This window comes from Devosia sp. XGJD_8, assembly GCF_046614475.1.
In the GTDB taxonomy this organism is placed as follows: domain Bacteria; phylum Pseudomonadota; class Alphaproteobacteria; order Rhizobiales; family Devosiaceae; genus Devosia.
This window is the reverse complement of the sequence record NZ_JBKJHF010000002.1, coordinates 57,207-164,619: the sequence shown is the minus strand read 5'-3', so window position 1 is coordinate 164,619 and position 107,413 is coordinate 57,207. Positions and strand designations below refer to the sequence as shown.

Annotated in this window: 126 protein-coding genes and 2 tRNA genes (2 of these 128 only partly in view); 90 read left to right on the top strand and 38 right to left on the bottom strand. The window is 64.2% G+C overall.

Annotated features, from left to right (window positions below; genetic code table 11):
- The 3 genes from cobT to ACLI1C_RS16360 form a co-directional block, all read right to left on the bottom strand.
- Positions 1-1,185, bottom strand: partial view of a cobaltochelatase subunit CobT gene (gene cobT / locus ACLI1C_RS16370; RefSeq protein WP_411398613.1) — the 5' portion only. 705 nt of this gene lie to the left of the window's left edge; the window shows 1,185 of its 1,890 coding nt (coding positions 1-1,185); the start codon lies at positions 1,183-1,185; its stop codon lies off the left edge, out of view.
- A gap of 128 nt (positions 1,186-1,313) precedes the next feature.
- Positions 1,314-2,297 (bottom strand): cobaltochelatase subunit CobS, encoded by a 984-nt coding sequence (cobS, locus tag ACLI1C_RS16365; RefSeq protein ID WP_411398611.1) that lies wholly within the window; start codon positions 2,295-2,297, stop codon positions 1,314-1,316.
- A 100-nt stretch (positions 2,298-2,397) separates the two neighbouring features.
- Positions 2,398-3,027 (bottom strand): J domain-containing protein, encoded by a 630-nt coding sequence (locus ACLI1C_RS16360; protein WP_411398610.1) that lies wholly within the window; start codon positions 3,025-3,027, stop codon positions 2,398-2,400.
- A 42-nt stretch (positions 3,028-3,069) separates the two neighbouring features.
- On the opposite strand from ACLI1C_RS16360, the gene ACLI1C_RS16355 reads away from it, so the two are divergent.
- Positions 3,070-3,360 (top strand): BolA family protein, encoded by a 291-nt coding sequence (locus ACLI1C_RS16355; RefSeq protein ID WP_411398609.1) that lies wholly within the window; start codon positions 3,070-3,072, stop codon positions 3,358-3,360.
- Between the two features lie 7 nt (positions 3,361-3,367).
- On the opposite strand, the gene ACLI1C_RS16350 is transcribed toward ACLI1C_RS16355, so the two are convergent.
- Genes ACLI1C_RS16350 through ACLI1C_RS16340 form a run of 3 tightly spaced genes read right to left on the bottom strand, consistent with a single transcriptional unit; the run spans position 3,368 to position 6,354 of the window.
- Positions 3,368-4,648, bottom strand: a complete 1,281-nt coding sequence (locus tag ACLI1C_RS16350; RefSeq protein WP_411398608.1) for an HlyC/CorC family transporter — start codon at positions 4,646-4,648, stop codon at positions 3,368-3,370.
- 3 nt (positions 4,649-4,651) lie between these two features.
- Positions 4,652-5,767, bottom strand: a complete 1,116-nt coding sequence (gene aroB, locus ACLI1C_RS16345) for a 3-dehydroquinate synthase (RefSeq protein ID WP_411398607.1) — start codon at positions 5,765-5,767, stop codon at positions 4,652-4,654.
- Between the two features lie 2 nt (positions 5,768-5,769).
- Positions 5,770-6,354, bottom strand: a complete 585-nt coding sequence (locus ACLI1C_RS16340; protein WP_411398605.1) for a shikimate kinase — start codon at positions 6,352-6,354, stop codon at positions 5,770-5,772.
- Positions 6,355-6,500: 146 nt separating this feature from the next.
- Here ACLI1C_RS16340 and ACLI1C_RS16335 point away from each other — a divergent pair, with 146 nt between their 5' ends.
- The 5 genes from ACLI1C_RS16335 to ACLI1C_RS16315 all read left to right on the top strand — a co-directional run bounded on the left by ACLI1C_RS16335 (position 6,501) and on the right by ACLI1C_RS16315 (position 10,839).
- Positions 6,501-6,716 carry a histidine kinase gene (locus tag ACLI1C_RS16335; RefSeq protein WP_411398604.1) on the top strand — a complete coding sequence of 72 codons (216 nt, stop codon included), beginning with the start codon at positions 6,501-6,503 and terminating at the stop codon, positions 6,714-6,716.
- Entirely contained in the window at positions 6,713-7,618 is a 906-nt protein-coding gene (gene xerD / locus ACLI1C_RS16330) for a site-specific tyrosine recombinase XerD (RefSeq protein WP_411398602.1), read from the top strand. The genes ACLI1C_RS16335 and xerD overlap by 4 nt, the downstream gene beginning before the upstream one ends.
- Positions 7,619-7,789: 171 nt before the next feature.
- Positions 7,790-8,743, top strand: a complete 954-nt coding sequence (locus ACLI1C_RS16325) for an acetyl-CoA carboxylase carboxyltransferase subunit alpha (RefSeq protein ID WP_411398600.1) — start codon at positions 7,790-7,792, stop codon at positions 8,741-8,743.
- A gap of 260 nt (positions 8,744-9,003) precedes the next feature.
- On the top strand, positions 9,004-10,056 hold the full coding sequence (locus tag ACLI1C_RS16320) for a L,D-transpeptidase family protein (RefSeq protein ID WP_411398598.1): 1,053 nt from the start codon (positions 9,004-9,006) through the stop codon (positions 10,054-10,056).
- A 132-nt stretch (positions 10,057-10,188) separates the two neighbouring features.
- Positions 10,189-10,839, top strand: a complete 651-nt coding sequence (locus ACLI1C_RS16315; RefSeq protein ID WP_411398597.1) for a hypothetical protein — start codon at positions 10,189-10,191, stop codon at positions 10,837-10,839.
- A gap of 76 nt (positions 10,840-10,915) precedes the next feature.
- On the opposite strand, the gene secA is transcribed toward ACLI1C_RS16315, so the two are convergent.
- Positions 10,916-13,663, bottom strand: coding sequence for a preprotein translocase subunit SecA (gene secA / locus ACLI1C_RS16310; protein WP_411398596.1), 2,748 nt, complete (start codon positions 13,661-13,663; stop codon positions 10,916-10,918).
- A gap of 386 nt (positions 13,664-14,049) precedes the next feature.
- Between secA and ACLI1C_RS16305 the strand changes: the two genes are divergently transcribed.
- Complete coding sequence (locus ACLI1C_RS16305; protein ID WP_411398595.1) at positions 14,050-14,985, top strand: peptidylprolyl isomerase; 936 nt, start codon at positions 14,050-14,052, stop codon at positions 14,983-14,985.
- Positions 14,986-15,124: 139 nt separating this feature from the next.
- On the opposite strand, the gene ACLI1C_RS16300 is transcribed toward ACLI1C_RS16305, so the two are convergent.
- Positions 15,125-15,742: a TetR/AcrR family transcriptional regulator gene (locus ACLI1C_RS16300; RefSeq protein ID WP_411398593.1), complete on the bottom strand. Its 618-nt coding sequence runs from the start codon at positions 15,740-15,742 to the stop codon at positions 15,125-15,127.
- A 99-nt stretch (positions 15,743-15,841) separates the two neighbouring features.
- Between ACLI1C_RS16300 and ACLI1C_RS16295 the strand changes: the two genes are divergently transcribed.
- The 5 genes from ACLI1C_RS16295 (at position 15,842) to ACLI1C_RS16275 (ending at position 18,839) form a co-directional block, all read left to right on the top strand.
- On the top strand, positions 15,842-16,081 hold the full coding sequence (locus ACLI1C_RS16295) for a hypothetical protein (protein ID WP_411398591.1): 240 nt from the start codon (positions 15,842-15,844) through the stop codon (positions 16,079-16,081).
- A gap of 167 nt (positions 16,082-16,248) precedes the next feature.
- Positions 16,249-17,481: a bifunctional glutamate N-acetyltransferase/amino-acid acetyltransferase ArgJ gene (gene argJ / locus ACLI1C_RS16290; RefSeq protein WP_411398589.1), complete on the top strand. Its 1,233-nt coding sequence runs from the start codon at positions 16,249-16,251 to the stop codon at positions 17,479-17,481.
- Between the two features lies 1 nt (position 17,482).
- Positions 17,483-18,229, top strand: a complete 747-nt coding sequence (locus ACLI1C_RS16285) for a GNAT family N-acetyltransferase (protein ID WP_411398588.1) — start codon at positions 17,483-17,485, stop codon at positions 18,227-18,229.
- Positions 18,226-18,633 (top strand): (deoxy)nucleoside triphosphate pyrophosphohydrolase, encoded by a 408-nt coding sequence (locus tag ACLI1C_RS16280; RefSeq protein ID WP_411398586.1) that lies wholly within the window; start codon positions 18,226-18,228, stop codon positions 18,631-18,633. Before ACLI1C_RS16285 ends, ACLI1C_RS16280 begins: the two co-directional genes overlap by 4 nt.
- On the top strand, positions 18,549-18,839 hold the full coding sequence (locus tag ACLI1C_RS16275; protein ID WP_411399085.1) for a Flp family type IVb pilin: 291 nt from the start codon (positions 18,549-18,551) through the stop codon (positions 18,837-18,839). Before ACLI1C_RS16280 ends, ACLI1C_RS16275 begins: the two co-directional genes overlap by 85 nt.
- Here the strand turns inward: ACLI1C_RS16275 and ACLI1C_RS16270 are convergent, their stop codons facing one another.
- Both ACLI1C_RS16270 and ACLI1C_RS16265 read right to left on the bottom strand, forming a co-directional pair.
- Positions 18,840-20,306: a M48 family metalloprotease gene (locus ACLI1C_RS16270; RefSeq protein ID WP_411398585.1), complete on the bottom strand. Its 1,467-nt coding sequence runs from the start codon at positions 20,304-20,306 to the stop codon at positions 18,840-18,842.
- A gap of 5 nt (positions 20,307-20,311) precedes the next feature.
- Positions 20,312-21,148, bottom strand: a complete 837-nt coding sequence (locus ACLI1C_RS16265) for a thermonuclease family protein (protein WP_411398583.1) — start codon at positions 21,146-21,148, stop codon at positions 20,312-20,314.
- 711 nt (positions 21,149-21,859) lie between these two features.
- On the opposite strand from ACLI1C_RS16265, the gene ACLI1C_RS16260 reads away from it, so the two are divergent.
- Positions 21,860-21,936 (top strand) — tRNA-Arg (locus ACLI1C_RS16260).
- A gap of 191 nt (positions 21,937-22,127) precedes the next feature.
- Here the strand turns inward: ACLI1C_RS16260 and ACLI1C_RS16255 are convergent.
- Both ACLI1C_RS16255 and ACLI1C_RS16250 read right to left on the bottom strand, forming a co-directional pair.
- A complete protein-coding gene (locus tag ACLI1C_RS16255; protein ID WP_411398581.1) occupies positions 22,128-22,769 on the bottom strand; it encodes a ThuA domain-containing protein in 642 nt (213 codons plus the stop codon).
- A 52-nt stretch (positions 22,770-22,821) separates the two neighbouring features.
- The gene (locus ACLI1C_RS16250; protein WP_411398580.1) at positions 22,822-24,033 is read right to left on the bottom strand and encodes an ROK family protein; all 1,212 of its coding nucleotides are present in this window, start codon (positions 24,031-24,033) and stop codon (positions 22,822-22,824) included.
- Positions 24,034-24,240: 207 nt separating this feature from the next.
- Here ACLI1C_RS16250 and ACLI1C_RS16245 point away from each other — a divergent pair, with 207 nt between their 5' ends.
- The 4 genes from ACLI1C_RS16245 (at position 24,241) to ACLI1C_RS16230 (ending at position 27,454) form a co-directional block, all read left to right on the top strand.
- Positions 24,241-24,732, top strand: a complete 492-nt coding sequence (locus tag ACLI1C_RS16245; protein WP_411398579.1) for a CAP domain-containing protein — start codon at positions 24,241-24,243, stop codon at positions 24,730-24,732.
- Positions 24,722-24,949 (top strand): sulfurtransferase TusA family protein, encoded by a 228-nt coding sequence (locus ACLI1C_RS16240; RefSeq protein WP_411398577.1) that lies wholly within the window; start codon positions 24,722-24,724, stop codon positions 24,947-24,949. The genes ACLI1C_RS16245 and ACLI1C_RS16240 overlap by 11 nt, the downstream gene beginning before the upstream one ends.
- Before the next feature lie 160 nt (positions 24,950-25,109).
- Positions 25,110-26,483 (top strand): DUF6538 domain-containing protein, encoded by a 1,374-nt coding sequence (locus tag ACLI1C_RS16235; protein ID WP_411398576.1) that lies wholly within the window; start codon positions 25,110-25,112, stop codon positions 26,481-26,483.
- A 101-nt stretch (positions 26,484-26,584) separates the two neighbouring features.
- Positions 26,585-27,454, top strand: a complete 870-nt coding sequence (locus ACLI1C_RS16230) for a phosphoribosyltransferase (protein WP_411398574.1) — start codon at positions 26,585-26,587, stop codon at positions 27,452-27,454.
- Positions 27,455-27,517: 63 nt separating this feature from the next.
- Here ACLI1C_RS16230 and ACLI1C_RS16225 read toward each other — a convergent pair whose 3' ends face one another.
- The 5 genes from ACLI1C_RS16225 to ACLI1C_RS16205 form a co-directional block, all read right to left on the bottom strand.
- Positions 27,518-27,784 (bottom strand): hypothetical protein, encoded by a 267-nt coding sequence (locus tag ACLI1C_RS16225; protein ID WP_411398573.1) that lies wholly within the window; start codon positions 27,782-27,784, stop codon positions 27,518-27,520.
- Positions 27,785-27,786: 2 nt separating this feature from the next.
- Complete coding sequence (locus tag ACLI1C_RS16220; protein ID WP_411398572.1) at positions 27,787-28,350, bottom strand: hypothetical protein; 564 nt, start codon at positions 28,348-28,350, stop codon at positions 27,787-27,789.
- On the bottom strand, positions 28,350-28,532 hold the full coding sequence (locus ACLI1C_RS16215) for a hypothetical protein (protein WP_411398571.1): 183 nt from the start codon (positions 28,530-28,532) through the stop codon (positions 28,350-28,352). The genes ACLI1C_RS16220 and ACLI1C_RS16215 overlap by 1 nt, the downstream gene beginning before the upstream one ends.
- Complete coding sequence (locus ACLI1C_RS16210) at positions 28,532-28,942, bottom strand: hypothetical protein (RefSeq protein ID WP_411398570.1); 411 nt, start codon at positions 28,940-28,942, stop codon at positions 28,532-28,534. Before ACLI1C_RS16210 ends, ACLI1C_RS16215 begins: the two co-directional genes overlap by 1 nt.
- 82 nt (positions 28,943-29,024) lie before the next feature.
- Entirely contained in the window at positions 29,025-29,732 is a 708-nt protein-coding gene (locus tag ACLI1C_RS16205; protein WP_411398568.1) for an XRE family transcriptional regulator, read from the bottom strand.
- A 94-nt stretch (positions 29,733-29,826) separates the two neighbouring features.
- Here ACLI1C_RS16205 and ACLI1C_RS16200 point away from each other — a divergent pair, with 94 nt between their 5' ends.
- The 34 genes from ACLI1C_RS16200 (at position 29,827) to ACLI1C_RS16035 (ending at position 59,347) form a co-directional block, all read left to right on the top strand.
- Positions 29,827-30,042 (top strand): helix-turn-helix domain-containing protein, encoded by a 216-nt coding sequence (locus tag ACLI1C_RS16200; RefSeq protein WP_411398566.1) that lies wholly within the window; start codon positions 29,827-29,829, stop codon positions 30,040-30,042.
- 262 nt (positions 30,043-30,304) lie between these two features.
- The gene (locus ACLI1C_RS16195; RefSeq protein ID WP_411398565.1) at positions 30,305-30,775 is read left to right on the top strand and encodes a phage regulatory CII family protein; all 471 of its coding nucleotides are present in this window, start codon (positions 30,305-30,307) and stop codon (positions 30,773-30,775) included.
- Positions 30,772-32,118 (top strand): MT-A70 family methyltransferase, encoded by a 1,347-nt coding sequence (locus tag ACLI1C_RS16190; RefSeq protein ID WP_411398563.1) that lies wholly within the window; start codon positions 30,772-30,774, stop codon positions 32,116-32,118. Before ACLI1C_RS16195 ends, ACLI1C_RS16190 begins: the two co-directional genes overlap by 4 nt.
- Positions 32,115-32,354 carry a hypothetical protein gene (locus ACLI1C_RS16185; RefSeq protein WP_411398562.1) on the top strand — a complete coding sequence of 80 codons (240 nt, stop codon included), beginning with the start codon at positions 32,115-32,117 and terminating at the stop codon, positions 32,352-32,354. Before ACLI1C_RS16190 ends, ACLI1C_RS16185 begins: the two co-directional genes overlap by 4 nt.
- On the top strand, positions 32,351-32,896 hold the full coding sequence (locus ACLI1C_RS16180; RefSeq protein WP_411398561.1) for a hypothetical protein: 546 nt from the start codon (positions 32,351-32,353) through the stop codon (positions 32,894-32,896). The genes ACLI1C_RS16185 and ACLI1C_RS16180 overlap by 4 nt, the downstream gene beginning before the upstream one ends.
- Positions 32,893-33,315 (top strand): hypothetical protein, encoded by a 423-nt coding sequence (locus ACLI1C_RS16175; RefSeq protein ID WP_411398560.1) that lies wholly within the window; start codon positions 32,893-32,895, stop codon positions 33,313-33,315. The genes ACLI1C_RS16180 and ACLI1C_RS16175 overlap by 4 nt, the downstream gene beginning before the upstream one ends.
- 84 nt (positions 33,316-33,399) lie before the next feature.
- Positions 33,400-33,726: a hypothetical protein gene (locus ACLI1C_RS16170; protein ID WP_411398559.1), complete on the top strand. Its 327-nt coding sequence runs from the start codon at positions 33,400-33,402 to the stop codon at positions 33,724-33,726.
- Complete coding sequence (locus ACLI1C_RS16165) at positions 33,719-34,384, top strand: hypothetical protein (protein WP_411398557.1); 666 nt, start codon at positions 33,719-33,721, stop codon at positions 34,382-34,384. The genes ACLI1C_RS16170 and ACLI1C_RS16165 overlap by 8 nt, the downstream gene beginning before the upstream one ends.
- Positions 34,381-35,040 carry a hypothetical protein gene (locus ACLI1C_RS16160; protein ID WP_411398555.1) on the top strand — a complete coding sequence of 220 codons (660 nt, stop codon included), beginning with the start codon at positions 34,381-34,383 and terminating at the stop codon, positions 35,038-35,040. The genes ACLI1C_RS16165 and ACLI1C_RS16160 overlap by 4 nt, the downstream gene beginning before the upstream one ends.
- Positions 35,037-36,206, top strand: coding sequence for a primase-helicase zinc-binding domain-containing protein (locus ACLI1C_RS16155; RefSeq protein WP_411398553.1), 1,170 nt, complete (start codon positions 35,037-35,039; stop codon positions 36,204-36,206). The genes ACLI1C_RS16160 and ACLI1C_RS16155 overlap by 4 nt, the downstream gene beginning before the upstream one ends.
- Positions 36,203-38,020 carry a phage/plasmid primase, P4 family gene (locus ACLI1C_RS16150; protein ID WP_411398551.1) on the top strand — a complete coding sequence of 606 codons (1,818 nt, stop codon included), beginning with the start codon at positions 36,203-36,205 and terminating at the stop codon, positions 38,018-38,020. Before ACLI1C_RS16155 ends, ACLI1C_RS16150 begins: the two co-directional genes overlap by 4 nt.
- A gap of 832 nt (positions 38,021-38,852) precedes the next feature.
- Complete coding sequence (locus ACLI1C_RS16145; protein ID WP_411398550.1) at positions 38,853-39,443, top strand: hypothetical protein; 591 nt, start codon at positions 38,853-38,855, stop codon at positions 39,441-39,443.
- Between the two features lie 99 nt (positions 39,444-39,542).
- Positions 39,543-40,115: a hypothetical protein gene (locus ACLI1C_RS16140; protein WP_411398549.1), complete on the top strand. Its 573-nt coding sequence runs from the start codon at positions 39,543-39,545 to the stop codon at positions 40,113-40,115.
- A gap of 140 nt (positions 40,116-40,255) precedes the next feature.
- Positions 40,256-40,870, top strand: coding sequence for a hypothetical protein (locus ACLI1C_RS16135; protein ID WP_411399068.1), 615 nt, complete (start codon positions 40,256-40,258; stop codon positions 40,868-40,870).
- On the top strand, positions 40,867-42,969 hold the full coding sequence (locus ACLI1C_RS16130; protein WP_411398547.1) for a terminase gpA endonuclease subunit: 2,103 nt from the start codon (positions 40,867-40,869) through the stop codon (positions 42,967-42,969). Before ACLI1C_RS16135 ends, ACLI1C_RS16130 begins: the two co-directional genes overlap by 4 nt.
- A gap of 12 nt (positions 42,970-42,981) precedes the next feature.
- Complete coding sequence (locus ACLI1C_RS16125) at positions 42,982-43,170, top strand: phage head-tail joining protein (RefSeq protein WP_411398545.1); 189 nt, start codon at positions 42,982-42,984, stop codon at positions 43,168-43,170.
- A complete protein-coding gene (locus tag ACLI1C_RS16120; protein WP_411398543.1) occupies positions 43,170-44,690 on the top strand; it encodes a phage portal protein in 1,521 nt (506 codons plus the stop codon). The genes ACLI1C_RS16125 and ACLI1C_RS16120 overlap by 1 nt, the downstream gene beginning before the upstream one ends.
- The gene (locus tag ACLI1C_RS16115; protein WP_411398541.1) at positions 44,687-45,328 is read left to right on the top strand and encodes a hypothetical protein; all 642 of its coding nucleotides are present in this window, start codon (positions 44,687-44,689) and stop codon (positions 45,326-45,328) included. Before ACLI1C_RS16120 ends, ACLI1C_RS16115 begins: the two co-directional genes overlap by 4 nt.
- An 81-nt stretch (positions 45,329-45,409) precedes the next feature.
- A complete protein-coding gene (locus ACLI1C_RS16110) occupies positions 45,410-47,068 on the top strand; it encodes a hypothetical protein (protein ID WP_411398539.1) in 1,659 nt (552 codons plus the stop codon).
- A gap of 88 nt (positions 47,069-47,156) precedes the next feature.
- Complete coding sequence (locus ACLI1C_RS16105) at positions 47,157-47,489, top strand: DUF2190 family protein (protein WP_411398537.1); 333 nt, start codon at positions 47,157-47,159, stop codon at positions 47,487-47,489.
- 5 nt (positions 47,490-47,494) lie between these two features.
- The gene (locus ACLI1C_RS16100) at positions 47,495-47,881 is read left to right on the top strand and encodes a hypothetical protein (RefSeq protein WP_411398535.1); all 387 of its coding nucleotides are present in this window, start codon (positions 47,495-47,497) and stop codon (positions 47,879-47,881) included.
- Between the two features lie 20 nt (positions 47,882-47,901).
- The gene (locus ACLI1C_RS16095; RefSeq protein ID WP_411398534.1) at positions 47,902-48,705 is read left to right on the top strand and encodes a hypothetical protein; all 804 of its coding nucleotides are present in this window, start codon (positions 47,902-47,904) and stop codon (positions 48,703-48,705) included.
- Complete coding sequence (locus ACLI1C_RS16090; protein WP_411398533.1) at positions 48,702-49,250, top strand: baseplate assembly protein; 549 nt, start codon at positions 48,702-48,704, stop codon at positions 49,248-49,250. The genes ACLI1C_RS16095 and ACLI1C_RS16090 overlap by 4 nt, the downstream gene beginning before the upstream one ends.
- A gap of 12 nt (positions 49,251-49,262) precedes the next feature.
- A complete protein-coding gene (locus ACLI1C_RS16085; RefSeq protein ID WP_411398531.1) occupies positions 49,263-49,445 on the top strand; it encodes a hypothetical protein in 183 nt (60 codons plus the stop codon).
- Complete coding sequence (locus ACLI1C_RS16080) at positions 49,442-49,831, top strand: GPW/gp25 family protein (protein ID WP_411398529.1); 390 nt, start codon at positions 49,442-49,444, stop codon at positions 49,829-49,831. The genes ACLI1C_RS16085 and ACLI1C_RS16080 overlap by 4 nt, the downstream gene beginning before the upstream one ends.
- 8 nt (positions 49,832-49,839) lie before the next feature.
- Complete coding sequence (locus ACLI1C_RS16075) at positions 49,840-50,703, top strand: baseplate J/gp47 family protein (protein WP_411398527.1); 864 nt, start codon at positions 49,840-49,842, stop codon at positions 50,701-50,703.
- The gene (locus tag ACLI1C_RS16070; protein ID WP_411398525.1) at positions 50,703-51,815 is read left to right on the top strand and encodes a phage tail protein; all 1,113 of its coding nucleotides are present in this window, start codon (positions 50,703-50,705) and stop codon (positions 51,813-51,815) included. The genes ACLI1C_RS16075 and ACLI1C_RS16070 overlap by 1 nt, the downstream gene beginning before the upstream one ends.
- Complete coding sequence (locus ACLI1C_RS16065) at positions 51,815-55,033, top strand: DUF4815 domain-containing protein (protein WP_411398523.1); 3,219 nt, start codon at positions 51,815-51,817, stop codon at positions 55,031-55,033. The genes ACLI1C_RS16070 and ACLI1C_RS16065 overlap by 1 nt, the downstream gene beginning before the upstream one ends.
- A gap of 12 nt (positions 55,034-55,045) precedes the next feature.
- Positions 55,046-56,401, top strand: coding sequence for a hypothetical protein (locus ACLI1C_RS16060; protein ID WP_411398521.1), 1,356 nt, complete (start codon positions 55,046-55,048; stop codon positions 56,399-56,401).
- A 2-nt stretch (positions 56,402-56,403) separates the two neighbouring features.
- Positions 56,404-56,811, top strand: a complete 408-nt coding sequence (locus tag ACLI1C_RS16055; protein ID WP_411398520.1) for a hypothetical protein — start codon at positions 56,404-56,406, stop codon at positions 56,809-56,811.
- On the top strand, positions 56,808-57,167 hold the full coding sequence (locus tag ACLI1C_RS16050) for a DUF1353 domain-containing protein (RefSeq protein ID WP_411398518.1): 360 nt from the start codon (positions 56,808-56,810) through the stop codon (positions 57,165-57,167). Before ACLI1C_RS16055 ends, ACLI1C_RS16050 begins: the two co-directional genes overlap by 4 nt.
- Before the next feature lie 35 nt (positions 57,168-57,202).
- Complete coding sequence (locus tag ACLI1C_RS16045) at positions 57,203-58,435, top strand: phage tail protein (protein ID WP_411398516.1); 1,233 nt, start codon at positions 57,203-57,205, stop codon at positions 58,433-58,435.
- 84 nt (positions 58,436-58,519) lie between these two features.
- The gene (locus ACLI1C_RS16040; protein WP_411398514.1) at positions 58,520-59,038 is read left to right on the top strand and encodes a phage major tail tube protein; all 519 of its coding nucleotides are present in this window, start codon (positions 58,520-58,522) and stop codon (positions 59,036-59,038) included.
- A 3-nt stretch (positions 59,039-59,041) separates the two neighbouring features.
- Positions 59,042-59,347 carry a phage tail assembly protein gene (locus tag ACLI1C_RS16035; protein WP_411398512.1) on the top strand — a complete coding sequence of 102 codons (306 nt, stop codon included), beginning with the start codon at positions 59,042-59,044 and terminating at the stop codon, positions 59,345-59,347.
- Between the two features lie 190 nt (positions 59,348-59,537).
- On the opposite strand, the gene ACLI1C_RS16030 is transcribed toward ACLI1C_RS16035, so the two are convergent.
- The gene (locus ACLI1C_RS16030; RefSeq protein WP_411398511.1) at positions 59,538-59,828 is read right to left on the bottom strand and encodes a hypothetical protein; all 291 of its coding nucleotides are present in this window, start codon (positions 59,826-59,828) and stop codon (positions 59,538-59,540) included.
- Between the two features lie 9 nt (positions 59,829-59,837).
- Entirely contained in the window at positions 59,838-60,158 is a 321-nt protein-coding gene (locus tag ACLI1C_RS16025) for a signal recognition particle (RefSeq protein WP_411398509.1), read from the bottom strand.
- 57 nt (positions 60,159-60,215) lie between these two features.
- Between ACLI1C_RS16025 and ACLI1C_RS16020 the strand changes: the two genes are divergently transcribed.
- From ACLI1C_RS16020 to ACLI1C_RS15985, 8 genes are all read left to right on the top strand, one after another.
- Entirely contained in the window at positions 60,216-62,456 is a 2,241-nt protein-coding gene (locus ACLI1C_RS16020) for a phage tail tape measure protein (protein ID WP_411398507.1), read from the top strand.
- A gap of 3 nt (positions 62,457-62,459) precedes the next feature.
- Entirely contained in the window at positions 62,460-62,906 is a 447-nt protein-coding gene (locus ACLI1C_RS16015; RefSeq protein WP_411398506.1) for a phage tail protein, read from the top strand.
- On the top strand, positions 62,906-63,133 hold the full coding sequence (locus ACLI1C_RS16010) for a tail protein X (protein ID WP_411398504.1): 228 nt from the start codon (positions 62,906-62,908) through the stop codon (positions 63,131-63,133). Before ACLI1C_RS16015 ends, ACLI1C_RS16010 begins: the two co-directional genes overlap by 1 nt.
- On the top strand, positions 63,133-64,206 hold the full coding sequence (locus ACLI1C_RS16005) for a phage late control D family protein (RefSeq protein WP_411398503.1): 1,074 nt from the start codon (positions 63,133-63,135) through the stop codon (positions 64,204-64,206). The genes ACLI1C_RS16010 and ACLI1C_RS16005 overlap by 1 nt, the downstream gene beginning before the upstream one ends.
- 73 nt (positions 64,207-64,279) lie before the next feature.
- Entirely contained in the window at positions 64,280-65,026 is a 747-nt protein-coding gene (locus tag ACLI1C_RS16000; RefSeq protein ID WP_411398501.1) for an N-acetylmuramoyl-L-alanine amidase, read from the top strand.
- On the top strand, positions 65,023-65,430 hold the full coding sequence (locus ACLI1C_RS15995) for a hypothetical protein (RefSeq protein WP_411398499.1): 408 nt from the start codon (positions 65,023-65,025) through the stop codon (positions 65,428-65,430). The genes ACLI1C_RS16000 and ACLI1C_RS15995 overlap by 4 nt, the downstream gene beginning before the upstream one ends.
- The gene (locus ACLI1C_RS15990; protein ID WP_411398498.1) at positions 65,390-65,662 is read left to right on the top strand and encodes a hypothetical protein; all 273 of its coding nucleotides are present in this window, start codon (positions 65,390-65,392) and stop codon (positions 65,660-65,662) included. Before ACLI1C_RS15995 ends, ACLI1C_RS15990 begins: the two co-directional genes overlap by 41 nt.
- 4 nt (positions 65,663-65,666) lie before the next feature.
- Entirely contained in the window at positions 65,667-66,011 is a 345-nt protein-coding gene (locus tag ACLI1C_RS15985) for a hypothetical protein (protein ID WP_411398496.1), read from the top strand.
- A 297-nt stretch (positions 66,012-66,308) separates the two neighbouring features.
- On the opposite strand, the gene ACLI1C_RS15980 is transcribed toward ACLI1C_RS15985, so the two are convergent.
- The 5 genes from ACLI1C_RS15980 to ACLI1C_RS15960 form a co-directional block, all read right to left on the bottom strand.
- Positions 66,309-67,394: a hypothetical protein gene (locus ACLI1C_RS15980; protein WP_411398494.1), complete on the bottom strand. Its 1,086-nt coding sequence runs from the start codon at positions 67,392-67,394 to the stop codon at positions 66,309-66,311.
- Between the two features lie 26 nt (positions 67,395-67,420).
- Positions 67,421-67,939 carry a hypothetical protein gene (locus ACLI1C_RS15975; RefSeq protein WP_411398493.1) on the bottom strand — a complete coding sequence of 173 codons (519 nt, stop codon included), beginning with the start codon at positions 67,937-67,939 and terminating at the stop codon, positions 67,421-67,423.
- Between the two features lie 226 nt (positions 67,940-68,165).
- Positions 68,166-68,249: transfer RNA gene (locus ACLI1C_RS15970), tRNA-Leu, on the bottom strand.
- A gap of 47 nt (positions 68,250-68,296) precedes the next feature.
- Positions 68,297-68,605: an AzlD family protein gene (locus tag ACLI1C_RS15965; RefSeq protein WP_411398492.1), complete on the bottom strand. Its 309-nt coding sequence runs from the start codon at positions 68,603-68,605 to the stop codon at positions 68,297-68,299.
- Positions 68,595-69,314 (bottom strand): AzlC family ABC transporter permease, encoded by a 720-nt coding sequence (locus ACLI1C_RS15960; RefSeq protein ID WP_411398490.1) that lies wholly within the window; start codon positions 69,312-69,314, stop codon positions 68,595-68,597. Before ACLI1C_RS15960 ends, ACLI1C_RS15965 begins: the two co-directional genes overlap by 11 nt.
- 310 nt (positions 69,315-69,624) lie before the next feature.
- On the opposite strand from ACLI1C_RS15960, the gene ACLI1C_RS15955 reads away from it, so the two are divergent.
- Positions 69,625-70,980 carry an MATE family efflux transporter gene (locus tag ACLI1C_RS15955; protein WP_411398489.1) on the top strand — a complete coding sequence of 452 codons (1,356 nt, stop codon included), beginning with the start codon at positions 69,625-69,627 and terminating at the stop codon, positions 70,978-70,980.
- Positions 70,981-71,025: 45 nt separating this feature from the next.
- Here ACLI1C_RS15955 and ACLI1C_RS15950 read toward each other — a convergent pair whose 3' ends face one another.
- Entirely contained in the window at positions 71,026-71,442 is a 417-nt protein-coding gene (locus tag ACLI1C_RS15950; protein WP_411398487.1) for a winged helix-turn-helix transcriptional regulator, read from the bottom strand.
- Positions 71,443-71,627: 185 nt separating this feature from the next.
- On the opposite strand from ACLI1C_RS15950, the gene ACLI1C_RS15945 reads away from it, so the two are divergent.
- Positions 71,628-74,084, top strand: a complete 2,457-nt coding sequence (locus ACLI1C_RS15945) for a beta-glucosidase H (RefSeq protein ID WP_411398486.1) — start codon at positions 71,628-71,630, stop codon at positions 74,082-74,084.
- A gap of 227 nt (positions 74,085-74,311) precedes the next feature.
- Here the strand turns inward: ACLI1C_RS15945 and ACLI1C_RS15940 are convergent, their stop codons facing one another.
- Positions 74,312-74,881: a DJ-1/PfpI family protein gene (locus tag ACLI1C_RS15940; RefSeq protein ID WP_411398485.1), complete on the bottom strand. Its 570-nt coding sequence runs from the start codon at positions 74,879-74,881 to the stop codon at positions 74,312-74,314.
- Positions 74,882-75,042: 161 nt separating this feature from the next.
- Here ACLI1C_RS15940 and ACLI1C_RS15935 point away from each other — a divergent pair, with 161 nt between their 5' ends.
- From ACLI1C_RS15935 to ACLI1C_RS15880, 12 genes are all read left to right on the top strand, one after another.
- On the top strand, positions 75,043-76,206 hold the full coding sequence (locus ACLI1C_RS15935) for a D-alanyl-D-alanine carboxypeptidase family protein (protein WP_411398484.1): 1,164 nt from the start codon (positions 75,043-75,045) through the stop codon (positions 76,204-76,206).
- 239 nt (positions 76,207-76,445) lie between these two features.
- Positions 76,446-77,549: a BMP family ABC transporter substrate-binding protein gene (locus ACLI1C_RS15930; protein WP_411398482.1), complete on the top strand. Its 1,104-nt coding sequence runs from the start codon at positions 76,446-76,448 to the stop codon at positions 77,547-77,549.
- Positions 77,550-77,696: 147 nt separating this feature from the next.
- Positions 77,697-78,806 (top strand): ABC transporter permease, encoded by a 1,110-nt coding sequence (locus ACLI1C_RS15925; RefSeq protein WP_411398481.1) that lies wholly within the window; start codon positions 77,697-77,699, stop codon positions 78,804-78,806.
- Complete coding sequence (locus ACLI1C_RS15920; protein WP_411398479.1) at positions 78,803-79,723, top strand: ABC transporter permease; 921 nt, start codon at positions 78,803-78,805, stop codon at positions 79,721-79,723. The genes ACLI1C_RS15925 and ACLI1C_RS15920 overlap by 4 nt, the downstream gene beginning before the upstream one ends.
- Positions 79,724-79,747: 24 nt before the next feature.
- Positions 79,748-80,485: a cysteine hydrolase family protein gene (locus tag ACLI1C_RS15915; protein WP_411398477.1), complete on the top strand. Its 738-nt coding sequence runs from the start codon at positions 79,748-79,750 to the stop codon at positions 80,483-80,485.
- The gene (locus tag ACLI1C_RS15910; protein ID WP_411398476.1) at positions 80,482-82,020 is read left to right on the top strand and encodes an ABC transporter ATP-binding protein; all 1,539 of its coding nucleotides are present in this window, start codon (positions 80,482-80,484) and stop codon (positions 82,018-82,020) included. Before ACLI1C_RS15915 ends, ACLI1C_RS15910 begins: the two co-directional genes overlap by 4 nt.
- 178 nt (positions 82,021-82,198) lie before the next feature.
- A complete protein-coding gene (locus ACLI1C_RS15905) occupies positions 82,199-82,873 on the top strand; it encodes a cysteine hydrolase family protein (protein ID WP_411398474.1) in 675 nt (224 codons plus the stop codon).
- The gene (hpxZ, locus tag ACLI1C_RS15900) at positions 82,870-83,250 is read left to right on the top strand and encodes an oxalurate catabolism protein HpxZ (protein ID WP_411398472.1); all 381 of its coding nucleotides are present in this window, start codon (positions 82,870-82,872) and stop codon (positions 83,248-83,250) included. The genes ACLI1C_RS15905 and hpxZ overlap by 4 nt, the downstream gene beginning before the upstream one ends.
- A gap of 30 nt (positions 83,251-83,280) precedes the next feature.
- Entirely contained in the window at positions 83,281-83,928 is a 648-nt protein-coding gene (locus ACLI1C_RS15895; protein WP_411398471.1) for a GntR family transcriptional regulator, read from the top strand.
- Between the two features lie 182 nt (positions 83,929-84,110).
- Positions 84,111-84,794 carry an outer membrane protein gene (locus ACLI1C_RS15890; RefSeq protein WP_411398469.1) on the top strand — a complete coding sequence of 228 codons (684 nt, stop codon included), beginning with the start codon at positions 84,111-84,113 and terminating at the stop codon, positions 84,792-84,794.
- 54 nt (positions 84,795-84,848) lie between these two features.
- A complete protein-coding gene (locus ACLI1C_RS15885; protein WP_411398467.1) occupies positions 84,849-85,682 on the top strand; it encodes a DUF72 domain-containing protein in 834 nt (277 codons plus the stop codon).
- A gap of 142 nt (positions 85,683-85,824) precedes the next feature.
- Positions 85,825-86,334 (top strand): disulfide bond formation protein B, encoded by a 510-nt coding sequence (locus tag ACLI1C_RS15880; RefSeq protein WP_411398466.1) that lies wholly within the window; start codon positions 85,825-85,827, stop codon positions 86,332-86,334.
- Here ACLI1C_RS15880 and ACLI1C_RS15875 read toward each other — a convergent pair.
- From ACLI1C_RS15875 to ACLI1C_RS15855, 5 genes are all read right to left on the bottom strand, one after another.
- Positions 86,331-86,627: a type II toxin-antitoxin system RelE/ParE family toxin gene (locus ACLI1C_RS15875; RefSeq protein ID WP_411399067.1), complete on the bottom strand. Its 297-nt coding sequence runs from the start codon at positions 86,625-86,627 to the stop codon at positions 86,331-86,333. The two genes, ACLI1C_RS15880 and ACLI1C_RS15875, sit on opposite strands and share 4 nt — an antisense overlap.
- Positions 86,627-86,887, bottom strand: a complete 261-nt coding sequence (locus tag ACLI1C_RS15870) for a type II toxin-antitoxin system ParD family antitoxin (RefSeq protein WP_411398464.1) — start codon at positions 86,885-86,887, stop codon at positions 86,627-86,629. The genes ACLI1C_RS15875 and ACLI1C_RS15870 overlap by 1 nt, the downstream gene beginning before the upstream one ends.
- 59 nt (positions 86,888-86,946) lie before the next feature.
- Complete coding sequence (locus ACLI1C_RS15865; protein ID WP_411398462.1) at positions 86,947-87,504, bottom strand: HNH endonuclease; 558 nt, start codon at positions 87,502-87,504, stop codon at positions 86,947-86,949.
- A gap of 89 nt (positions 87,505-87,593) precedes the next feature.
- Positions 87,594-88,253 (bottom strand): alpha/beta hydrolase, encoded by a 660-nt coding sequence (locus ACLI1C_RS15860; RefSeq protein ID WP_411398460.1) that lies wholly within the window; start codon positions 88,251-88,253, stop codon positions 87,594-87,596.
- Positions 88,250-88,909 (bottom strand): DNA-3-methyladenine glycosylase family protein, encoded by a 660-nt coding sequence (locus tag ACLI1C_RS15855; protein WP_411398459.1) that lies wholly within the window; start codon positions 88,907-88,909, stop codon positions 88,250-88,252. Before ACLI1C_RS15855 ends, ACLI1C_RS15860 begins: the two co-directional genes overlap by 4 nt.
- Before the next feature lie 13 nt (positions 88,910-88,922).
- Between ACLI1C_RS15855 and gluQRS the strand changes: the two genes are divergently transcribed.
- Positions 88,923-89,780 carry a tRNA glutamyl-Q(34) synthetase GluQRS gene (gluQRS, locus tag ACLI1C_RS15850; protein WP_411398458.1) on the top strand — a complete coding sequence of 286 codons (858 nt, stop codon included), beginning with the start codon at positions 88,923-88,925 and terminating at the stop codon, positions 89,778-89,780.
- A gap of 36 nt (positions 89,781-89,816) precedes the next feature.
- Here gluQRS and ACLI1C_RS15845 read toward each other — a convergent pair whose 3' ends face one another.
- The gene (locus ACLI1C_RS15845; RefSeq protein WP_411398457.1) at positions 89,817-90,761 is read right to left on the bottom strand and encodes an NAD-dependent epimerase/dehydratase family protein; all 945 of its coding nucleotides are present in this window, start codon (positions 90,759-90,761) and stop codon (positions 89,817-89,819) included.
- An 87-nt stretch (positions 90,762-90,848) separates the two neighbouring features.
- On the opposite strand from ACLI1C_RS15845, the gene ACLI1C_RS15840 reads away from it, so the two are divergent.
- Genes ACLI1C_RS15840 through ACLI1C_RS15830 form a run of 3 tightly spaced genes read left to right on the top strand, consistent with a single transcriptional unit; the run spans position 90,849 to position 92,564 of the window.
- Positions 90,849-91,754: a LysR family transcriptional regulator gene (locus tag ACLI1C_RS15840; RefSeq protein ID WP_411398455.1), complete on the top strand. Its 906-nt coding sequence runs from the start codon at positions 90,849-90,851 to the stop codon at positions 91,752-91,754.
- 6 nt (positions 91,755-91,760) lie between these two features.
- Positions 91,761-91,961 carry a twin transmembrane helix small protein gene (locus ACLI1C_RS15835; RefSeq protein ID WP_411398453.1) on the top strand — a complete coding sequence of 67 codons (201 nt, stop codon included), beginning with the start codon at positions 91,761-91,763 and terminating at the stop codon, positions 91,959-91,961.
- Positions 91,962-91,967: 6 nt separating this feature from the next.
- Complete coding sequence (locus ACLI1C_RS15830) at positions 91,968-92,564, top strand: cob(I)yrinic acid a,c-diamide adenosyltransferase (RefSeq protein WP_411398451.1); 597 nt, start codon at positions 91,968-91,970, stop codon at positions 92,562-92,564.
- Positions 92,565-92,566: 2 nt separating this feature from the next.
- Here the strand turns inward: ACLI1C_RS15830 and ACLI1C_RS15825 are convergent, their stop codons facing one another.
- On the bottom strand, positions 92,567-93,709 hold the full coding sequence (locus ACLI1C_RS15825; RefSeq protein WP_411398450.1) for a GGDEF domain-containing protein: 1,143 nt from the start codon (positions 93,707-93,709) through the stop codon (positions 92,567-92,569).
- A gap of 219 nt (positions 93,710-93,928) precedes the next feature.
- Between ACLI1C_RS15825 and ACLI1C_RS15820 the strand changes: the two genes are divergently transcribed.
- A complete protein-coding gene (locus ACLI1C_RS15820; RefSeq protein ID WP_411398449.1) occupies positions 93,929-94,111 on the top strand; it encodes a putative motility protein in 183 nt (60 codons plus the stop codon).
- 11 nt (positions 94,112-94,122) lie between these two features.
- On the top strand, positions 94,123-94,344 hold the full coding sequence (locus tag ACLI1C_RS15815; protein WP_411398447.1) for a hypothetical protein: 222 nt from the start codon (positions 94,123-94,125) through the stop codon (positions 94,342-94,344).
- Here ACLI1C_RS15815 and ACLI1C_RS15810 read toward each other — a convergent pair.
- A complete protein-coding gene (locus ACLI1C_RS15810; RefSeq protein ID WP_411398446.1) occupies positions 94,341-95,003 on the bottom strand; it encodes a TlpA family protein disulfide reductase in 663 nt (220 codons plus the stop codon). The two genes, ACLI1C_RS15815 and ACLI1C_RS15810, sit on opposite strands and share 4 nt — an antisense overlap.
- 21 nt (positions 95,004-95,024) lie before the next feature.
- On the opposite strand from ACLI1C_RS15810, the gene argH reads away from it, so the two are divergent.
- From argH to lysA, 3 genes are all read left to right on the top strand, one after another.
- Positions 95,025-96,470: an argininosuccinate lyase gene (argH, locus tag ACLI1C_RS15805; RefSeq protein WP_411398445.1), complete on the top strand. Its 1,446-nt coding sequence runs from the start codon at positions 95,025-95,027 to the stop codon at positions 96,468-96,470.
- A gap of 133 nt (positions 96,471-96,603) precedes the next feature.
- Entirely contained in the window at positions 96,604-97,323 is a 720-nt protein-coding gene (locus tag ACLI1C_RS15800; protein WP_411398444.1) for a gamma-glutamylcyclotransferase, read from the top strand.
- 180 nt (positions 97,324-97,503) lie between these two features.
- Positions 97,504-98,763: a diaminopimelate decarboxylase gene (lysA, locus tag ACLI1C_RS15795; protein ID WP_411398443.1), complete on the top strand. Its 1,260-nt coding sequence runs from the start codon at positions 97,504-97,506 to the stop codon at positions 98,761-98,763.
- 88 nt (positions 98,764-98,851) lie between these two features.
- Here the strand turns inward: lysA and ACLI1C_RS15790 are convergent, their stop codons facing one another.
- Both ACLI1C_RS15790 and ACLI1C_RS15785 read right to left on the bottom strand, forming a co-directional pair.
- Complete coding sequence (locus tag ACLI1C_RS15790; RefSeq protein ID WP_411398442.1) at positions 98,852-99,262, bottom strand: response regulator; 411 nt, start codon at positions 99,260-99,262, stop codon at positions 98,852-98,854.
- Positions 99,262-100,134, bottom strand: coding sequence for a zinc-ribbon domain-containing protein (locus ACLI1C_RS15785; protein ID WP_411398440.1), 873 nt, complete (start codon positions 100,132-100,134; stop codon positions 99,262-99,264). The genes ACLI1C_RS15790 and ACLI1C_RS15785 overlap by 1 nt, the downstream gene beginning before the upstream one ends.
- Positions 100,135-100,354: 220 nt before the next feature.
- Between ACLI1C_RS15785 and ftsE the strand changes: the two genes are divergently transcribed.
- The 7 genes from ftsE (at position 100,355) to ACLI1C_RS15750 (ending at position 105,837) form a co-directional block, all read left to right on the top strand.
- The gene (ftsE, locus tag ACLI1C_RS15780) at positions 100,355-101,017 is read left to right on the top strand and encodes a cell division ATP-binding protein FtsE (RefSeq protein WP_332692351.1); all 663 of its coding nucleotides are present in this window, start codon (positions 100,355-100,357) and stop codon (positions 101,015-101,017) included.
- Entirely contained in the window at positions 101,010-101,939 is a 930-nt protein-coding gene (locus ACLI1C_RS15775; RefSeq protein WP_411398439.1) for a cell division protein FtsX, read from the top strand. The genes ftsE and ACLI1C_RS15775 overlap by 8 nt, the downstream gene beginning before the upstream one ends.
- Before the next feature lie 84 nt (positions 101,940-102,023).
- Positions 102,024-102,833 (top strand): lysophospholipid acyltransferase family protein, encoded by an 810-nt coding sequence (locus ACLI1C_RS15770; protein ID WP_411398438.1) that lies wholly within the window; start codon positions 102,024-102,026, stop codon positions 102,831-102,833.
- Positions 102,834-102,960: 127 nt separating this feature from the next.
- The gene (locus tag ACLI1C_RS15765) at positions 102,961-103,305 is read left to right on the top strand and encodes a hypothetical protein (protein WP_411398437.1); all 345 of its coding nucleotides are present in this window, start codon (positions 102,961-102,963) and stop codon (positions 103,303-103,305) included.
- Positions 103,306-103,488: 183 nt separating this feature from the next.
- Positions 103,489-103,668 (top strand): 50S ribosomal protein L32, encoded by a 180-nt coding sequence (rpmF, locus tag ACLI1C_RS15760; protein WP_240230970.1) that lies wholly within the window; start codon positions 103,489-103,491, stop codon positions 103,666-103,668.
- Between the two features lie 119 nt (positions 103,669-103,787).
- Positions 103,788-105,188, top strand: coding sequence for a class II fumarate hydratase (gene fumC, locus ACLI1C_RS15755; protein ID WP_411398436.1), 1,401 nt, complete (start codon positions 103,788-103,790; stop codon positions 105,186-105,188).
- A 199-nt stretch (positions 105,189-105,387) separates the two neighbouring features.
- Positions 105,388-105,837, top strand: a complete 450-nt coding sequence (locus ACLI1C_RS15750; protein ID WP_411398434.1) for a hypothetical protein — start codon at positions 105,388-105,390, stop codon at positions 105,835-105,837.
- Here ACLI1C_RS15750 and ACLI1C_RS15745 read toward each other — a convergent pair.
- Both ACLI1C_RS15745 and gloB read right to left on the bottom strand, forming a co-directional pair.
- Positions 105,834-106,085, bottom strand: a complete 252-nt coding sequence (locus ACLI1C_RS15745; protein ID WP_411398432.1) for a hypothetical protein — start codon at positions 106,083-106,085, stop codon at positions 105,834-105,836. The two genes, ACLI1C_RS15750 and ACLI1C_RS15745, sit on opposite strands and share 4 nt — an antisense overlap.
- A gap of 176 nt (positions 106,086-106,261) precedes the next feature.
- Positions 106,262-107,029: a hydroxyacylglutathione hydrolase gene (gene gloB / locus ACLI1C_RS15740; RefSeq protein WP_411398430.1), complete on the bottom strand. Its 768-nt coding sequence runs from the start codon at positions 107,027-107,029 to the stop codon at positions 106,262-106,264.
- A 106-nt stretch (positions 107,030-107,135) separates the two neighbouring features.
- Here gloB and ACLI1C_RS15735 point away from each other — a divergent pair, with 106 nt between their 5' ends.
- Positions 107,136-107,413, top strand: partial view of a class I SAM-dependent methyltransferase gene (locus tag ACLI1C_RS15735; RefSeq protein WP_411398428.1) — the 5' end (the start) only. It continues 454 nt past the right edge of the window; 278 of the gene's 732 nt are visible here — the first part of the coding sequence; the start codon lies at positions 107,136-107,138; its stop codon lies beyond the right edge, outside the window.

Below are 107,413 nucleotides of genomic sequence, written 5' to 3'. Positions count from 1 at the left end.
CATCGGATCGGTCACCACGCGGGTGAGCCGTGCCGTATCGAGCAGCCCCTCCTCGAGGTCGAACTGCCAGCTGCGATTCTGCTTGGCCATCAGGCGACGCTGCAGCTTGTTGGCCAGTCGCGCCACCGCGCCGGCCAGGTTTTCCAACTGCTTGTCCAGCAGGCTGCGGAGCTGGTCGAGCTCGTCGGGCGGGCAGAGGTCGGCCGCCTTGACGATCTCGTCGAACTTGGTGGTGAAGACCTTGTAGTTGAACTGGTTGGAGAGCTGCGTGCCCCCGTCCTTGGCGGGTGGTGGCATGGGCGCATCTTCGCCGGCCTCGGCGGCGGCATCGTCGTCGCTGTCGGCCATGTCCGATTCGATGCCGTCGACATCGCCGGTCTCTTCGCTGTCGCCGGCCTGCTCGTCCTGCTCGCTGTCCTGGCTGTCGTTTTCGCCTTCGCCCTGTTCGGGGGACTTGTCCGAGCTGTCGCCGCCCTCGGGCTCCTGGTCGTCGCCCTCTTCCTCCTCGGAGGAATCGGCATCGTCCATGTCGCTTTCGGGCACGAGATTGAGGTCGCGCAGCAGCGCCTTGGCCGCCTTGGAAAACTCATCCTGGTTTTCGTAGCGCGTCAGAAGCTCGTCGAGCGACTTGCCACCCTTGTCCTCGATCTCCTTGCGCCACAGATCGACCAAAGCATGGCCGGACGGGGGCACCGGCACGCCGGCCAGCTTCTCGCGCAGCAAAAGGCCCAGGGCCTCGGCAATCGGCGCATCGCCCTTGCTGTCGACCTCGGCGAAGTTGGCACGGAACAGCCGGTCTTCCAGCATTTCGCCGATATTGCCGACCATGCCCGGCATGCGCACGCAGCCCAGGGCCTCGACACGGGCCTGTTCCAGCGCATCGAAAGCCGCGCGGGCCGTAGGGTCCATCGGCGAGCGCTTGCGGTGGGTATCGGGGTCGTGGCTGGCCAGCCGCATGGCCATGGCGTCGCCCTGCCCGCGTGCAATGGCAATGTCGCGCCGTGTAGGCAGCCGCGGCAGGTTGGCAAGCCGCGCCTTGTCCGACGTCAGCAGCGGCCGGTCCGAAGTGAACGTGACGTCAAGGTCCGCCTTGCCGCCAATGGCGCGCACCGTGGCACCCATGGCGGATTTGAACACCTGGGTCTGGTCGGGCTTGTTGGCTTTGCTGCGCGGCGGTGTGGCCATGGGTCTATCGCTTCAATGCCCGCGACCCCATGGTTCGACAAGCTCACCATGAGGTCTACGGAACATCGCAGAATTCACAGTAGGCCCCGTGGTGAGCTTGTCGAACCACGAGACCGTGCGTGCGGCGCCTAGGCCGAAATGGCCAGGTTGGCCGAGCTTTCCGGCAGGTCTTCGCCGAACACGCGCTGGTAGAACTCGGCCACGACGGGGCGCTCGAGTTCGTCGCACTTGTTGAGGAAGGTCAGCCGGAAGGCAAAGCCCACATCGCCGCCGAAGATCTGGGCGTTCTCGGCCCAGGTGATCACCGAGCGGGGCGACATCACGGTCGAAAGATCGCCATTGATGAAGGCCTGGCGCGTCAGATCGGCCAGCCGCACCATGTTGGAAACGAGCTTCTTGCCCTTTTCCGTCTCGGCATAGGCTTTGTTCTTGGCCAGGACGATGCCCACTTCCTTGTCATGCGGCAGATAGTTGAGCGTCACGACCAGGCTCCAGCGGTCCATCTGGCCCTGGTTGATCTGCTGGGTGCCGTGATAGAGGCCCGACGTATCGCCCAGACCGATCGTATTGGTGGTCGAGAACAGCCGGAATGCCGGGTGGGGCGTGATGACGCGGTTCTGGTCGAGCAGCGTCAGCCGGCCGGCGACTTCGAGCACGCGCTGGATCACGAACATCACGTCGGGACGGCCGGCATCATATTCGTCGAACACCAGCGCCACATTGTTCTGCACCGCCCAGGGCAGGATGCCGTCGCGGAATTCGGTGACCTGCTTGCCGTCCTTGAGCACGATCGCGTCCTTGCCGACGAGATCGATACGGCTGACATGGCTGTCGAGATTGACGCGCACCAGCGGCCAGTTGAGTCGGGCGGCGACCTGTTCGATATGGGTCGACTTGCCCGTGCCGTGATAGCCCTGCACCATGACGCGGCGATTGAACTGGAAGCCCGCCAGGATCGCCAGGGTGGTGTTGCGATCGAACAGATAGTCCGGGTCGATCGGCGGCACGTGGCTGCTGGTTTCCTTGTAACCCATCACCTTCATGTCCGTGTCGATGCCGAACAGCTCCCGGGCCGAATATTCGGTGTCGGGCAGATTGGTATACTCAGTCATGGCAAAGCTCTTGGCGGAAGGATCAAGGCGGGAAGGGCAGAAAAGACGCGGGCTCTATAGCAGCATTGTGACGGAGGCGGTAGCCACCCCAACCTCAGGGCTACTTTGCGACAAACCCGGTTTTCTTGAGATGGGCATAGGCGGCGATGATGGTGCGCAGGCGCTCTTCCGAGGCCTTGTCACCACCATTGGCATCGGGGTGGTGGATTTTGACCAGCGTCTTGTAGGCGCGCTTGATGTCGTCCGACTTGGCCTGCCCGATAATGCCCAGCGTTTCGAGCGCCCGTCGGTCCTGCTCATGCAGCGGCTTGACGCGCTCGGTGGCCGGCTTCTGCGACTGGCGATGACGATATTTGGCAAACACGCCGAACGGGTCGCCAAACCGGTCCCCCGGACGCAGGCCCGCCGTCTGGGCCGAACGCGAGGTCCGCGTGCCCGGATTGCCGGTGGCAAAGCTCGAGCGGCTTTCGGCCTTGGGCGGCGCATGCAGCGCCTCCTCCAGCTCGTCCTTTTCCATGCCGGCGAAGAAATTGAACGCCGTATTGTAGTGGCGGACATGCTCGAGGCAGAAGTGGTGATACTGCCCTTCGCTGCGGGCACCCTTGGGCGCGCGGTACTCACCCGCCAGCTCGCACCCCTCCCAGTCGCAGACATGCTCGATCGGCGCCGGTTTTTCTTCCCGGCGCGGCTTGATGCGAATGGTGTCGAAGAGCTTGGATTGCAGTTTCATTGCGCCTAGTTAAATGCCTGAACCATATAGAGGCCCGACGTCATGAGTGCCAGTGACACTATTACCGCCAAGCTCACCGCGAAATTTGCCCCCGCCTTCCTCGATGTGATCGACGAATCGATGCAGCATCATGGCCACGCCGGGTGGCGCGAGGGTGGTGAAACCCATTTTCGTGTCAGAATCGCGACCCGTCATTTTGACGGGATGAGCCGCGTTGCGCAACATCGTGCCGTCATGGACGCTCTGGACGCCGAACTCAAGGGCCGCGTCCATGCCCTCGCCATCGAAGTGCTGCCGTCCCAGGGGCCATTCGAGCTGCCCAACCGGGTCTAGGTGGCCTTCAGCCCTGCGGGTCCTGCGGCTGGATGCGCCGCACCAGCACGCGAGCCACGCGCTGACGATCGCGCTCGAGCACCTTGAAGTGAAAGCCGTGCGCGTCGATTTCCTGCCCTTCTCGCGGGATCACCTTGGCGGCATCGATGACCACACCGGCCACGGTATGAGCGCGGCTGTCGGGGAAGTTCCAGCCCATGGCACGGTTGACGTCGCGCACCGGCAGGCTGGCATCGACACTATAGCCGCCATCCGGCAGCCGGCGGATGCCGTTGAGCAGCTGGTCTTCGGGCTCGTCATGCTCATCGGAAATCTCGCCGACGATTTCCTCGATGATGTCCTCCAGTGTCACCAGCCCTTCGACGACGCCATACTCGTCCAGCACAATCGCCATATGCTCGTGGCGCTTGCGGAACTGGGCGAGCTGGGAATGCACCGAGGTGGATTGCGGCACGAACCAGGGCTTGTAGACGATGGTCTTGACGTCCACCGCCCGCGCTTCGCCATTCACCCTGGCCAGCGCCCGCAGCACGTCCTTGGCATGCAGCAGGCCGACGATGTTGTCGGGGCTGCCCTCATAGATGGGGATGCGCGTATAGGCGCTGTCCAGCACCTGCTCCACCAGCTCGTCCGCCGGCAGGTCGATATCGAGCGTCAGCATCTGGGTGCGATGCACCATGACGTCGGACACCCTGAGGTCGCGCAGGTCGAGAATGCCACCCAGCATGTCGGCATCATGCTTGATCACCCCGCCTTCGGCATGGAGGTAGTCCACAGTCCCGCGCAGCTCGTCATGACCCGATCGCGCATCTTCCTCGCTGGCCCGGACGCCGAACAGGCGCAGCATGGCGGTCACCAGCCACTGCACCGCCAGCGTCACCGGCGCGAACACCACGACGATGATATTGATGGCCGGCGCCACTGCCAGCGCAAACGAATCGGGGCGCATCAGCGCCAGCGTCTTGGGCATCACTTCGGAAAACACCACGACGGCGGCCGTCATGGCCAGCGTGGCATAGACAATGCCAGCCTCGCCGAAGATCTGGATCAGCAGGCTTGCCGCCAGCGTCGAGGCCAGGATGTTGACGACATTGTTGCCCAGGAGGATCGCCCCGATCAGCCGCTCCTTGTCCGCAATCAGCTTCTCGACGGTCAGCGCCCGGGAATCGTCATTGCGGGCCAATTGGTGGATGCGGGCCCGCGAGGCGGCAGTCAGGGCTGTTTCCGAACCGGAGAAGAAAAAGCTCATCGCCAGGAGAGCAACGATCGCCAGGGCGGTGATCAGCATGGGCTATGGCGTCCTTTGTTGATTGAGAAACGCTGCCACCGAGCCGGGCTCGACATTGCGTTCGATGAAGGCCTTGCCGATGCCGCGTGTCAGAATGAAGGTCAGCGCGCCCCGCGAAACCTTCTTGTCCTGGGCGATAGCCGCCATCAGCAATTCGGTAGAACCCAGCGCACCGGGAATATCAGACAAGGTGGTGGGCAGGCCCGCTTTCTGCAAGTGCGCGGCGATGCGGCCAGTGTCCTGGCTCGGCGCCAGGCCCAGCTGCGCCGAAAAGCCATGCGCCAGTATCATGCCCACGGCAACGCCTTCACCATGCAGCAGGCGGTCGGAATAGCCGGTATCCTTTTCCAGCGCATGGCCGAAGGTGTGGCCCAGATTGAGCAGCGCCCGCACGCCCAGCTCTTTCTCGTCCGCGATCACCACCCGCGCCTTGTGCGCGCAGCAGCGGGCAATGGCCTCGCCCCGCGCCGGCCCGCCGGCGAAGATCTCGGCCTGGTTAGCTTCGAGCCAGAAGAAGAAGTCCTCATCGTCGATCAGCCCGTACTTGACCACTTCGGCATAGCCGGCCGCAAACTGGCGGGGCGACAGCGTATCGAGGGTCGACAGGTCGGCCAGCACCAGACGCGGCTGGTGGAAGGCGCCGATCAAATTCTTGCCATGCGGCGAATTGATGCCGGTCTTGCCGCCGACCGAGGAATCCACCTGCGCCAGCAGCGAGGTCGGCATCTGCACGAAATCCATGCCCCGCCGCGCAATCGAGGCGGCAAAACCGCCCAGGTCCCCGATCACGCCGCCGCCCAGTGCGATGACAAGATCGCCCCGCTCCAGCCGCGCCGCCAGAATGCCCTCGACCGCCTGGCCAAGCAGGGTCCAGGATTTGGTGCTTTCGCCTGCCGGCAGCACGATCTCGGTATGGCCGAGCCCTGCAGCATCGAGCGAGGCGAGCAGCCGTGGCAACTGCGCCTTGGCGACATTGTCGTCGGTGATGATGCCATAGCGGCGCCCTGGAAAGCGCTCGGCCAGGATGGGCCCTGCATCGTCCAGCAGCCTGTCGCCAATCAGGATGTCATAGGCCCGCTCACCCAGAGCGACGTGAACCTTGTGAGCAATATCGGCCATGGTCAGTCCCGGCGTTGGAGATGGGCGAGCACTGCATCGATCACGTCACCCGCCACCACATCCTGCGGCACATCGCGGGAGATGACCGTTACGTCGGCCTCGGCATAGATCGGGTAGCGGTCCTCGATCAGCTTTTCGAGCGTCTCGCGCGGATTGGCCGTCTTGAGCAGGGGCCGGTTGGAGCGGCGCGAGACGCGCTCGAACAGGATGTCCACCTCGGCCTTGAGCCAGATCGAAATCGCTTCGGCCTTGACCAGCGCGCGCGTCTCGCCATTGACGAAGGCGCCGCCGCCGGTCGCCAGCACGACATTGCTTTCCTTGAGCACGCGGGCGATGACCCTGGTTTCTCCGGCGCGGAATTCGGGCTCGCCCCGCTGCTCGAAGATTTCGGGAATGCTCATCTGCGCGGCCTTCTCGATCTCCTCGTCGCTATCGAGAAAGTGGCGCCCCAGGCGATTGGCCAGCCGGCGGCCGACCGTGGTCTTGCCCGCCCCCATCATGCCGACCAGCACCAGCGGCTTGCCGGCGAGACGCTCGGCAAGCTGTTCGGCGCGGGCCTGCCGCAATGCCGCGTCCGGTCGGTTCAAATGGCGCTCCCCTAACGTTGCCGCTATCAAGCCGTCCCGCCCTCTCCTGTCAAGAACTTGCAGGCCGGCGCCTCACAACGCACTATGCCTACGGAAACGAAACCTTTTTCTGTCAGATTGCGCATAGTTTTGACCGCCGGACCGCCATGCCCACCCTGATCCGCCTCATCATCACGCTGCTTTTCCTGGCTGGACTCGTCTATGCCGGCATGGTCGCACTGATTGCCTTTGTCGAGCCGACCCCCAAGGAAGTGACCATTCGCATTCCGACGCGCGACCTGCTCTCGGGCGGACAACCGGCCCTGCCCGGCACGGAACAGCCGCCTGCAGAAGCACCCGCAGCAGAACCAGCCAATCCATGAGCAGCCACCTGATCGGCGCGTTTCTCGAGATGATGAGCGCCGAACGCGGCGCTGCCAAAAACACCATCGACGCCTATCGTCGCGATCTCTCCGACTATGCCGGTTATGTCGCCGGCCGGCAGCAGACCCTGCTGGCCGTCGGGCGCGAAACGGTCAATGCCTATCTCGATCGCCTCCGCCTTGATGGTCTCTCCGCATCCTCGTCTGCGCGACGCCTCTCGGCCATCCGCCAGTTTCATCGCTTCCTCTGCGCCGATGGCATGCGCAGCGATGATCCCACCCGCATCGTCGCCAGCCCCAAAAGCCGCCGCGCCTTGCCCAAGGTGCTCTCCATCGCCGAGGTGGACAAGCTGCTCACCACCGCCGAGGCCGAAGCCAATGCCGAGGCCTCGCCGCAAAAGCAGGCGGCGGCGCTGCGCCTCTATGTGCTGCTCGAACTGCTCTATGCCACCGGCCTGCGCGTCAGCGAGCTGGTGAGCCTCCGCCGCTCGGCCGTCATGCGCGACACCAGCTATTTGACCGTCACCGGCAAGGGCAACAAGGAGCGCGTCGTGCCGCTCAACGACCGGGCCCGCGACGCCATCAAGACCTATGTTGCGACGCTCGAAGCCGGCCCATTCCTCTTTCCCGCCACGGGCGCGGAAGGCTACCTCTCGCGCCAGGTCTTTGCCCGCGACCTGAAGAGCCTCGCCGGTCGCGCCGGCATTTCCGCATCGCGGGTCGCCCCGCATGTGCTCCGCCACGCCTTTGCCAGCCATCTCCTGGCCGGTGGCGCCGATCTGCGCGTGGTGCAGATGCTGCTCGGCCACGCCGATATCTCGACCACGCAGATTTATACCCACGTGCTCGACGAGAAACTGCGCACCCTGGTGGAGACGCATCACCCCTTGGCAGGGGGCTGACTATCTGACCTCTCCCTTCGGGGGAGCGGTCAGAGCACCCTTTCCTGTGTCCCAATCCCGGTCGAGCCTTGACTCACTGTTGCGCCGTCGCCACTTTCCGGCCACTTTGGGGCGCAACAGCAGCGGCCTTATGATAGGGTCCGTAAAACAGACCCCTAACGGGCAGGTGGGATGCAGTCTTATCTCGATTTTGAAAAGCCGGTTGCCGATCTTGAAGGCAAGATCGCCGAGCTCAAGGCTATGGCCGCGACCGATCAGGCCGTGAGCATCGACGAAGAGGTCAATCGGCTCTCCAGCCGCGCCGACGAGGCGCTGATCGAGATCTACAAGCGCCTGACCCCATGGCAGAAGACCCAGGTGGCCCGCCACCCGCAGCGCCCGCATTTTTCCGACTATGTCGGCAAGCTTATCACCGAATGGACGCCCCTGGCCGGCGATCGCAAATATCGCGAAGACGCCGCCCTGCAGGCCGGTTTCGGCCGCTTCAACGGCCAGTCCGTCGCCATTCTGGGCCAGGAAAAGGGCAGCTCGACTGAAACCCGGCTCAAGCATAATTTCGGCATGGCCAGCCCTGAGGGCTACCGCAAGGCCGTCCGCATCATGGACATGGCCGACCGCTTCAACATTCCATTGATTTCCTTCGTCGATACGGCGGGTGCCTATCCTGGCATCGGCGCCGAGGAGCGCGGCCAGGCCGAGGCCATTGCCCGCTCGACCGAGAAATGCCTCGAGCTCGGCGTGGCCAATATTGCCATCGTCATCGGCGAGGGTGGCTCCGGTGGCGCCATTGCCATTGCCGTCGCCAACCGCGTGCTGATGCTGGAAAATTCCATCTACTCGGTGATTTCTCCCGAAGCAGGTGCCTCCATCCTGTTCCGCGACGCCGCCAAGGCGCAGGACATGGCCACCGCCCAGAAGATCACCGCCCAGGACCTGCTCGGCTTTGGCGTGATCGACGGCATAATCCCTGAACCCGCCGGCGGTGCCCATCGCCACCACGAGGCGGTGATGGACGCCACACGCAATGCCATTTCCAGCTTCCTCGCCGAATTTGGCAGCCGAGGGCGCCTCGAGACCCGCGAGCACCGCCGCGAGAAGTTCCTGGCGATCGGTTCCGCACTCTAGATCTGAGTGCCCCCTCCTAACGTCTTCAATCGTGCACAACGCGCCGAACATCCCCTCCCCCTTCCCGGGGGAGGCTGGATGAGGGTCTCCGCGCCCATGCCTCGGGGAGAGGTAATAAGCCAACACACTCGCGTGATATGACCCGGCTTCCAGCCGATTTTGCTGCGTGGTAATGGTTCGTTCACCAGCAATTCTCATGCTGCGGTAACCAACTGGCCCTATGGGTCACCGCTCCATTGTTCTGCACCGGGCCGACGATCTTGACCGCCACGTTCCTCCGCAAGCTCTCATCGATCCTGATCCTGCTCTGGGTGGCATTTGGCCTGGTGGCCTGCGGCGGCTTCATGCCCAAGAGCAATGACAATCGCCACAACCAGCCGCTATCGAGCGTCACCCAGGCCGGCTTGCGCAACATGGGCTCCTCGCCCGGCGAAGCCATGGTCATCCGCATCTTCAAGCAGGAAGAGACCCTCGAAGTCTGGAAGCGGACCAGTGCCGGCCAGTTCCGCTTGTTCAAGACCTACGAAATCTGCGCCTATTCGGGCGATCTTGGTCCCAAGATCAAGGAAGGCGACCGGCAGAGCCCGGAAGGCTTCTATACGATCACGCCGGGCCTGATGAATCCTCGCTCGAGCTATTATCTCGCCTTCAACACCGGCTTTCCCAACAAGTTCGACCGCGCCCATGGCCGCACCGGCAGCGACCTGATGGTGCATGGCGACTGCTCCTCGCGCGGCTGCTACGCCATGACCGACCAGGGCATTGCGGAAATCTATGCGCTGGCCCGCGAGACCTTCAAGGGCGGCAATCCCAGCTTCCAGCTGCAGATCTTTCCCTTCCGCATGACCGCGGCAAACCTGGCCAAGCAGGCCTCGAGCCAGCACCTGGCGTTCTGGAAGGACATCAAGGAAGGCCACGACCTGTTCGAGCTGACCAAGGCGCCGCCCGCCTGGGACGTCTGCGAGCGTCAGTATATCTTCAATGCCAGCAGTGGCGGCGCGCTCAACCCGATGGGGCCCTGCCCCGCCGTAGTACAGATCGCCGGGCTGGCCGAAAAGCAGCAGGCCGACGAGATGGCCTTTGCCAGCGCCGTCGAGAGCGAGGCCCAGAAGGCGGCCCGCCTCGCCGCCGAAGCCGAGCGCGAGGCCGCCGCCGTCGCGGCCGCCAAGGAGCGCGGCGAAGCCATCAACGGCGCTGTGTCCGGCCTGTTCGGCGGCCTGGGCAGCATGTTTGGCGGCAAGGATGACGATGTCGTGCCGGTAATGAGCGGCAAGCCCGCGCCCAAGCCGCTGCCCCGGCTCGAACGCCCTTAGGCACTACCCCGCATCATCCGCCTTGCCATCGCCCGGCAACGGGGATGCAATGGCCTCGGTCGCGCACCATATCTGGGCCGCATTCCCGGGCAATGTGAGCCCGCCGGCCGGTGCCGCAACGGAGAGTTTGCCTTGGAAGAAACCCCTGCCGTCCAGAGCGAACCCAAGGCCACTGTGGAACCACCCAGGGCCGGCACACCGCGTGAACCCGCTCGCCGCCGCCTGCCTCTCGCCAATGTTCTCAGCTTCGTCGTGGGCCTCGTCGGCATCGCCGCGATTGGCGCGGCGACCTGGGTCTATGTCGAAACCCGGCGCGACATCGACCGGATTTCCACCGACATCGCGCAGATCCGCCTGAGCCTCGAACTCTTCGGCCAGATGAACCAGGCTCGCGATGTCACGGCCGGCGGCGACGCCGGCCTCGTGGATCTGGCCAACCGGATCGCCATTCTTGAGCAGAGCTGGCGCGGCACGGAGGGCGCAGCCGCCGATCCGCCGCTCGCGGCCACCGCGGCCCCCACACCACCTGCCGCTTCGGCGGGCGATTGCCTGCCCACCGGAACCCGTTTCCTCGTCACCTCCGGCGACAGCTATCCGGTCTGCGGCATTGCCGCCAATGTCGAGATCGGTGCGGTCGACAACGGCTTCCTCTCGCTGGCGGACGGCACCATCATCGCCTCGGGTGGCAATATCGGCCTGCCGGGCACCAGTTGCATGATCGGCGTCGTTTCGGCCGGTGAAGACGGCATGACCGGCTTCGCCGAAATCCGGGTGACCTGCTGAATTTCCGCGTTTCGGATACTGCAAAACAGAAGGCCCGGATCGCTCCGGGCCTTTGTTCATTCCATCGCGCCAAAATCTAGAAGGCGCCGTGGCAGTGCTTGAACTTCTTGCCTGAGCCGCAGGGGCATGGCGCATTGCGCGACACCCCGACCAGCAGCTGCGGATCGATCGGCTTGAGCGATGGGTCGCTGCCCACGGCGCCCAGCGCCCCGGCAATGGTCTCGCCGCCCACATCGGCATCATTCTCGCCAGTCAGCGGGTCGATATGGGTTTCCTGCAAGCGGCTGAGATCGGGCACGGGTGGCGTGATCGGCCGCGGCTGCAGCTCGACATGGCTGAGCTGGGTGGTCACCAGCTCGCGCAGGTTGTTGAGCAGGCCCTGGAACAGCTCATAGGCCTCCTGCTTGTATTCGGTCAGCGGATCGCGCTGGGCGATGCCGCGCCAGCCGACCACCTTGGAGAGGTGGTCCAGCGTCACCAGGTGGTCGCGCCACAAGCCGTCGATCGACTGCAGCAGGATGGACTTTTCCACCTGCCGCATGATCGCCGGGTTCGGCGCGCCATTCGCCGCCATGGCGGCAATGGTCCGCTCTTCCTTGGCCCTGGCATGCTCGTCGGCCGCCGCGATCAGCCGCTCGGTGACCGTTTCGGCATCAATGCCTTCCTCGGCCGCCCAGTCCTGCACCGGCACGTCGATATTGAGATAGGTCTGCGCTGCCGCGCGAAGCTGTTCCACATTCCACTGCTCGGGATAGGAGCGCGGCGGGATCGCCTTGGCGACGATGTTCTCGACCACGTCATGGCGCATGTCCACGACCGTGTCGCTGACATCCTCGGCATCCATCATCTCGATACGCTGCTCAAAGATCACCTTGCGCTGATCATTCATCACGTCGTCGTATTTGAGGATGTTCTTGCGGATGTCGAAGTTGCGCGCCTCGACCTTGCCCTGGGCGCGTTCGATCGCCTTGGTGACCCAGGGATGGGTGATGCTCTCGCCCTGCTCCAGCCCCAGCTTGCCTAGCATGGAATCCATGCTGTCGACCGGGAAGATCCGCATCAGGTCGTCCTGCAGGCTCAGGAAGAAGGCCGAATGGCCCGGATCGCCCTGGCGACCGGACCGGCCGCGCAGCTGGTTGTCGATGCGGCGGCTCTCATGCCGCTCGGTGCCGATGACCATGAGGCCACCTGCCGCCAGCGCCTTGGCCTTGTCGGCCGCAATGGTGGATTTGATCTCGGCGATCTTCTGCTCGCGGGCCTCCCCTTCGAGGCCCTCGCATTCGCGCTGGATGCGCATTTCGAGATTGCCGCCGAGCTGGATATCGGTACCGCGGCCGGCCATATTGGTGGCGATGGTGATCGCGCCCGGCAGGCCCGCATCAGCGACGATGAAGGCTTCCTGCTCGTGATGGCGGGCGTTGAGCACGTTCATCTGCCCGACATTCTTGCCGCGCAGGATTTCGGCCAGCATTTCCGACTTCTCGATCGAGGTCGTGCCCACCAGCACCGGCTGGCCACGATCCTGGCACTGCTTGATCAGGTCTGCAATGGCGTCGAACTTCTCGGCCGCGGTGCGGAAGATGGCGTCTTCGTCATCGATACGTTGCACCGGCACATTGGTCGGCACGGTGACCACGTCGAGCTTGTAGATATCGGCGAATTCTTCCGCTTCCGTCGCCGCCGTACCGGTCATGCCGGCCAGTTTCTTGTAGAGGCGGAAATAGTTCTGGAAGGTGATCGAGGCCAGGGTCTGGTTTTCCGGCTGGATCTTGACGCGTTCCTTGGCTTCCAGCGCCTGGTGCAGGCCTTCCGAATAGCGGCGGCCCGGCATCATGCGGCCGGAGAACTCGTCGATGATCACCACTTCGTCATTGCGGACAATGTAGTCCTTGTCCTTGCGGAACAGCTTGTGCGCCCGCAGGGCCGAATTGGCGTGATGCACCAGCGCGACATTTTCCACGTCGTAGAGCGAACCGGTCTTGAGCATGCCGGTCTCGGCCAGCTTGGCTTCGAGCTTTTCGATGCCCTGGTCGGTGAACGTGGCGGCGCGGTGCTTTTCGTCGAGCTCGAAATCGCCCTCTTCGATGATCGGCATCAGCTCGTCGAGCTTGAGGTAGAGTTCGCTCCGGTCATCCGACGGACCCGAAATGATCAGCGGCGTGCGCGCCTCATCGATCAGGATCGAGTCCACTTCGTCGACGATGGCATAGGAATGGCCGCGCTGCACCATCTGGGCGCGCGTATATTTCATGTTGTCGCGCAGATAGTCGAAGCCGAATTCGTTATTGGTGCCGTAGGTGATATCGGCGCCATAGGCCGCTTTGCGCTCGGCATCGGTCAGCCCATGTACGATAATGCCATAGCTGAGGCCGAGGAAATTGTAGATCTGGCCCATCCAGGCAGCGTCGCGGCGCGCCAGATAGTCATTGACCGTCACCACATGCACGCCCTCGCCCTTGAGGGCGTTGAGATAGACGGCGAGCGTGGCAACCAGCGTCTTGCCTTCACCGGTGCGCATTTCGGCAATGGCGCGATCGTTGAGCACCATGCCGCCGATGAGCTGCACATCGAAGTGGCGCATGCCCAGCACGCGCTTGCTGGCTTCACGCACGGTGGCAAAGGCAGGCACGATCAGGTCATCGAGATCGGCGCCCTTCTCGAGCTGCTCCTTGAACGCGGCGGTGCGGGCGCGCAACTCGTCGTCGCTGAGTTTTTCCAGCTCCGGCTCGAGGGCATTGATCGCCGCCACCTTGCCCTGGAAGCGCTTCACGTGCCGATCTGACGGAGAACCGAAGATCCGCCGGGCGAGCGAGGCAAGTGCCATATGTCAGGTCCTTTTATGACTCATCGGGGTGCGGCGGGGAGCTGCGCAATTGGCCCGTTCGGCCGCGTCGACGCGATGAGAAAGCCTTTCCGGCTTTGAATTTCTGGTATCCCGCCAGGCGGCGGAAAAAGCGGCTGAGATGTAAGAGCGGGTCCTTGTCTTGTCAACGTCGCCGAAATGGGCCACACCTCCGTGGCCCTGCCGGAAACCCCGGCAGAAACGGGTTTTCCGGCCATTGGTTGCTCATCTGCGCGTCGCGGCACATTTTGGCCCCGTTGCTGTGTGAGGGCAGGCCGGAACCCGCGCCAGGCATCGCCAGCGCGCGCCTTGCCGATCATCAACGAGCCAGGACGCACAGCAAAAGCGCCGGCCAAGGAGACCGATCCATGATTTCTTCCTCGTTGCGCCTCGCCCGGACGAGCGTTCTTGCGCTGATCCTTGCTGCGGGTGCACTGGCCCCCGCCGTCGCGCAGGACGCCGCGCCTGCCGCCGAAGCGCCCGCCGCCGAGGCCGTCGCGCCCGTTTCGCCCGACACGGTGGTTGCGACCGTCGGCGGCGAGCCGATCACCGAGGCCGATCTGGGCTTTGCCGCCGAGGACCTGACCCAGGAACTCAGCCAGATGCCGCCCGAACAGCGCAAGCCGTTCCTGCTGCGCGTGCTAATTGACATGAAGGTGATGGCCAAGGCTGGTCAGGAAGCCGGCATGGCCGATACCCCCCTGTTCCAGCAGCGCCTCGACTATCTCGAGGATCGCGCCCTGCGCCGCGCCTATTTTGCCGAGACCATTGCCAATGCAGTGACCGAGGAAGCCGTGCGGGCCGATTATGAGGCCTTCATCGCCGACTTCGTGCCGGCCGACGAAATTCGCGCCAGCCACGTCCTGGTTCCCACGGAAGAAGAAGCCAAGGCCGTGAAGGCCGAGCTCGATGGCGGCGCCGATTTCGCCACCGTCGCCAAGGAAAAGTCGATCGATCCGGGTGCTGCCAATGGCGGCGACCTCGGCTTCTTCGGCAAGGGCATGATGGTGGCGCCTTTCGAGGCTGCGGCCTTTGCCCTCACCGATATCGGCCAGGTCTCGGATCCAGTGGAATCCCAGTTCGGCTGGCACGTCATCCGCCTTGAAGAAAAGCGCCAGTCCGCCCCGCCGGCATTCGAGCAGGTCGCCGCCCAGTTGCAGCAGCAGCGGCTGATGACCACGTTCGATGAAACCGTCGCCAGGCTGATGGAAGGCGTGACCATCGACATCCCCGATGCCGAGCTCAAGGCCGCCGTCGACGCCCAGACCGAAACCGAAGCTGCCGGCGAAACCCCGGCACAGTAACCCTTCTCACCTCTCCCCCTTGGGGAGAGGTCGACCATCTTGGGTCGGCTGAGGGGCCTTTACCTGACTCGGTGTGAGGCCCCTCACCCGGCGCCCGCGAGGCGTCCCCCAAGGAGAGGTCAAACGCCCCACACCTGGGTCAGCTTCGCGATGCCCCCGGCCGCAGCCCCTGCACCACCTGGCGCGCAATCTTGCGGGCCTCGTCCAGAGTGATCGCGGTGCGCCCGGTCAGCAGCCTTTGCCAGGCCAGGGCGGAAATCAGCTCCGCAGCCAGCTCCGGATCGATATCGTCCCGCAATTCGCCCCGTGCCTGCCCCCGCGCGAACAGCGCACCGGTCTGCTTGCGCCGCGCCGCCGCATAGTCGCTCAGCGTTTCCGCAGTACGCGGATTGCTCTGTGCGTCGGCCACCAGATAGCGGAACACTTCGCCGGCGCCCGAGCCACCCCAGTGGCCCATCAGATGCACGAAGAACTGCGCCACATCTTCCTCGGTCGAGCCACTGTCCGCATGGACCACCGCTGGTTTTTGCCGGTGGTAGACAGCCAGCAGCAATGCCGTCTTGTCGGGCCACCAGCGATAAATGGTGGGCTTGCCCGCCCGCGCCCGCCGCGCCACCGCTTCGATGGAAAAGCCGGCCAGGCCCGATTCATCGAGAATGGCCTCGGCCGCCGCGAGAATCGCTTCTTCCGTATCGGGATTGCGGCGCGACCCAATGGATCGGCGCGGCGCATCGATGTCAGGACTGTCTTGGCTCATGCCCTCTTATGGCCGAAAAATTTCTTATCGCAAAGGACTTGAACGATACGTGTCGTTCCGTTACATAACGCAACGTACCGTTTCGTTTGGAGTTTGCAAATGCAACCCTCCCTCGCCTCCCGTCTCCGCATGGCCCTCGTGATGACCATTTTCGTCTACCCCGTTGTGACGCTCTATCTCTATATCCTGATGCCGCTGACCCCGGGCTGGGAGATGTGGCAGCGAAGCCTGGTGCTGGTGCCCATCATGGCCACCACCATCGTCATGCTGATCGTCCCCTTCATCGGCAAGCGTTTCGGGGCATTCATCGCCGGCACCAAAAAGCCGCTCGCCGCCTGATGCCTCTGTAGCGGCAGAGGCCCGGCCACCCCCTCCCCTGCGGGAGAGGGTGGGACGTGTGGATACACAGGACAAGCCGCCAGCCGTGACCTAGCACGTCTTGCGAATGCCTTGTCTTTGGGGCACACCGGGGGCCGCAATTCGGTTCCACCACAAGGCACAGGCAGATGGCCCACCCGGTTTCCCCGCTCGCTCCCAAATCCTATCCGGACCTGCCGGTGATCGCGGGCGTGCGCTTCGCCACCGCCGAAGCGGGCATCAAATACAAGAACCGGACCGACGTCCTGCTCATGGCCTTCGACGAAGGCACCACCGCGGCCGGCGTGCTGACGAAGTCCAAGTGCTCTTCGGCTGCGGTCGACTGGTGCAGGGCCAACCTGCCCGGCGGCACCGCGCGGGGTCTGGTGGTCAATTCCGGCAATGCCAACGCCTTTACCGGCAGCAAGGGCCAGCAGAGCGTCCAGCTCACCGCTGATTATGCAGCCAAGGCGCTGGCCTGTGCCCCATCGGAAATCTTCCTCGCCTCGACCGGCGTCATCGGCGAACCGCTTGATGCCTCCAAATTTGCCGGCGTGCTCGACACCATGGCAACGAGGATGGGCGACGGACCCTGGATGGACCCCGCCAAGGCCATCATGACCACCGACACTTTCCCAAAGCTCTATGGCGCCACCCTCGACGTCGACGGCGTCGAGGTCAGGATCAACGGCATTGCCAAGGGATCAGGCATGATCGCGCCCGACATGGCCACCATGCTGAGCTTTGTCGTCACCGACATGCCCATTGCCGCCCCGGTGCTGCAGGCGCTGCTCAGCAGGCATGTGGCAACGAGCTTCAACGCCATCACCGTCGACAGTGACACCTCGACCTCCGATACGCTGCTGGCCTTTGCCACCGGCAAGGCTGCCGTCGAGCCGATCGAGAGCATGGACGACCCCCGCGCCGAAATCTTCGGCGAGGCCCTCAAGGACGTGTTGTTCGACCTCGCCATCCAGGTGGTGCGCGATGGCGAAGGCGCTACCAAGCAGGTCTCGATCCATGTCGAGGGCGCCACCTCCGATGCCAGCGCCTTCCGCATCGCCAAGTCCATCGCCGACAGCCCGCTGGTCAAGACCGCCATTGCCGGCGAGGATGCCAATTGGGGCCGCGTGGTCATGGCCGTCGGCAAGGCTGGCGAGCCCGCCGATCGCGACAGGCTGGCCATCCGCTTCGGCGACTTGCTGGTCGCCAAGGATGGCGAGCGCGCCGCCGTCTATGACGAGGCCGCCACCAGCGCCTATATGAAGGGCGAGGACCTGGAACTCACCGTCAGCCTGGGGCTCGGGGACGGGAGGGCCACCGTCTATACCTGCGACCTGACGCATGGCTACATCACCATCAACGGCGACTACCGGAGCTGACATGACCTTGCCCACGGTCGAGGCCTTCGAGCGGGCAGGCCTTGAGGCCTGGCCCGGCATCGAAGTCAAATGGGACGGCAGCTGGGTGCGTCGCGCCGCGGGCGGCTATACCAAGCGCGCCAATTCGGTCCAGTGCTTTGACCCCGACGATGGGGAGGACGCCGATCTGCGCGTCATCTCGGCCAGCACGTGGATGGTCATCCGCGGCATCAAGCCGGTATTCCGGATCACCCCGCTGGCGGCCCCCGAGCTCATCGAGACCCTCGATGAGGCCGGCTGGCAGAGCATCGACCGAAGCCACCTGTTTGCCATGGCACTCGGCGAGCAGCAGCCTGATCCCGATGCAAGGCTGCTGCCCGTGCTCGACCCCGCTTTCCTCGCGGCGCAGCAGCACCTGCAGGGCTATAGCGACGCCACCATTGACCAGATGCGCAGTCTGCTGGCCGCCTTTGTCGTGCCATCGACCGGCATCGTGCTCTATCGCGACGGTGAACCCGTCGCCACCGGACTGATGGCCGTCGCCGGCGGCATCGTCATCACCGGCAATGTCGTCACCGACGCCCTCAGGCGCCGCCAGGGACTGGGCGCCGCCATGATGCGCACTGGTCTCCATTGGGCCCGCGCGCAGGGTGCCACGGTCGCCGCTCTCAATGTTCAGGCCGACAACCCGGCCGGGCAGGCGCTCTACGCCTCGCTCGGCTATGAGTACCAATACGACTATACCTACCGCATTCCGGGGGTCGCATGAGCGGGCCAAAACTCCTGCTGGTCGTGGCCTGCGCCCTGGTCGATGTCGACCGCCGCGTGCTGATCGCCCAGCGCCCCGAGGGCAAGTCGCTGGCCGGGCTCTGGGAATTTCCCGGCGGCAAGGTGGAGCCCGGGGAAAGCCCGGAGGCCGCGCTGATCCGCGAGCTGGAGGAGGAGCTCGGCATCTCGACCAAGCAGGCGTGCCTGGCGCCGGTCACCTTTGCCAGCCACTCTTACGAGAATTTTCACCTGTTGATGCCACTTTACGCCTGCCGGAAATGGCAGGGTATGCCCGAGCCGCGGGAGCATACGGCCCTCAAATGGGTCCGCCCACAGCAGCTGCGCGACTACCCCATGCCCCCGGCCGACGAACCGCTGATCGCCGCGCTCTGCGATCTGCTCTGATCGGGCTTGGGGGCAAGCATGCTGAAATCCTTCATCGCCGACGAGACCGGCGCCACGGCATCGAATATGGTCTCCTGGCGGGGCTGATCGCCGTTGCCGTCATTGTCAGCTTCGTTACCCTGGGCGATAGCCTGTTCAACCTGATGGCCACCGGCCCGGGCGCTGCCGGCAATGTCATCGCCGCGCAGACCGCCAAGATCGACTGACTACTGCAGCACCACGACCTTGTATTTCTCCCCCGGCACCACGGCGTCGCCGGGGTAGAGGTCGTTGATGATATAGAACAGTTCGCTGCCGCGGCTGAGCCCGGCCATCTGCCGCGCCAGCGAATCGGCGCTGTCGCCGGACCTGGCCGTGACCACGCGCACCGCCACCTTGCGCACCTGGTTGAGATCGCTCGCCTCGGCGCGGCGGAAGCTCTTGAGCGTTTCCTCCGCCCCCTGCGCAAAGCGGCTGCTGTCGGACTTGGCGGCAAAGATGAAGCGATAGACCTGCCCGTCGAGCCGCATGACCGAAACCCGGAAGAACCACTGGTCGGTCTGCGCCAGGCCCGAGGCCATGTCGATGCCGTTAAAGCTCTGCGTGGTGACGCTGTCGGCCTTGAGCCCGGCAATCCAGCCGGACTTGAGATAGTCGGATAGCGGCACATTCGCCTGCACATCGGCGCTGTCGAAGCGCACCGCTTCGCCATCGCCGGCCACGCCCACCACCGCACTCTGCGAATTCTGCAGCGTATAGCCGGCCGGCACGGTGAAAGTGAACTTGGATGCGGTGTGGATGAAGCGCCGGCCCACGATCGAGCCCTGCGCCGGGCTGTCGCCGAAGGTCAGGCCCGCGATCGAGGCCAGATAGCCGTCGCGATCGGTCTCGAGGCTCGCCTGGCCGAACATGGTGCGGGCGGTATCGACCGCCTTCTGGATGCGCGCCGGGGTCGAGGGATGCGAGGACAAGAACCCGTCGTCACCCGATTCGCCGGCCGAAAAGCTGGCAAACCGGCTCATCACGCCAAGGAACCGCGCCGCGGCCTGCGGGTCATAGCCCGCCTTGCCGGCAAACTTGATGCCCTCGCGATCGGCATCGAGCTCCTGGTTCTGGCTGAAGGCGGCCATGGACTGGCGCGTCCGGTTGGCCGTGGCATCGGTCGAGGTGTCGCCGCCAAAGACGCCGGTGATCACGCGGTCGACGATTTCGGTGGTGCGGGTGCGATCGGTCCGAGCGCGCGCATGGCGCAGGGTCACATGGGCGATTTCATGCGCCAGCACGGCCGCCAGCTCGCTCGTATCGCTGGCCAGCGCCAGGATGCCGCGCGTCACATAGATATAGCCACCCGGCAGGGCGAAGGCATTGACCTCGGAACTGTCGAGGATGGTGACCTGGAACTGCGCATTGGGCTGGTTGGCGGCGGCCAGCAACCGGCTGACGATTCGCGCCACCATGATCTCGGCCGGCCGGTCGGAATAGACCCCGCCATAGGCCGCGATGATGCGCGGATGCTCGCGGCGGCCGATCACCACATCCTCGGGATCGGTGCCCTCGGGCACGACCGTCGGTGCCGGATTATCGCCCGTCTGGCTGACGGCGACATTGGACCCGGTCAGGCTCGTGCAGCCGCTCAGCGCCAGCAGCGTCACGGCCAGAAGGCCATTGCGGAATCCCCTGGAGATCTGCCCCAAACCCGTCATCGTAGCGCCAGAACCTCGATCTGTTCGGGATGAGTGACTTCGATGCGCGGACCATCCCGGTCATCCACCCATCCGCGCACGCGCAGCAGCGCACCTTCCAGCACCAGCGGATCCATGCCCGCGCTGGCGAAGATTCGCAGCGCCGGCGCCTCGATCACGACGGTGAAGTCTTCCTTCCAGAACCGGCCGAAATTGAGATAGACCCGCCCGCCGCTTCGCTCGGCCAGCAGGACCCTGCCTTCGACAAGTTCATATTGGCCGGCCCGAGCGAGCAAGTCGCCGGGCGCGTCCGCCGCCCGTGTGCTGTAATAGGGATCGGACCAGATGCCAAGCCCGCCCAGCCGTGCCTTTCCCTCGGCCGCGAACAAGAGTTCGAGACAGGCCCGGTTATCAGGGAAGGAATAGACCCGCGCCAGCCCCTGGCCCACCATGGCGCGCTGCGCCCAGACCTCGCCCTGCGGCCCGTCGACAAAGACATGGGCGAGCACGCGGCCATAGCGGTCGACCTCCTCGCCGCCAAAGCCCAGCCGCACCGGCCGGTTGAGCGCGATATCCTCGAGCGCCGCCTTGGCCTCGGGCGCCAGCGGCCAGGTCTCGAACCCGTCGCGCCCCAGCGGCAGCTTGGGCGCCTGGGTGCCGATCATGCGCACCACGCGCCCGTCATCGAGCACGACGGTATCGCCATCGGTCACCGTGGTGACGATGCCGCCCGCTTCCATGCGCAGGCTCTCGCAGGCCAGCGCCGCGACCGAAACAGAAGACAGGGCCGCCAGAGCAGCAAGACGAACTAGACTGAGATTGAGCAAATCAGGCCCCGGAAAGAGTTCGTTCACCTTGCACGCAAATGCGGCAAAAAAAGATGAATGATCGCAAAGCTGTGATCGAAACCGGCACGTGACAAGGCGCCGCCTGAAACGCGGTTGTCGATAGGAGACGGACCCCGAGACGGCTTTCGCCTCTGGTAAATTTAATAACGAGACGACAACCGCCCCGGGGCGCCGGTTTTTGGAACAGTCCCGGTTATCGCGCACAATGGTCGCTCGCCACGTGCGGCCGGATCTCGAACCTGCGCGAGAGGCAAAACCCGCGCCCGGCTCACCCCGCCACTGTTCGCCTGCAGGCCGTCCATGCGGAGTGATGGGGCGATTATGGCATGGGTCTTGGAGGCAGGGATAAGTTGGGGATGGCCGCCGGAGAGCCCCGCAAACGCGGTCGTCACCTCGGGCGTGACCCGAGGGACTGCACTTATCCAACGTTCGGCAAGTGAAGAGCTCTCGGGTCAAGCCCGAGGGTGACGATCTGTGGGTGGGTCGATTTGGTGGGCGCGCTATCCTCAAAAGTACCGTGTCACCCCGGCCTTGAGCCGGGATCCAGGGTAGAGATGGTTCGCCCCGAAATCCGGACTCCCGCACCCCCTCCCAGCCTCCCCCATCAAGGGGGAGGTGCCGCTCCACTCTTGAGGCACGACCTAGTCTCAACGACCAATCCGCCCGGCGCCAACCCAACCTTGTAAGCACCGAACCGAACTGGTATTTCGGACCCGTGGTCTCGTAGCTCAGCAGGATAGAGCACCGGATTCCTAATCCGGGGGTCGTGGGTTCGAATCCCGCCGAGATCACCAGCGCCCCATTGATTGATTATTCCGCGCAGGCGAAGCCCGAATCATCGGCGACCGGCTGATCCAGAATTCTAGAGCGAACTCCCCGATATCTACATTGCCTGTTGATTGGGGAAAACGCGGGCTATCTCAATGTGCAGGAAGGCTGGCTGGAGCCATGACGCTCAGGCCCGCGAGACGGGCCTAAAGCCCCCTCACCTTGCCGCCCAGTTCACACCTCTGCGCAGCATCGTCGCCATTTCCGGCACGGCGAATTCCGACGAGACATGCCCGAGCGAGGAATAGAACACCCTGCCCTTGCCATGCTTGCGCTTCCACACCACCGGCATGGTGACGCCGTCGATCCAGCTGGCGTGTTCGCCGGTAAAGGTCGTGGTGGCCAGCACCTCGTTGGAGGGGTCGACATGCATGTAATATTGCTCTGAGCGGTAGGGGAAGCTGCTGACCCCTGCCGTGATCGGATCGTCGGGGCGGGTGATATCGACGCGGTAGTCGATGATATTGCCCGGATGGGCCACCCACTGGCCGCCCACCATGAACTGGTAATCCACCGCATCGCGGAAGGCATCGGCCATGCCGCCATGGTGCCCGGCCAGGCCCACGCCATTTTCCACGGCCTTGGTGAGGTTGCTGACCTCTTCCTTCTCGATCTTGCTCATGGTGAAGATGGGCACGATGAGGCTGAGATCGTGAATCGAGGGATCGGCAAAGGCCTCGGTCGTGTCCTCGACATAGACCTTGAAGCCATCCTCCTCGAGCCAGCTCTTGTAGATCCTGGCGCATTGCTCGGGCTCGTGGCCGCTCCAGCCGCCCCAGACGATGAGTGCTTCCCGCATTTGCTTCTCCTCACGCGATTGAGCCGGCGCCATTCGGCATCCGGCCGACAGATTATTGTGGCGCCCGCCGCACCGGGCCGGTCGTGCCCCAGGGCGAGCCATAAAGTTCACCCAGGGCAACCGCGGCCGCGCCGCGCGCCCAGAGCTCGTCGCCCGATTCGTCGATGACGATTTCGGCCAGGGTGGTCAGCGGCGCCGGAATGGCATTGGCAAAGGCCGCCCGCAGCGGCGCCAGCAGATGCTCGCCCAAAGCCAGGGTGGAGCCGACGAGAATAACGCGAGGCGGCGCAAAGAGAGCGACCAGATTGGCAATGGCAATGCCCAGCGCCGCCCCGGCGCGGGCGGCGGCCACGCGCAGGCCCTCGTCGCCGGCATCGACCAGCCGGCGCACCGGCGCCATGCCCTGGCCCAGCCGCACCGCCTCGCCGATCTGCTGGTCGGACTGGCTGGACTGCAGGATCACCTGCTGGCTGGCAAGATCGGCCAGCTTGACGGCATTGTCGCCGCCCGCCCCCATGATCATGTCGCCCAGCGTCAGGCTCAGCCCATGCGCGCCGCGGAACAACTGCCCGCCATGCATGACGCCCAGGCCCAGCGTTTCCTCGACCGCCACCAGGACGAAATCGTCGAGGTCGCGCGCCCGGCCGAACCAGTGCTGCGCCATGCTGATGGCATTGGCGTCGCTTTCGATGATGGTGTCGATCCCCATGCGGGTGGCGATGGCCTGCTTGAGCGACACATCGGGATCGCGCAGGACGCCACTGGCCAGCACCTTGCCGGTGCCATGCTCGACAATGCCCGGCAGGCTGAGCGCGATGGTCTTGATCTGGGCCAGCACCAGCCCGGCATCGAGCACGCAGCGGCGTACGCCATCTTCGACCAGGTCGGCAATGACCTCGGCAGGGAGCCGGTCGACCCGCACCGGCAGGGTCAGGCTGGCCAGCACGTCGCCCTGGAAATTGGTGGCGACAAAGACGATGCGGTTGGCGGCGAGCTTTGCCCCCACCACCCAGGCCGCCTGCGGATTGAGCGCCAGCATGACGCGCGGCCGCCCGCGCAGGGTCTGGCTGCGGATATCGCCCTCGTGCCGCACGGTGATCAGCCCGTCATCGAGCAGGGCTGCCGTGATCGCCGAGACCGTGGTGGCCGAAAGGTCCGTGCGCTCGCCGATTTCCACCCGGGCGATGGCGCCATGGCGCCGGATCGTATCGAGCACGTGGAAGCGGTTGATGGCCCGCATCAATTCGGGGTCGGCGGTCTTCATGGAGGACGCGGGGCTCGCTGGGAAACCCGATTTAAATCGGGATGCAAAATAACTGTTCCGTCTTGTAGTCGCCCGCCGGGGCGCAGCGCAAGACGAAATCGCCGCGTTAAGGCCGTGGCAGGGCCTGTTGCGCTAGAACAGCGCAACCATCTTTTGGCCTTGCTGGCCCCCTATGCGGCCCCAACGCTGTTTTTTCGAGGATTTCCCATGACCGTTTTGCACGCCTTCAAGCCGGCCATCCTGCCCCTCGCCGCCCTCCTGGCCGGCCTGACCCTGGCCGCCTGCAGCATGGGTGGCGGCGGCAGCGGCACTGCCATCGCGCTGGCGCCGGGCCTGTCGGCCCGCATGGACCAGCCGGGCGCCAGCCTTGATCGCGTCCAGGCCATTTCCATCATCAATGCCTATCGCGCCACCAATGGCCTGCCAGCCTTGACCCCCGACGCCGCGCTCGACGGCACCGCCCAGGCCCTGGCCAACCAATATGCCCAGACCGGCACCCCGCCCAAGACCCCGCAGGGCCTGACGGTGATGAAGCTCTCGGCCGGCTACGCCACCTTTGCCGAGACCTTCTCGGGCTGGCGCAACAACCCGGCCGACGCCGCCGGGCTGCGTGCCACTGCCAGCAAGGCCGGCGTCGCCGTCGCCTTCAACCCCAGCTCCAGCTATGGCATCCACTGGGTCCTCGTCCTTGGCAACTGAGCCGGACCTCATCGACGCCCGCGGGCTCAAATGCCCGCTGCCGGTGCTGAAAATGGAAAAGCGCCTGGCGGCAATGCCGCCCGGCGCGACCCTGATCGTGCTGGCCACCGACCCCATGGCCAAGATCGACATCCCCCTGCATTGCCAGCAGAACGGGCACACCCAGACGCTCACCACCGACGGCGACGTCATGCGGTTCGAGATCGTCAAAGCTTAGGTAAATGGTGCCCCCCGCCGGACTCCATTTCGGGTCACGCGCGGTCTGTTAACATCATGATTTAATTAATGTTTTGCAAGTCGGCAAAGTTCACCCTTGACCGCATCGCGAAAAACGTGCCCCAAAACGTGCCACAGAACATGCCCCAAATGGCGGACGAATGGCATTCAAGCGCGATCCTATCCTCGATCGGCACCTGATCAACAAGGGTGACTGGTTCCACTACAAACGTCGCGTGCCCTCCAATGTCCACCTGGTCATTGGAGGCGACAGCCATGTGCGCAAGAGCCTCAAGACCAAGGATCTGGCGGTCGCTCGCCTTAAGCGCGATGAATTGGAGACTGCCGATGATCGCCTATGGCAGGCGCTGGGCGGCGGTAGGACGCAAGGCGATGCCCGACAGGCTTATGATGCCGCTGTCGCCATGGCGCTGGCCCTGCGCCTGCCATATCGGCAAGCCGAGCAGGTGGCCGAACTGCCGATCGAGGATATCATGACGCGGATTGCGACCGTGCCGGCCAAAGGGACAACGCGGCCGGTAGCTGATGCGGCGCTCGGCTTGGTCAAGCGGCCCGATGTCCTGGTCAGCGAGGCATTCGAGATCTATTTTGACGTGATCGCCACCGATGAGCAGCGCACCAAAAGCGCGCAGCAGCGCGCCGACTGGCGCAAGGTCAAGACGCGGGCCAAAAACAACTTTGTGGCGATCGTCGGTGACGTGCCGGTTTCCAGCATCTCGCGCGAGCAGGCGCTGCAGTTCTATGATTTCTGGCGCAAGCGGATCGCGCCCAATGACCGGGAGATCGCCGAGGGCGCCCTGATCACCCATTCCCCGGCCAGCGGCAACCGCGACATCGGCAACATGCGGGTGCTGTTTGCCGCCTATCACCGCCATATCGGGGAAATGGACAGGTTCAATCCCTTCGCCGGCCTGGGCTTTGATGAGGATGATGAGCGCACGCGGCCGCCGTTCACCGTTGACTGGATCACCCAGACCATCCTGGCGCGCGGAGCGCTGTCGGATCTCAACGCCCCGGCCCGCCGAATATTCCTGACGCTGGTGGAAACCGGCGCCCGCGCCAGCGAGATCTGCAATCTGCGGCCGAGCCAGATCATCCTCAACCATGAGGTGCCGCACCTGGTTATCAGCCCGCGCCGAGAGCGCGACGATCCGCGCGAGGTCAAGACGGCGACTTCGGTGCGCAAGGTGCCGCTGGTGGGTGTGTCGCTGGCCGCTATGCGCGCCAGCCCTGCCGGCTTCCCCGAATATGCCGAGAAGGGCACCACGCTTTCCAACACGTTGATGAAGCATTTCCGCCTGCACAAGCTGCTGCCGTCGGCGGCTCACACCATCTACTCGATCCGCCACTCATTCGAGGACCGAATGAAGGATGCCAATGTCGATGAGGAATTGCGGCGCCTCCTGATGGGGCACGCTGTCGAGCGCCCGCGCTATGGCATGGGCGGCAGTCTCAAATGGCGCGAGGAGAATTTGCAGCGGATTGAGCTGCCGTTTGACCGTTCGATAGTCTAAGGTCCACCTTCCCCAACAGCATCAGTGTGACTTTCCCATTCTCGGGAGTTGGCAAAGTCACATTTGCTGCTATTAACGGTTCCGTATCCGGAGACCTTTTAGTGGCAGAGGCTTTGCGTCTATCGTCTATAGCTCAGCAGCGCGGCAGGCATACGCGCGTGGCGTGGACAGCGGCTGACCCGGCGCAAGTTCTCATCCACTGCCGTTATGACCAGCTGAAGGGAACAGCGAAAGATTCACCTTTCGCCCACGAAAAGTACCTGAAGGCGAAGCGTTATAACGACAAAGAGGCGGCGGCTGACATTGTCGAAGCTCTGATTGATGACCATGTAGTTGATCAAATCATTGACCTTCTGCCGGACGATCGCGCGGTGAAGGTTGTGTTTCCCTATCCTGAGTTTGATCCCGACATAAAGTCGCCAAACCAGATGACTATCACAAACGCTATTCCGTTCGCATTTGCGGCTCACTTGGCCGCTCTGCTTGACGCTGAGATCGAAGTTGAGATCGTCGAGGCGGCGCGACCGGGTCGAACAGACCTAAACCGCTTCGAAAGGTTTCTTTGGCAACCATGTTTCACCGGCAAGGTGGACCCCGATTGCGTATATGTGCTTGTTGATGATACGTGCACGCTCGGTGGCACCTTCGCAGCATTGCGCAGCTACATTCTGGCGAAGGGTGGAACAGTCGTCGCGGTTACCGCATTGAGTCACATGAACGGAAAATCCGTCCCGTTCGGGATTGCGGATGGGACTGCGAATATGCTTGTATCGAGATACTCTGAAGAGATCTCGGCTTTTTGGATTGAGGAAGTTGGCCATGGCATCGAATGTCTTTCAGAGCTTGAAGGGTCTTTTCTTGTCGAGTGGCAAGGATACGGTGGCAAGCGAGCCGGGACAGAGCCACTTCAGCAACTCAGAGATCGGCTTGTTGAAGCTAAGGCTTCGGGAAGGGGTAATGACCGCTCGTAAGGAGCAGGAGAAGCGCGGCCGCGCTGTGCATCCTAAAATTGCAGCTCGCAAAGCGGGCGCTGCTTAAAGGTCGTTACCTGTTATCGATTGCTTCAAACGCGCCTCCGGGCGCGTTTTCGTTTTGAGCGACAGTTTCAAAACCCTCGACCGGACGGCCGCCAAGTCATCGCTCTGATTGCGCAGCGCCGCCAGCTCGCGCTCGACGCGGCGCCAGATCGGGAGATAGGCGACGCCATCGTCAGGCGCCTCGGACATGATCACGGCCAGCCGATCTAGCGCCGTTTCCAGCGTCTCAATCGTGATGGTCTGGCCGGGAACATAAAAGCTCATGATCAGGCGACTTTGCCGAACGGCCGCAGCGCCGACTGCAGCTTGAGGCGAAACACCTCCTCGACCTTGGGCTGGGTCATGAAGCGCACCGGCATCGAGAGGGGCTTGGCCTTTGGGCGCCAGGCTTCGCTGCGGCCCTTGACGATGTCTCGAAACTCGGTGGCGAGCGCGATCGCGTCGGCATTGTCAACGTCCTGGGCGATCGCGCTGGTGGGTTGCGGCAGGCCAAAGGCCGGGTAGACCGCATCGCGCAGCACCCGACGCTCATAGGCCACCAGATCCACGCCCAGGCTGAGTAGGAAGCCTTTGAACGGCGTCGAGAGATCCCGCGTCACCATTTCCAATGCTTCATGCAGCAGAGCATAGGGCAGCGACTGCGGCAGGCGGCAGGCGCTGGCAACAAGCAAAGAATGCTGCGCCACCGTGTAGCTCACCGCCTCGATATTGTTGAACCAGCGGTTTTCCCGCGACAGGTGATGCACGATGTCATCGAGACAGAACATCGCCGGCGTCGGATCGGCGAAGTGGAAGTCGCGGCCGCTGGAAAGGGTGACAAAAAAGGTCATCACGCCACCTCGCGACGTGCTGGTGGGCGGCCTGGATCATCCGAACGATGACGGAAAAAGCCGAGTGCCTCTTCCTCGGCCGCACTGGCGATCAGATCCTCGACCTTGCGGCCGGTTTCCCTGGCGATGGCGTGCAGCCGCCGCTCGGCGACCGCGTCAAGGTAGACAGCATAGACGCCCATCAATGGGCGCCCTGATGGATGAAGGCGAGCGCGGCACGGGCCTTGGCCTTGCGCAGGTGAAGCTCGATCGCACTGACGGGGAAATCCCGCGCCTGCAGCTCGGCGACGATGAACTGGGTCGAAGGGAAAAGGCTGGCGACGACTTCGACCATGTTATCCTGCAGCTGCTGGCAGGACTTGATCGGGTCAGCGTTCACGTCGCGGACGAAAGACAGATTGGCCCTGGTGCGAGCCTCGCTTTCGTACTGGTCGAGAAATGCTGCAGGCCAGCCCATTTCGAGCAGGCGCGGCCGGCGTGCATCGCCCTCGGCATTGAGGTCGATCAGGTCAGCGGCGAGGATCTCGACGCGCGAGGCCGTGTCGCCGGTGCGGCGGTTGGGGAAGTGATGATTTTGATTGTGCGCGAGCATTGTGCCCTCCAGTGGTCAACTGGCAGGCAATTTGCCTCAAGGCAAAATCACTGGCAAGAGGCAAACTTGCCTTGGGGCAAATTTACCCGCCGAACAGGTCTCGCGTGGTCATGACCTTGTGCACCAGGAAGCCGTTTCGTTTCTTGAAGGTCAGGTCGGCCTCGGGATTGTACTGACTGGCCAGCAGTTCCTGATCGGACTCCTTGCGGAATACCTTGATGAAGGATTGCGGTTCGCCGTTGTCGCTGGCGGGCTCCTGGATCACCACAATATCTCCGGGGCGGTAGGACCGGTGCGGGTGCACATAGATGATGTCGCCAGGCTCATACTTGGGGAACATCGAATCCCCCTTCACCTCAAGCGCGTAGAGATCAGGCACGCCCATCAATGCCGGTGGCCGGGCCGCCCATTCGACAATGTCGCTGCTAAGACGAAACGCCCCGTTGCCAAGGCCTGATGCGGCCACGGTGCCATAGACCGGCACGTCAAGCAGCATGCGCGTGGGCGCCATCACCGGCATAGGCTCGCTGGTTTCAGAGGTCGGCTGGTTGACGCCTGTACGCGAGAGATTGCGCACCCGATCAAGCACCTCGCCCTCGGTATATTCATCTGTCAGATCGACTACGGGCACGCGCAGCGCGCGGCTGATCTTGACGAAGCTCTCAAGACTGCCGCCCCGGCCGCCCGACTCCATGCGCGACAGGTAGCTGGTTGAAAGCTCGGCCAGCTCGGCCAACTGGTCGAGCGTCATATGCTTGCTCTTGCGGATCTGGCGAATGTTATTTGTCATAAGACAATTATTTGCCAAAATGCAACTTCCCTCTACCGCCTGCAGGCAATTTGCCCATTGACAACTTAATTTGCCTGCAGGCAATAATGTGGGCATGAAGCTCACCGAGTATCTGCATAAAAATCACCTGTCGCCCTCGGCTTTTGCCGCGCGAATCGACGTTCCGCCGTCGACCATCACCCGGTTGCTCGCCAGGCAGCGTTCGCCCCGGCTTGATCTGCTGGAAAAAGTTCTCGCCGGCACCGATGGCGCCGTGACGCCCAATGACTTTGTCGATGGTCTGGTGCCTGGGCAAAGGGCCGATCAGTGATGGCATCACCTTTCCCTACTCCCGCGCCGGTCGCCGATCCCGTCCTGACCTCCTCCCTCGGGCTTGGCTCCTCCCTCGGCGCGGGCATCTGGCTGGCGCGCGTCTTTGTGGACGCGCGCCGCCTTTTTCCCTGCAGCTTTGCGCGCCGCGATCGCCTCGATCAGTTCCGGGCTGGGTCTGTAGTCGGAAAACCGTTTCATGACGGGGTTGTCGCACCCACCCCGTCGCTCTGTCACCCGGTAGCACACAAGGCTTTTACCGAATGAGCGCACGTCAGCTGCCCGAGTCGGACTATTTCAAGTTGCGGGCGGCCACGCGGCGCCTCGTCAAATTCGCCGGCAATGGCTCGCAAGCCGCGCTGATCACCCGCGTCAGCCAGCAGCGGCTGAGTGAATACGGCCAGCCCGAGGCCCAGCTGTTCATCCCGATCGATGTCGTCGCCGACCTTGAGGCCGAGTGTGGCCCGGTGGTGACCACCGAGCTGGCGGCCCTAAGCAATTACCTGCTGGTGCCGATGCCCGAGGCGTGCCGCAAAGGCGCGGTGCTGGGTCGGATCACCGGCGAGGCCATGAAGGAAACCTCCGAGGTTTTCATCACGATCGCCGACATCATCAAGGATGGCGTGGTCACCGGCGCCGAGGTCAAGCGGCTTTCCCATGAGATCGATGAGGCGCTGGCCAAGCTGGTCGCGCTCAAGCTGCAGGTCGCGGCCGATAGCGAGGCAGCAGAATGAACGATCTCGCCCTCTTTTCCGTCGCCAAGGAAGCGCTCGCCGAGCTGCGCCGCGTCGATGAAGTGCAGGACGTGCGCGACAAGGCCGAGCGCATGAAACTCTATGGCCGCCAGGTCAAGGATCGCTCGATCATCGCCGACGCCACCGAGGTGATCCTGCGCGCCGAGCGCCGCCTGGGCGAGCTGCTAATCGAGGGCCGCGCGGCCGGCCAGATCGGCACCGGCCGGCCGTCAAAATCCAATCTCGATGAGCCCGAGGAAAACGGTGCGACCGAGGCACCGTTTCAGCGGGTGACGCTGGAAGAAATTGGGATCAGCAAAAAGCTGTCATCGCGTGCCCAGAAGCTGGCCAGCGTGGCGGGCTCGATCTTTGAAGAAGGCGTCGAGGCGGCCCGCATTCAAGTGCTGGGCGGCGGCGCCTGGGCGATCAACCCGCTCAAGACGGCCACCACGGCCGAGAAGAAAGCCAAGCGCGCCGAGCGCGAGGCCGAGCTGGGCGCCAAGCAGATCGCGCTGCCCGTCGCCAAATTCGGCGTGATCCTGACGGATGACGAATGGGACTATGAGACCTGGTCCGAGAACGGCATGGATCGCTCGGCCGCCAACCATTATCCGACATCGTCGCTGGAAAAGCTCAAAGAGCGCGATGTCTTGAGCCTGGCGGCTGATGATTCTGTCCTGTTCATGTGGACAACCCAGCCGCACCTTGCCCAGGGCATCGAGCTGATGGCGCATCGCGGGTTTGAGTACAAAACCGGCTGCATCTGGAAAAAGGTCTATCCGGGAAATGGCCACGGCATGGGCCGCTGGTTCTGGATCAATCATGAGATCCTGCTGGTCGGCACGCGCGGCAATGTGCCGGCGCCGGCGCCAGGCACACAGTGGCCCTCGATCATAGAAGCGCCGGTCGGCGAGCATTCCGCCAAGCCGGCGATCTTCCATGAGCTGATCGAGTCCTATTTCCCCACCCTGCCAAAGATCGAACTAAACGCCCGCACGGCGCGGCCGGGTTGGGTGCGCTGGGGCTATGAGGCGCCACCCGATGAGGCTGCCGCGCCGGCGCCCGACTTCGCCGCGATCGCCGAGGCCCGCGCATACTATGAAGCAGCTATTGCCACCCTGGCCGAGGGCAAGGGGCATCTGACCATGGCGACGGCCGAGCCGATCCTGCGCGCCGGCCGCGCTGCCGGCGTCAGCCCGATGATCCTCGCCGACGATATCGGCCACCCGCTGGGCACCATCAAAACCTGGCTCAACCGGCTGGGCCTCACCAGCATGGCGCACATGCAGCAGCTCAATGACCAACGCGCCGCAGCTGCGGCCGAGCGGAGGGACGGCAAATGAGACAAGCCCCGCGCATCACGCCCAGCGACATCGTCGCCGGCGTCATCCTCGATCCCAATGGTGGGCACCTGCTTGAGGTGGCCGTGCCGTCTGGGATCGTCGGCATGCGGTTCACCGCCGACCAGGTGCCGCAGCTTGAAAGCGCGATCGCGCAATTCAAAGCCGCGACCACGCGGGCCGATGGCGGCCCAGACTTCCACAATCGCAAATTCATCCCGTTGGAGATCTCACGATGAACCATGTTGCTGTCTCGGCGCCTCTCGGATCGACGCGCTTCACCGCACACCAGCTGTTTGGCCTGCTGATGTTCCGCGAGCAGGGCAAAACCCTGCGCCATATCGCGGCGCTGGTGGATCTGCCCGAACAAAGCCTGGCGGCGGCCCTCGACGTGGCCGAGCGCGGCGAGCTTGAACGGATCCCGGCCTATGGCGGCACCAGCCTCAAGCTGCAGCTCGGCCACAAAGGGCAATCCGCCAAGGATACTTTCGCGGCCGGGGGCGGCGATGAACAGTTCCTGCCCCGCTGGCAGCGCGCCATCTTGCGCCGGCTGGTGCGCAATGGCGGTGAAATCACCGTCGATGAGGCGAACGCCATTCGCTGCAGTTACGAGCGGGGTTTCAGCGCCGGCATAATTGCCCTGCATGACGCACTCAAAGCAAACCGCATGGCCCTGACGCTGGTCCGTCGCGACGGCCAGGGCATCTATCAGCTCAATGACGATCACCTTGACCAGCTGCGCGCCTTGATCGCCAATCGCTGGCAGGCGAGCGCATCATGAGGGCCGAGCTGCCGCAGCGCCGGCCGCACGAGATCCTCACCGTCGATCATGTCTGGCTGCGCGGCACGCATCGCGAAATGACCGAGACCATGACGCTGTCGGTGGGGCTCTATGGGGCCGAGGATCCTCGGATCGGCGAGGTGTTCATCACCTGCGATAATCACGTCAATGAGCGCTCGATCGCGCTCTGGCACGATATCGGCGTGCTGATCAGCTACTGCCTGCAATTCGGCGCCACGGTCGAGCAGCTCTGCGGCGCCATGGCGCGCGGCGAGGTGATCTACATGGATCGCGTCGAGATCTCGCCCCATTCCCCGGCCGGCACCGTGCTTGAGGCGCTGCTCGCGCTGCAGGTGGAAATCGGCCAGCGACAAATCCCCATCACCCAAAGCCCGGAGCATGTCACCGATGCGCCCTGACCGTCTGCATATCCTGCTGACCGGGATCGCCATCGGCGTGCTTGTCGGTCTCGCTTGGGGCGATCTCGCATGGATCGCGGTGCCATGAGTCAGCTCAAGATCACACCCTGGTCGCCCGAGCAGGATCCGCTGCGCCTGGCCATCCTCGGCAAGCTGGCCGAGGAAGCCTCGGAACTGGCCGCGCGGGCGAGCCGGTGCATCATCCATGGCCTCGACCAGGTCGATCCCGACACAGGCCGGCTCAATTCCGAGGAACTGCAGCGCGAAGCGGCCGATGTCACCGCCTGCCTGCTGGTGATCGAGCGCAGCCTGCAGCTGCAGCCAATGCGGGCGCGACAGCAGGAAAAGCTCAATGGCTATGCCCTTTGGCACCAGATGATCAACAAGATGAGGGGCAAGGCCAATGGCTGATCGCTCGATCCTTTTCAGCGGGCCGATGGTCCGCGCGCTGCTCGCCGGCGACAAGACTCAAACACGGCGCAGGATGGGCTATCAGCTTCCCGCTGGTTACACCCCGGCCCAACCTGGGCAAATCCTTGGGGGCACGGTCAAAGAAGTGCCCTTCCGTTTTTCGGTGGGCGATCAGCTCTATGTCCGCGAACACTGGCGCACCGATGTCACGTGGGCGGGCATTGCCCCCCGCGACATTCCCGAGGGCCAGCCGGTCGAATACCAGGCGGGCGGTTTTTCCGACCTGGCCGGTGTCACCGTGCACTTTGGCGGTGCGTGGCGGCGGGGCATGCACATGCCCCGTTGGGCATCCCGCATCACCCTCAAAGTCACCGATGTTCGCGCCGAGCGGCTGCAGGATATCAGCGAAGCCGACGCCAAAGCCGAGGGGCTGCAGATCCACCTCGATGGCGATGCCGACGACAATGGGCGCGCTCGCCTCTCCCAATATTATCGGGGCAGCGACAAGCTCGAATGGGTGTCCGACCCGGTCGAGGCATACTTGGCCCTTTGGGATGCCATCAACGGCGCCGGGGCGGCAGAAGCCAACCCCTGGGTGGCCGCCTACACCTTCACGGTTCGCCAGGTGAACATTGACGGCCAGCGGTGCAAGCCATGACGGCGCCGGCGATGCGGGTGCTGGTCGCGTGCGAATATTCCGGCATTGTGCGGCGGGCCTTTGCGGCGCTCGGGCATGATGCATGGTCGAACGATCTGCTGCCGGCCGAGGATGGCAACAACAAGCATCTGATCGGCGATGTGCGGGACTATCTGCACCTTGGCTGGGATCTGCTGATGGTCGCTCACCCGCCCTGCACCAGGCTCTGCAATTCCGGGGTGCGCTGGCTTACCAAGGCGCCACCGGCAAAGACGCTCGATCAGATGTGGCAAGAGCTGGATGATGGCGCCGCGCTGTTCTCGGCTTGCTGGAATGCACCGATCGAGCGCATCGCCGTCGAAAATCCGGTGATGCACAAGCATGCCAAAGAGCGGATCGAGAACTATGAGCCGGCGCGGCAGACCGTGCAGCCATGGTGGTTCGGCGACAAGGCTTTCAAGGCGACGGGGCTCTATCTCAAGGGTCTCGATCCGCTGACGCCGACCAACAAGCTGGTGCCGCCAGCCAAGGGCACCGATGAGCATAAGGCTTGGTCGGTGGTGCATCGCATGTCGCCCGGCCCGAACCGGGCCAAAGAGCGATCGCGATTCTTTCCGGGCATTGCCGGCGCCATGGCGGCGCAATGGGGCGGCCTGGCTATCGAGGCCTCGTCATGAGTCTTCCCGATCACCTGATCGCCCTGCGCGATGAAGCGCTGCAGACCAGTTGCGAAAGCTGGGCTATCCGCAGCCGCTGGAAACTGGCGCCTGGTCTCGATCGCAGCGGCCCTTGCCCCACCTGCGGCGGCAATGACCGGTTCTCGATCCACACCAAGAAAAACACGTTCAACTGCCGGCGCTGCGGCATTGCCGGCGAGGGCGTGATCAAGCTGGTGATGGAAGTGCAAGGCGTCGACTTCACCACGGCATGCGAGATCATCACCGGCCGCAAGGCCGATGCGCCGATCGACCCGGTGCGCGCCGCCCGTATCGCCGAGGAAAACGCGGCGGTCGAGGAAAAGCGGGCGATCGAGGCCGAGCGCTATCGCGAGCAGGCCCGCAAGGATGGCTATGGGATCTGGCGCAGCTGTGCCCCGCGTGAACAGCGCCAGGATCTGCTTGCCTATCTGCAGGTGCGCGGTCTGGTCACCTCGGATCTGATAGCGGTATTCGACCAGGTGCAGCTGCGGCAGCACCGCCTGCCCTTCATGGTGCAGCTGGCATCTAAGCGCTGGCAGGAGATCCACAACGGGCTGGTGATGGTCGCGGCCGTGCAGCTCGCCGATGGGCGTTTCGGCGCGGTGCATCAAACCTGGCTCGATCTCGACCAGCCCAAGGGCAAGGTCGAGCTGGTGCATCCCGAGACCGGCGAGGCGGTTCCGGCCAAAAAGGTGCGGGGCTCAAAAAAGGGCGGGGCGATCCGCCTATTCACCCCGGCCGAGGCTACCCGGATCGTCATGGGTGAGGGGATCGAGACCACCGGCACCGCGCTCGCCCACAATTTCGAGCCCGCCACTGCCTACTGGGCGGGCGTGGATCTGGGCAACATGGCGGGCAAGGCCCGGCGCGATGCTGCCGGCAAGCAGCAGCACGATCTGCCGGATCTCGATGATCTCGAATGCTTCCTGCCGCCCGACTGGTGCACCGAGCTGGTCTATCTCGCCGAGACCGACACGCCGGAACATCACACCACCGAAAAGATCATTCGCGGGCTGCTGCGCGCGCAAACCCTGCGCCGGCGCGCGCAGCATACCAACCCGGCATTGCCAGACCTGGTGACTGCCTTTGTCGAGCCCCCGGAAACGGGTGGCGATCTCAATGACCTAGTGAGGGTGAACTTTTGACTGCGAAAAAAACCAGCACTGGCGGCGATGATGTCAAGCGGGCGATGTCGCGTCGGCGCACCGTAAAAGCCGAGGCCGAGGCGCCGATCGGCGCGGACTCCGACGCCGGCGACGATATCGACGCCCCCCCGGCCGGGGATCCGGGCGATCCTGGTGCCACGCCCGAAAACTCATTTGACGATAACGGGATCGAGGAAAACCCGCTCGATGAGCTGCCCGACTATGTGCGGGCGCAGATCGATCGCTGCTCGACCTTTGATCCGAACGATCGCGACAATGGCCGGCGCCTGGTGCTGCACTTCGGCACCGAACTGGCCTATGTGCAGGGCATGGGCTGGCTGGTCTGGCAGGGCAAGTTTTGGCAGCGCGACGATGGCGAGCTGGGCGCCCGGCTGATGGCGCAGAACCTGGTCGACCTGATCAAGCTCGAAAAGTTCTTTATCGACTACACGCCGGCGCAAAGTCGCCTGCTCGAGGCGGCCCGCTACGCGCGCAAGAAGACCACCGAGGCGCAGACCTCGGCCGATCTGTCGGTGATCGCCAAGGCAGAAGCCGCGGTTAAGCTGATCGCCAAAAAGCGGGCGGCGCGCGAGACTTTCGCGGTCGGATCCGGCAATGCCGGCAAGACGGCCGCCATGCTGCAGCAGGCGGCCAGCCATCGGGCTGTCGATCCGGCGCTGCTCGACAGCGATCGCATGCGGTTCAACGTGCGCAATGGCACCCTGGTGTTTTGGCGCGAGCCGGATCCTGACGCGCCGGCCGAGGGCGGCGGCATGATCGGCAAGTTCAAATTTGTGCCGCATGACCGCGCCGACATGATCACCAAAATGGCCGATGTCGACTATGTCGAGGGCGCCACCTGCCCGTTTTTCGAGAATGAGTTTCTCGGCAAGCTGCAGCCCGATCGCAAAATGCAGATCTTCCTGCAGGTGTTTCATGCCTACTCGCTGCTGATCGGCGGCAATGATGAGCAAAAGCTGGTCTACCACTACGGCACCGGCGCCAACGGCAAATCGGCGTTCATTGAAGTGCTAGGCCGCCTGGCCGGCAATTACCGCACCGTGGTCTCGCCCGACACCATCACCGGCGACACCCAGCGCACCGGCCAGGGCGCCAGCCCCGATATCGCCCGCCTGCACAATGCCCGGCTGGCCACGATCGAGGAATTGCCCCGCAATGCCCCGCTCAAAGAGGAACTGATCAAGGCCCTGTCGGGCGGCACGAAAATGACGGCGCGATTCCTGCAAAAGGAAATCTTTGAGTTCGAACCGATCTTCACCCCGATCCTGTCGGGCAACTTCAAACCCTCGATCACCGGATCCGATTACGGGATCTGGCGCCGGGTGCTGATCGTTCTCTGGGGCGTCACCATCCCCGAGGGCGAGCGGCTCATTCCCTCGCGCCTGGCTGAAAAGCTCGATGCCGAGCGCTCGGGGATCCTCAACTGGCTGATCGATGGGCTGATCGTCTACCTGGGCGCCGGCCTGAGTGGGTTCATCCCCGAGCAGGTGACCGATTTCACCCAGGAATACCGCAATGAGCGCGACAATGTCGGTGTGTTTGCCGAGCAGTGCCTGGAGCGGGTTGAGGGCGAAAAGATCCAAGCCGGGCCGCTCTACAAGGCTTATGTCGAGTGGTGCGAGCTAAACGGCGTGACAGCCGCCAAGCAGCGCTCATTCGGCGATCGCCTGGGCGAAATGGACTACAAAAAGACCACCGGCCGCGTCTACGTCTATCAAGATCTCAAGCTCGATACGTCCTGGCGCATGTCGATCGATCGCGAAGTGCCGCGTGAAACAAAGCCCAATCTTTGACAGTCAATTTGGCATCGAATTAAATAACAGGTGAGGGCGGCGGCCCGTTCCGCTCTCACCTATCTCTTATTTCTTGATTTCTTTGACAGTCGTCACCTTGGTCGGCTTAGAACTCAAGCCCTTATAGGTGTTATAAGTCTTCTCTTCGCGGCGGGTCGTCTTTATTTTCGTCATAGAAACCTCCTTGGGTTCTCTAGGGTTGTCTAAGCTGGACGTGAACCTTTTATCACATTTCTGTTTCAATTTAGTGACATGGAGCGGCAAGCGTGATTTTTTTGCTGCAGAGGATCGTCCCGCGTCTGGGAAACATGATGTGCGATGCGAGTTGAGCGACGGTTGCTCGCACCTGTCGAATCGCGCCAACCATGGCACCTCGCGCCCCATCTGAGGCGCGGGATCCGGCCGCAACTCTCGACTCGCCAACCGATCCGCTTCAAACGCGCCGCTAGCGCCGCGCCCCGCACCCCTCCTGTCGGGGCAGAGAAGTGGAAGTCGCAACCCTCGCCCGCTGTCGCGGTCGACAGAGGGTTGCGAGAGTTATGCGAGGGACGAATGCGAAATCTCACACCCGAATACAACAGCAATATCAATGTGTTGGCGCGTTTTTGCGACCTTTGCGGGGTTTGGTCTCGCATATAGTCTGCGAAAGGGGGCGGGGGCCGCCTTTCAAACCAAGGCAAACCCAAAAAAGAGTTGCGTCACATAAGGCAAACCCTCGCAACTCTCACCACCCTCACAAGTCTTTGTTTGCGTTCATCTATTTATTATCGAGGTTTGATTTGAAACCTCGCAACCCTCGCAAGAGGTTGGACAATATGGGGCTTAAAGGCTGATGGCTGAGTTCAAAGACGTTGAGGATCTGCTGGTCTGGGCGTTTCGGGATCAACGGGTCGAGGCCGTCGCCAGCAGCCTGCGGCCCATGCAGCAGGGCTTTTCATCAACCTGCTCGGTTGGCCAGGTAATGGCGCTCGGCACGCGGGTCGACACCTCGACGGCCGGCGCCATGTTCGTCAGCGACAGCTGCCATGAGGATGCGGCGGTGATCTATGATGCGGTCATGGCGCTGCCCCCGGAAGCCTGGGTCTATGTGATCAAGCATGCGCGCACCGCCACCGAGCCTTACTGGCATCCCGAAGGGCCGGGCGAGTGGGTGGTGCCGCTCGACCGTGCCGGCAATCCCAAGCGCCGATGGCGCGACCCGGTGCGCCAGCGTGGCGATCTGGGCGAGGCGCCGCCAGAGCTGCATGGCACAAACCCGATCCTGGTCGAGGAAGCCCGCGCGATCTACCGGCTCTGGCATGTCTCGCTGTGCGAGCTGGTGCCGCTGCTCAACCGGGAAATGGTGGATCACCGGGCCAGCCCGCCTGCGCGCTCTGCAGCGCCGTGGAACGCAGCTGTTAGGCGTATTCACGAGCCCAGTTGACCGGGAGAGAAAGTTTGACATAGCTTCACCACAACGAAATAGGTCTACCAGAGGCGAGTCGCATAAAGCGGTTCGCCTCTTTTGTTTTGGGCGGGTGCCATGATGATCAGCATGCGCTGGGCCGATCAGCACCTCGCCCGCTATGCCGAGCTGCTTGAGCAGGTGAACCGGGAAAGCCCGCTGATCCTGCCTCGCATCGTCAACCAGGTGGGAAACCGGGCCAAGACCCAGGTCATCCGCCACCTGACAGCCCAGACCGGCCTGCCGCGCAAGACCATCGTCAAGGCCGTGGGCAACCCCTCAACGGCTCGGGCAAATGGCAAATTGTCCTATGAAATGACCACGCGCGGCGGCCAGATCCGATTGAAGTATCTCGCACCGCGAGAAACTCGGGCGGGTGTGGTGGCCAAGCCATTCGGCAAGCGCACCCTGTTCGCAGGCACCTTCATGAAGGGCGGCCGCTTCCCCAACCGGGTGGGGGTGGCGGCCTTCGGTGGGCATGTCATGCGCCGCCTGGATAGGGCGGGCCGCAAGCTGGCCTTTGCGCGGTCTGACGTGGTGATCCCGCATGAGATGACGACAGGGGCTACCCTTGCCGCCTTCGAGCGCATGGCCGCACCGCTGCTGCGCACCCGCGTCGAGGCCATGCTGATCAGGCGGTTCGGTCGCTGACCCTCCCCCCGGTTGGGTCCTCCCGCCGTCCTGCCGGCCTACGGGTCGGCGGACTTGCGGGTTTCTTCTAGTGCGCGATTTGGAATGAGGTACACGCGACACACGTGCTTGCACGTGTGCTGCACATGAGGCGGCACGTGATGATTTCGGAATGGATCTCGATCACCGAGGCGGCCAAGCGGTTGAACGCCGCTGGCGATCAGGTCGATCGGTCGACGCTGTCGCGCTATGTCAGCCAGCACGCCGAGGCGCTGCCCACCAGGCGCGAGGGCAAGTCGAACCTGATCGATTTTGCAGTGCTGTCGCAGCATCGCGCGGACAACGTGCGCCTGCAGGCGCAAACCCTGCGGCTCGACGTTGCCGACCCGGCCGCGCCGGCGCCGGCACCTGGTGGCGGGTCGAACCTGACCCAGGCCAATGCCGCAGCTCGCGATCGCGAGGCCGTGGCGCAGATGCGCGAGCTGGATCTGGCCGAGCGCCTGGCGCGCGTCACCATCGTGACGGAAGTGGCCGAGGCCGGGCAGACCGCCCTGGTGATGATGCGCAACGCCTTTGAGCGAGCGGTTGAGGGCGAGGCGGCCGCGCTGTCGCTCAAATATGGATGGGATGAGCGCGTGGTGCGCCTGGCCCTCAAGAATTTCGCCAATGTCGGCGTGGACGTGTTTCATCGCGAGCTGCTCGGCCGGCTCGATGGCCGGCGTCGAGCCCAGGATGCTGGCGAGGAATTTCAGGAACCGATGGCCTCGCTGCAATGAATGTTCACCTCACCCTGCGCGATCAGTTCCCCGGTCTGCCGCACGGCGAGGAAGTTTTGTTTGCTGCCCTGGTCAAGGCCAGCAAGCCCATCGAGAACCTGACCATCACCGAGCATGCCGAGCGCTATCGCGTTGTGTCGGATGCCTCGGGCTCGCCCTGGCCTGGCCCGTTTCGGATCAGCCGGGTGCCCTATCTGCGCGAGCCGCAGGATTGCCTGCACCCCGATCACCCGGCCAGGCGCGTCACCGCGCGCTGGGCGGCGCAGCTCGGCAAGTCTACGGCGATCGAAAACTGGTTCGCCTATGTGGTCGACCAGGCGCCGGGCTCGATGATGATCGTGCTGCCGACGCTTGAGGAAGCGATCAAGTTCAACCGCGTCAAGCTGCAGCCGACGATCGAGGCATCGCCCCGGATCCGGCACAAGGTGATGCCGGTGAGCAGCCGCGATGAGCAGGGATCGACCACCAGCTTTAAGCGCTACGCGGGCGGGTTCTGCCAGATCGTCAATGCCGGTTCCTCAAAGGGCCTGCAGATGGTCTCGATCAAGTATCTGGCGATGGACGAAATCACCGGCTATCCGCGCGACGTGGATGGCCGTGGCAGTCCGCGCGACCAGGCGCGAGCCCGGCAGAAAATGTATGGCGACCTTGCCAAGGAATGGCAGGGCTCGACGCCCGGCGAGGTTGGCGAGTGCGCCATCACCGAGGATTTCGACGCCGGCGATCGCCGCTATCTCTACGTGCCCTGCCCGCACTGCGGCGCCTACCATCCGCTCAAGTTCGAGCAGATGCGCGGTGCCGACGAAGCGGCGGGCCTGCCGGCGCATTTCCGGTGCCTCGCCTGCGATGGCGTGCTGCAGGATGGCCACAAGGCTGATCTGCTCGCCGGCGCCCGCTGGATTGCCACGCGCGTGGCCGAGGATGACGCCGAGCCGGTGCCCGAGGTGATCAAGCCTGCGGATCTCGCCGAGTGGCTCTGCGAGCCTTGTGAGGGCCGCTGCCGCAATTGGCAGCCGAGCTATCACCTGTGGGCGGCATACGCCCCACGCGAGCGCTGGCACGATATCTGGGGCCGTTGGACCGAGGCGCAGGGTGACACCACCAAAATGCGCACCTTTTCGCAGCAGGATCTGGCGCTGCCTTACGATCCGGGCGGCGAGGCGATCGACTGGGAAAAGATCGTCGAGGCTACACGCGGCACCCACTATCCGCGCAGCGTGCTGCCGGCGCATGCGGCGCTGATCATCTCGACGGCTGACGTGCAGAGCTACGGCATCAAATGGGCGGCCTGGGCGGTCGGGCCGCGCGATCAGATGTGGCTGCTCGATCGAGAGGTTTTCGAGGGCTCGCCGGATCAGTCCGATGAACCATGGATTGCCCTGGCCGATGCGCTCGGGCGAACCTACAAAACCGGTGGCGTCGACAAGGGCATTGACCTGTCTGGCGTTGACTCGGGCTATGCGACCAATCGGGTCTACATGTTCTGCCGGTCGCGGCCGAATGTGTTCGCCCTCGACGGCCGGCCACGCAAGGCCGGCGCTGCCTGGCTGGGCTCGCCCACCAAGCAGACCGTCAAGGATATGCGGGGCCGGGCGATCGCCAAGGCGCTGCTCTATCCGGTTTATTCGTTCGACATCAAATCGGCGATCATGGCCGGTCTGGCCAACCTGGTCGCCGGCACGAATGAAACCGGCGCCTGGCCGCGTAACACCATGCACCTGACGCCCGAGCTTGCTGATGAAGCCTTCATCAAAGAGCTGACGGCCGAGCGCCTGGTGGATCCCGAGGAAGAGGCCCGCAACTCGGTCAAGCGCCGGGCGCGGCACCTGATCAATCCGCATGCGCCACGGCAGTGGAAACAGATCGTCGGCCGGCCGAATGACTGGCTCGACGTGGCGGTCTACGCCAAGGCCCTGGCCTGGCACCTGCAGCATCGCCTGCAGCTGACAGAACAGCGCTGGGTGGAGCTGCTGCTCGCCGTGCATGGCGAGCCAAAGACGGAAGATCTGTTTGAGACGGGCGGCGGCCCGTTCGAGGCGCAGCAGCGAGAGGCTGCTGCCCAAGTGAAAACCACAATCGCCCCAAGCGACTGGATCTAAGGACAACCCACCATGACGATCGATGAACAGATCGCCTCCCTAGAGGAAGCGATCGCCGCAGGCGTGCGCAAGATCGTGACGCAATCGCAGGGTGTGCGCACAGAGATCGAGTATCAGTCGACCGATCAGATGGAGCGTGCGCTCGCCAAACTCAAAGCCCGCAAGGCCGGTGGCCCGCGCACAAACCTGGTGGCGTTCTGATGGCTGGATCTCGCAACCTTATCGATCGCACGATCGGCTATTTCTCGCCCAAGGCAGGCGTGCGGCGGTTCGCTCGCCGCGCCATGCTGGCCGAGCTTGAGCGCAGCTATACCGGCGCCGATCGCGGCCGCCTGCGGTCGAGCCTGCAGACCCGCACCACCTCGGCCGATGCCGAGGTGAGCGCGGCCGGCCAGCTGCTGCGCGACCGCATGCGCGACCTGGTGCGCAACAATCCGCTGGCCGCCAACGCCGTCGCTGTCCTGGTCACCCACGCGATCGGTGACGGGATCATGCCAGTGTTCAAGGATCCCAAGGTCAAGGCGGCCTATGATCTCTGGTCGAAAACCTGCGATGCCGATGGGGTGCAGGATTTCTATGGCATCCAATCGCTGGCCGCTCGCGAAATGTTCGAGGCCGGCGAGGGCCTGGTGCGTAAGAAATGGCGCCGGTTCGACAGCGGCCTGCCGATCCCCCTGCAGCTGCAGGTGATCGAGGCCGATCAGATCGACAGCCGCAAGGATGCCAATTTCATGGGCGCGACGAACGCGATCCAAGGCATCGAGTTTGATGAGGATGGGCGGCGCAAATTTTACTGGCTGCTCGACCAGCACCCCGGCAATAAGCTGCTGGGTGGCATGGGATCCATGCAGTCAAAGCCGGTGCCGGCAAACGAGATCGCGCATGTCTTTGAAAAGCAGCGCACCCAGGTGCGTGGCGTGCCGTGGGGCGCCCCGGTCATCGCGGCGCTCTACGATCTAGAGGGCTATCGGGAAGCCGAGCGGGTGCGAAAGCGCCTTGAGGCGTGCCTGGTCGCTATCATGACCGGTGGTGATCCCGACGATGCGATCGGCGTGCCCCTGACGGGCGCAGCTGGGCAAGATCCCGGCATCTATGACGTGCATGGCCAGCGGGTCGAAAAGGTCTCGCCGGGTAGCATCTATAACGCCATTGGCGGCCGCGACGTGAAGTTCACCCAGCCGGCCGTGACTGGTGACTATGCGAGCTACGTCGAGACCGAGGAACATACGATCGCGGCGGGCTTCCGCACCCCGCATTTCATCCTCACCGGCCGCCTCGACAAGGTGAACTATTCATCGAGCAAGGTCGGGCTTGAAGTGTTCAAGCGCATGATCTCGCAGCTGCAGTGGCAGATCATCATCCCGATGCTCTGCGAGCCGATGATCGGCTGGTTCATTGAGGCGGCCTATCTCGCCGGCGCGATCGACAGCACCGATGTTGAATATACCTGGGTGCCCCCCCGGTTTTACTCCGCAGATCCGCAGCGCGATCTCAACGCCCAAAAGGGCGAGGTGCGCTCGGGCTTCAAATCCTGGTCGGCGGCCGTGGCCGAGCGCGGCGAGGATCCCGACGCCGTGGCCGAACAGATGGCCAAGGACAATGCCCGTTTCGACAGGCTTGGCCTGGTGCTCGACACCGACCCGCGCGTCATGTCGCAGGCCGGCCAGCAGAACCTGCAGCCTGCCAAACCCGGCAAACCGAAAAAGGAAGATGGGGAATGAACGTAGCCAGTCACGTGCCGGCATCGCTGCCGATGCAGATCCGCAGCAGCGCCGGCATTTCCAACCAGGTCGACGCGGCCAAGCGCACGGTCGAGGTGGTGTTTGCCACCGAGACCCCGGTGCGGCGCCGGCGCTATGAGGGCTGGGACAAGATTGTCGATTTCGATGAGGTGCTGACGATCAGCCGCGCCGCGATCGACATGGTGCGGCTCAATGCCGGCGCCCCGGTTCTCGACAGTCACTCGCGCTATTCGACCCAGAGCCAGATCGCCGTTGTCGATAAGGCGTGGATCGATGGGCAGGAAGCGCGGGCGCTGATCCGCTTTCCCGTCGAGGGAATCGACGCCAACGCCGATCGGCTGTTTTCGCTGATCGCCGATGGCATCGTGCGCAATGTTTCGTGCGGCTACTCGCTGCAGAAAATCAAGATCATCGAGCCCGAAAAGCGCGGTGATGTTCAGAAGGTCATCGCGCAGCGCTGGGCGCCGTTCGAGATCTCCTTTGTGACCGTGCCGGCCGATCCTGCTGCAGGCGTTCGCAGCGAGGATGGCAAGCAGCTTTTCGAGCTGCAGGCCGAAAACACCACGGCGGCTGCGGCCGCCCGAATGCGTATGCGCCAGGCCCAGTTCATCGCCTGACGTGCCGATCTACCGCCTGCACCATCGGGGCTGCAGGGAGACGGTCAAGTGCCCCGGAAAACCCACACTGGAGACCTGGTTATGAAAACCAATATTTTCTTGGCGGTAGGCCTGATGCTTGCCGTTGCTCTTTTCGCATCGTTCACCCTGCTGCCGGACGCGATCGGCGCCAGCCAGCACATGGCCGGCGCAGGGGACATGCTTCGCGATGCCTTCGCCAATGCACCCCACGCCCTCGCATTCACGCCGCTGGCCGTGCTGCGCAGCAATCTGACGGATCTGCAGGGCAAGGCCACGGCCAAGATCGCCGAGCTGGCCGATGGCCTGGAAGCCGACAAGGTTCGCGCCATTGAGGGTGAGCATGAAGTGCTGCTCGGTCAGATCCGCACGCTGGCAATGGAAATCAAGCAGCGCGAAGCTGCCGGCGAGACCGACGATGCGCCCGTGCCGCCTGTCACCGGCCAGCGTTCCGTCGACACTGCTGCAGCCGTGGCCGCCGAGACCACCCGCACCCTGGCGCTGCAGGATCTCGCCGAACGTGCCGGCCAGCCGGCTCTGGCCCGCGCCGCGATCGAGGGCAATGTTACGGTCGAGGCTTTCCGCAGCCAGCTGTTTGACAGCCTGGTCGGCGGCCAGGCCCGGCAGCAGACCCAGGTGCGCACCCAGCTCGGCGTCGATGCCCAGGAAACCACCCGCGCCGCGATGACCGAGGCGCTGTCCTACAGCCTCGGCGCCATCGTTCCGGCCACAGGCCCGACCGAGGCGGCCCGCCAGTTCATGGGTCGCGGACTGATCGACCTTGCTGCCGAGAGCATCAACTATCGCAGCGGCCGCATTCTCAACGGGCGCAATATCGATGAGATCCTGACGCGCGCGTCGCACTCGACTTCGGATTTCCCGAATGTGTTCGAGAATGCGCTCAACAAGGCCCTTGAAGGTCGCTACGCCCTGGCGCAGCCCACGTTCAAGCAGTTCGCGCGCCAGCGGAATTTCAAGGATTTCCGCCCGCACAACTCGGTGCGTATCGGTGATTTCCCGATGCTGCAGAAGGTTCTGGAAACCGGTGAGATCAAGGCCGGCACCTTCGGCGAAGGCAAGGAAACCACCCAGGCATTCAGCTATGCGCGCCGGATCCAGATCTCGCGCCAGATGCTGATCAATGACGATCTGGGTGCGATCGCCGATCTGCTTGCCAGCTACGGCGCCACGGTGGCCCTGTTCGAGGAAGTGACTTTCTACGCTCTGGCCTTCAATGCGGCCCTGGCTGACGGCAAGGCCGTTTTCCACGCCGACCACGCCAACCTGGCAGCGGCCGGCACCGCGATCGATGTCGACAATGTCGGCAAGGGTCGCGCCGCCATGGGCAAGCAGAAGTCGATCGACGGCAATGCGCTGCTGTCCAACAGCCCGCGGTTCCTGCTCACCGGGCCGGATCGCTCCACCGATGCCGAGAAGCTGGTGGCCTCGGTGACGCCGGCGACGGCCGCCAGCGTCAACCCGTTCTCGGGCAAGCTGGTGCCGATCGAGACCAGCCAGATCGAGGGCAATGCCTGGCACCTGATCGGCGCCCCCGAACTGGGCAGCAACTGGCGCTGGGGTTACCTGGAAGGTTACGAGGCGCCGCGCGTGCGCATGGAAGAACCTTTCGGCACCCAGGGCTTTGGCATGTCGGTCGAGCATGACTTCGGTGCCGGCGCGATCGACCATCGCTTCGCCTACAAGAACGCCGGCGCCGCATAGGCCCTGGCCGGCACTGCTATGACCAGCGGCGCGTGATGCGCCGCTGGCTCTGCCCATCCCATTTCATTGATCCAAGGGGATCCCCAAAATGAAAAACTTCCTTCTCTCCGGCGCCACCATGACGGTGGTTGCTGCAGTCGACGTGCTGTCCGGAAATCCGGTTCTGGTCGGCGATATCGTCGGCATTGCCGGTCATGACGCCGTCACCGGCCAAGAGGTCGTGGTGCACTTTGTCGGCGTCTATGAAAACCTTCCCAAGGTGAGCGCGCAGGCGTGGACTGTTGGCGTCTCGATCTACTGGGACGCCGTCGCTGCCAAGCTCACAACGGCCGCTGCGGCCGGGGCTAACAAGCTGGTCGGGCACGCGGCGGCCGTTGCGGACAATCCCTCCGCAACCGGCTCTGTGCGGCTTTCGAGCTAAGGGCCATGGCAAACTGGCGAGACCTGACAGCGCGGGCAACCAGCACGGCCGCCCGTGCTTTCGGCGAGCCAGTTTGCCTGTCCTTTTTCAAAAATGGGGCGATCGACCCAGAGCGGCCGATCATTCCCGAGCTGCAGGCGCAGCTGCACCTGCCCGAGGAAGCCGATGGCAAGCTGGGGCGCAGCAGCTCGCAATTCTCCACCCAGGTGATGGCCGGCGTCGGTTTGCTGATCATCCAAAAGGTCGATTTCGAGGGGCAGCGCCTGCTCACCGGCGACAAGGTGCGCGGGCTCGATCGCACCGGCCAGCCATGGTTCGAGATCGTGTCGGTCGACAGCAAGGGCGCCGATCAGATCGTCGCCCAGATCTCGCTGACGACAAAAGCCAGCTAGGCCACCCAAGGATTGAACCGATGTTTACTCGCATTGCCCTGCGGATCGCCGTGCAAGAGGCGTTGCGCGGCCAGACCCTGGCCGGCGATAACGTGCTCGACAGCCAGATCTCGGCCCTCGATCTCGACGCCGATGGCAGTCTGCGCAGCGACCAAGATCGGCCATTTCTGTCGGTCTATACCGATGGCGGGGCGATCGGCGCCGGAAATGGCCTGGGCATGCTGTTCGGCGATCCCAGCGTCGAGCTGGTGATCGAGGGCGGGATCTCCGCCACCATGGGGGAGATCGACCCTACCACCGGCGCCACCATCATCCTCGGGGTCGGCCTGCCGCCCACCGATGCCGGCATGGAGCTTTCGCTCGATGTCATGATGCGCCAGGTCGCCGATGCCTTGACCGATCCGGCCAACGAATGGGCCGAGCTGGCGCGCAACCTGATCACCGACATTTCGGGCATCGAGCGCTCGCGCGTTGGCCAGGTGACCAATGGCACCCGCCTCGCCGCTCATGAGCTGCGGATCCGCGCAGGGCTGGTGCAGGATCCGATCAAGGGCGCCAACATTGCCGGCACCACCTATGAGCCCTTTCTGGCGGCTCTGGCGGCCAGCGAAAAGCCGCACCTGCTCGCCGTCAAGACAGCGATCGAGCAGGCCCTCGCCGGCGACGTGGCCGATTGGGAACTGGTGCAGCGCGAGCTGGGCATGTCCAACGCCCAATCGATCGCCCTGCTGGGCACGCGGCCGATGGCAACCGATACCGGCGAGCCGGGCACGCTGGCCGATGCGACGATCGAGGTCGAGGGACGCGAGGGCGTGGATCTATGATTTCCGAGATCCTCGCGCAGCGCGCCGACATCGAGCAGCTCAAGACGATTTTCGGCCGCAGCCTTCGGGTGGGGCCGGTCGAGGTGGTGGACGCCGAAAAGGGCTTCCGCATCAAATGGGGAAACGGTGCCGATGGGGAACCGTTTCTGTCGCCGTTCTATCCGCACCCTGAATCGGGCGGCGCCACCTCGACCTGGGCGCCACTGAGCAAGGGGCAGATCGTCGGCGTAATCAATCCGGGCGGGGATCCCCGCCAGGGCGTGCTGCTGCGCGGCGGCTTTTCCGCTGACAATCCGCCACCCAGCAACAGCCTAGATGAGAACGTGATCGAGTTCGGCGGCGTCAAGCTGACGATCGGCAAAGATGGCTCGCTGACGATCGACGCCGCTGTCGCGGTGACCGTCAACGCGCCCCAGATCGATCTGGGCGGCGCCGGTGGCAAGCCGGTGGCGCGCATCGGCGACATGGTCAATGTCGGCAGCGGATCCTCGGCCGGGCTCTGGCCGATTGTTGAAGGTTCGGGCGTGGTGAACGCGGTCGACTAAGGGAGATTTCCAATGCAGAAAACCATCTATCGCGTGGCGCCGGGCGTTGCCGAGATCAACGGCAAGAAGGTGCCCACCAGCCGCAAGGTGACGCTGACAGAAGCCGAGGCCCTCTATGACCTGGCCCATGGCCGGATCGAGGTCGAGGCACCGGCCAAGCCGGCGCGCAGATCCCGGCGCAAGGTCGCGTCATGAGCGGGGTCGATCGGCACACCGGCCAGCTGATCGGCAATTATGATTCCGCGCTGCAGGCGGTCGAGGTGATCTTTACCACCCGGATCAGCGAGCGCGTGATGCGCCGGCACTTCGGCGCCGGCCTGGCCGAGCTGCTGGGCCGGGCGATGACGCCGGCACTGTTCGGCGCCTGGCAGCTGCTGCTGGCCGTGGGCATCGATCTTTGGGAACCCCGGTTCCGGGTGCGTGGCGTCTATGTGGCGGCCACGCCCACTGATGTGCGCCTCGGCAAGGCCGGGGTGCGGGTCGAGGTCGACTGGCGCCCCCGCGCCCTGGCCGGTGACTTCACTGTCGACAGCGTGCGCAGCTTCACCGTTCGTTTCGGCGCCCGCGTGCAAATCCAATAGGATCCCCAATGACCACCCTACCACCAGAACTTGCCAATCTGCCGGCGCCCAGCCTGGTGGAAACGATCAGCTATGAGGCGCGCTATGACGCGCTCAAGATCCGCCTGGTCGAGATCTTCGCTGCAGCTGGCATCGATTATGACGTGCAGGATCTCGAAACAGATCCGGCGCAGATCCTGCTGCAGGTAGCGGCCTATCAGGATGTGCTGTTGCGGCAGCGCGTCAATGAGGCGATCAAGTCCTGGTTCCTGGCCTATGCGACGGGCGGGGATCTCGACGTGCTGGCGCAGTGGTATGACGTGGTGCGCCTGGTGGGCGAGACCGACGATGCCCTGCGGCGCCGGGTGGTGCTGTCCATTCAAGGGCGCTCCACCGGTGGCACCGAGGCGCGCTATCGGGCGATTGCCCTGGGCGCTGACGTGCAGGTCGCCGACGCGACTGTCTACACGATCGGCCGAGATCCGACCATTCATGTGGCCGTGTTCTCGACGGCGCTCGGCGGCATCGCCGATGCCGCGCTGCTGGCCAAGGTCGATGCCGCCCTGCAGGCGCCGACCGTGCGCATGGTCAATGACACCATCGTCGTGGCCAGTGCGGCGCAGCAGACCATTCCGGTTACCGCCAATGTCTGGCTGCTGCCGCAGGCGCCGCAGGGCATCATCGCCGAGATCGAGACCTATCTGCGCGCCGCATGGGCGCGCGACATGCTGCTGGGTCGAGATCTCACCAGCAGCTGGCTGACGGCGCAGCTGCAGCGCGACGGCGTGCACCGCATCGAGCTGGTCACCCCGGTGGCCGATATCGTGATCCCGTTTAACCAGGCGGCCGCGCTCGGCGTGGTGACGCTCACCATTCAAGGGCGGAACTACTGATGTCGCTGCTGCCGCAGAACGCGACCCCGTTTGAGGTGGCCCTGTCCGAAGGGATGGAGCCGGCCGCCGTCATCGGCAGCAGCATCACCGCGATGCGGCGGATCAAGTACCTGTCGCCGCGTGCGTCGATGCTGCCGTTTCTGGTTTGGGAATATGGCCTGGGCGAGCTGACGCCCTATGTGCCCAATATCTACAACCTGATTGATGAGGGAGTGCGCTGGCAGCGCCTGCGGGGCACCGTCAGCGCCGTTGCCATCGGTCTGGCATGGATCGGCTACGCGGCGGCCATTGAGCCTGCCTGGACCGGCCGCACGTGGTGGAATTCATTCCAGCTGCGGTTCACTGCCCTGCCGGCCGCTGACGTGCCGGATCTTGAGCGCATTGAGGCGATCACCGGCCTGTCGGTTCCCAAGCGTTCGCAGCTGCGGCGCGGCGTGTTCGCCTATGACGTTGGCGCGGTCGAGCTGGACGAAACGCCGCTCGATGGCGCCATGCTCGATCATGAAAGCGGCATCGCCATCACCGAGGGCGGCACGCTCTGGTCATTCGGTCGGTCGCATGAATTTGAGCATACGCTCACCCAGATCGAGGGGCAGGCGATCGGCAACTGGCTTGAGCCGGTGGAAGATGCGCCGCTGCTCTGGATCGATCTCGATGATCTGCTCTGGATCGATGCGGATTTCCTCTGGATCGATGACCCGGCCGAGCAGCGCCGCTCGATCATGGCCGGCTGGTTCTCTGACAAGAGCCTCTATCTGCGACTGCTCGACGGCGACGGCTATGTCATCGGCTATCGCCGCTGCCGGGCCGTGCATCCTGTCGGCGTGGCATTTGGTGGCGCCTATGAGCATGGCGGCCAGGTCTACGATCCCAAGCAGGCGGGCGGCATCCTCTATGCCGAGGCGCTGACCCAGTTCGATGATGCCGCTGACGTTGTCTGCACCTCGATCGCCATGGTGGTCGGCGGCGAACTGGCGGCCGGCGTCAAGCCCGGCAAGCTCTGGCTTGAGCCTGATCAATACATCGGCGGCACCGCGATCGCGGTGCAGGCCACCACCATTCCCCTGCGGCGCACGGTGCGCGAGCAGCTCAAAATTGTGATGAGGTTCTGATGGCGTTTGAACATGAAAGCGGCCTGCCCTTTGCCTATTCCCGCGCGAAGGGACAGCAGCAGATCCAGAGCCTGGTTTTCCACGGCCGTCGCCCGCTGCTGCAGGGCGCCGAACTGAACGAGATGCAAGATGTCATTCGCGGCCGCCATGACCGTCTCGGTCGCCTGATCGCCAAAAACGGCGATCGCACCGAGGCAGCAATGGCCATTGTCGACATCGACGCCGAGACGGTGACGCTGACGGCCGGCAAGATCTATGTCGCCGGCGATGAGTTCCCGGTGGCCGAGGCCGTCCTGGTCGACGTGCCGATGACGGGCCGCGTGCAGATCGGCGTGCGCCTGGTGCAGACCACCATCACGGCCGAGGATGATCCGACCCTGCGCGGGATGGTGCCCGGCTCGCTGGCCGAGGGCGAGGGCGGTGCGGCTCGCGAGATCGCGACGATCGCCTGGGCGCTTGAGGGCGACGATGGCGAGGGTGAGTTTCACCAGGTCTACCTGCTGCAGGACGGCACGATTCTCGATCAGTCGCCCCCGCCCATGCTCAACGGCGTGCTGCAGGCGATCGCCGTCTATGACCGCCCGCATGGCCACTACATCGTTTCGGGCAACCGGGTGAGCGCGCTCGGCGCCGACGCCGGGGCGCAGCGTTTCTCGATCGAGGAAGGCGAGGCCAATATCAGCGGCTACAAGAATGTGCGGCACGCGGCCGTGCGCATTGCCGAGCCCGAGGATTGGGACGTTGGCGCGGTGCCTGGCGAAACCCACACCTATGCGGGCGGTGCCAGCCAGGTGATCACCGTCGATCGCTTTCCGATCGACACCATCACCTCGATCCTGCTGACCAAGGAAAAGACCGTTTCGGTGACGCGCGGCGTTCTCGCCAACGGCATCGACGGCTTGCCCGACACCTCGGTGATCGAGCTGGTCTCGGTTGTGCAGGGCGGCACCACCTATGTCGCCACAACCGATTTCATTCGCACCGGCAACGGGGTGGACTGGGCGCCGCTCGGCGCCGAGCCCCTGGCCGGTTCGAGCTACAGCGTCACCTATCGCTATCGCGCCAGCGTGGTCGCGGACAGCTTTGACGACACCACCGTCACCGTCTCGGATGGCGCGGCCGGTGGCGATGTCATCCTGGCCTATACCTACAAGCTGCCGCGCATCGACATCATCGGTCTGCTGCCCAATGGGGCGCCGGTCTATATCTATGGCGTATCGGCCGCCAGCAACCCGGTGATGCCGCTGCCGCCCAGCAACGTGCTGCCGCTCTGCGCCGTGCACAATGACTGGATGGACACGCCCCGGATCGAGGTCGACGGCGAGCGCACCGGCGTGCGTTTCGTCAGCGTCTCGGAACAGCGCCGGCTATGGAATTTTGTCGAGGATCTGTCGCGCCTGCAGCAGCTCGATCGCCTGCGCTCGGAAGTCGATCGCCGCGACCCTGCCGCCAAGAAAAACATGTTTGTCGACCCGTTCGAGTCCGACTTTTATCGCGACATCGGCGAGGCGCAGACCGGGGCACTGGGCAATCGCATCCTGCAGCTGGCCATCGCGCCGACCTTCTACGATGCGGATCTGATCGCGCCCGTCATGCTTGACTGGGTCGAGGAAGTGCTGGTCGAGCAGCTGCTCAAGACTGGCTGCGAAAAGATCAACCCCTACCAGAATTTTCTGCCGCTGCCGGGCGCCCTTGCCCTGACGCCGGCCGTCGACTTCTGGACGCAAACCGCGACCCAGTGGGCATCTGATGCCACCGTGGAGTTTCAGCGCGGGCTGCAGACCTGGGGCGGCCCGCTGTCGAACCAGTCGACGGCGGTGCAGTCGCTGGGCTCGCGCAGTGAGGCGCTGCCCTTCCTGCGCCAGCGGGCGATCGCTTTCACGATCTCGGGCTTTTTCCCTGGCGAGATCCTCGACACGCTGACCTTTGACGGCGTCAACGTGAAGCCGGGCGGCGTGCAAACCGCCGATGGCAATGGCGAGATCTCGAGTGCCTTCACCATCCCGGCCGGCGTCACTGCGGGCACGAAAACGGTGCAGGCAATCGGCCAGGGCGGCACCGTGGCCGAGGCGCTGTTCACCGGCCAGGGCACGCTTTCGGTCGACGTGATGCGGCGGGTGACCACCATCAACACTTGGGTCGCCCCGCCACCACTGCCGCCCGAAAGCGAAGGCAGCTCGGGCGGTCTGTTTTCGTCCAATTCGAGCGACCCCCAGGCGCAGATCTTCCTGCTGCCCAGCACCCGGCAGCTGGTGGGCGTCGACTTCCACCTTTGCAATATCGGCGACACGTCAAACCATGTCCTGGTGCACCAGGTGGCGGTCGAGAACGGCATCCCCACCGTCAACATGGAGGCCGAGGCCACCGTGTCGATGGCGGGTGCCGTCATCGGCTGGAAATCGGCGCGCTACCATATGCCGGTTACCACGGCCAATGACCGCGATCATGCCTTTGTCATCAAAACCGATGACGGGGATCACTCGATCTCGATCGCGGCCCTGGGTGGATTCGATGCGGTGCTGCAAAAGCCGGTGACGGTGCACCCCTATCCGGTTGGCCCGCGCCTATCGTCGGTCAATGCCCGCACCTGGACGCCGCACCAGAATGAGGCCCTGGCCTTCCGCCTGGTCGCGGCGCGCTATCCCGTCACCACCAAGACGGTGGCGCTGGGAACCTTCGACCTGGTCGACTGCAGCGATCTGCAGGTGCGTGCCGTGGTGGATCTGCCGAGCCAGGCTTGCTCGGTGGTGTTCGAGATCGAGCGCACCAATGGCAGCATCTACCGGCTGTTGCCGTGGCAGGTGCTGCAGCTGCCCGAATTCATCACCGAAACGGTGACATTACGGGCGGTTCTCACCGGCACCAATACGCTGTCGCCGATCCTTTATGCGCCGGTGGAGCTGATCGCCGGCGAGATCGCGACCGAGGCCACCTATGTCAGCCGCGCTTTCGATATCAGCACGGCCGATCGGGTCTCGGCCTATCTCAAGCTGTCGCTGCCGGCCGGCTCGGCGATGACGTTTGAATACGATCACGCCGATGACGACTGGCAGGATCTCCCTCTGTTCGCGACCGAGATTTCGCCGGATCCGGCCTGGGTCGAGCAGAACCATCGCAAGGATGCCCTGGCGGCCGATCTGATGCGGTTGAAAATCACCATGACGGGCGGCCCTGCTGCCCGCCCGCGTGCGGCCGATCTTGGCCTGGGCGCAATGTAAGGAGGCAGCAACATGGCCAATACTGTTAACCGCTTGTATCCGCTGCCGGACGAAACCAAAAACGTGCGGCAAGAGATCGAGAACCTGCAGCAGCAGGTTCTGCCGATGCTCGACAACGATATCCATGCCCTGTTTCTGGCGATCGCCGATCTGGCGCCCGCCGTGCATGGGCATGGTATTGACGAGATCACCGGGCTGACCGAGGCGCTGGCGGGCAAGATGCCGGCCGGCACCACGTTTTCGCTGGCGGATCTCACCGACACCGATGGCGTCGATGAGGCGCCCGATGGCTATGTGATGGTTAAGTCGGGGGTGCTCTGGGTGGCGCAGGCGGCGCTGGCCGCACTTGGGCCGCACGGCCATACCATCGAGCAGGTGAGCGGGCTCGGCGCCGCATTGGATGCGAAAGCTGCCCTGAGTGTCGTGATCCGGCATGACACGCCGCAAGGTCTCGCCGCTGCTGCCCAGGGGCGTGCGCGGGCCAACATCGGGTTTGTTACCGGCGATCGAAGCCCAATCATCAACGGCGATTTCGGAAATTGGCAGCGGGCCACGTCTGTAGTTATTTCGGCTGGCAGCAATAATTTCGCTGGGGATCGGTGGCGGATACTAAACGGGACCGATCAGCCTCTTACGGCCCTTCTCTACACGATGCTGACGGCCGACCTTGTCAATTTCCCTAGCGGGGTACGCTCCGCTTTGCGTATTAACTTTGCAGTAGCTCCAACAAGCGGCGCAGTCGAAATCCAACAACGCATCGAGCGCGTTGACACGTTTGCAGGCAAGAAAGCAACGGCCACCGGTTATGTTTATCTCGGTGGCTCTGGAACCACCTTCCAACATTATCTGACCCAGGTTTTTGGTAGTGGCGGCAGTGCAAATGCAGACCAAGCGGGAGCACCACTTGTTCCTGCAGCATCCACATGGGCAAAAGTGCAAACTGTGCTCGATGTGCCGTCAGTCTCTGGAAAAACGTTTGGCAGCAGCGGGGAATATCTAGCTTTCCGGCAGTTTATCGAGCCGCGTGCGGCCGCCAATTATTACCTCACGCACGTGTCCTTGGTGGAAGGTGATGCGACAGCCGAGGTTGATCCGTTCCCGGCTCGGAATGCCCAGCAGGAATTAGCGCTGTGCCAGCGGTACTATGAGAAAGGGGTGGGAGCATCTGTCTACAATCCTACGACTATATCCACCACCATGAGCGTGTACACTTTTTTTATGGTAACCAAAAGGGTAACGCCCACCTGTACTATTGCGTCAGGTGCAATTGATCGCACCACTACAACGGGTATTCGCAGCTATCAAAACGGAGTTGCGGCCGGGACTAGTTATGATAGCGCGACCTATACAGCGGATGCGGAGATATAAACATGGAAGTGCACGGATTTACTGAACAGGGGTTCATCGACGCTACTATCGACGACATTCGTATGACGGTCCCCGACGACCCGGCCAACCGTCACCGCCAGATGATCGCGGAATGGGAGGCGGAGGGGAACACGATCCCTGCCTACGTCCCACCCGACGCGCCCAGCCCATTCGTCCCGCTCAAGCCCTACCAGTTCTGGGGCGCCGTGCGCGCCACCGGCCACGAAACGGCGCTCACCACCTGGGTGGGCGCCATGACCGACCCGGTGCAGAAAGGCATCGCCTCGGCCATGCTGGAATTCTCGCTTGAGTTCCGGCGTGATCATCCGCTGATCGAGGCGGCTCGGGTGCACCTCGAAATGAGCGAGGCCGAGCTGAACGATCTCTGGCTCTGGGGGCTCACCCTATGAGCAGCTTCACTCAACCGCTGGTCATCACACCAGATACGCAAGGGCGCTACCGAACGGAGCGCCCTTTTTCTTTCGACATCGGGCTGAAAGGCTCGGGCCTGACGGTGACCATCCCGGCCGGCTTTGTCACCGACCTAGCCTCGGTGCCCCGGTGGCTCTGGTGGCTGTTCGCCCCTTACGACCCGCAATATGCAGCGGCGGCCGTGCTGCATGACTACCTGCGCAGCTGGTCAGAGTTCGACCCGCTCACCGCTCATACGATCTTTCTCGACGCCCTGCTGATCCTGGGCGTCGAGCGATGGAAGGCAATGGCCATGTTTGTGGCCGTTGTGATGTTCGACGCCGCGCGCCGGTGACCTGAAACCAAATCCACAACCATAGGAGATCCCCGATGACCGCACCGGTTTTCGGCATGACTTTCACGCGGCCCGACAGTGAGCCGGTGCCCGCCCTGGGCGCCGACTTTTCCAAGGCCCTGATCATCGAAACCTCGGCCGATGCCAACGCGGCCACCTATCCGATCGGCACGGCCGTGCGGATCTCGACCAGTGACGCCACCAAGATGGCAGACCTGGGCACTGGCCTGCTCGCCGATGCTGCCAAGGCGATCCATGCCCAGCTCGGTGGCCTCAATGCCGGCGCCGATCTCACCGTCATCCGGGTGACCGAGGAAGCAACCGTCGCCGCGACCGTCGCCGGCATCGCAGCCGCGCTCGATCCGCTGCTGATTGCCCAGATCGCATCCCAGACCGGCGCCACGCCGCGCCTGATCTGGGTCGGGCGCACCAGCTGGATGCTGGACGCAGAAACGCCGAACCCGATCTGGGCGGCCCTGCCGATCGCCGCCGAAAAGCTGCTGGCCGTGGCCGTGGTCGACGTGGATCCGACTGGCCAGGCTGCGGCCATCACCCAGCGCGAGGTTTTCAGTTCCGAGCGCATTCTGCCGATCGGCGTGGCGGCCCGCGTCTATGAAGGCGAAAACCTGGTCACCCGCGCCATGGGGCCGCGCATCATCGGCCTGATGATCCGGGTCGACAATCTGCATGAAGGCAAGCCCTTCAACCCCTTCGCCAACCGCTCGATCCTCGGCCTGTCTGGGCTGTCGCGCCTGATCCCGTTCTCGCTGCTCGACGGCTCGACCGAGGGCCAGCAGATGCTGGAATCGGAAGTCTCGATTGTGGTGCAGGGCGAGACCGGGGTGGATGGCGCTGTCGCCGATGGCGGCTTTGTGTTCATCGGCACCGACAACACCACCACGGGCGAACTGTGGAAGCAGATCCACCAGGTGCGCGGCGCCGATTACCTCACCGTCAAGATGATGGAAATCACCCGGCAGTTTCTGGGCAAGCGGATCTCGGCCGATCTCACCGAGGCATGGATCAACTCGATCAAGTTCATGCTGCGCGATCACAAGGTCGATGAGGATATCCTCGGCTTTGAGGTCAATTTCCGCGCCGACAAGAACAGCCCGGAAAGCATTCGCCTCGGTCACCTGACGGTCAATCTGGGCATCGAGCCGGTGCCGGCCTTCAAGGTCGCCAACCATGAGGTGGCGCGCTACCGCCCGGCGCTCGATGACCTGGTCGGCAAGATCATCGCCCGCCTCACCACCACCGTCGAATAAGCGGCGCCAAAGCCTTCCCCCCTTTGAGACTGGCCGGCGCGGTGCCGGCCAGCTCCACCCGAATCCATAATGTGAGGATGAAAAATGCAGCCGCTCTATCAGCTGACTGCCGTCGACGTGCGCCGTGCCGAGGAAGCCGGCACCTCTCGCGCCACCACCATCGCCAAGCTGGCCATGCCGGGCCTGACCTTTGCCGGCAGCGAGCATTCGCCTGGCGGCGGCGTGCTGGCCGTCAAGTTCGCCCAGCCCCGCCTCGACGTGATCGAGCCCAAGTTTGAGGTGAAGGGCCTCGATCTCGACGTGTTCCGTGGCCTCGGCAAGCCCGATCGCTGGATCTTCGCCGGCGCCTATCGCGAAAAGAAGCCAGGCGGCGGCAGCGTCGTCGGTGCCCGCGCCGTCATCGAGGGCGCGATCTCTGCCTGGGAACCGGACGAAAGCGACCCGGCCGAATTTCAGGGGTGCAATCACACCATCACCGAGGTGACGCACTATGAGTTTGTGTTGGACGGCCGCGAGCTGTTCTACATCGACTTTTTCGAGAACGTGCTGCGCGTCAACGGCGTCGACATGTTCGCCGACGAACGCCGGGCACTGGGGATCTAACCGATGAACGCAGCGGCAACCGTCAAACTGATACACCCGGTCACCGTCGACGGGATCAAATATGAAACGCTCGGCCTGCGGCGGATGAAGGCCCGCGATGCCCTGGTCGGCGAGGGCGAGACCAATGAGACCATGGCCGGTTTCAAAATGTTCGCCGCTCTGGCTGACGTGCCGGTCGAGGTCATCCTCGATCTCGACATGGAAGATCTGACAGAGCTGGCGGCCAAGGTGGCGCCTCTCATGGGAAAGCGGGGGGCGGCGCTCATGAAGAAGATGTCGAAGGCGCCGCCATCCCCTGGCGAGACATAATTCTGGCGGTAGCGCGTAACACCAACACCTCGATCGACCTGGTCGAGGAATGGGATATCGACAAGCTCTTGAGCTACTCAAGAAGCCTGTCGCGCCAGCTGGCCCGCGAACGCCCGAAACGGCGCTAGGCCAAACAACAAAGCGCCCGCCGTGCTCGGCGGGCGCTTTGCAATATCGCCGATGGCTCTGGTTAGCTGACGGTCTCTTCGATGATGGTTTTGCGGCCGCGTGTCAGCAGGGCAAATAAGCCCAGGATGACGGCGCCGGCCACCCAGATAAACAGGATGATGCCCGCGCCCATTGCCGTGCCGATAGCGCGGCCGGCTTCCTCGGCCTGGCCCACGGCCGCCGTGCTGGTCGCCGCATTCATGCCGCCAATCATCCATGCAAGCATGAGAACGTTGAACAGGATGAACAGGATCATAAAGATCCAGCCGAAAAACCCGCGCTTTCGGGTTTCCTTGCGAATGATGGTTGCCAATCGTGCCTCCTATTCGATGAAGTTAAATGACTGCGCGGCGCGTGCAATCTGGGTGCAGTGCGCCGTTTTTGCCGACTCTGACATATCGGTCAGCTGATACTGCTGCGCCTGCACCATCATCTGCAGCGTCGATGGAAAGCTCATATCGTCGGCTGACACTTTGCTTTCGATGTAGGCGGCGATCGCCTCCTGGTCATAGCTCAACTCGCACAGTTCTTCGGATCCGATAACCGATCCCAGGGCCGTGGCGACCTGCATGCTTTGCAGATCCTGCGCTGCGGCGGGCGAAATCATCGCCGCAACTACTGCCGTCCAAGCAAATACTCTCAATTAATGCCCTCCTAGTGGTGAGTAACCGTTAGCGGGCACATTTTGGAAAGTCCATCCATGGCCGTTATCACCTCAAAGCTGATCGTCGCGTTGATCGATCAGATGACGGCGCCGGCACGTGTGCTCGGCCGCACCATGCGGGATCTGCAGACCCAGTCTCGCGCCAATGCCATGCAGATGAACGAAATGCGCGGCCGCATGCTCGATGCCGGCGCGGCCGCGTTTGTGCTCGCCCGCGCCCTGGCCAATCCGATCCAGAAGGCGATCGAGTTCGAGAGCGCCATGGCCGATGTCGCCAAGGTCTCTGACTTTGATGAGCTGGGCCTGGCCGAGTTTGGCTCGGACTTACGCCGGCTCGCGACCAGCGAGATCCCGATGGCAGTCACCGAGCTGGCCGAGCTGGCGGAGAATGCGGCCGCCTCGGGCATTGCCGGCGATGAGCTGCTGGACTTCACCAGGGGCACGGCCAAGGCGGCGCTCGCCTGGGGTGTGTCCGGTGGCCAGGCTGGCGAGGATCTCGCCAAGATCAGGGAAGCGCTGCGGCTCAATATCGATGAGACCATGCTCTATGCCGACGCGATCAACCATCTGTCCGATCGCACGGCCTCGACGGCGCCGGATCTCACCGAGTTCGCGCGGCGCGTGGCGGCGCAGGGTGAGTTCTTTGGCTTCACCAAAGAGGAAACGCTGGCCTTCGGCTCGGCCATGGTCAGCGCCGGCGCCGAGGTCGAGGTGGCCAGCACATCATTCCGCAATATGGGGCGAGCCCTGACCAAAGGCGTCAGTGCGACCAAGGCGCAGCGCGAAGCCTTCAAGCGGCTCGGGCTCGATTCGACCAAGGTCGCGGCCGGCATGCAGCAAGATGCTGTCGGCACCACCATGGAAGTGATCAAGCGCCTGGGCATGCTGCCTGCCGAACTGCAGGCGGCCACCATGGGCGATCTGTTCGGTGATGAGGCGCGGGCGCTGGCGCCACTGTTGAGCAATCTGGATTCGCTCGAACGCACGCTGGGTTATGTCGCCGACGAAACGGAATATGCCGGCAGCGTCAATGCCGAGTTTGCCAAGCGCGCCGCCACGACAGAGTTTGCCATGCAGCGGCTCAAGAACCAGGTCGATGGCGTGGCGCTAGCGATCGGCAATGCGCTGCTGCCGGCGATCAATGGCGTGGCCGATGCGGTCGGGCCGGTGCTGATCGCCATGGCAGACTTTGCGGCCGCCCATCCCCAGATCGTGCAGGCGATCGTGGCGATCGTCGGCGGCCTGGTTGCTATGCGGGTGGCCACGTTGGCGGCTCGCTGGGCCTTCCTCTTCCTCAAGGGAGGGCTGATCGACATGGCCCTGCTCGGCGCGCGCGCGGCCGGTGGCCTGCTGGCGCTGATCAATCCGATGAACCTGGTGCGCAACGTGGCCATGGTGCTGCGCGGCGCGCTGCTGTTCTCGGGTGTTGGCCTGGTGCTGGCGGCGATCGCGGCGGCCGGGCTCTGGATCTACAACAATTGGAGCGGGCTCACCGCCTTTTTCAGCGCATTTGGGGCGGCCTTCACGGGCGCGATCGCGCCGTTGATGCCGGTGCTGCAGCCGGTGATCGACGCCGGCCGGGCCATGGTCGACTGGGTGACGGCGCTTTTGGGGCCGGTCGAGGCCAGCAATGCGGATTGGGCGGCCTGGGGCACCACCGTTGGCGTCGCGGTTGGCGATGCGGTGATGGCCGTGGTGACCAAGGGCGCGGAGATCCTCGCCTGGTTCGCCGCGCTGCCGGCCGAGATCGCGGCCGCGATCACCGGCATGGCGGCCGTGGGCGGGCAGATCATTCAAGGGATCTGGGATGGCGCCGTGCTCAAGTTCGGCGAAATGCTCGCCTGGTTCGCAACCTGGCCTGCCGAGATCGCCAAGGCAGTAGGGCACGTCACATTGCCGGGGCTGGGCGGGCCGATTACCGCGCCCGTTCAAGGCAACGGCGGGCACGTCCTCTATCCGGTTGGGCAGGCGCCGGGCATTGACGGCGCCCGCGCGGCTGGCGGCTCGATCATGGGCGGCAAGACGTATCTGGTGGGCGAACATGGCCCGGAACTGGTTACGCCCGGCCGCAGCGGCTTTGTGCACGATGCCGGCGCCACTGCCGGCATGATGGGCGGCGGCGGTCGATCGTTCAGCCTTGAAAGCCTCGTGGGCACCTTGGTCATTCAAGCGGCCAGCGATCCAGAAGCCACGGCCGAGATCGTCATGCAGAAGCTCAAGGGGCTGCTGTCCGATGGGCTTGGCGGGCTTTACGCCGATACAGAATTCGCGGGGTAAATCATGCTGTTCCAAATCGGGCCACTGACGCTCGACACTGCGCCTTTCAACGCCGACAGCTTCAACCGCAACGCCGGCGCCGACCTGGCCGTCAAACCGATCATGGGGGGGCGCCAGGCGCGCGAGTTCATGGGTGAGGCTGATGAGAGTATCAGCCTCACCGGCCAGCTGCTGCCCACCAAGATCGGCGGGCTGACAGAGCTAGAACTGGCGCAAAGCCTCTCCACCTCGGGCACCAAGGTGCCGGTGATGCGAGGCGATGGCCGCATGTTCGGCTGGTATGCGATCGAGAAAGTGAGCGAGCAGCACACCAGCCTCACCCGCTACGGGGTGGGGTTTGTGGTTCGCTACACGATCGACCTGGTCAAGGTCGACACCGATGGCGCTGCAGGGGGCGGGCAGGCCGGTGGCCTGGTCGGCATGCTGCTCAACTTGTTCGAGGATCTGTGATGATCTCTGTGACCGTTCAACGCTCGCGCACCACGCTGGATCTGCTGCTTTGGCGGCAGCACGGCATGGCCGGGCCGGGCCTGCTTGAGCAGACCCTCGACGCAAACCCCGGCGTGGCGGGCCTCGGCGCCGAGCTGCCGATCGGCACGGTGATCAACCTGCCCGACGCGCCGGCGCCAAAGCAGGCGCAGCTGGTCAAGGTGATCGACCTATTCGGGGAATCGTAATGGCTTGGAAAGTCGACTGGCGCGTCATCCTTGACGGGCAGGATCTCACGGCGGCCTGGGCCAAGGTGCTGATCGATATCTCGATCAATGACAAGGCCGGCGAGGCATCCGACACCTGCGATCTGACGGTCGATGATAGCCTGGGCCATGCCCGCCTGCCCTCGAAACGGGCGCCGATCTCGGTCTACCTGCAGGGCAGCAAGGTGTTTGCCGGCTTTGTCGAAAAGGTCGAGTCGTCAGGGTCGCGCAATTCCGGCCGCGTTCTCAAGATCAAGGCCAAGGGATTCGACACTGGGGGCAAGGCTAAAGAGCCGCAGAGTTTCCATCTCGATGATGCGGATCTTGGCACCTATCTCGGCAAGCTCGCCGACCAGGCCGGGCTCACCATCACCGTGGATCCGGCTTTCGCCGATCTGACGCAAGACTATTGGGCGGCCGATGGCGAAAGCCTGATCGCGGTTGGCGAGCGGCTCGCGCGCAAATTGGGCGGCACTTTCAAGATCCGCGGTGACCAGGCGATCCTGGCCAAGCGTGGCACCGGCAAGGCACCCAACGGCGCCAACCTGCCGCAGACCGTGGCAGAGTTCGGCGTCAACCTGGTGAGCTGGTCGATCACGCCCAAGGATCCGCGCGGCCAGTTCGCGGCCGGGCAAGCCCGCTGGTTCGATCGCGATAGCGCCAGCTACAAAACCACCGACCTGGACTTCGGCAACACCGAGGTCGACGCCACCAATGTGATCCGCTCGATCGCGGCCGATGAGGGCGAGGCCGATGCGGTTCTCGATGCGCGCAAGCGGGACGGCGAGCGCGATGCCGGCAGCGGATCGGTCGATCTGGATCTGACAGTCGGCGCCGTGGTCGAGGGCAACTGCCTGGTCAAGGGCACGCGGCCGGGCATTGACGGCGTCTATGTGATCGACGGCGTCAAGCATAGCGCCAGCCGCAGCGGCGGATCGAAAACCTCGCTGGATCTCAAGCAGCCCGGTGGCGGCGCCGGCAAGGATCCCCGCAAAAAGGGCGAGCAGAGCGATCCTGCCGATTTTGCCCTGCCGCAACACGAAACGCTTGGCTGATCCCGGCCGGCGCCACTGACCCAAGGCCCGCTCGCGCGGGCCTTTTTTTATCCAAACGATGGAGACGAAAACCATGGCCAATCGCAAGGTCACAAAGCTGCTTGTCGTGCATGTCACCGCCACCCGGCCCGGCCAGGATATCGGCGTCACCGAGGTGCGGGCGATGCACAAGGCGATCGGGTGGAGCGATATCGGCTATAACGAGCTGATCCGCCTCGACGGCCGGCTTGAGGTCGGGCGGGGCATTGAGGCGGTCGGCGCCCATGTCGCGGGCTTCAACTCGATCGCCTACGGGATCAGCCTGGTGGGCGGGCTCGACGCCCAAGGTCGCCCGGCCCATACCGCCAACCCGGCGCAGCTCGCCACGCTTGAGCAGCGGCTGCGCGATGTCTCGGCCATGTATGCCGGCGCCGGCGCCTGCGGTCACCGCGACCTGTCGCCCGATCGCAATGGCAATGGCATCATCGAGCCGGGCGAGCATCTGAAGGCTTGCCCCTGCTTTGACGTGATCCCCTGGGCGGCCAGCAAGGGCCTGCCGGCCGCCGACATCAAAGGCAATTGGGGCGAAGTGTTCAGCGTGCCGGCCGCCAATGCAGCGGTGACCACGCATGTGGCCGGGCCGGATGCGCGCACGGTCTACCTGCAGAAGCTGCTGGCGGCGGCCGGCCTGCAGTTCGGCCCGATCGACGGCATCGCCGGGGACCGCACCGCAACCGCGTTGCGCCTTTATCAGCAGTGGAACGGGCTGCAGCAGAGCGGGGCATTCGACGCCGCCACCGTGAAGCTGCTGCGTGAGACCTTTGAGAAGGCGGCGGCATGATCAGCGCCCCCAGCCTTGGCATGATCATCGGGGCGGGTCTGGTCGCCCTGGTCGGCACCGGTGCGGGATGGACGGCGCGCGGCCTGGTGGTCGAGCATATCGAGATCCCCCGCGTCATCGAGCAGCAGGTGGAGATCTGCACAAAGACCACCGAGGCGGTTGCCGCCAAGGCCACCCGCGATGAGCAGCTGCGCCAATTCCAGATCGGCGAGCGCGCGACCCAGACATCGATCGAACAGAGCAAGGCGGCGGCCGATGATGCCCAGGCCGAGCGCGACCTATTGGAAATGGAGATTGAACACTATGCGCAGCGGGTACGTGAGGGGGATGGCGGGACCGTCCGTAAGGTTGTTTGCAGCCTCGATGCTGACGATCTTGATCTGCTCGGGCTGCGCGTCGACTAGCGCGCAGCTCTACCAGGCAGCGGCCGAAAAGGGCCGCGCTGAAACCAAGGTCATGCTGCCGGTGCTGCCGGCAGAGTTTCAAACTCAAGTCCCTCACGCGCCGGCCGTGTTGGGTGCAAATCCGGTGATCGTCCTGGCGCGCGAGCGGGCGCAACTCGACTGGGCAAATGGCGTGATCAGGCGGTTCGGCGATTTCTACCGTCACCTGCAATCTGGTATGAAGGGGAACTAGGTTTATGGACTTCAATCTGTCGTGGCTGTTCTCGCCAGTCGCCAAGCTCGCCCTGGCGGGCGCCCTGGGCGGCGTGGTGAGGTGGCTCACCCTCAAGCAGCCACCGCTTGACGGGTTTATCAGCGTGATCGTCGGCATGATCTGCGCGATCTACATCGGGCCGGCGATCAATCCGATCATCCGGCCGGTGATCGACTTCGCCGGCGTCGACATGGAAGCTGCCCAGGGTTTGGGCGGCTTCCTGGTCGGGATCGGCGGGATCCTCGTTTCGGGGTTCTTCATCGATCTCTGGCAGCTGCGGCGCAAATTGCTCAAGCAGCAGGGAGGTCCAACAGATGGACAAATCTAACCAGTTCGAGCGGGGCCGCGCCTGGCGCATCGCCCTTGTGGAGTCGAGGCGCCGCGCGGGCGCCTTGGGTAGAGTGGGGCTAGTCATCCTGGTGACGATATTTGCCACGCTGCTTTTTACCGGCCATCACTTCACGCCCGAATGCGTGCGATCGTTTATCTGTTTCGAGCGGAGTTCCCGCTAACCCGCGCGGGGATCCCTGCGGGGATACCTGCGGGGATACCTAACCATGTGGATCGCGCGGAAACGCCCGATCCACATGGGTCTAGTGAGCTGGTTGCGAGCCCTTCACCCGCTTCAATCCTTGCCCTGCCTGTTCTTCACACCACGTTTTGGCCTTGGGCGATGCCGTTCCCACACAGCCGTCAGGTCTATCCCGCCGGCAATGCTTTCTTTCATCCGCCTAACGGCATTGTCTGAATAGCCCACATACCAGCTGGACAGCGACTCGAAGAGGTGGCTGCAGCTAGCATCTTCATCGATCTTGAGTTCGGTGCGAAGTGCTCGGCACCTCGGCTCGCTCAAGCCCAACCGGGCCGATAGCTCGGAAGCGCGCAGATGATACTTCTTGCTGAGATCCACCTCTCGCACGGCGGCTACATTCTCGACGTCGTCACCACCCACGTATTTCATGGGTGCCCCGTCTTTCTTCCCCAAGACAATTTTGAGGGAAACGCCTTCGCCTGATGAGCTGGTATCCACGGATAATAGGCGAGGGAAGACAGATCCGAGATCAAGGCCCTCACGGACCGCTTTCTCCACACGATCAACGTCCTTCTCTGATACGCTAACTTGGTCCGTTACCAAGGCCTCCATCGCTAGAAGCGACCTAATCTTGGCTCGCGCCTCACCCCTCTGGCGCTTCCCAGGAGAGAGAAGATCGCTGACCAATTTGTATTCCCTATCAACCAAGAATTCGAAGTCACCAGGTGGTTGCGTCGAGACCGGTAGAACCCTAGCTGGAATGTGGGAACTGAGATCATCGGTGAATACCGCCTTCAAATAGGCGTCAAAGGACGTAATCAGCGCTCTTGTTTGCAGATAGAGAAGCTCTTCGGATATCGCCACGTACCAATGCTGCGCACTGTCTCTAAGGGCGTCGACCGACCGCATCACCCCGGCATCAACGGGTGAAAGTTTTAGAGCCGTGCACAGGCTAAGGCACTTCTCAAAGCCGATAGATCGACCCGTGGACTTGTCGAAGACCCTAATCCTGTTTTGGCAGAGCGCCGCTTTCAGCAGCATCTCGCAAGCATGTTGCAAGTGCAGCAACACGCATACGATCCTCCCTTCTTCGCTGTAAGAATTGAATGCTTCCATCGCCAGTCGCAGCGACGAAATCGCGTGCGACTTTAGGACCTTTGCGTCACGTTGAAGCTTCATGCCCCCTCCAGTTGTCGTCCGGGCGCCTACAGCTGGGTAAGCGAAAGCAGCTCGCGGGTGCGGTGCGCGGTGGCCACTTCTAGGTCGGCGAGAGCCGCCACTACCTTCTGAAAAGCTTCCTCGGTCTTGTCGCGATTATCAGGGCCGAATGGGTACAAGGAATTGTACTGGCCGACAGCCAATATAACCCGGTTTAGAGCCTCAAGCATTGGGTAGACCAATTTGTCCTTGAGCAGTTCGTCTCGGCGCTCCGTCGAATAGGTCGTGAAAAGTCTTTGATGCTTCGCAGCAACGCCGCCGTCCGCAACCTTTTGAACAACCTCCTTCCGCAGATATGCGGCAAATGCCTCTGCTTCCTCCATAGCCCGGCGCTCTGGCTCTATGTTGAACAGCATCACCCGTTCGTGCTGCTTTGCGGCCGTTCTCAACTGAGCGAGAACTAGCACAAAACCGACGATTGCCACGCTGCTGGCAATCGCGGTTTGATACCGCTCGATAAAATACTCGATCACGCCATGAGGCATGTCGGCAGAGGTTTGGGTCACCGTGATTCCCCCAGCTGCAAACGCGATGAACCCCACGAAAAGCAGGGTAGCGGCTAGCACAACGTGGTTGGACTTCACAGCGGCGCCTCGGAGCTTGCGGGTATGGTGGAAAAAATCGGCCCCAAAAACATGCCCCAAAACGTGCCCCAAAACGTGCCCCAAGCATGGTGCGGCAGGAAGAACAAGTTATTTAATTCAGGGAGTTAGCCCACTCGGCCGAGGCCGTTGGTGCCCCCCGCCGGACTCGAACCGGCACGTCTCGCGACGGAGGATTTTGAGTCCTCTGCGTCTACCATTCCGCCAGAGGGGCACGGGCATGGTGTCTAGCCCAGCGCGGGATTTCCCGCAACAGGCTCTTCACCCCGCCAGCAGCAGGCGCGCCAGATAGACCGTGGCGACCCCGGCGGCCATGGCGGCGAAGAGGTTGCGGCTGGTGATAAAGACCAGGCCCGTGGCCGCCGCGGCGATGACTTCGGCGGGGCTGCCGGTAACCAGGGCCGGCGCCACCAGGGCTGCCAGCACGGCGCCGGGGATATGCCGCAGCCAGGCAGCGGCAAAGCCTTCGCTGGGCAGGCGATTGGCCAGCAGCAGTCCACCGGCCTTGATGGCGAAGGTGACGAGCGCCATGCCCAGGATGGCGATGAGTGCTTCTGGACTAGTCAGCATGGCGGCGCCTTTCCGCGAGCGCGCCCGCAAGGCTGCCGACAATGCCGCCGATCAGGATATACCAGCTGCCGCCGACCAGCTTGGCCGAGACGATGGCGGCCAGCGCCGCCACGATCCAGGGCACCAGATCCCCCTTGCCCCGCCACATGCCGAGCAGCAGCGCGAGGAAGGTGGCGGTGAAGGCGAAATCGAGCCCGTATCTGCTCGGATCGTCGATGGCCGAGCCCAGCACATGGCCGGTGACCGTCATGGCCATCCACACCACATAGGCAAAGATGCCCCCGCCGAGGAGGAAGGCGATGGAGCCCCGTCCGCGGGCCATTTCGCCCACCGTCATGGCCCAGGTCTCGTCCGAGACGATGCCCATCATCACGGCGCCCTTCCACTGCTGGTCGGGCCGGAACAGCGGGCGCAGCGTCGCGGTCAGCAGCAGGTAGCGCAGGTTGACGATGAGCGCGGCCAGGATCAGCGGGCCGATGGGGAGTGCCGAGGGCCTGGTGCTCCAGAGGTCGAGCGCGACGAATTGCGCCGAGCCGGCAAAGACCAGCCCGCTCATCAGGATGACTTCGAACAGGCTCAGCCCCGCGCCGCGCGCCAGGACGCCCCAGACCACGCCATAGGCCGCCACCGAAATGCAGACGGGGATGCAGGCGCGAGCGCCGGCATAGAACTGGTCGGCAAAGCGGTAGGGCGCGACGAGCGTGGACATGCCATCTGCATAGCCGCTGGCGCTGCCTTGCGCACGTGGGATTCAGGCGGCCGGCGATGACAAGTGGTGATGGCGGGTATTTCGGGCAGTGATGGGCCACTGAAACACCGGCGGCCCAGATTGACCTCTTCCGACCTCGGGCGTAGAGAACCGGCCGTGTCATTTCCACGCCTCCCGCGCCCGTCCAGCCGGCACCCCGTTATCGGGGTGTGAAACGGTCCCCGCAGCGGCCCGGATATTGCCCGGTTCCCCGCTGCTTCTGGGGCCAGCGACGTGGCGCAGTTTTGTCGAGGTTTTTCGGAGTGTTCAAATGAACCCCCAAGCACGGCCGCTCTGGCAGCGGTTCGCCTTCTTTCTCGTGCCCCTCATGGCGTCCAATATCCTGCAGGCGCTGTCGGGCACCATCAACTCGATCTATATCGGGCAGATGATCGGCGTCGAGGCGCTGGCCGCCGTCGCGATCTTCTTCCCGATCCTGTTCTTCCTGATCAGCTTCATCATCGGCCTGTCGGCCGGTTCGACCGTGCTGATCGGCCAGGCCTGGGGCGCCCGCAATGTCGAGCGGGTCAAGCAGATCGCCGGCACCACGCTGACGGCGGCGCTGACGCTGGGGCTGGTGGTCGCGGTGATCGGTGGCGTCTGGGTCGAGAGCATCATGGGCCTGCTCGGCGCCCCGGACAATGTGCGCCACCTGGCCGTCGGCTATGCGCGCATCATGTTCCTGGGCATGCCGGGCTTTTTCATCTTCCTCGTCGTCACCTCCATCCTGCGTGGCGTGGGCGACACGATCACGCCGCTCTTTTCACTGGTCATCTCGCTGCTGATCGGCGCCGTGCTGACGCCGGCACTGATCCAGGGCTGGGGCGGGCTGCCGCAGCTTGGCGTCGATTCCGCCGCCTGGGCCTTCATTGCCGGCTTTGTCGTCGTGCTGGCCTTTCTCTTTGTCTACCTGCGAGCGCGCAACCTGCCGCTGGCGCCCGATGCCACCTTGCTCAAGGCGCTGCGGCCGGACTTCAAGCTCCTGGGGCTGATCCTCAAGCTGGGCATTCCGGCGGGCCTGCAGATGGTGGTGTCTTCGGTAGCCGGCATTGTCGTCGTCGGCCTCGTCAACCGCTTCGGCTCGGACGCGACCGCGGCCTTCGGCGCGCTCAACCAGGTGCTGAACTATGTGCAGTTCCCCGCCATGTCGATCGGCATCGCCACCTCGATCTTCGGGGCCCAGGCCATCGGCGCGCGGCAGATCGACCAGCTTGGGCTGATCACCCGCACCGCGCTGCTCATGAACCTCATCGTCACCGGCTCACTGATCGTGCTGGCCTATCTCTTCAGCCAGCATCTGGTGGGCCTCTTCATCACCGATCCGGACGTGATCGCGCTGACCGAATCGCTGCTGCACATCGTGCTGTGGAGCATCCTGCTGTTCGGCTGGGGCGTGGTGTTTTCGGGCATGATGCGCGCCAGCGGCATGGTCTATGCACCCATGCTGCTGGCCATGGCCGGCATCCTGCTGATCGAGCTGCCGCTCGCCATCCTGCTCAGCCAGACGAGCCTGGGGCTCTCGGGCATCTGGATCGCCTATGCGGCCAGCTTTACCGGCATGCTGATCATGCAGGCGAGCTGGTACCAGTTCGTCTGGAAGAAAAAGAAGATCGTGGCGCTGGTTTAGCAGCAACAGACGGCCTGCCTCTCCCGTCGGGAGAGGCAGAGCCGGCTAGCCCTGCGCGTAGGCGACCTTGCGCGGCGTGGCGGCGGCCACGGCGCTTTCACGCGCATCATAGACGGCGCGGGCCTCGATGATGGCGGTGTGATGCTCGGCCGACCAGTCCCACAGCTTGCCGATCGGGCCATCGAGCGTCCGGCCCATTTCGGTCAGGCCATATTCAACGCGCGGCGGCACCTCGGGATAGATGGTGCGGGTGACCAGGCCATCGCGCTCCAGATTGCGCAGGGTCAGGGTCAGCATGCGCTGGCTGACGCCGTTGATCATGCGCTTGAGCTCGTTGAAGCGCAGCGTGCCATTGCGGCCGAGCATGCCGACCACCATGACGCTCCACTTGTCGCCGATGCGATTGAGGACATCGCTCATGGCGTGGCAATTGGCCGATTTGGACGTGTCGTGCAGGGACATGGACGTGCCTTCGTATGGGGAACTCAGGCACTAATATAGACACAGTTCCCTAATGTGCCTAGGGCACGAATGTCGCACCGCACGCCGCGCTGACTTTTCGCGCAGTGCGCCTGCCGATCGGAATTGACAGAGCCCCGGCCGGGGCTGTCTTTGTCGGGCCCAGACGAAGCGCCGGAGGAGACACCATGAACGACCGCATCGAGCAGCTTGCCGACCTGATGACGCTTGAGGAAAAGGTGTCCATCCTCTCCGGCGAGGATTTTTGGTCCGTTCCCGCCATCCCGCGCCTGGGCATCGGCAAGCTGCGCGTCACCGATGGACCCAACGGTGCCCGCGGCGGCGGCTCGCTGATCGGCGGGGTCAAGTCGGCCAGCTTCCCGGTCGGCATCGCGCTGGGCGCCACCTGGAATGCCGCGCTGGTCGAAGAAATCGGCGCGGCCTTGGCCGACGAGGTCAAATCCAAGAACGCCCATATGCTCCTGGCGCCCACGGTCAATATCCACCGCTCCGTCACCAATGGCCGGAATTTCGAATGCTATTCGGAGGACCCCATCCTCTCGGGCGACCTGGCGGTCGCCTATATTGTGGGTCTCCAGGGCCAGGGCATCGGCGCCACCATCAAGCATTTCGCCGGCAACGAATCCGAGATCGAGCGCACCACAATCTCAAGCGAAATCGACGAACGGTCGCTGCGCGAAATCTACCTCATCCCCTTCGAATGGGCAGTGAAGAAGGCCCATACCTGGGGCGTCATGAGCTCCTATAACCGCCTCAACGGCACCTTCACCTCCGAGCACAACTGGCTGCTCACCGACGTGCTGCGCCGCGAATGGGGCTATGACGGTGTGGTCATGTCGGACTGGTTCGGCAGCCATTCCACCGCCGAGACCGTCAATGCCGGGCTCGATCTCGAAATGCCCGGCCCGCCGCGCGATCGCGGCCAGAAGCTGATCGATGCCGTCAAGTCCGGCGCCGTGAGCGAAGCCACCCTGCGCCAGCGCGTCATTGCCATGCTGCGGCTGATGCAGCGGGTCGGCTCGCTCGACGACCATCGCGACTTCCAGGAAGCGGCCAATGACCGGCCCGAGCACCGCGCGCTGATCCGCCGCGCCGGGGCGGAAGCCGCCGTGCTGCTCAAGAACAATGGCGTGCTGCCGCTCAAGGGCGAGGGCAGCATTGCCGTGATCGGCCCCAATGCGAAAATTGCCCAGATCATGGGCGGCGGCAGCGCCCAACTCAATGCACATTACCGTATCTCGCCCTGGCAGGGACTGGTCGACGCGGTGGGCGAGGAGCGCCTGCGTTTCGCCCCGGGCTGCACCAACCACCGCTTCGAGCCGGTGCTGCGCGGCAGCTTCAGGGTCGAGTATTTCGCCAACCAGACGCTGGCCGGCAAACCGGTGCATATCGGCAGCCAGGACGAAGCCCAGGCCTTCTGGATCGGCCAGGTCGCCGAGGGCAAGGTCGATCCCCTGCATTTCTCGGCTCGCCTCACCGGCAGCTTCACGCCTGACACCACTGGCACCCATCGCGTCGGCATCTATTCGGCCGGCTTTGCCAAGGTCCATGTCGATGGCAAGCTGGTTGCCGATGCCTGGACCAACTGGACCAAGGGCCGCACCTTCTTCGAGGAAGGCTGCGACGAGGTGGTCGGCACGGTGGACCTCGAAGCCGGTCGCGCCCATGAGGTGGTGATCGAATTTGCCACCAAGGACTTCGCCACCCTGGGTCTCGCCGCCTTTGCCGCCGGCATCGGCCTACCGCTGGGCAATGAAGCCATTGCCGAGGCCGTGCTGGCCGCGCGCAACGCCGATACGGCCATCGTCTTTGTCGGCCGCAATGGCGAATGGGACACAGAGGGCAGCGACCTGCCCTCGATCGATCTGCCCGGCCGCCAGAACGAGCTGGTTGCGGCCATCGCCAATGCCAATCCAAATACGATCGTGGTGCTGCAGACCGGCGGGCCGGTGGAAATGCCCTGGATCGGCTCGGTCGCGGCGCTCATCCAGGCCTGGTATCCCGGCCAGGAGGCGGGCAATGCCATTGCCGACGTGCTGCTGGGGGTCGCCGAACCCTCCGGCCGCCTGCCCCAGACCTTCCCGGTGCGCTGGGCCGACAATCCCGCCCACAGCCAGGATCGCGAAGTCTATCCCGGCCAGGAAGGCAAGGTGCGCTACGAGGAGGGCATCTTCGTCGGCTATCGCCACTATGACCGGCTGGGCCTGACCCCGCTCTTCCCCTTCGGCTTCGGCCTGGGCTATGCCCGCTTCGCTGTGGCCGACCTCACGATCGACGACGCCGAGTTCGAAGCCGAGGGCAGCGTCATGGCAGGCGTCACCGTCACCAATGTATCCGAGCGGGACGGCGCGGCCGTGCTGCAGCTCTACGTGTCCGACGATGTCGCGTCCGATCCGCGCCCGGCCAAGGAGCTCAAGGCCTTCCGCAAGGTGCAGCTCAAGGCGGGCGAAAGCCGCCAGGTGACCATGGCGCTCGACGCCCGCGCCTTCGCCTTCTTCCGCGCCCAGTCGAGGCACTGGCTGGTCGAGGACGGCAGCTTCACCCTGCGCGTCGGCCTGTCATCGGCCGACCTGCCGCTGAGCGGGACGGTGTCGCGCAGGACGACATTGATGCTGCCGGTGTAGGGCACGTTCTCCCCTCTCTCCCCTTGAGGGAGAGGGCTATCGCATAGGGACTGGGCATGATCTCGCCCAATCACCGGATGGCACCTCCCCCTTGACGGGGGAGGCTGGGAGGGGGTGGCGGGCTGGCCCGAATATTGGGGCCAAATACCCCCCCTCCCTTGATCCCTCCCCGCAAGGGGGAGGGTGTCGACTGCATCATCGCGGACCCTCAGGGGGAGAAGTAAGGATCACGCCGCCTTGTGCTCGGCGCCATACAGGCCGAGATAGAAATCCAGGTCGCCATTGCGCAGGCCCAGCGTTTCGAGCACGGCGCCCATGAAGCTGACCGGCGCCGTTCCCGGCGCGGTGACGATCCGGCCATCGACCACGGCGCTCGGCTGATCCTGATAGAGCGCCTTGCCGGCATAGCCGGTGGGACCGAGATTGTCCGGCGAATTGGACGTGTGCCGGACCGTGTCGAGCAGCCCGGCCCTGGCCAGGGCCAGCGTGGCGTCGCAAATGCCGGCAACTGTCTTGCCGGCATCGCGGGCCGCCACCATCACCGCGCCGATCTCGGGCGCATCTTCCCGGCTCCAGGCCGTGCCGCCATTGACCACCAGCGCGTCGATGGCAGCGACGTCGATATCCTCGACGGCGAGGTCCGGCATCACCCGGAGACCGCCGGCCGAGGTCACCGGCTTGCCGCCCGGCGTCGCAAAGCGCGTCTCGATGCCGTAATATTGCCGCGCGCCGGCATTGAGCAGGGCGGTCTCCCAATCGGCATAGCCCTCGCTGAGAATGGTCACGATCGTGGTCATCTGCTGTCTCCATCTGCTGGGAGCACACTGTCGCCCGAAAGCGACAGATCGTGTCAGCAGGCTTCAAAACCCCGTCAGCGGGGGCACTTCGCATTGAGGTCTGCCCGGCCCGCTGCTATGGAGGGGCCACGATTTCCCTGCTTTGTCGGAGCCGTCCCCCCGTGCTGTTTGCCCGCCGTCTTGTCCTCGTCCTCCTCCTGGCCCTGCTGAGCCTGGCGCCAGCCCGCGCCAATCCGATGCTGCTGGTCGACATGGACAATTTCAACGTGCTCTACGCCCAGGAAGCCGGCCAGCCCTGGCATCCGGCCTCGCTGACCAAGCTGATGACCGCCTATGTGACCTTCGAGCAGCTCGCCCAGGGCAAGGTAAGCCTCGATACGCCGGTGATCGTGTCGAAAAACGCCTTCAACGAGGCGCCCTCCAAGTCCGGCCTTGCGGTCGGCAGTGCGCTGACGCTGCAGGACGCGCTCTATGTCATGCTGGTCAAATCGGCCAACGACATTTCGGTCGCCATTGCCGAGACGGTCGGCGGCGACGAAGCCACCTTTGTCGGCATGATGAACGATGCCGCGGCGCGCATGGGCCTGACGGCAACCCACTATGCCAATCCCAATGGCCTGCATGATCCGAGCCAGGTCACCTCGGCGCGGGACCTGGCCATTCTCTCGCTCTATATCCGGCAGGAATTCCCGCAATACATGCCCATTTTCGGCACCGAAGCAGTGGTGCTCAACGGCAAGACGCTGGAATCGGAAAACAAGCTGCTGACCAGCTTTGCCGGCACCACCGGCATGAAGACCGGCTTTGTCTGCGCCTCGGGCCTCAACATGGTGGCCACCGTCGAGCGCAATGGCCGACGCATGCTCGCCGTGGTCCTGGGCGGTTCTTCGGCGCGCGAACGCAATGAGCGCGCCGCCGAACTGGTGCTCAAGGGCCTGACCGGCGCTGCCCAGCCCAATGGCCAGACCGTGCTGACCCTGGGCAACACGCCCGGCGCCACCCCGGTCAACATGCGCCCGCTGATCTGCGGCAAGGAAGCCAAGGCCTATGTCGCCGCGCAGGAAGCCGCTTTTCCCATGGGGCTCGAGGGCCAGCCGACCAACCTGACCGACACGATCGCGCCCAATCCCTATGTCGCCACAGATCTCGGCCGCATCGCCGTCGGCGTCAGCCTGCCCCGTCCGCGCCCGCCCCATGTGCCGGTCTTCACCGCCCCGATCGCGGAAGCTTCGCTCGCCGCCGACCTGCGCCCCGGGATTGCGCCGACGGCCAATAGCGGCAGCACTGTCCCCTTCCCGCGGCCTCGTCCTGATTTTGCGCGTTAACGCCTGACCAACGCATTGTATGCAACGACATGTGTAATGCTTATTATTTGAGCATTGTAGCAGCTTCGGCATACATGTTGGGCAGCAGCCGCGTTGCTCTTCAGGCTCCGCGATTCATAAACTATTGCGGCTCATCAGGATTTTTCGTCTGACGGGCTGCATACAAGCTGGCATGCCCCTTGCATCGACTATGACGACGCCGCCAGCACGGCGCGTCTCTCGGTGCAGGGAGCTCGTCAATGTCGCTTATCAATCTGTCCCGCCGCTCAGTGCTCAAGGCCGGCGCCGCCGGCCTGGCCGCCGCGGCTCTGCCCATGGGCCTGGCCCGGGCGCAAACCCCCATCGTGCTGGGTGCCGTCTATGTCGGCCCGCGCGATGACTTCGGCTGGAACCAGGCGCATGCCACAGCCATGGAAATCCTCAAGACCGTGCCCGGTGTCACCGTCATCGAGGAAGAGAACGTTCCCGAGACCGACGCGGTCAGCCAGTCCATCGAATCCATGATCAACCTGGACGGGGCCAACCTGATCCTGGCCACCTCCTTTGGCTATTACAGCCCCTTCGTGGTCGAGCTGGCCAAGAAATATCCCGCCGTGCAGTTCCGCCACGCCGCCCCGCTCTGGACCGATGCCGACCCCACCAATGCCGGCTCCTATTTCTGCTATCTCAACCAGGGCCACTATGTGGACGGCGTCGCCGCTGGCCTGTCCAGCCCGACCGGCAAGCTCGGCTTCGTCGCCGCCAAGCCGATTCCCTCGGTGCTGAGCAATATCAACTCGTTCCTGCTCGGCGCGAAGAAGACCAATCCCAATGCCACCGTGCAGGTGATCTTCACCGGCGAATGGTCCATGCCCGTGCGCGAGGCCGAAGCCACCAATGCGCTGATCGACGCCGGCTGCGACGTCATCACCTGCCATGTCGATGGCCCCAAAGTGGTGGTGGAGACGGCCGAAGGCCGCGGCGTCAAGACCTGCGGCCACAATGCCAGCCAGGCCCCGCTGGCGCCCAACGGCTTCATCACCGGCGCCGAATACAAGTGGAGCACCATCTACGCCATGTATGCCGACCTCCTGGCCAAGGGCGAGCCTTTGCCCAATTTCGTCGCCGGCGGCTACCACAATGACATGCTGCAGAACACGCCCTATGGCGCCGGCGCCACGCCCGAAGCCATCACCGCCGCCGACGCCGCCATCGCCGCCCTCAAGGCGGGCGAACCGATCTATGTCGGCCCGCTCAAGGACAATGCCGGCAATGTCGTCATCGAGGGTTCGATGGACAATTACGACCCCGTGCTCGACGGCATGAACTACCTGCTGGAGGGCGTGGTGGGCTCGATTACCTGACGACACGTCCGGCGCAGGCGGCAGCCCCCACCTAACCTCCCCCTGAAGGGGGAGGGACCGACCGGGGCCAGCCAGGCATCGCGCCACGTCAACCGAACGGTTCCTCCCCCTTCAGGGGGAGGCTAGGAGGGGTCACGGAGCAATCCCATGAGCGCAGAAACAGTCGGTTCAGTCCCTGCCACCCGCACCCCCAACGTGCGCACCCTCAAGCTCGCCGAATCCATCTTCGTGCCGGTCTTCGCCCTCTTCGGTTCGTTCCTGATCTTCTCGCTCTTCCTGCTCGTCATCGGCAAGTCGCCGATCGATTTCTTCACCCTGGTCTGGACCGGTGGCTTCGGTTCGAGCTTTTCCATCCAGCAGTCGCTGCAGCGCTCGGCCCCGCTGATCCTCACCGCCCTCGCCTTTGCCATACCCGCCCGCATCGGCCTCACCATGATCGGCGCCGAGGGTGCCCTGGTGCTCGGCGGTTTCGCGGCGGCCGCTGTCGCCATTCCGCTGGTGACAGGCGGGGCCGCAGCTCCCTTTGCCTGGCTCATCATGGCCATCACCGCCATGGCGGCGGGGGGCCTCTGGATCGGCCTTGCCGGCTGGCTGCGCCACTATCGCGGCGTCAACGAGACCATTTCCTCGCTGCTGCTGAGCTATATCGCCATCGCCATCATGAACTTCTTCGTCGAAGGCGCCTTGCGCGATCCCGCCTCGGCCAACAAGCCCAGCACCATGCCGATCGGGGACGCCTATCGCATCGGCTCGATCCCCGGCACCGACGTGCATTGGGGCTTTGCGGCGGGTGTCGTCCTCGCCATCATCCTCTTCATCCTGATGAGCCGCACCACCTTCGGCTTTGCCGCGCGCATGACCGGCGGCAATGTCCGCGCCGCCAAGGCGCAGGGGCTACCGGTGGGCTTCCTGATGGTGGCCTGCTGCGCCATTGCCGGATGCTGCGCCGGCCTTGCCGGCTTTTTCGAAGTCGCCGTCATCCATGGCCAGGCCAATGCCTCGCTGGTCGCCGGCTACGGTTTCACCGGCATTCTCGTCGCCTTCCTCGCCCGCCACAACCCGCTGATGATCGTGCCCGTCGCCATCATCTTCGGCGCCATCGCCGCGGCGGGTGGCCTCGTGCAGCGCCGCATGGGCATGCCCGACGCCACGGTTCTGGTGCTGCAGGGCATCATCTTCGTCGTGCTGCTGGCCAGCGAAACGCTCTATGGCCGCATCAAATTCTTCCAGCCCGAGGCCAGGGGAGACCGCACATGATGGACGACGCCTTCATCACCGTGCTGATCGCCATGCTGGGCGGCGCCATCCGCGTCTCGACCCCCTTCATGTTCGTGGCGCTCGGCGAATGCCTCACCGAAAAGTCCGGCCGCATCAATCTCGGCCTCGAGGGCAATCTCGTGCTGGGGGCCATGGTCGCCTATGCCATCAGCTTCCACACCGGCAATCCCTGGATCGGCGTGCTCGCCGCCGGGGGCTCCGGCCTGATCCTCGGTGCGCTGCACGGCTATATCTGCAAGCTGCCCAAGGTGAACGACATCGCCGTCGGCATTGCCATCATGAGCTTTGGCACCGGCGTCGCCTTCTTTTTCGGCAAGCCCTATATCCAGCCCTCCGCCCCGCGCCTCGACGCCATCCATCTCGGTGACTGGACCGGCAATCCGGCACTGGCCCAGGCGCTGCAGGTCAATCCGCTGTTCTTTGTCGGCATCATCCTGGCCGTCGCCATGAGCTGGGCCTTCGCCAATACCCGCTGGGGCCTGATCGTGCGCATGACCGGCGACAGCGCCGCCTCGGCCAGGGCCATGGGCGTCTCGGTGGACTGGGTGCGCTTCCTCGCCACCGCGGCCGGCGGGTTCCTCGCCGGCGTGGGCGGGGCCTTCCTCTCGCTCTACTATCCCGGCTCCTGGAACCAGGGGCTCAGCTCGGGCCAGGGCCTGATGGCGGTGGCCCTCGTCATCTTCGCCCGTTGGGACCCGATCCGCTGCATCTGGGCCGCCCTGCTGTTCGGCGCCGCCGGCGCCATCGGCCCCTCGCTGCAATCGGTCGGGATTTCGCAGGGCTACTACTTCTTCAACGCCGCCCCCTACATCCTGACGCTCTTCATCATGATCGCCTCGGCCCGCTCCAAGGGCGCCGCGCGCGAGGTGCCGGGCGAACTCTCGATTACCAAGTGAGGCTTTGCACCGATGAGGCTGACCATGAACTTGAGTGACGAACGCGTGGACGACGCCATGGTCCCCGGCGGCACCACGATCGCCAGCGCCGATCCCTATCCGTGGCCTTTCGACGGCAATTGGGGACCGCACAATACCGCCCTGATCGTCATCGACATGCAGGTCGATTTCTGCGCCCCCGGTGGCTATGTCGACAGCATGGGCTATGACATCAGCCTGACCCGCGCGCCGATCGGCGCGATCCAGGCCGTGCTTGCCGGCATGCGCGCCAAAGGCTACCCCATCATCCACACCCGCGAAGGCCACAAGCCGGACCTCTCGGACCTGCCCGCCAACAAGCGCTGGCGCAGCCAGCGCATCGGCGCCGGCATCGGCGACCAGGGCCCCTGTGGCCGCATCCTGGTGCGCGGCGAACCCGGCTGGGAAATCATCCCCGAGCTGCAGCCGCTGGCCGGCGAAGCAATTATCGACAAGCCCGGCAAGGGCAGTTTCATCGCCACCGATTTCGAACTGGTGCTGCGCATGAAGAATATCCGCAACCTGATCTTTACCGGCGTCACCACCGATGTCTGCGTCCACACCACCATGCGCGACGCCAATGACCGCGGCTATGAATGCCTGCTACTGGAAGACTGCTGCGCCGCCACCAAGGTCGAGAACCACCTCGCCGCCATCGACATGATCAAGATGCAGGGGGGCGTCTTCGGGGCGGTGTCGAACTCGACCGAGCTGCTGGCGGTGCTGCCAGGAGACTCAAGATGAACGCCGCCGCGCCCATCCTTGCCACCGGCCGCGCGCCCTCGCTCAAGGCCATCGGCATGACCAAGATCTTCGGGCCGCTGGTGGCGCTCGACGATGTGAGCATCGATATCCCCGCCGGCTCCTTCCATGCCCTCCTGGGCGAGAACGGCGCCGGCAAGTCGACCCTGGTCAAGTCCATCATCGGCTTCTATTCGGCCGACAAGGGCCAGGTGCTGCTCGATGGCAAGGAGGTGTCCATACGCTCACCCAGGGACGCCCGCGCCCATGGCATCGGCATGGTCTACCAGCAGTTCACCCTGGTCCCCTGCCTGACCGCGGCGGAAAACCTCGTCATCTCCCGCGCCGATGCCCCCGCGGTGATGGACTGGAAGAAGGAGAAAAAGGCCCTTGACGCCTTCATGGAGCAGATGCCTTTCAAGGTGCCGCTTGATGCGCAGGTATCGTCCCTGTCAGCTGGCGAGAAACAAAAGCTCGAAATCCTCAAGCTCCTCTATCTCGACCAGCGCTTCATGATTCTGGACGAACCCACCTCGGTGCTGACGCCGGGCGAAGCCGATGAAATGCTCGGCCTGCTCGGCGACATGGCGGCGCGCAAGGAAATCACCGTCTTGATGATCAGCCACAAGTTCCGCGAGGTGAAGGCCTTCTGCGATGGCTTCACCGTGCTGCGTCGCGGTCGCTTCACCGGCTCGGGCGATGCACAATCGGCCACCATTGCCGAGATGAGCCAGATGATGATCGGCGACACCGAGCTGCGCGAACGCGCTACCCGCCGCGTCCACAACGAGAACCGCGAAGTGCTCGAACTGGCCGGGCTCTTTGCCGAGGATGTCGATGGCGCCAATGTCATCGAGGCGGTCAACCTCAAGGTCAATGCCGGCGAGATCGTCGGCATTGCCGGCGTCTCCGGCAACGGCCAGTCGGCCCTGGTGGAAGCGCTGGCCGGGCAACGCCCCCTCTCGGACGGCGCCATCCGCATCCATGGCCAGAACTTCTTCCCCCGGCGCGCCGCCTTCGACAAATTCAAGGTCTTCGGCTTGCCCGAGGAACCGCTCAAGAACGCCACCGCGCCAAAGATGAGCGTGGCCGAAAACATCGCCTTTCGCGGCTTCGACAAGCCGCCCGTCGCCCGCTTTGGCTGGTGGATGTCGCCCGGCCCGATGCGCAAGAAGGCCGAGGACCTGATCGCCCGCTATCGCGTCAAGACCACCTCGCCCGACGCGCCGATCGAGACCCTGTCGGGCGGCAATGTGCAGCGCGCCGTGCTGGCGCGCGAGCTATCGGGCGATGTGGACGTGCTGATCGTCGCCAACCCCTGCTTCGGGCTCGACTTCGCATCGGTTTCGGAAATCCGCAGCCAGATCATGGAGCAGCGCAACCGCGGCGCCGCCGTGCTGCTGGTCAGCGAGGACCTCGACGAGATCCTGGAACTGTCCGACCGCGTCGCGGTGATGAGCGGGGGGACGATCACCTATGTCAGCAAGATCGAGGACACCGATCGCAACACCATTGGCCAGCATATGGCGGGGCATTGATGATGGCTTCGTGCGTGGAACTCACCCCCACCCTCACTCCCTCCCCACAAGGGGGAGGGAAGCCTGCGCGGCATTTGCGGGAGCTGTTTGCCATAGAACTTGGCCCCATCGTCTCCCTCCCCCTTGTGGGGAGGGATCAAGGGTGGGGGTTCCTATCGCTCGATGAGGGGGCTGTCCCATGATCCCCATCCCCGCCCGCCCCTATCCCTTCCAACTCGACCCCGCCCATACCGCGCTCGTCGTCATCGACATGCAGCGCGATTTCATCGAGCCGGGCGGGTTCGGCGCCGGTCTCGGCAACAATGTCGCCCTGCTCGAAGCCATCATTCCGACCACCGCCGAGCTGATCGCCCTGTTCCGCCGGCAAGGCTGGCCCGTGATCCACACCCGCGAGGCCCATAGCCCGGACCTCTCCGATTGCCCGCCCGCCAAGATCGCCCGCGGCAGGCCGGGCCTGCGCATCGGCGAGCCGGGCGCCATGGGCCGCATCCTGATCGCGGGCGAGCCGGGTAACCAGATCGTCGAGGCGCTGGCGCCGCTGCCGGGCGAGATCGTCATCGACAAGCCCGGCAAGGGCATGTTCTGGGCCACCGGCATCCACGAGACACTGCAGGGCCTGGGCATCACCCACCTGGTCTTTGCCGGCGTCACCACCGAAGTGTGCGTCCAGACCTCGATGCGCGAGGCCAATGACCGCGGCTATGAATGCCTGCTGGTGGAAGACGCCACCGAGAGCTATTTCCCGGCTTTCAAGGCCGCCACCGTCGAGATGATCGCGGCCCAGGGCGGCATTGTCGGCTGGGTGGCCCCGCTGGCGGCGCTGCGGGCGGCCGTGGAGGCGGTGTCGGCATGATGCTCAACGACCCCGCCATCGTCGCCGAAGTCCGCGCCGCCTTCGACCGCTACGAAGAGGCACTGCTGGCCAATGATGCGGCCACGCTCGACGCCATGTTCGTCCAGCGCCCCGATACCGTCCGTTATGGTGTCGGCGAACTGCAATATGGCATTGACGAGATCCGCGCCTTCCGCGCCCTGCAGCGCCCGTTCAGCCGCAGACTGGATCGCCTTACCATCGTCACTTATGGCAGCGATGTTGCCACAGCTTCGACGCTGTTCTATCGGGATGACTTTCCCGATGCGGTGGGGCGGCAGCAGCAGACCTGGCTGCGCACCCCGGCCGGATGGTGCGTCGCGGCGGCCCATGTCAGCATGATGCCGACATCCCGATGACGGCCTGAACGACAGAGAGATTGCAAGAGCGTGCTCAAGCGCCCCCGCACATCGGCAGAAGACATCCGCCGGCAATTGGCCGCCCGCATCATCAGCGGTGAACTCGCCCCCGGCACGCCGCTTGATGAAACGGGCCTGGCCGGGGAATTCGCCGTGTCGCGCACTCCCATCCGCGAGGCCCTGCGCCTCCTGGCCGCCAGCGGGCTGATCGACCAGAAGCCGCATGCCCGCGCCCTCGTCGCCAAGCCCGATGACGCAACCCTCGCCGGTATGTTCGAGGTCATGGGCTATCTCGAGGCGATCTGCGCCGGCCTCTCGGCCATCGCCATGAGTGCCGCCGAGCGCGATGCGCTCGATGCCCTGCATATCCAGATGGCCGCCATTGTCCGCGAGGGTGATCACGCCGCCTATGCCGACGCCAATGAGGCCTTTCACTCCGCCATCTATGATGGCGCCCACAATGCCTATCTGTCGGAAGTGACCCGCTCCACCCGCCAGCGGCTGCAGCCGTTTCGCCGGGCGCAGTTCAAGGCGCTGGGACGGCTGAGCCGCTCCCATGCCGAACATGGCGTGGTGGTCGACGCCATCCTCCAGGGTGACCGCACCGGCGCCGAAGCCGCCATGCGCCAGCATATCGCCATCGTCGAAGGCGCCTATGGCGAGCTCAGCCACGGCTGATCGCCCTGCCGGCTGAACACCATTGCGTGTCGAGACATCCGGTTCCATGCGCGCCGCGCAGGGATAAAGCCCGCGTCATGCTCTCCCGCTGTGCCGTTAACCCTGTTCCTTACCGCGGTGTTAATTTTTTCCGTCGCATTTTGCGGACAATTCTTTGGCCCATTTTGCACACGAGGACATCCATGAAGCGTCTTGGCATCATGCTTTCCGCGATCCTGCTGCTGACCAGCACTGCCCAGGCAGCCGATCTCGGCTGGAACAGCGGCGCGAGCCCGGTCTATTCGCCCACGCCGGCCTCCGGCTGGTCGGGCTTTTATGCCGGCGTCAACGCCGGCTATGGCTGGGGCACGTTGACCCGCCAGCCGGTCGGCGGCGGCGCGCAGACCCAGAACAATACCAGCGGCGGCCAGTTCGGCGCCCAGGCCGGCTACAACATGGATATGGGCGGCTTCGTGCTGGGCGGCGAAGCCGACCTGCAATGGGCCAATATCGGCCACACCGAGGACCTGCCCGGCGTGGGGTCCTTCAAGGCCGGCATCGACTTCTACGGCACCCTGCGCGGCCGCGCCGGCATGAGCTTCGGCCAGGTCATGCCCTTCGTCACCGCCGGTATTGCTGCCGGCCGCGGCTCTGCCAGCCTCACCAATCCGGGCGGGGTCACCACCTCACAGTCGGCCACCCATATGGGCTGGACGGTCGGCGCGGGTCTCGAGGCCCAGGCCACCGAGAATATCTCGATCAAGGCCGAGTATCTTTACGTCGACCTGGGCACGCAGTCCTATAACGGCCTGCCCGCCGGCGTGGGCAATATCGACGCCACCCAGCGCTTCAGCGTGGTGCGCGCCGGCCTCAACTACAAGTTCTAGCCGGTTGCCAAGCGCCTCCGCTCCGGGCAAAGCTCGGCGGCGGAGGCAAGCGGCATGACGACACAAGGCACATTGCGCACCGGAACGGCCGGCTGGGTGTTCGAACCCTGGCGCGGCACCTTCTATCCCGAGGGTCTGGTGCAAAAAAAGGAGCTGGCCTATGCCAGCTCCCGGCTCGGCAGCATCGAGATCAACGCCACCTTCCGGGCCAACCAGAAGCCCGAGAGCTTTGCCAAATGGGCGGGCGAGGCGCGCGACGGCTTCGTCTTCTCCATCAAGGGCCCGCAGCTGGTCACCCACATCAAGCGGCTCAAGAATTGCGAGCCTGAACTCGCCAATTTCTTCGCCTCCGGCCCCTTGGCTCTGGGCGCCCGGCTTGGCCCCTTCATCTGGCAATTGCCGCCCAATATCAGCTACAACCGCGAGGTGCTGGGCGCCTTCCTGGCCCTGCTGCCCAAATCGGTCGCTAACTATGTCGCACTGGCCGGCAAGGCGGATGGCCGTCTCAAATCGGCGCCTTATCTCGCCACCGACAATGTCGGCCCGATCCGCCACGCCATCGAGATGCGCAATGCCAGCTTCGATGTGCCGGAAGTCAACGCCATGCTGGCCGAGCACAATGTGGCGCGCGTCATCGCCGATACGCCGGACAATCCATCGCGCGAGCTGACGGCCGACTTTGCCTATTGCCGCCTGCAGGGGCCGGCACGCGGCGATGGCGGCGGCTACAAACCCGACGACATTGCCGACTGGGCGAACACCGTCACTGGCTGGACCGCCGCCGGCAAGGACGTCTTCGCCTATTTCGTGCACGAGGATAAGCTGCACGCGCCGGCCAATGCCATTGCCCTGCGCCAGGCCGCCGGAGTCGCCCTGCCGGGCGATTGATCACAAGCCTGTTTCCCGCTGGAATTTGCCGCAAACGCATTCTATCCAGCCTGACCCTTGCGGCGTTTCCAGCAAAAGTGGATACCGGTTTTGCGGTTCGGAAACGCCGCCCCACAATTGCGTCACCCGAGAGTTCCCCAGCATGGCCGCATCGATCCTTCACCCCCTCGACAAGAAATCGGCGGGCCTCGCTTTCGTCCTGGGGCTGGTGACAATCCTCGCCGCGCTGGGCTCGCAATATATCGGCGGGCTGGTGCCTTGCGAGCTCTGCCTCGAGCAGCGCCTGGCCTATTACTACGGCCTGCCGCTCCTGCTGGCTGTGCTGGTCACCTGGAACCGGATGCCGCTGGCGGTCTGGTACATTGCCATGGCCATCGTCACCGCCATCTTCGTCTGGGGCGCCTATCTGGGCTACTACCATGCCGGCGTCGAATGGGGCTTCTGGCCCGGCCCCACCGCCTGCACCGGCATCGGCGAGACCATGGATTTCGACGCGCTCAGCAACCTGACCCCGGTCATCGGCTGCGACGTCGTGCAGTTCCGCTTCCTCGGTATTTCCCTGGCCGGCTACAACGCCCTGATCGCCACCGCCATCGTCGCCCTGCTGGGTATTTCCATCTGGGCACAGGCCCGGCGGAACCGCCGGGTTTAGTCGGAGCCGAGCGCTGCAACCAAATCCATGGCTGTGTGCAGCGCCCGTACGATCGTGATCGCATTGGCGCCGACGGCATAGATAATGGCGTAGTTGCCAAGCGGGCGGCGACGATAAGCGTGGGCCTCGAAGCCTGGCACGAGCGCATATCGTTCCGGATGGTCCGCCAGTCCGAGGCACGCCGCCTGTAAATCTCCAACGAACTTCTTGGCCCTGCTAGGGCTATCTGCAGAGATGAAAATCGTTATGGACCGCAGGTCGCGCTTCGATTCATCCGAAAATGCGACGCGCATCAAGACGCCTTCTTGGCAACCTGTTCAATGATCTCGCGCAGTTCGGCAAATACCTCCTCGGCCGGCGTCACCCGACCGGCGTCGATATCGTCCTGACCCGCCTGCAGCTTCGCTGCCAGTTCCTGGAACCGCGCCTCGCGCTCCTGCACCAGGCGCACGCCTTCGCGCAGCACTTCGCTCTTGGAATTGTAGCGGCCGTTCTCGACAAGGTCGTTCACGACCTTTTCGAGGTTTTCACCCAGTTCAGCACTGATCGCCATGACAAAGTCTCCGACAGGACAGCACCAATAATAGTTATTGGCGCCCTGATCGGCAAGCGCTACGGCTCGAGCTCGATATCCCAGTAGAGATAATCCAGCCAGCTCTGGTGCAGGTGGTTGGGCGGGAAGGCGCGGCCATTATTGTGCAGGTCATGCACGGTCGGATGGTACGGCGCCTGATGCGGGAACATCTTGATTTCCTGCGGCATCCGGTTGGCCTTGCGCAGGTTGCAGGGCGCACAGGCGGCCACGACATTCTCCCAGGTCGTCAGCCCACCCTTGGAGCGGGGGATGACATGGTCGAAGGTCAGATCATCCTTGGAGCCGCAATACTGGCACTGGAAGCGATCGCGCAGGAACACGTTGAAGCGGGTAAAGGCCGGGTGCCGCGCCGGCTTCACATAGTCGCGCAGCGATACCACGCTGGGCAGCCGCATTTCGAAGCTGGGGGAATGGATGACCGTGTCGTAATGCGACACGATGTTCACACGATCGAGGCACACCGCCTTGATCGCGTCCTGCCACGACCAGAGCGAGAGCGGATAGTAGCTGAGCGGCCGAAAATCGGCATTCAGCACCAATGCGGGACAGGCCTCAGGCGACACGTGGATCGTCACTTGAGTCTCCCGGAACGGGAATCGAGTAAGTCCATAGCCCCCTTATACTAAGCCCTTTGTGTCAGGGCTGTGAAGCGGGGGACAATGTCTTATTTCGCCGCCACGCGCTCGATGAAGGCCGTGGCAAAGGCCAGCCCGTCCGGCGCGATGCCGTGCCCCACGCCATGGCTGACATGATAGGCCACGTCATAGCCGGCGCCGCGCAGCGCGGCATCGGCTTCGGCGCTGAGCTCGGCATCGACAACCTGGTCCATGTCCCCATGCACGAGGCAGACCGGGCTCTTGGCCAGCGGCGCCGTGCCGAAGCCCTCTGGCGGCAGGAAGGCGCCCGAAAAGGCGATGATGCCCATCAATGGCCGCTCCAGCGACAGCCCCACATGCAGCGCCATCATGGCGCCCTGGCTGAAGCCGGCGAGAATCGTATTCTCCGGCGCAATGCCGGTCTGGCTCCACAGGTCATCGAGGAATTCGCTCAGCACCGGCCGTGCCTGCAGCACGCCGGTCTGCCGGCTCGCCAGCCGGTCGCCCTCAAAACTCACATCGAACCACTGGAAGCCCGCTGCCAGCTGCCGGCACTGATCCGGCCCATTGGGCGCGATGAACACCGCGTCGGGCAGGACGCCCTGCCAATGCGGCGCCAGCCCGATCAGGTCAATGCCGTCGCTGCCATAGCCATGCAGCAGCACCACCGCCTGCTGCGGCAGGCCCCCGGAAGCGGGCGGCAGCATGGGGCCGGAAAGCTTGGTCACAACAAAATCCCTTCTCGATCGCGCATCACGGCGAAATAGCGCCAGAACAACAAGGCCGCGGCGGAGCGATGCGGCATCCAGCGCGCGGCGATGCCGATCATGTCCTTGATGGACGGACGAGCGTCAAGCCCGAGCCCGTGCTGCACCGCCTTGAGCAGTGCCAGGTCGCCGGCCGGAAACACATCCGGATGCCCGGCGCAGAACATGAGATAGACCTCCGCCGTCCACGGTCCGATCCCCTTATGGGCAACCAGATACCGCACCGCCTCTTCCGCCGGCAGGGTTTCGAGATGGGCGAAATCGAGCTGGCCGACTACCATGGCCTCGGCAATGGCCCGCACGGTACGGAACTTGCCGCCGGAAAATCCCGTCGCTCGCACCGCTTCTTCCGAAAGCGACAGATAGCGCACCGGATCGAGCGCACCGGGCAGCTGCTCGAACCGCCCCCAGATCGCCGCCGCGCTGGTGACCGACAATTGCTGGCCGGTAATCACCTTGGCCATGCCGGCAAAGCCCGGTGGATTGATGCGCGGCTGCACCGGGCCGGCAAAGTCGCGCACGGCCACGAGGCGCGGATCCATGCCAACCAGCACGTCGATATGGCCGGCAATCGCCTCGGCGCTGTCGATGCGCGGTGACGGCAGGATTTCGCTCATGTAGAAAACCCCCGTGTCGCAGAAATCACCCAGACCCATCCTTCGCTTCGCGCCCAGCCCCAATGGCAGGCTGCATCTCGGCCACGCCTATTCGGCCCTCTATACCTGGAACGCCGCCGCGCTGCTCGGGGGCACCGCCCTGCTGCGGATCGAAGACATCGACGCCGAGCGCAGTAAACCCGAATTTGCCGCAGCGATCATCGAGGATCTGCACTGGCTGGGCCTCGATTGGTCCGAGCCCGTCATGCGCCAGTCCGATCGCCTGGAGCATTACGCCGCAGCCGGCAATCAGTTGCGCGACCTGGGCCTGCTCTATCCCTGTTTCTGCTCGCGCAGCGAGATCGCCGCCCGTTCCGACAATACCGATCCCGAGGGCGCGCCGCTCTATCCCGGCACCTGCCGGCATCTGGGTCGCGACATCCAGATCGAGCGGCTGGAGCGGGGCGATCCGGTGCAGTTCCGGCTCGATGTGGCCAAGGCCATGCAGCGCGCTGGCATGCTGACCTTTACCGCAGTCGGCCCGCTCGTCACCGACCGGCCACAGGTCCGCTATGCCCGGCCCGAGCGCTGGGGCGATGTCGTGCTGCAGCGCAAGGGCACGCCCGCCAGCTATCACCTTAGCGTCGTCGTCGATGATGCCGCGCAGGGCATAACCCATGTCACCCGGGGCCGCGACATGGAGGCGGGCACCGATATCCATGTCCTGCTGCAGATGCTGCTCGGCCTGCCCTCGCCCATCTATAATTTCCATAAGCTGATCCTGGGCGACGATGGCAAAAAGCTCGCCAAGTCGCGCGGGTCGGAAAGCCTCGCCGATCTGCGCGCCAGGGGCTGGACCCCCGAGGATGTGAGACGGGCTGTGGGCCTCTAGACCCCAGCACCCTCGGGTTGGAGAAGAGCTTTCCCCTCACGCCGCCTTCCGTTTCAGGAACGGCTTCACCGTCTCGGTCACCGCCACCGCGAAGGGCGTGCCGAAATCGGGACCAAGCAGGGCGTCGAGCCGCGGATCGACCAGCTCCATCGGGTTGTTCCAGAGGTAACGCATCTTGACCACTTCGCGCATGACCCCATTGGCCAGCCCCATGGCCTGGAGGAATATCCAGGGCAGCGGCACCACCTTGAGCGGGGCGGGCGATGCCGCCTGGATCGCCGCCATCAGCGCGCCATGCGTCACGTAATGGCCGGCAAAGTGGAACGTCTCGAAGCGGCCCAGCGCCTTGCGCTGCTCGCCCACCAGGGCAAAGGCCCGGCCCAGATCGGGCAGATAGGCCCAGGCATGCCCCACGTCGAGATCGGCCATGGAATGGATCCTGCCCTTGCCGGCATCCATCATGATGGCCTGGTCATACCAGTCCCCGACCGTGTTGGGCCCGTAGAAATCCCCGGCGCGAATGATGATGGTCTGGAACTTGCCGGCCTTGGAGGCCGCCGCCAGCATCTCTTCCTGCCGCACACGGATGGCGCCGCGCGGCGTCTGCGGGCGCTGCGGCGTCGCCGGAATGATGCGCCGGTCGGTGGCGGCATAATTGTAGATATTGCCCGGAAACAGCAGCGTCTTGCCGCTGTCGCCCATGGCCGCGATGACCGTCGCGAGCAGCGCCTCGGCGCGGCCCTTGTCCCACTTGTCATAGGGCAGGTTCAGTCCGTTGACGACGATATCCGCATCGGCGATCGCCCGCTTGAGATCATCGAGGCTCGCCGCGTCGCCCTCGATAAAGCCGACGCCCGCCACGGGATGGCGGTTGGACCGGCCGAAGCCGGTCACTGAAAATCCCGCCTCGTGAAAGGCCCGTGCCGCATGCTGGCCGATATGCCCGTTGATCCCGAGGACCGTAACCTTACCCTTGCTCATCGCTGTCTCCATTACGCGCTGGACATCAGCATCGCGCATTCATTATCGTGGCGATATCGGCTTAAATCCTAGATGCGATATTCATAAATGAATAGAGAACCGGACTGGGCCCTGTGGCGCAGCTTCGCCGCCGTGGTGGCCAATGGCTCGCTTTCCGCTGCGGCGCGCGAGCTGGGCATCAGCCAGCCCACGGTGGGCCGGCATGTCGAAACCCTCGAGGCTGATTTGGGACTGACCCTCTTCGAACGTACGCTGACGGGCCTCAAGCCCAACAGCACAGCGCTGCGGCTCTACGAGCCCGTCAATACCGCCCAGTCGGCCCTGGCCGAAGCCGCCATCATGGCCGAGGGGGCCCAGGATGATCTGGGCGGCACGGTGCGCATCACCGCCAGCGCCATCATCTCCAATTATGCGCTGCCGGGTCTCCTGGTGCCCATTCGCCAGCTCTATCCGCGCATCGCGCTCGAGCTGGTGCCCTCCGATTCGGCCGAGAACCTGCTGCTGCGCGAGGCCGATATCGCCATCCGCATGTTCCGCCCCACCCAGCTCGAACTGGTTACGCGGCATCTGGGCGACCTGCCCATCGTGCCCGCCGCGCATGAAAGCTATCTGGCGCGCCGCGGCACGCCCCGTGCCATCGAAGAGCTCTACGACCACGACATGATCGGCATGGACCGCTCGGACGCCATCATCGCCCATGCGCAAAAGCTCGGCCTGTCGCTGCGGCGCGAACACTTCCTGCTCCGCTCCGACGAGCAGACGCAAATGTGGGAGCTGATCAGGGCCGGGCTGGGCATCGGCTTCGCCCAGGCCAATCTGGTGGCCACGACGCCGGGCATGGTGGCCCTGCCGCTGGACCTCAGGATCCCGCCGCTCCAGGTCTGGCTCACCACACACAGGGAATTGTTCACCTCACACCGGATTCGTGCCATCTATGACGCGCTCGCCGAGGGTCTCACTGCGTATATCCATGGTCGGCACTTCAATCGGTAGGATTTCATGCAGACCGCTCTCAATATCGCCATTGCCCTTGCCCTGCTTTTCGTCGTCGTCATCCTGGGCATGGGCCTGTGGAACATGCTCAAGGGAGGGCCGGGTAATACCAGCCAGCGCCTGATGCGCCTGCGCGTCATCGGCCAGGCCGTGGCCCTCGTGCTGCTGCTGGGCGCGCTGTTCCTGTTCGGCGGCCGGCAGGGCTAGCCGCACATGATCAAGATCAACCGCATCTATACCCGCACCGGCGACACCGGCACGACCAGTCTCGTGCGCGGCCCGCGCCGCCCCAAATACGACCTGCGCGTCGAGGCCTATGGCACGGTGGATGAAGCCAATGCCAGCATCGGCGCCGCGCGCATCCATACCGGCTCCATGCCCAAGGTCGACATGCTGCTGGGCCGCATCCAGAATGACCTGTTCGATGTCGGCTCGGACCTGGCGACGCCCGGCCTCGACGAACCGGACGCCCAGTATCCGTCGCTGCGCATCCGCCCGGTACAGACCGAATTTCTCGAAAAGCAGATCGATCACTACAATGCCGACCTGGCGCCGCTGACGAGCTTTGTCCTGCCCGCCGGCTCACCGCTTGCCGCGGCGCTGCATGTGGCCCGCACGGTGACGCGTCGCGCCGAGCGCATTGCCGTCGAGCTGGCCGCTGCCGAGGCCGATACCAGCCCCGAAACCGTGCGCTATCTCAACCGGCTGTCCGACCTGCTTTTCGTGCTGGCCCGGGTCGCCAATGGCAATGGGGCCAGGGACGTGCTCTGGATCCCCGGCAATCATGGCGATCTGAAAAAAGGCGGCTGACGCTAGGCCGCGCGCGACGACAAAGCCGGCTGGTCTTCGACCACCGGCGCCAGCGGTTCGCGCAGCAGCATCTCGCCGGAAAACACCACGCGGTTGCGGCCATTATGCTTGGCGGCATAGAGCGCCGCATCGGCCTGCACGAACAGCTCGCTGCTTGGCGTGGCGCCTGACGCCAGGGCGACGCCGACGCTGGCGGTAATGGCGATGCTGCGGCCCTCCCAGCTGATGTCCAGCATTTCGATGGCCCGGCGCAGCCGCTCGGCGATCTGGAAAGCCCGGGCCGAATCGGTATCGGGCAGCAGCACCGCCAGTTCCTCCCCGCCCAGGCGCGACAGCAGGTCATGGTTGCGCGTATGGCTGCGCAGAATGTCCGAGACCCGCTGCAGCACATGGTCGCCCGCCGCATGGCCATGGGTATCGTTGACCACCTTGAAGTGGTCGAGATCGAGGATCAGCAGCGCCGCCTCGCTGTCGGGAGAGCGCAGCCCCTCGATGCCGCGTTCGAAGGCCCGCCGGTTGGGCAGGCCGGTCAGCGCATCGGTAAGGGCATCGGTCTTCCAGTGCTGCTCGCGCTCGATCTGCGTAAGTTCGCGCTGCACGAACAGCCCCAGCAGCACGGAGGCCGTCACCGACGCCGTGACCATATAGGGCCCGATGAGGCTGAGCAGCGACCAGATCGTGGCGTAGCCCATGGCAATGCCGGTCAGCAGATAGCAGGAGATGACAAAACCCAGCACCAGCAGGTGCCGCACCTTGATGCGTCCCTTGGGGCGCAGGAAATACCGCCAGCTCAGCCCAAGCAGGGCTGCCGCGACAATGCCCAGTGCCCCCGGACCGGCACCCACCCCGCCCAGCCACAGCCGGTAGCTGCCGCTGATGGCCACCGCGACCAGCGCCGCCGGCCAGCCGCCAAAGGCTGCCGCAAAGCCGACGATGAGCGCCCGCGAATCCACCACCGCGCCTTCCCCGATCCGGGCCGGCGTCATGATGGCCACGATGGCGCCGCTGCCGAAGATCACGCCCTGCAGCAGCGAGCGAACGGCCCGGTGCCAGTCCTGCCGTTCGACGATGCCGAAGGCGATCGCCATCAGCGCCAGAAGGCTGGTGGCGTGAACGAGGGCAAGGAACAGTTCCTGGATGAACATGCGAAGGGGCAGCCTCGGGACGCGAATGTGAGCATCTGGCCGCAAAAGCGTAAGCGAGACATGAACTTGCCCGCCACTGGCGCCAACTCTGCAAAGTGCCGTTAATGCGCAGTAAAGGAACAAAGCAGGCAAATTTCACCAAATTGCCACGATTGCCCAAGCCTTTGTTTACACCCCGGGCCTAGGGTCATCACCGGACTGTCAGCACAGGAGGTCCAGATGAATACCGACCTCTCGACGCAGATGCTTGCCATGAACGCGACCAAGACGCAGCACAGCGTCCAGATTGCCGTGTTCAAGAAGGCCCATGAAATGCAGACTGACCTGCTCGACACGCTGATGCAGACGGCACGCTCGGCCCCGCCGCCCGGCCAGGGCGCCCGGATCGACAAGCTGGCATAGGGAACGCTGCGATGAGCAATGCTCTCGGCATCGGCCCCTCAGTGATGATCAATCGCCTCGTGCACGAGGCCGGCAAGGCCGGCGCCACCCATCTGGCGGAAGTGGCGCGCCTGCGCGCCGATCTCGACAGGGCCGTGCTGACCCGGCAGGCCGAAGCGGCCGACCTCAGCCCCGATGGCGAGGCCAGGGCGCCCGTCGTCAGCTCAGGCGCCGACGTCGATCGGCTGGTCTAGACTCCCAACCCCAGCAGCGTCTCGATCACGGCTTCGCCGTCTGGCGTATTCCATTCCGCCGGCCCCTGCAGCACGCCCATCTCGCAGCCATTCTCGTCCAGCACCAGCGTTGCCGGCAGCCCGACGGCCACCGCCTGCTGCTTGAGCCGGTCGAAGGCGGCAAAGGTATTGTCGGCATAGAGCGGCAGGTTGGCGAACTGGTTCTCGTCGAGGAATGCCTGCGCCTTGACCAGCCCGCCTTCCCCGATGTCGAGATTGATCGGCAGCACCATGAAGGCATCCGAATTGTATTTCGTCGCCAGCGCATCGAGCGCCGGCATTTCTTCCCGGCACGGCACGCACCAGCTGGCCCAGAAATTGACCAGCAGCGCCTTGCCCTTGAAATCGGCGATCGTGACGTCCGCGCCGGCGGCATCCTTGAAGGCCATGGTCGCATAGCCCCTTCCCTCGCCGGTCCCGTTCAGCGCCGCCAGTTCACCCATGGCGGCTGCGTCGATGGCCGCCGCTGCCTCGGCCTGCACCGGACATTCCTTTGCCCCGGCGGCATTGCCGAGCCACACCCACGCCGCTATAGCTACGCCCAATCCCACCACCCCAAGAGTGACCCACAGCCGGACCCGGCTCGTAGCTCCGGGACGGGGCGCCTGCATGTCGGTCATAAGCAATCTCCGAGGTATTCGATGAGCAACAAGATGTGGGGCGGCCGGTTTGCCACCGGCCCCGACGCCATCATGGAAGAGATCAACGCCTCGATCGGCTTTGATCAGCGTCTCTACCGCCAGGATATTGCCGGATCGATCGCCCATGCCACAATGCTTGCCGAGACGGGCATTCTGACGCAGGCCGACCGCGACAGCATCGTAGCCGGTCTGAACGAGGTATTGGCCGAAATCGAGGGCGGCACCTTCACGTTCTCGCGGGCACTGGAAGACATTCACATGAATGTCGAAAGCAAGCTGCGAGAAAAGATCGGTGATGCTGCCGGCAGGCTGCACACTGCCCGCTCGCGCAACGATCAGGTTGCGACCGATTTCAAGCTCTATGTCCGCGACACCATCGACACCCTGGTCACCCAGGTGACGACGCTGCAGCTGGCTCTGGTGACCCGCGCCGAGGAAGAAGCCGAAACAATTATGCCCGGCTTTACCCACCTGCAGAGCGCCCAGCCGGTGACCTTCGGCCATCACCTGCTCGCCTATGTCGAAATGCTCGGCCGCGACGCCGGCCGGCTGCTCGATGCGCGCAAGCGGCTCAACGAAAGTCCTTTGGGATCAGCGGCTTTGGCCGGCACGCCCTATCCGATCGACCGGCACATGACGGCCGAAAAACTCGGCTTTGACCGGCCCACCGCCAATAGCCTCGACGCCGTGTCCGACCGCGATTTCATCCTCGAGACCCTCGCCGCCGCCACCATTTGTGCCATGCATCTCTCCCGCTTCGCCGAGGAGATGGTGATCTGGAGCTCGGCGCAGTTCAGCTTCGTGCGGCTCTCCGACAAGTTCACCACCGGCAGCTCCATCATGCCGCAAAAGCGCAATCCCGACGCCGCCGAACTCGTCCGCGCCAAGATCGGCCGCATCCTGGGCGCGCTCACCAGCCTGATCGTGGTGATGAAGGGCCTGCCGCTCGCCTATTCCAAGGATATGCAGGAAGACAAGGAAGTCGCCTTCGACGCGCTGGATTCCCTGTCGCTGTCGCTGGCCGCGATGACCGGCATGGTCAGCGATCTGACCCCCAATCGCGAGCGCATGCGCGTTTCCGCCGCGGCCGGCTTCTCCACCGCCACCGATATCGCCGACTGGCTGGTGCGCGAGCTCAATATCCCCTTCCGCGACGCCCATCACATCACCGGGCAGATCGTCGCCCTGGCCGAGCAGAAGAATTGCGGGCTGGAAGGGCTGACCATCGAGGACTTCAAGTTCATCGACCAGCGCATCGACAGCCGCATCCACAAGGTGCTGACCGTCGAAGCTTCGGTCGCGGCGCGCCAGAGCTATGGCGGCACCGCCCCCGCCAATGTGCTCGTCCAGGCCGCCCGCTGGAAGACGCTGCTGACCGGGCAACCGCACGACCCCAAGCCGCTGGGCAAGAAGAAGCATGGCACCCATGGTGATGGCGGGCTTTGAGCCGGCCCGCAGGGCAAGATCGCCCCGGTGGAGCGATTTTAGGTGAGAAGGCCATGAGAGCTATGCTCGAATGGCCCAGAGGCTGAGCAGGCACGATTCGTTGCTATTCTGCCTCGGCGACGCGGAGAGACGAGTGCCCAAAAACACCCGACAAATGCGCCTGACCGAGCGCCATGTCGGCTACCTGCAGCCGCACAATCCCACCGAAGAAATGCCGCCCCCACCCGCCGGCATGCGCGCCGCGACGCCTGACGACCATATCCGCACCACGACCGAGCTGCTCGGCCCGACCCGCGACCATGACGAGGTCTGGATCTTTGCCTATGGCTCGCTGATCTGGAAACCGGCCTGCGATTTCGTCGAGATGCGCACCGGCCTGGTCCGCGGCTGGCATCGCGCCTTTTGCCTCGGCTGGAACAACCGCTTTCGCGGCTCCGATGCCAATCCCGGCCTGATGCTGGCACTCGATCGCGGCGGCGCCTGCAACGGCGTGCTCTATCGCCTCCCCCCGGGCCAGATCGATGAGTGCATGACCAAGCTGCTGGAGCGCGAAATGGGCTGGCTGCCCTCGCCCTTCCCGCCGCGCTGGGTCAATGCCAGGAGTGGCGACCGCACCATCCGCGCCCTCACCTTCTGCATGGACCGCAATTCGGGCCGCTACGTCTCGGGCCTGTCCGTCGAAGCCATTGCCGACGTGCTCGCGACCGCCGTGGGATCACGCGGCTCGATGGCCGAATATCTCCACGCCACGGTGCAGCACCTCGAGGATATCGGCATCCACGATCCCCATCTCTGGCAGCTCCAGTCCCTGGTCGCCGACCGCATCGAGGCGGCTTATGAGGCTGATCGATAAGTCTTGCTTTCGTTTTCCGGTGCGCTGGAATAGAGCCTAGGCCACCCTCCCTTCTCCCCTTGCGGGAGAAGGTGGCGCGCAGCGCCGTATAAGGGGTCCACGAGGGTGGACAGAACCCCTCACCCGCCCTTCGGGCACCCTCTCCCGCAAGGGGAGAGGGAAGGCAGGAAGCTGACGAGCATGGTCCACCACTTCGAACACCGCGACGGCACGCTCTATGCCGAGGACGTCAACATCAACGACCTCGCCGCCAAGGTGGGCACGCCCTTCTATGTCTATTCCAGCGCCACCTTGCGCCGGCATGTGCGGGTGGTGAAGGCGGCCTTTGAGGGCATTCCGACCCTGCTCGCCTATGCCATGAAGGCCAATTCCAATCAGGCCGTGCTCAAGCTCATGGCCAGTGAAGGCGCCGGCGCCGACGTGGTCTCGCTGGGCGAGCTCGAACGGGCCCTTGCCGCCGGCATCAAGCCGGAGATGATCGTCTTTTCCGGCGTCGCCAAGACCATTGCCGAAATGCGCCGCGGCCTCCAGGCCGGCATCAAGTGCTTCAATGTCGAGAGCGAGCCCGAGCTCGAACGCCTCTCCATGGTCGCGGCCGATATGGGGCTGACCGCCAAGGTGTCGGTGCGCATTAATCCCGATGTCGATGCCCGCACCCATGCCAAGATTTCGACCGGCAAGGCCGAGAACAAGTTCGGCATCCCCTATGCCCGCGCCCACGAAGTCTATCGCCGTATTGCCCGCCTGCCCAATGTCGAGGCCGTGGGCGTCGACATGCATATCGGCAGCCAGATCACCGATCTCGAACCCTTTGGCAACGCCTTCGGCCTGATGGCCGAGCTCGTCGGGACCCTGCGCGCCGACGGCCACACGATCAGCCATGTCGATATCGGCGGCGGCCTGGGCATTCCCTATCATCACGACCAGGAAGCCCCGCCCCATCCCGAGGCCTATGCGGCGGTGGTGCGCGACAAGATCGGCCAGCTCGGCTGCTCGCTGGTGATCGAACCCGGGCGCCTGCTGGTCGGCAATGCCGGCATGCTTGTCACCAAGGTGGAATATGTGAAGCAGGGGGCGACCAATTTCGTCATCGTCGACGCGGCGATGAACGATCTCATCCGCCCCACCCTGTATGAAGCCCACCACGACGTGGTGCCGGTCAATCACTCCAACCTCGCCCAGATCACCGCCGACATTGTCGGCCCCGTCTGCGAGACGGGTGACTATCTGGCCAAGGCCCGCACCATGCCGGGCGTCAAGGAAGGCGACATGCTGGCGGTGATGAGTGCCGGCGCCTATGGCGCCGTCATGGCCTCGACCTACAATTCCCGCGCGCTGATCCCCGAAGTGCTGGTCGACGGCGACCGCTTCCACGTCATCCGCCCACGCAAGTCGCTGGACGACCTGATCGCACTCGACAGCGTGCCGGACTGGCTCTAGCGCTTCAGGACAGATCGGGTATAGGGCACGATATTGCCAGTGCACCGCTGGGATTCCTCCCCCTTCAGGGGGAGGCTAGGTGGGCGTCCTACTGCAGCTGCGCCTGTCGGCCGAGCGACAGCACTTCCACCGGTTTGCCCACCAGCGCGTCGTCCACCTTGGCCAATAGGTCCGCCAGCGTGAAGGGCTTGGTGATGACATCATAGATGAGCGCATCAAGCCCATGCGCCCGCTCGCGCTGATCGGCAAAGCCGGTCATCAGCACGATGATCATGTCGGGAAACTTGGCCGCGACATGCAGCGCCAGCCCGATCCCGTCCATGATCGGCATCTTGATATCGCTGAGCAGCAGGTCGAACCGGCCTGCTTCGGCATCGGCCGTCTCGGCGGCCAGGCCCCCATCCTCCTCGGCGACGACTTCATGCCCCTTCATGGTCAGTGCGCTGACCACGAAGGCGCGCACGGAAGGATCGTCTTCGGCTACCAGAATGCGGGCCATCAATTATGCTCCGGTGTTGTCTCTGCGGTCGTGCCGGCTGTACCGTCGGTCGCCTTCCGCACATCTTGTCCGCCGGCAAAGCTGAGGCGCACGCGCGTCGCTTCGCCCGGCGGCATGGTCAGCTGGGTATCGAAGGTCGAGCGTTCGCCCGCCATCAGGTCGCGGACCGATGGCGTCACGCTCCACTCATAGATGCCTTCGCCCTCGGCATTGAGCAGGGTCACTACCACCGATGGCACGACCACCGGCTCGCGCTTGATGCCCACGATCTGCGCGGAAACGACCAGCACTTCCTTGCCGTCGCGCAGCGTGCGCAGCGTCGTGACATCGGAAAAGTCGAGCCCCACCACATTGACGCCCAGCCCGATGGCTTCGTAGACGCCGGCCATTTGCGGATAGCGCTCCACCACCTGAACCCGGGCGAAATACCCGGTCGCGGCCAGCCCGCCCACCAGCAGCACCGAGGCGATGCGCATGCTGCGCCGCAGCCGGGCCAGCGGCAGGTCTGCCACCATGGCGCTCTGCCGGCGCGTAAAATCCTTCTGCCGCTTGCGCAGCATGGCGGCCTCGGTCTTGCCCGCGTCCACCGCCTTGCGCTGGACGCCATCGGCCGCCTGTTCCTGCGCCAGGCGCTTGGCGATCTCGGCGGCGACCTTGCGCTCCTCGTCGGCCATGGCCTCGTCGAGGCCATCTTCGGCAATCGCCTCGAACGCCTCTTTCTGTTCGCTGGTGGGCGGTTCCGGCTCGGGGTCAAGCGGGCGCTGCTGCCAGGCCTGCTGGCAATGCGCGCATTGCACCTTGCGACCTGCCGAGCCAATGGCCTCGTAGGTCACCTGATACTTGGTCTCGCAATGGGGACAGGTGATGATCATCGGGCCGGACGGAAGGGGGATCGGGGCATTTCTCCGGTGACCCTAGAGGGCGGGAGTTAAAACTCCTCAAACCCCTCCCCGGCCCGCACGCAATCCACCACATTTGTGCCCCTTTCATACAGGCAAGGACAGCTTCAGGCGCATGCAGCACCCATGGCTGTTATGATGCGCGCACGTTTTGATTCGCGTCACAAGCGGACCAATGGGGAGCCAAGCACTCTTGATCGAGTTTTCCGATGTCGGGCTACGCTATGGCAATGGTCCTGAAATCCTGCGGGACCTGACCTTTTCGGTCGAGCCGGGATCGTTCCACTTCCTCACCGGCCCCTCGGGCGCCGGCAAGACCTCGCTGCTCCGCCTCCTCCTGCTCTCGCTCAAGCCCTCGCGCGGCCGGGTCACCATGTTCGGCGAGGATGTGAACAACCTCAGCCAGGACCGCCTCCTGCAGATGCGCCGCCATATCGGCATCGTCTTCCAGGAATTCCGCCTGCTCGACCACCTGACGACATTCGAGAACGTCGCCCTGCCGCTGCGCGTGCTGGGCCAGCCCGAGAGCGAATATCGCCCCAATGTCACCGAACTGCTCGAATGGGTGGGCCTGGGCGAGCGCATGAATGCGCTGCCCTCGCTGCTTTCGGGCGGCGAAAAGCAGCGCGCCGCCATTGCCCGCGCCGTCATCGCCCGCCCCAAGGTGCTGCTCGCCGACGAGCCGACCGGCAATGTCGATCCCGATCTGTCGAGCCGCCTCGTCCACCTCTTTGCCGAGCTCAACCGCACCCTGGGCATGACCATCATCCTGGCTACCCACGAACTGCCCCTGCTCGACAAGTTCAACTATCCACGCATGCTGCTGAGTAAGGGCGAGCTGGTGATCCATGATTGAGCGCATCCTGGCCCTCCTCCCCGCCCGCAAGGGCGCGGCACCCATCGTCCCCGAGAAGAGCGTCGCCGGCCGCACCCTGCTGCTGCTGATCACCATCATGAGCTTTCTCTCGGCGGTGACGCTGGGCGGGGTCGTGCTGGTGCAGAAATCGGCCATTGCCTGGTCGGCCGATGTCGGGCGCGAAGTCACTATCCAGCTGCGCCCCGTCGAGGGCGAGCTGATGGATTCCAACCTGCGCACCGCCGTGTCGCTGGCCGAAGCCACCCCGGGCGTCGCCTCGGCCCGCGCCCTCACCATCGAGGAAAGCCAGCAATTGCTCGAGCCGTGGCTCGGCGCCGGGCTCGATCTCACCGCCATCGAGATCCCGCGCCTCGTCGTGGTGCAGCTAGCCGACCCGGCCGAAGCCGACATTGCCGGGCTGGAGCGCAACCTCGCCGCCGTGCAGGGCGCCAGCCTTGATACCCATGCCGCCTGGCGGCAGCAGCTCAACACCATGGCCGGCACCATCGTGCTGTCGGGCCTGCTGGTGCTGATCCTGATCGGCGCCGCCACCGTGCTCGCCATCGTCTTTGCCACGCGCGGCGCCATGGCGACCAATCGCGAGATCGTCGACGTGCTCCACTATATCGGGGCCTCCAACAAGTTCATTGCCGGCGAATTCCAGGGGCGGTTCCTTTCCATAGGCCTCCAGGGCGGCCTGCTCGGCACCATTGCGGCCCTGCTGTTCTTCGCCTTGGTCGGCACCGCGGCGGGCAACATGCTGTCGAGCGAAGCCGGCGCCCAGGTCGGCGTCCTGTTCGGCCGCTTTGCGCTGGGCCTGGCCGGCATTATCGGTATCGCCGCCGTCGTGCCCGTCATCGCCGCACTCACCGCCATCACTTCGCGCGTCACCGTGCGCCGCTTCCTCGGCGAGACGTCCTAGCCCTGCCGGGTCGGGAACGCCCTCGCCAAGCGGGCATTTGCCCGGTATGACGCTCGAAATGGCGGCAGGCCGCAGGAGAGACCAATGGCAATCGTGCAGGCGCTGCGGACGGCGCTGTTCTATTTCATCTTCATCGGCCAGACCGCGCTCGTCGCCGTCACCATCGGCACCATTGCGCTGGTCAGCGGCCGCACTCCCTTGAGCTGGGGCCTGGCAAAATTCTGGTGCCGCTCCAACCTCGCCTATCTGCGCGCCATAGCCGGGGTGAAGACCAAGGTCAGCGGCGAGGAAAACATCCCCGCCGGCGGCTGCATCATCGCCGCCAAGCACCAGAGCGATTGGGACGTCTTCGCGATTTTCCCCTATACCGGCCGCCCCGCCTATATCGTCAAGAAGGAGCTGATGCGCATTCCCTTCTTCGGCTGGGCCGCGCGTTCGCTCGACTGCATCGAGGTGGACCGCAAGCGCGGGGCCGAGGCCATCCCGCTGATGATGGCGCAGGCCCATGCCGCCATCGAACGGGGCTGCCGCATCGTCATTTTCCCCGAAGGCACCCGCCGGGCGCCGCTTGCGCCGGCCGATTACCGCCAGGGCATTGTCCGGCTCTATATGGAGCTCAAGGTGCCCGTCGTGCCGGTGGCGCTCAATTCCGGCCTGTTCTGGGGCCGCAACAGCCTCCTGATCTGGCCCGGCACCGCCGAGGCCAAGTTCCTGCCCCCCATCGAAGCCGGCCTCGCGCCCGACGTTTTTCTCGACCGACTCAAAAAAGCCATCGAATCCGGTTCCGATGAACTGATTCTCAAGGCAGCCGAAAACGGTCTCGGCCGTCCCGTCAGCCCTGAGTTTCAGGCCAGGCTCGACGCCCTCAAGGAGTCGCGCGCACAGGTCTCCTGACCACTACATATTGACGATATAGCCGAACACGCACATACATATAGTCATCGAACGCTGAACCGCTTGACGTCTATCTGAATTTGTTCTATTTTTGTTCTTGTTCGATGATCGCTGGAGATGGCGTGAAATGGCTGGCACTGTCGAGAACAACGTCCTGATCCACGGCTTTGGCCGGCTCAGCAACTGGCAGGGCCGCTCGGGCCGGACCTATGGACTGGTCAGCGAGAATGTCGATCATTTCGCCATGGGCGATTCCGATCTCTACCTGATCGCCAAGGGCAGCCATGTCCTCTGGGTCGGCTCGACCAATGAATTGGTCAGCGACCCGATGAGCCGCACCCGCTTCCGCCTGGCACTCGATTGTGCCGATCGCGCCTTCCGTCTGCTCTCCCCCGCCGCCGCCACGCAGCGGATGGCCACGATCTGGGACCTTGAAGGCGCCGAGCCCGCCGCCGGCGCCCAGGCGGCCTAGCCACAAGGGCCTGGCCTCCCACGGCGGGCTGTTGTCAGCGGGACCGAAAAGTCCCCGCGCGACTCCTGCAAAACCCCCTAGCCAAGCCCCGATACTTGCTCTATAGAGCCGGTCAATCCCTTCAGAGATGAACTCTCTGGGCCGCTTTGGCGGCGCAACGATATTGAATTCGGAGTACCGACCATGGCAGTGCCAAAACGAAAGACCTCGCCGATGAAGCGTGGCTTCCGCCGCTCGGCCGACGCTCTTGCCACCGCATCCTATGTTGAAGACAAGGATTCCGGTGAGCTGCGCCGTCCGCATCACGTCGACCTCAAGACCGGCATGTATCGCGGTCGCCAGGTTCTCGACGTCAAGAAATAAAACGAAAGACGAGGCGCGCCTTGCGCTCGTTTCTGTTATGCCGACGGCCGATCCCCACCAGGATCGGCCGTTTTGCTTTGTCTGCCGCCGGAAAGAGCGGCCAATATCGGAGTTGAGCCATGAGCATGCGCGTTGAATCGGACACGATGGGCACCATCGAGGTTCCGACCGACAAATATTACGGCGCGCAGACGGCCCGCAGCCTCGCCAATTTCGACATTGGCGGCGAGAAGATGCCCAAGGAAATCGTCACCGCCTTCGGTGTGCTGAAAAAGGCCGCGGCCCTCGCCAACCACAAGCTCGGCCTGCTCGACGAGAAGACCCGCGACCTGATCGTCGCCGCCGCCGACGAGGTGATTGCCGGCACGCTGGATGATCACTTCCCCCTCGTGGTCTGGCAGACCGGTTCGGGCACCCAGTCCAACATGAATGTCAACGAGGTCATCTCCAACCGCGGCATCGAGTTGGCCGGCGGCACCATGGGTTCCAAAAAGCCCGTGCACCCCAATGACCACGTCAACATGAGCCAGTCGTCCAACGACACCTACCCCACGGCCATGCATATCGCCGCTGTCGAGGCGCTGGAGAACTATCTCTTCCCGCGCGTCGCCCTGCTGCGCGATACGCTCCACGCCAAGGCCGAAGCCTATATGGACGTGGTCAAGATCGGCCGCACCCACCTCCAGGATGCAACGCCCCTGACTCTGGGCCAGGAAATCTCCGGCTGGGTCGCCCAGATCGACTATGCCGTGGCCGCCATCAAGGCCACCCTGCCCCAGCTCAAGGAACTGGCCCTGGGCGGCACCGCCGTCGGCACGGGCCTCAATGCCCATCCCGACTATGCTGTCGCCGTCGCCAGGGAAATCGCCACCCTCACCGGGCATGATTTCGTCACCGGTCCCAACAAGTTCGCCCTCCTGGCCGGCCACGACGCCTTTGTCGGCACCTCGGGCGCCCTCAAGCAGCTCGCAGTGGCCTTCATGAAGATCGCCAATGACGTGCGCTGGCTGGCCTCCGGCCCGCGCTCGGGCCTAGGCGAGATCATCATCCCGGAAAACGAGCCCGGCTCCTCCATCATGCCGGGCAAGGTCAACCCGACCCAGTCCGAAGCCATGACCATGGTGGTCGCCCAGGTCATGGGCAATGACGCCGCCATCGGCTTTGCGGCCAGCCAGGGCAATTTCGAGCTCAACGTCTTCAAGCCCGTCATCGCCTACAATTTCCTGCAGAGCGTGCGCCTGCTGGCCGACAGTGCCAAGTCGTTCAACGACAACTGCGCCATCGGCATCGAACCCGACCGCAAGCGCATCGATGAACTGGTCAACAAGTCGCTGATGCTAGTCACCGCGCTCAATCGCAAGATCGGCTACGACAACGCCGCCAAGATCGCCAAGACCGCCCACAAGAACGGCACCACCCTGCGCGAGGAAGCCATCGCCCTGGGCCTGCTCACCGGCGAGGAGTTCGACGCCGAGGTCAAGCCCGAACAGATGGTCGGCCCGCTCAAACTGAAGCGCTGACATTTCAGTCGACACCCTCCCCCTTGTGGGGAGGGATCAAGGGTGGGGGAGTGGCTAGCCCGGATATAGGGGCTCTCCGCACCCCTCCCTGTCTCCCCCATCGAGGGGAGTGTCGCTCGGTGGTCGCGGGTCGTCAGGAGCCCTTCACGCCCATGCCGGCCTCTGGCATGGTGCACGGCGCCAAACCGGAGCCGCCACGATGACCGAAACCGTCTATATGCCGACCCCGCACGCCCCGCGCCGCAACGGCCGCTTCATCCCGCCGCTGCTGGTCGTGCCCTTCGTGCTCTACAATATCGTGGCATTCCTGTTCTTTGGCGGCTCGCCCACCGGCTGGAGCAATGGCCTGTTCACCATTCCCATGGTCTCCGGCACGCCCTGGGCCATCACCGCCGGCGATTTCCTGCTGGTCATAGGCATCATCGCACTCTTCATCGAAGTGCTGAAATCCACCAATGCCGGACGCTCGTCGATCGTCGAGCACATGCTCTCCATGGTGCTCTTCGTGGCGTTCCTGATCGAGTTCCTGCTGGCGGGCGCGGCCTCGAGCTCGGTGTTCTTCCTGCTCATGGTCATGGCGCTGATCGATGTTGTTGCCGGCTTCACCGTCTCCATCACCAGCGCCGGCCGCGACGTCACGATGAGCTAGGCGACGATGCTGGTCCGGTAGCCCATCGGCATCCGCTTCACCGCAACCTTGGCGCCGTCGGCATAGGCCCCGATGGCGCCCTCGGGCGTGTCGCGCCGGCGGCTCCGCTGCGGCGGCAGATGGTCGCGCTCGGCCAGCAACTGGCTGACAAAGGCCGCCGCCGTCTCGGTGCGGTGCAGGGAAGGCCGGGGACGCGCGGCACCCACCCGGACGGGCAGTCCACCAGCTTTGGTGTCAGAATTGGCCATTGCGTGCCTCGCTTGTCTCAAAGCGGGCCAGCCTGTCTCGCAATGAGACACATGATCTGGCCCTATGCCCTATTAAGAGCAATCGGTGTGCCAGATGCTAACGTTTTGTTAACGCTTTGGCTCCCAAAGCGCGGCATGGTTAAGGGCGATCGCCGTGCGGCGACCGCCCGGCTTGGCTAGAAATTGTCCTTGCCCTTCCGGATGGCTGCGAACACTTCGGCCGGCTCGGCGCCCTCGAGCCCGAATTGCCGCGCCAGCACCGGATCGTCGGCCCGCAGGAATGGATTGGCCGCCTTGTCCTCGCCCAGCGGGAAAGGAATGGTGGCCTTGCCCGCCGCCCGCAGCGCCGTCACCTCGGCCGCCCGTTTCTGCAGGGCCACATTGTCCGGATCGATCGACAGCGCGAATTTGGCATTGCTGGCGGTATATTCGTGTCCGCAATAGACCAGCGTGTCGTCGGGCAGCGCGCGCAGCGCCTTGACCCCTTCCCACATCGGCCCCGGCGTGCCCTCGAACATGCGGCCCACGCCCAGCGAGAACAGCGCGTCGGCGGTGAACAGGTGCTTGCCCACCCTGTCGTGAAAGACGATATGGCCCAGCGTATGCCCGGGCGCGTCATAGACATCGAATGCCGTCTCGCCCAGCGTGACCGTATCGCCACCGGCGACCAGCACGTCGAGCCCTTCGATCTTGTCGGCCTCCCCGCGCGGCCCCACGACACGGACCCCGAATTCCGCCTTGAGCTCGGGGATCGCCTCGACATGGTCGATATGGTGATGCGTGATGAAGATGTCGGTGAGGTTCCAGCCCCGATGGATCAGCGCGTTTCGGATCGCGGCCGCTTCCGGCGCATCGATCGCCGCGGTACGGCCGGTGGCGGTGTCATGCACCAGATAGCCGAAATTGTCGCTCCGGGCTGAGAACACATCGACGATCAGACTCATGGTGCAACTCCTGGGGACGTTAGAACGGCTTGAAAGCTAGGTGCGCCGCAGCCACATGACAACCGGTCCGTTGGACAAGTCTTTGGGAAACCGGCAAGTTGCGCTCATGACCGCCGACGTCACCCGCCTCATCGCCTATTACAAGTCCCCGCTCGGGCGCATTTCGCGCGCCTTGGTGCGCGAACAGGTCATGGGCCTTGCCGAGGATGTGCGCGGCAAGCGCGTGCTGGGGCTCGGCTTTGCCACGCCCTATCTGCGCTTCACGCTGGACAGTGCCGAGCGGGTGCTGGCCTTCATGCCGGCCCGCCAGGGCGCCTCGGCCTGGCCGCGCGAGGGCCCGTCCCATACCGTGCTCTGCGATCCGCTGGAAATGCCGCTGACCGA

What these genes read in the sequence shown, in the direction of transcription:
- cobS (WP_411398611.1), bottom strand. Translation starts at nt 2,297, where the DNA reads ATGACTGAGTATACCAATCTGCCCGACACCGAATATTCGGCCCGGGAG.
- ACLI1C_RS16360 (WP_411398610.1), bottom strand. Translation starts at nt 3,027, where the DNA reads ATGAAACTGCAATCCAAGCTCTTCGACACCATTCGCATCAAGCCGCGC.
- ACLI1C_RS16355 (WP_411398609.1), top strand. Translation starts at nt 3,070, where the DNA reads ATGAGTGCCAGTGACACTATTACCGCCAAGCTCACCGCGAAATTTGCC.
- ACLI1C_RS16350 (WP_411398608.1), bottom strand. Translation starts at nt 4,648, where the DNA reads ATGCTGATCACCGCCCTGGCGATCGTTGCTCTCCTGGCGATGAGCTTT.
- aroB (WP_411398607.1), bottom strand. Translation starts at nt 5,767, where the DNA reads ATGGCCGATATTGCTCACAAGGTTCACGTCGCTCTGGGTGAGCGGGCC.
- ACLI1C_RS16335 (WP_411398604.1), top strand. Translation starts at nt 6,501, where the DNA reads ATGCCCACCCTGATCCGCCTCATCATCACGCTGCTTTTCCTGGCTGGA.
- xerD (WP_411398602.1), top strand. Translation starts at nt 6,713, where the DNA reads ATGAGCAGCCACCTGATCGGCGCGTTTCTCGAGATGATGAGCGCCGAA.
- ACLI1C_RS16325 (WP_411398600.1), top strand. Translation starts at nt 7,790, where the DNA reads ATGCAGTCTTATCTCGATTTTGAAAAGCCGGTTGCCGATCTTGAAGGC.
- secA (WP_411398596.1), bottom strand. Translation starts at nt 13,663, where the DNA reads ATGGCACTTGCCTCGCTCGCCCGGCGGATCTTCGGTTCTCCGTCAGAT.
- ACLI1C_RS16305 (WP_411398595.1), top strand. Translation starts at nt 14,050, where the DNA reads ATGATTTCTTCCTCGTTGCGCCTCGCCCGGACGAGCGTTCTTGCGCTG.
- ACLI1C_RS16300 (WP_411398593.1), bottom strand. Translation starts at nt 15,742, where the DNA reads ATGAGCCAAGACAGTCCTGACATCGATGCGCCGCGCCGATCCATTGGG.
- ACLI1C_RS16295 (WP_411398591.1), top strand. Translation starts at nt 15,842, where the DNA reads ATGCAACCCTCCCTCGCCTCCCGTCTCCGCATGGCCCTCGTGATGACC.
- argJ (WP_411398589.1), top strand. Translation starts at nt 16,249, where the DNA reads ATGGCCCACCCGGTTTCCCCGCTCGCTCCCAAATCCTATCCGGACCTG.
- ACLI1C_RS16285 (WP_411398588.1), top strand. Translation starts at nt 17,483, where the DNA reads ATGACCTTGCCCACGGTCGAGGCCTTCGAGCGGGCAGGCCTTGAGGCC.
- ACLI1C_RS16280 (WP_411398586.1), top strand. Translation starts at nt 18,226, where the DNA reads ATGAGCGGGCCAAAACTCCTGCTGGTCGTGGCCTGCGCCCTGGTCGAT.
- ACLI1C_RS16275 (WP_411399085.1), top strand. Translation starts at nt 18,549, where the DNA reads ATGGGTCCGCCCACAGCAGCTGCGCGACTACCCCATGCCCCCGGCCGA.
- ACLI1C_RS16255 (WP_411398581.1), bottom strand. Translation starts at nt 22,769, where the DNA reads ATGCGGGAAGCACTCATCGTCTGGGGCGGCTGGAGCGGCCACGAGCCC.
- ACLI1C_RS16250 (WP_411398580.1), bottom strand. Translation starts at nt 24,033, where the DNA reads ATGAAGACCGCCGACCCCGAATTGATGCGGGCCATCAACCGCTTCCAC.
- ACLI1C_RS16245 (WP_411398579.1), top strand. Translation starts at nt 24,241, where the DNA reads ATGACCGTTTTGCACGCCTTCAAGCCGGCCATCCTGCCCCTCGCCGCC.
- ACLI1C_RS16235 (WP_411398576.1), top strand. Translation starts at nt 25,110, where the DNA reads ATGGCATTCAAGCGCGATCCTATCCTCGATCGGCACCTGATCAACAAG.
- ACLI1C_RS16225 (WP_411398573.1), bottom strand. Translation starts at nt 27,784, where the DNA reads ATGAGCTTTTATGTTCCCGGCCAGACCATCACGATTGAGACGCTGGAA.
- ACLI1C_RS16220 (WP_411398572.1), bottom strand. Translation starts at nt 28,350, where the DNA reads ATGACCTTTTTTGTCACCCTTTCCAGCGGCCGCGACTTCCACTTCGCC.
- ACLI1C_RS16215 (WP_411398571.1), bottom strand. Translation starts at nt 28,532, where the DNA reads ATGGGCGTCTATGCTGTCTACCTTGACGCGGTCGCCGAGCGGCGGCTG.
- ACLI1C_RS16210 (WP_411398570.1), bottom strand. Translation starts at nt 28,942, where the DNA reads ATGCTCGCGCACAATCAAAATCATCACTTCCCCAACCGCCGCACCGGC.
- ACLI1C_RS16205 (WP_411398568.1), bottom strand. Translation starts at nt 29,732, where the DNA reads ATGACAAATAACATTCGCCAGATCCGCAAGAGCAAGCATATGACGCTC.
- ACLI1C_RS16200 (WP_411398566.1), top strand. Translation starts at nt 29,827, where the DNA reads ATGAAGCTCACCGAGTATCTGCATAAAAATCACCTGTCGCCCTCGGCT.
- ACLI1C_RS16195 (WP_411398565.1), top strand. Translation starts at nt 30,305, where the DNA reads ATGAGCGCACGTCAGCTGCCCGAGTCGGACTATTTCAAGTTGCGGGCG.
- ACLI1C_RS16190 (WP_411398563.1), top strand. Translation starts at nt 30,772, where the DNA reads ATGAACGATCTCGCCCTCTTTTCCGTCGCCAAGGAAGCGCTCGCCGAG.
- ACLI1C_RS16185 (WP_411398562.1), top strand. Translation starts at nt 32,115, where the DNA reads ATGAGACAAGCCCCGCGCATCACGCCCAGCGACATCGTCGCCGGCGTC.
- ACLI1C_RS16180 (WP_411398561.1), top strand. Translation starts at nt 32,351, where the DNA reads ATGAACCATGTTGCTGTCTCGGCGCCTCTCGGATCGACGCGCTTCACC.
- ACLI1C_RS16175 (WP_411398560.1), top strand. Translation starts at nt 32,893, where the DNA reads ATGAGGGCCGAGCTGCCGCAGCGCCGGCCGCACGAGATCCTCACCGTC.
- ACLI1C_RS16170 (WP_411398559.1), top strand. Translation starts at nt 33,400, where the DNA reads ATGAGTCAGCTCAAGATCACACCCTGGTCGCCCGAGCAGGATCCGCTG.
- ACLI1C_RS16165 (WP_411398557.1), top strand. Translation starts at nt 33,719, where the DNA reads ATGGCTGATCGCTCGATCCTTTTCAGCGGGCCGATGGTCCGCGCGCTG.
- ACLI1C_RS16160 (WP_411398555.1), top strand. Translation starts at nt 34,381, where the DNA reads ATGACGGCGCCGGCGATGCGGGTGCTGGTCGCGTGCGAATATTCCGGC.
- ACLI1C_RS16155 (WP_411398553.1), top strand. Translation starts at nt 35,037, where the DNA reads ATGAGTCTTCCCGATCACCTGATCGCCCTGCGCGATGAAGCGCTGCAG.
- ACLI1C_RS16145 (WP_411398550.1), top strand. Translation starts at nt 38,853, where the DNA reads ATGGCTGAGTTCAAAGACGTTGAGGATCTGCTGGTCTGGGCGTTTCGG.
- ACLI1C_RS16140 (WP_411398549.1), top strand. Translation starts at nt 39,543, where the DNA reads ATGATGATCAGCATGCGCTGGGCCGATCAGCACCTCGCCCGCTATGCC.
- ACLI1C_RS16135 (WP_411399068.1), top strand. Translation starts at nt 40,256, where the DNA reads ATGATTTCGGAATGGATCTCGATCACCGAGGCGGCCAAGCGGTTGAAC.
- ACLI1C_RS16130 (WP_411398547.1), top strand. Translation starts at nt 40,867, where the DNA reads ATGAATGTTCACCTCACCCTGCGCGATCAGTTCCCCGGTCTGCCGCAC.
- ACLI1C_RS16125 (WP_411398545.1), top strand. Translation starts at nt 42,982, where the DNA reads ATGACGATCGATGAACAGATCGCCTCCCTAGAGGAAGCGATCGCCGCA.
- ACLI1C_RS16120 (WP_411398543.1), top strand. Translation starts at nt 43,170, where the DNA reads ATGGCTGGATCTCGCAACCTTATCGATCGCACGATCGGCTATTTCTCG.
- ACLI1C_RS16115 (WP_411398541.1), top strand. Translation starts at nt 44,687, where the DNA reads ATGAACGTAGCCAGTCACGTGCCGGCATCGCTGCCGATGCAGATCCGC.
- ACLI1C_RS16110 (WP_411398539.1), top strand. Translation starts at nt 45,410, where the DNA reads ATGAAAACCAATATTTTCTTGGCGGTAGGCCTGATGCTTGCCGTTGCT.
- ACLI1C_RS16105 (WP_411398537.1), top strand. Translation starts at nt 47,157, where the DNA reads ATGAAAAACTTCCTTCTCTCCGGCGCCACCATGACGGTGGTTGCTGCA.
- ACLI1C_RS16100 (WP_411398535.1), top strand. Translation starts at nt 47,495, where the DNA reads ATGGCAAACTGGCGAGACCTGACAGCGCGGGCAACCAGCACGGCCGCC.
- ACLI1C_RS16095 (WP_411398534.1), top strand. Translation starts at nt 47,902, where the DNA reads ATGTTTACTCGCATTGCCCTGCGGATCGCCGTGCAAGAGGCGTTGCGC.
- ACLI1C_RS16090 (WP_411398533.1), top strand. Translation starts at nt 48,702, where the DNA reads ATGATTTCCGAGATCCTCGCGCAGCGCGCCGACATCGAGCAGCTCAAG.
- ACLI1C_RS16085 (WP_411398531.1), top strand. Translation starts at nt 49,263, where the DNA reads ATGCAGAAAACCATCTATCGCGTGGCGCCGGGCGTTGCCGAGATCAAC.
- ACLI1C_RS16080 (WP_411398529.1), top strand. Translation starts at nt 49,442, where the DNA reads ATGAGCGGGGTCGATCGGCACACCGGCCAGCTGATCGGCAATTATGAT.
- ACLI1C_RS16075 (WP_411398527.1), top strand. Translation starts at nt 49,840, where the DNA reads ATGACCACCCTACCACCAGAACTTGCCAATCTGCCGGCGCCCAGCCTG.
- ACLI1C_RS16070 (WP_411398525.1), top strand. Translation starts at nt 50,703, where the DNA reads ATGTCGCTGCTGCCGCAGAACGCGACCCCGTTTGAGGTGGCCCTGTCC.
- ACLI1C_RS16065 (WP_411398523.1), top strand. Translation starts at nt 51,815, where the DNA reads ATGGCGTTTGAACATGAAAGCGGCCTGCCCTTTGCCTATTCCCGCGCG.
- ACLI1C_RS16060 (WP_411398521.1), top strand. Translation starts at nt 55,046, where the DNA reads ATGGCCAATACTGTTAACCGCTTGTATCCGCTGCCGGACGAAACCAAA.
- ACLI1C_RS16055 (WP_411398520.1), top strand. Translation starts at nt 56,404, where the DNA reads ATGGAAGTGCACGGATTTACTGAACAGGGGTTCATCGACGCTACTATC.
- ACLI1C_RS16050 (WP_411398518.1), top strand. Translation starts at nt 56,808, where the DNA reads ATGAGCAGCTTCACTCAACCGCTGGTCATCACACCAGATACGCAAGGG.
- ACLI1C_RS16045 (WP_411398516.1), top strand. Translation starts at nt 57,203, where the DNA reads ATGACCGCACCGGTTTTCGGCATGACTTTCACGCGGCCCGACAGTGAG.
- ACLI1C_RS16040 (WP_411398514.1), top strand. Translation starts at nt 58,520, where the DNA reads ATGCAGCCGCTCTATCAGCTGACTGCCGTCGACGTGCGCCGTGCCGAG.
- ACLI1C_RS16035 (WP_411398512.1), top strand. Translation starts at nt 59,042, where the DNA reads ATGAACGCAGCGGCAACCGTCAAACTGATACACCCGGTCACCGTCGAC.
- ACLI1C_RS16020 (WP_411398507.1), top strand. Translation starts at nt 60,216, where the DNA reads ATGGCCGTTATCACCTCAAAGCTGATCGTCGCGTTGATCGATCAGATG.
- ACLI1C_RS16015 (WP_411398506.1), top strand. Translation starts at nt 62,460, where the DNA reads ATGCTGTTCCAAATCGGGCCACTGACGCTCGACACTGCGCCTTTCAAC.
- ACLI1C_RS16010 (WP_411398504.1), top strand. Translation starts at nt 62,906, where the DNA reads ATGATCTCTGTGACCGTTCAACGCTCGCGCACCACGCTGGATCTGCTG.
- ACLI1C_RS16005 (WP_411398503.1), top strand. Translation starts at nt 63,133, where the DNA reads ATGGCTTGGAAAGTCGACTGGCGCGTCATCCTTGACGGGCAGGATCTC.
- ACLI1C_RS16000 (WP_411398501.1), top strand. Translation starts at nt 64,280, where the DNA reads ATGGCCAATCGCAAGGTCACAAAGCTGCTTGTCGTGCATGTCACCGCC.
- ACLI1C_RS15995 (WP_411398499.1), top strand. Translation starts at nt 65,023, where the DNA reads ATGATCAGCGCCCCCAGCCTTGGCATGATCATCGGGGCGGGTCTGGTC.
- ACLI1C_RS15990 (WP_411398498.1), top strand. Translation starts at nt 65,390, where the DNA reads ATGCTGACGATCTTGATCTGCTCGGGCTGCGCGTCGACTAGCGCGCAG.
- ACLI1C_RS15985 (WP_411398496.1), top strand. Translation starts at nt 65,667, where the DNA reads ATGGACTTCAATCTGTCGTGGCTGTTCTCGCCAGTCGCCAAGCTCGCC.
- ACLI1C_RS15980 (WP_411398494.1), bottom strand. Translation starts at nt 67,394, where the DNA reads ATGAAGCTTCAACGTGACGCAAAGGTCCTAAAGTCGCACGCGATTTCG.
- ACLI1C_RS15965 (WP_411398492.1), bottom strand. Translation starts at nt 68,605, where the DNA reads ATGCTGACTAGTCCAGAAGCACTCATCGCCATCCTGGGCATGGCGCTC.
- ACLI1C_RS15960 (WP_411398490.1), bottom strand. Translation starts at nt 69,314, where the DNA reads ATGTCCACGCTCGTCGCGCCCTACCGCTTTGCCGACCAGTTCTATGCC.
- ACLI1C_RS15955 (WP_411398489.1), top strand. Translation starts at nt 69,625, where the DNA reads ATGAACCCCCAAGCACGGCCGCTCTGGCAGCGGTTCGCCTTCTTTCTC.
- ACLI1C_RS15950 (WP_411398487.1), bottom strand. Translation starts at nt 71,442, where the DNA reads ATGTCCCTGCACGACACGTCCAAATCGGCCAATTGCCACGCCATGAGC.
- ACLI1C_RS15945 (WP_411398486.1), top strand. Translation starts at nt 71,628, where the DNA reads ATGAACGACCGCATCGAGCAGCTTGCCGACCTGATGACGCTTGAGGAA.
- ACLI1C_RS15940 (WP_411398485.1), bottom strand. Translation starts at nt 74,881, where the DNA reads ATGACCACGATCGTGACCATTCTCAGCGAGGGCTATGCCGATTGGGAG.
- ACLI1C_RS15930 (WP_411398482.1), top strand. Translation starts at nt 76,446, where the DNA reads ATGTCGCTTATCAATCTGTCCCGCCGCTCAGTGCTCAAGGCCGGCGCC.
- ACLI1C_RS15925 (WP_411398481.1), top strand. Translation starts at nt 77,697, where the DNA reads ATGAGCGCAGAAACAGTCGGTTCAGTCCCTGCCACCCGCACCCCCAAC.
- ACLI1C_RS15920 (WP_411398479.1), top strand. Translation starts at nt 78,803, where the DNA reads ATGATGGACGACGCCTTCATCACCGTGCTGATCGCCATGCTGGGCGGC.
- ACLI1C_RS15915 (WP_411398477.1), top strand. Translation starts at nt 79,748, where the DNA reads ATGAACTTGAGTGACGAACGCGTGGACGACGCCATGGTCCCCGGCGGC.
- ACLI1C_RS15910 (WP_411398476.1), top strand. Translation starts at nt 80,482, where the DNA reads ATGAACGCCGCCGCGCCCATCCTTGCCACCGGCCGCGCGCCCTCGCTC.
- ACLI1C_RS15905 (WP_411398474.1), top strand. Translation starts at nt 82,199, where the DNA reads ATGATCCCCATCCCCGCCCGCCCCTATCCCTTCCAACTCGACCCCGCC.
- hpxZ (WP_411398472.1), top strand. Translation starts at nt 82,870, where the DNA reads ATGATGCTCAACGACCCCGCCATCGTCGCCGAAGTCCGCGCCGCCTTC.
- ACLI1C_RS15890 (WP_411398469.1), top strand. Translation starts at nt 84,111, where the DNA reads ATGAAGCGTCTTGGCATCATGCTTTCCGCGATCCTGCTGCTGACCAGC.
- ACLI1C_RS15885 (WP_411398467.1), top strand. Translation starts at nt 84,849, where the DNA reads ATGACGACACAAGGCACATTGCGCACCGGAACGGCCGGCTGGGTGTTC.
- ACLI1C_RS15880 (WP_411398466.1), top strand. Translation starts at nt 85,825, where the DNA reads ATGGCCGCATCGATCCTTCACCCCCTCGACAAGAAATCGGCGGGCCTC.
- ACLI1C_RS15875 (WP_411399067.1), bottom strand. Translation starts at nt 86,627, where the DNA reads ATGCGCGTCGCATTTTCGGATGAATCGAAGCGCGACCTGCGGTCCATA.
- ACLI1C_RS15870 (WP_411398464.1), bottom strand. Translation starts at nt 86,887, where the DNA reads ATGGCGATCAGTGCTGAACTGGGTGAAAACCTCGAAAAGGTCGTGAAC.
- ACLI1C_RS15855 (WP_411398459.1), bottom strand. Translation starts at nt 88,909, where the DNA reads ATGAGCGAAATCCTGCCGTCACCGCGCATCGACAGCGCCGAGGCGATT.
- ACLI1C_RS15845 (WP_411398457.1), bottom strand. Translation starts at nt 90,761, where the DNA reads ATGAGCAAGGGTAAGGTTACGGTCCTCGGGATCAACGGGCATATCGGC.
- ACLI1C_RS15840 (WP_411398455.1), top strand. Translation starts at nt 90,849, where the DNA reads ATGAATAGAGAACCGGACTGGGCCCTGTGGCGCAGCTTCGCCGCCGTG.
- ACLI1C_RS15835 (WP_411398453.1), top strand. Translation starts at nt 91,761, where the DNA reads ATGCAGACCGCTCTCAATATCGCCATTGCCCTTGCCCTGCTTTTCGTC.
- ACLI1C_RS15830 (WP_411398451.1), top strand. Translation starts at nt 91,968, where the DNA reads ATGATCAAGATCAACCGCATCTATACCCGCACCGGCGACACCGGCACG.
- ACLI1C_RS15825 (WP_411398450.1), bottom strand. Translation starts at nt 93,709, where the DNA reads ATGTTCATCCAGGAACTGTTCCTTGCCCTCGTTCACGCCACCAGCCTT.
- ACLI1C_RS15820 (WP_411398449.1), top strand. Translation starts at nt 93,929, where the DNA reads ATGAATACCGACCTCTCGACGCAGATGCTTGCCATGAACGCGACCAAG.
- ACLI1C_RS15815 (WP_411398447.1), top strand. Translation starts at nt 94,123, where the DNA reads ATGAGCAATGCTCTCGGCATCGGCCCCTCAGTGATGATCAATCGCCTC.
- ACLI1C_RS15810 (WP_411398446.1), bottom strand. Translation starts at nt 95,003, where the DNA reads ATGACCGACATGCAGGCGCCCCGTCCCGGAGCTACGAGCCGGGTCCGG.
- argH (WP_411398445.1), top strand. Translation starts at nt 95,025, where the DNA reads ATGAGCAACAAGATGTGGGGCGGCCGGTTTGCCACCGGCCCCGACGCC.
- lysA (WP_411398443.1), top strand. Translation starts at nt 97,504, where the DNA reads ATGGTCCACCACTTCGAACACCGCGACGGCACGCTCTATGCCGAGGAC.
- ACLI1C_RS15790 (WP_411398442.1), bottom strand. Translation starts at nt 99,262, where the DNA reads ATGGCCCGCATTCTGGTAGCCGAAGACGATCCTTCCGTGCGCGCCTTC.
- ACLI1C_RS15785 (WP_411398440.1), bottom strand. Translation starts at nt 100,134, where the DNA reads ATGATCATCACCTGTCCCCATTGCGAGACCAAGTATCAGGTGACCTAC.
- ACLI1C_RS15775 (WP_411398439.1), top strand. Translation starts at nt 101,010, where the DNA reads ATGATTGAGCGCATCCTGGCCCTCCTCCCCGCCCGCAAGGGCGCGGCA.
- ACLI1C_RS15770 (WP_411398438.1), top strand. Translation starts at nt 102,024, where the DNA reads ATGGCAATCGTGCAGGCGCTGCGGACGGCGCTGTTCTATTTCATCTTC.
- ACLI1C_RS15765 (WP_411398437.1), top strand. Translation starts at nt 102,961, where the DNA reads ATGGCTGGCACTGTCGAGAACAACGTCCTGATCCACGGCTTTGGCCGG.
- rpmF (WP_240230970.1), top strand. Translation starts at nt 103,489, where the DNA reads ATGGCAGTGCCAAAACGAAAGACCTCGCCGATGAAGCGTGGCTTCCGC.
- fumC (WP_411398436.1), top strand. Translation starts at nt 103,788, where the DNA reads ATGAGCATGCGCGTTGAATCGGACACGATGGGCACCATCGAGGTTCCG.
- ACLI1C_RS15750 (WP_411398434.1), top strand. Translation starts at nt 105,388, where the DNA reads ATGACCGAAACCGTCTATATGCCGACCCCGCACGCCCCGCGCCGCAAC.
- ACLI1C_RS15745 (WP_411398432.1), bottom strand. Translation starts at nt 106,085, where the DNA reads ATGGCCAATTCTGACACCAAAGCTGGTGGACTGCCCGTCCGGGTGGGT.
- gloB (WP_411398430.1), bottom strand. Translation starts at nt 107,029, where the DNA reads ATGAGTCTGATCGTCGATGTGTTCTCAGCCCGGAGCGACAATTTCGGC.